This is a genomic window from Streptomyces sp. NBRC 110035 (assembly GCF_000829695.1).
Classification (GTDB): domain Bacteria; phylum Actinomycetota; class Actinomycetes; order Streptomycetales; family Streptomycetaceae; genus Streptomyces.
The window spans coordinates 57,672-169,829 of record NZ_BBNN01000017.1 but is presented as its reverse complement, the minus strand read 5'-3'; the positions used below and the strand labels follow the sequence as shown (position 1 = coordinate 169,829).

At 70.1% G+C, this 112,158-nt stretch carries 114 protein-coding genes, 4 tRNA genes and 6 pseudogenes (1 of these 124 cut by a window edge); 22 read left to right on the top strand and 102 right to left on the bottom strand.

Annotated features, from left to right (window positions below):
* Nucleotides 1-299: 299 nt before the first annotated feature.
* From TU30_RS05365 to tsaB, 7 genes are all read right to left on the bottom strand, one after another.
* Nucleotides 300-656, bottom strand: coding sequence for a YciI family protein (locus tag TU30_RS05365; RefSeq protein WP_042165184.1), 357 nt, complete (start codon nt 654-656; stop codon nt 300-302).
* A gap of 156 nt (nt 657-812) precedes the next feature.
* Nucleotides 813-2,012 (bottom strand): LCP family protein, encoded by a 1,200-nt coding sequence (locus TU30_RS05360; protein ID WP_176726197.1) that lies wholly within the window; start codon nt 2,010-2,012, stop codon nt 813-815.
* Nucleotides 2,013-2,186: 174 nt separating this feature from the next.
* Nucleotides 2,187-3,245 carry a LacI family DNA-binding transcriptional regulator gene (locus TU30_RS05355; protein ID WP_042165180.1) on the bottom strand — a complete coding sequence of 353 codons (1,059 nt, stop codon included), beginning with the start codon at nt 3,243-3,245 and terminating at the stop codon, nt 2,187-2,189.
* A 316-nt stretch (nt 3,246-3,561) separates the two neighbouring features.
* A complete protein-coding gene (locus TU30_RS05350) occupies nt 3,562-3,831 on the bottom strand; it encodes a hypothetical protein (RefSeq protein ID WP_042165179.1) in 270 nt (89 codons plus the stop codon).
* Entirely contained in the window at nt 3,828-4,955 is a 1,128-nt protein-coding gene (tsaD, locus tag TU30_RS05345) for a tRNA (adenosine(37)-N6)-threonylcarbamoyltransferase complex transferase subunit TsaD (RefSeq protein ID WP_042165176.1), read from the bottom strand. The genes TU30_RS05350 and tsaD overlap by 4 nt, the downstream gene beginning before the upstream one ends.
* Entirely contained in the window at nt 4,948-5,544 is a 597-nt protein-coding gene (gene rimI, locus TU30_RS05340) for a ribosomal protein S18-alanine N-acetyltransferase (protein ID WP_078878142.1), read from the bottom strand. Before rimI ends, tsaD begins: the two co-directional genes overlap by 8 nt.
* 38 nt (nt 5,545-5,582) lie before the next feature.
* Entirely contained in the window at nt 5,583-6,236 is a 654-nt protein-coding gene (gene tsaB, locus TU30_RS05335) for a tRNA (adenosine(37)-N6)-threonylcarbamoyltransferase complex dimerization subunit type 1 TsaB (RefSeq protein ID WP_042165170.1), read from the bottom strand.
* 254 nt (nt 6,237-6,490) lie between these two features.
* Here tsaB and TU30_RS05330 point away from each other — a divergent pair, with 254 nt between their 5' ends.
* Nucleotides 6,491-7,042, top strand: coding sequence for a hypothetical protein (locus TU30_RS05330; protein ID WP_042165600.1), 552 nt, complete (start codon nt 6,491-6,493; stop codon nt 7,040-7,042).
* A gap of 45 nt (nt 7,043-7,087) precedes the next feature.
* Here the strand turns inward: TU30_RS05330 and TU30_RS05325 are convergent, their stop codons facing one another.
* The 5 genes from TU30_RS05325 to TU30_RS05305 all read right to left on the bottom strand — a co-directional run bounded on the left by TU30_RS05325 (nt 7,088) and on the right by TU30_RS05305 (nt 12,233).
* On the bottom strand, nt 7,088-7,279 hold the full coding sequence (locus TU30_RS05325) for a hypothetical protein (protein WP_042165168.1): 192 nt from the start codon (nt 7,277-7,279) through the stop codon (nt 7,088-7,090).
* Nucleotides 7,280-7,557: 278 nt separating this feature from the next.
* Nucleotides 7,558-8,076, bottom strand: coding sequence for a tRNA (adenosine(37)-N6)-threonylcarbamoyltransferase complex ATPase subunit type 1 TsaE (gene tsaE, locus TU30_RS05320; protein WP_042165165.1), 519 nt, complete (start codon nt 8,074-8,076; stop codon nt 7,558-7,560).
* A complete protein-coding gene (locus TU30_RS05315; protein WP_042165163.1) occupies nt 8,042-9,295 on the bottom strand; it encodes an alpha/beta fold hydrolase in 1,254 nt (417 codons plus the stop codon). The genes tsaE and TU30_RS05315 overlap by 35 nt, the downstream gene beginning before the upstream one ends.
* Nucleotides 9,296-9,370: 75 nt before the next feature.
* Nucleotides 9,371-10,573 (bottom strand): alanine racemase, encoded by a 1,203-nt coding sequence (alr, locus tag TU30_RS05310; RefSeq protein WP_042165160.1) that lies wholly within the window; start codon nt 10,571-10,573, stop codon nt 9,371-9,373.
* Nucleotides 10,574-10,679: 106 nt separating this feature from the next.
* Nucleotides 10,680-12,233, bottom strand: a complete 1,554-nt coding sequence (locus TU30_RS05305; protein WP_042165157.1) for a bifunctional ADP-dependent NAD(P)H-hydrate dehydratase/NAD(P)H-hydrate epimerase — start codon at nt 12,231-12,233, stop codon at nt 10,680-10,682.
* A gap of 246 nt (nt 12,234-12,479) precedes the next feature.
* On the opposite strand from TU30_RS05305, the gene TU30_RS05300 reads away from it, so the two are divergent.
* Entirely contained in the window at nt 12,480-13,670 is a 1,191-nt protein-coding gene (locus TU30_RS05300) for a hypothetical protein (RefSeq protein ID WP_107068372.1), read from the top strand.
* Nucleotides 13,671-13,912: 242 nt separating this feature from the next.
* Here TU30_RS05300 and TU30_RS05290 read toward each other — a convergent pair whose 3' ends face one another.
* Both TU30_RS05290 and TU30_RS05285 read right to left on the bottom strand, forming a co-directional pair.
* Nucleotides 13,913-14,284: a holo-ACP synthase gene (locus tag TU30_RS05290; protein WP_042165154.1), complete on the bottom strand. Its 372-nt coding sequence runs from the start codon at nt 14,282-14,284 to the stop codon at nt 13,913-13,915.
* A 46-nt stretch (nt 14,285-14,330) separates the two neighbouring features.
* Nucleotides 14,331-14,710: pseudogene (locus tag TU30_RS05285) on the bottom strand (ATP-binding protein).
* 227 nt (nt 14,711-14,937) lie between these two features.
* Between TU30_RS05285 and TU30_RS05280 the strand changes: the two are divergent.
* Nucleotides 14,938-15,789 (top strand): annotated as a pseudogene (locus TU30_RS05280) (helix-turn-helix domain-containing protein).
* An 8-nt stretch (nt 15,790-15,797) separates the two neighbouring features.
* On the top strand, nt 15,798-16,022 hold the full coding sequence (locus TU30_RS05275) for a DUF397 domain-containing protein (RefSeq protein ID WP_042165596.1): 225 nt from the start codon (nt 15,798-15,800) through the stop codon (nt 16,020-16,022).
* Here the strand turns inward: TU30_RS05275 and TU30_RS38215 are convergent.
* The 4 genes from TU30_RS38215 to TU30_RS05255 form a co-directional block, all read right to left on the bottom strand.
* The gene (locus tag TU30_RS38215; RefSeq protein WP_370626556.1) at nt 16,008-16,286 is read right to left on the bottom strand and encodes a GNAT family N-acetyltransferase; all 279 of its coding nucleotides are present in this window, start codon (nt 16,284-16,286) and stop codon (nt 16,008-16,010) included. The two genes, TU30_RS05275 and TU30_RS38215, sit on opposite strands and share 15 nt — an antisense overlap.
* Before the next feature lie 474 nt (nt 16,287-16,760).
* Nucleotides 16,761-18,608 carry a glutamine--fructose-6-phosphate transaminase (isomerizing) gene (gene glmS / locus TU30_RS05265; RefSeq protein WP_042165151.1) on the bottom strand — a complete coding sequence of 616 codons (1,848 nt, stop codon included), beginning with the start codon at nt 18,606-18,608 and terminating at the stop codon, nt 16,761-16,763.
* Nucleotides 18,609-18,712: 104 nt separating this feature from the next.
* Entirely contained in the window at nt 18,713-19,501 is a 789-nt protein-coding gene (locus TU30_RS05260; protein WP_042165148.1) for a hypothetical protein, read from the bottom strand.
* Nucleotides 19,502-19,706: 205 nt separating this feature from the next.
* Nucleotides 19,707-21,203, bottom strand: a complete 1,497-nt coding sequence (locus TU30_RS05255) for a polysaccharide pyruvyl transferase family protein (protein ID WP_042165146.1) — start codon at nt 21,201-21,203, stop codon at nt 19,707-19,709.
* A gap of 202 nt (nt 21,204-21,405) precedes the next feature.
* Between TU30_RS05255 and coaA the strand changes: the two genes are divergently transcribed.
* Nucleotides 21,406-22,395 (top strand): type I pantothenate kinase, encoded by a 990-nt coding sequence (coaA, locus tag TU30_RS05250; RefSeq protein ID WP_042165144.1) that lies wholly within the window; start codon nt 21,406-21,408, stop codon nt 22,393-22,395.
* A 90-nt stretch (nt 22,396-22,485) separates the two neighbouring features.
* On the opposite strand, the gene glmM is transcribed toward coaA, so the two are convergent.
* The 3 genes from glmM to rplM form a co-directional block, all read right to left on the bottom strand.
* On the bottom strand, nt 22,486-23,844 hold the full coding sequence (glmM, locus tag TU30_RS05245; protein ID WP_042165141.1) for a phosphoglucosamine mutase: 1,359 nt from the start codon (nt 23,842-23,844) through the stop codon (nt 22,486-22,488).
* 274 nt (nt 23,845-24,118) lie between these two features.
* Nucleotides 24,119-24,637, bottom strand: a complete 519-nt coding sequence (gene rpsI / locus TU30_RS05240) for a 30S ribosomal protein S9 (RefSeq protein ID WP_042165139.1) — start codon at nt 24,635-24,637, stop codon at nt 24,119-24,121.
* A 42-nt stretch (nt 24,638-24,679) separates the two neighbouring features.
* Nucleotides 24,680-25,123: a 50S ribosomal protein L13 gene (rplM, locus tag TU30_RS05235; protein ID WP_042165138.1), complete on the bottom strand. Its 444-nt coding sequence runs from the start codon at nt 25,121-25,123 to the stop codon at nt 24,680-24,682.
* A 427-nt stretch (nt 25,124-25,550) separates the two neighbouring features.
* On the opposite strand from rplM, the gene TU30_RS05230 reads away from it, so the two are divergent.
* Nucleotides 25,551-26,441, top strand: a complete 891-nt coding sequence (locus TU30_RS05230) for a hypothetical protein (RefSeq protein ID WP_042165136.1) — start codon at nt 25,551-25,553, stop codon at nt 26,439-26,441.
* A gap of 93 nt (nt 26,442-26,534) precedes the next feature.
* On the opposite strand, the gene TU30_RS36915 is transcribed toward TU30_RS05230, so the two are convergent.
* From TU30_RS36915 to gdhA, 39 genes and pseudogenes are all read right to left on the bottom strand, one after another.
* On the bottom strand, nt 26,535-26,960 hold the full coding sequence (locus tag TU30_RS36915; RefSeq protein ID WP_267889327.1) for an NlpC/P60 family protein: 426 nt from the start codon (nt 26,958-26,960) through the stop codon (nt 26,535-26,537).
* A 130-nt stretch (nt 26,961-27,090) separates the two neighbouring features.
* A complete protein-coding gene (gene pgsB / locus TU30_RS05220) occupies nt 27,091-28,704 on the bottom strand; it encodes a poly-gamma-glutamate synthase PgsB (protein ID WP_234307782.1) in 1,614 nt (537 codons plus the stop codon).
* A 6-nt stretch (nt 28,705-28,710) separates the two neighbouring features.
* Nucleotides 28,711-30,989 (bottom strand): annotated as a pseudogene (locus tag TU30_RS05215) (HAMP domain-containing protein).
* A gap of 201 nt (nt 30,990-31,190) precedes the next feature.
* Nucleotides 31,191-32,414, bottom strand: a pseudogene (locus TU30_RS05210) (CapA family protein).
* A 259-nt stretch (nt 32,415-32,673) separates the two neighbouring features.
* A complete protein-coding gene (locus TU30_RS38210; RefSeq protein ID WP_042165134.1) occupies nt 32,674-33,075 on the bottom strand; it encodes a hypothetical protein in 402 nt (133 codons plus the stop codon).
* A 354-nt stretch (nt 33,076-33,429) separates the two neighbouring features.
* Entirely contained in the window at nt 33,430-34,293 is an 864-nt protein-coding gene (truA, locus tag TU30_RS05200) for a tRNA pseudouridine(38-40) synthase TruA (protein ID WP_042165132.1), read from the bottom strand.
* Between the two features lie 116 nt (nt 34,294-34,409).
* On the bottom strand, nt 34,410-34,937 hold the full coding sequence (gene rplQ / locus TU30_RS05195) for a 50S ribosomal protein L17 (RefSeq protein ID WP_042165130.1): 528 nt from the start codon (nt 34,935-34,937) through the stop codon (nt 34,410-34,412).
* Nucleotides 34,938-35,107: 170 nt separating this feature from the next.
* A complete protein-coding gene (locus TU30_RS05190; protein WP_042165128.1) occupies nt 35,108-36,130 on the bottom strand; it encodes a DNA-directed RNA polymerase subunit alpha in 1,023 nt (340 codons plus the stop codon).
* 282 nt (nt 36,131-36,412) lie between these two features.
* Nucleotides 36,413-36,817, bottom strand: coding sequence for a 30S ribosomal protein S11 (rpsK, locus tag TU30_RS05185; protein WP_042165126.1), 405 nt, complete (start codon nt 36,815-36,817; stop codon nt 36,413-36,415).
* A gap of 65 nt (nt 36,818-36,882) precedes the next feature.
* Nucleotides 36,883-37,263: a 30S ribosomal protein S13 gene (gene rpsM, locus TU30_RS05180; RefSeq protein WP_031041520.1), complete on the bottom strand. Its 381-nt coding sequence runs from the start codon at nt 37,261-37,263 to the stop codon at nt 36,883-36,885.
* 207 nt (nt 37,264-37,470) lie between these two features.
* Entirely contained in the window at nt 37,471-37,584 is a 114-nt protein-coding gene (gene rpmJ, locus TU30_RS05175) for a 50S ribosomal protein L36 (RefSeq protein ID WP_003974245.1), read from the bottom strand.
* Between the two features lie 70 nt (nt 37,585-37,654).
* Entirely contained in the window at nt 37,655-37,876 is a 222-nt protein-coding gene (gene infA / locus TU30_RS05170; RefSeq protein WP_003948620.1) for a translation initiation factor IF-1, read from the bottom strand.
* A gap of 327 nt (nt 37,877-38,203) precedes the next feature.
* On the bottom strand, nt 38,204-39,040 hold the full coding sequence (map, locus tag TU30_RS05165; RefSeq protein ID WP_042165123.1) for a type I methionyl aminopeptidase: 837 nt from the start codon (nt 39,038-39,040) through the stop codon (nt 38,204-38,206).
* A 147-nt stretch (nt 39,041-39,187) separates the two neighbouring features.
* Complete coding sequence (locus TU30_RS05160; protein WP_042165121.1) at nt 39,188-39,841, bottom strand: adenylate kinase; 654 nt, start codon at nt 39,839-39,841, stop codon at nt 39,188-39,190.
* Nucleotides 39,841-41,154 (bottom strand): preprotein translocase subunit SecY, encoded by a 1,314-nt coding sequence (secY, locus tag TU30_RS05155; protein WP_042165119.1) that lies wholly within the window; start codon nt 41,152-41,154, stop codon nt 39,841-39,843. The genes TU30_RS05160 and secY overlap by 1 nt, the downstream gene beginning before the upstream one ends.
* Before the next feature lie 232 nt (nt 41,155-41,386).
* Nucleotides 41,387-41,842, bottom strand: coding sequence for a 50S ribosomal protein L15 (gene rplO / locus TU30_RS05150; protein ID WP_003974249.1), 456 nt, complete (start codon nt 41,840-41,842; stop codon nt 41,387-41,389).
* Between the two features lie 2 nt (nt 41,843-41,844).
* Nucleotides 41,845-42,027: a 50S ribosomal protein L30 gene (rpmD, locus tag TU30_RS05145; protein ID WP_042165115.1), complete on the bottom strand. Its 183-nt coding sequence runs from the start codon at nt 42,025-42,027 to the stop codon at nt 41,845-41,847.
* Between the two features lie 2 nt (nt 42,028-42,029).
* On the bottom strand, nt 42,030-42,635 hold the full coding sequence (rpsE, locus tag TU30_RS05140) for a 30S ribosomal protein S5 (RefSeq protein WP_007494753.1): 606 nt from the start codon (nt 42,633-42,635) through the stop codon (nt 42,030-42,032).
* Between the two features lie 67 nt (nt 42,636-42,702).
* A complete protein-coding gene (gene rplR, locus TU30_RS05135; RefSeq protein ID WP_042165110.1) occupies nt 42,703-43,086 on the bottom strand; it encodes a 50S ribosomal protein L18 in 384 nt (127 codons plus the stop codon).
* 3 nt (nt 43,087-43,089) lie between these two features.
* Nucleotides 43,090-43,629, bottom strand: coding sequence for a 50S ribosomal protein L6 (gene rplF, locus TU30_RS05130; protein ID WP_042165107.1), 540 nt, complete (start codon nt 43,627-43,629; stop codon nt 43,090-43,092).
* Between the two features lie 24 nt (nt 43,630-43,653).
* Nucleotides 43,654-44,052 (bottom strand): 30S ribosomal protein S8, encoded by a 399-nt coding sequence (rpsH, locus tag TU30_RS05125; RefSeq protein ID WP_013001411.1) that lies wholly within the window; start codon nt 44,050-44,052, stop codon nt 43,654-43,656.
* 236 nt (nt 44,053-44,288) lie between these two features.
* Nucleotides 44,289-44,474, bottom strand: a complete 186-nt coding sequence (locus TU30_RS05120) for a type Z 30S ribosomal protein S14 (protein ID WP_003948630.1) — start codon at nt 44,472-44,474, stop codon at nt 44,289-44,291.
* Between the two features lie 5 nt (nt 44,475-44,479).
* Nucleotides 44,480-45,037, bottom strand: coding sequence for a 50S ribosomal protein L5 (rplE, locus tag TU30_RS05115; RefSeq protein WP_042165103.1), 558 nt, complete (start codon nt 45,035-45,037; stop codon nt 44,480-44,482).
* Nucleotides 45,037-45,360, bottom strand: coding sequence for a 50S ribosomal protein L24 (gene rplX, locus TU30_RS05110; protein WP_042165101.1), 324 nt, complete (start codon nt 45,358-45,360; stop codon nt 45,037-45,039). Before rplX ends, rplE begins: the two co-directional genes overlap by 1 nt.
* Before the next feature lie 2 nt (nt 45,361-45,362).
* Nucleotides 45,363-45,731, bottom strand: a complete 369-nt coding sequence (rplN, locus tag TU30_RS05105; protein WP_003992364.1) for a 50S ribosomal protein L14 — start codon at nt 45,729-45,731, stop codon at nt 45,363-45,365.
* A gap of 131 nt (nt 45,732-45,862) precedes the next feature.
* Complete coding sequence (gene rpsQ, locus TU30_RS05100; RefSeq protein WP_042165099.1) at nt 45,863-46,144, bottom strand: 30S ribosomal protein S17; 282 nt, start codon at nt 46,142-46,144, stop codon at nt 45,863-45,865.
* The gene (gene rpmC / locus TU30_RS05095) at nt 46,144-46,368 is read right to left on the bottom strand and encodes a 50S ribosomal protein L29 (protein WP_042165097.1); all 225 of its coding nucleotides are present in this window, start codon (nt 46,366-46,368) and stop codon (nt 46,144-46,146) included. The genes rpsQ and rpmC overlap by 1 nt, the downstream gene beginning before the upstream one ends.
* Nucleotides 46,368-46,787, bottom strand: coding sequence for a 50S ribosomal protein L16 (gene rplP, locus TU30_RS05090; RefSeq protein WP_004927269.1), 420 nt, complete (start codon nt 46,785-46,787; stop codon nt 46,368-46,370). The genes rpmC and rplP overlap by 1 nt, the downstream gene beginning before the upstream one ends.
* 5 nt (nt 46,788-46,792) lie before the next feature.
* Complete coding sequence (rpsC, locus tag TU30_RS05085; RefSeq protein ID WP_037747976.1) at nt 46,793-47,623, bottom strand: 30S ribosomal protein S3; 831 nt, start codon at nt 47,621-47,623, stop codon at nt 46,793-46,795.
* Nucleotides 47,623-47,970, bottom strand: coding sequence for a 50S ribosomal protein L22 (rplV, locus tag TU30_RS05080; RefSeq protein ID WP_003974262.1), 348 nt, complete (start codon nt 47,968-47,970; stop codon nt 47,623-47,625). The genes rpsC and rplV overlap by 1 nt, the downstream gene beginning before the upstream one ends.
* A gap of 42 nt (nt 47,971-48,012) precedes the next feature.
* The gene (gene rpsS, locus TU30_RS05075; protein WP_003948639.1) at nt 48,013-48,294 is read right to left on the bottom strand and encodes a 30S ribosomal protein S19; all 282 of its coding nucleotides are present in this window, start codon (nt 48,292-48,294) and stop codon (nt 48,013-48,015) included.
* Nucleotides 48,295-48,306: 12 nt separating this feature from the next.
* Nucleotides 48,307-49,143: a 50S ribosomal protein L2 gene (rplB, locus tag TU30_RS05070; RefSeq protein ID WP_042165091.1), complete on the bottom strand. Its 837-nt coding sequence runs from the start codon at nt 49,141-49,143 to the stop codon at nt 48,307-48,309.
* A gap of 40 nt (nt 49,144-49,183) precedes the next feature.
* On the bottom strand, nt 49,184-49,603 hold the full coding sequence (gene rplW / locus TU30_RS05065; RefSeq protein ID WP_042165089.1) for a 50S ribosomal protein L23: 420 nt from the start codon (nt 49,601-49,603) through the stop codon (nt 49,184-49,186).
* A complete protein-coding gene (gene rplD, locus TU30_RS05060; protein WP_042165086.1) occupies nt 49,603-50,262 on the bottom strand; it encodes a 50S ribosomal protein L4 in 660 nt (219 codons plus the stop codon). The genes rplW and rplD overlap by 1 nt, the downstream gene beginning before the upstream one ends.
* 8 nt (nt 50,263-50,270) lie before the next feature.
* A complete protein-coding gene (rplC, locus tag TU30_RS05055) occupies nt 50,271-50,915 on the bottom strand; it encodes a 50S ribosomal protein L3 (protein WP_042165083.1) in 645 nt (214 codons plus the stop codon).
* An 18-nt stretch (nt 50,916-50,933) separates the two neighbouring features.
* On the bottom strand, nt 50,934-51,242 hold the full coding sequence (gene rpsJ / locus TU30_RS05050) for a 30S ribosomal protein S10 (RefSeq protein ID WP_003948644.1): 309 nt from the start codon (nt 51,240-51,242) through the stop codon (nt 50,934-50,936).
* Nucleotides 51,243-52,225: 983 nt separating this feature from the next.
* A pseudogene (locus TU30_RS05045) lies at nt 52,226-52,871 on the bottom strand (hypothetical protein).
* A gap of 103 nt (nt 52,872-52,974) precedes the next feature.
* Nucleotides 52,975-53,307 (bottom strand): cupin domain-containing protein, encoded by a 333-nt coding sequence (locus tag TU30_RS05040; protein ID WP_042165079.1) that lies wholly within the window; start codon nt 53,305-53,307, stop codon nt 52,975-52,977.
* Between the two features lie 115 nt (nt 53,308-53,422).
* The gene (gdhA, locus tag TU30_RS05035) at nt 53,423-54,778 is read right to left on the bottom strand and encodes an NADP-specific glutamate dehydrogenase (protein ID WP_042165078.1); all 1,356 of its coding nucleotides are present in this window, start codon (nt 54,776-54,778) and stop codon (nt 53,423-53,425) included.
* 469 nt (nt 54,779-55,247) lie between these two features.
* Between gdhA and TU30_RS05030 the strand changes: the two genes are divergently transcribed.
* From TU30_RS05030 to TU30_RS38205, 5 genes and pseudogenes are all read left to right on the top strand, one after another.
* Nucleotides 55,248-55,829, top strand: coding sequence for an RNA polymerase sigma factor (locus TU30_RS05030; protein ID WP_042165077.1), 582 nt, complete (start codon nt 55,248-55,250; stop codon nt 55,827-55,829).
* Entirely contained in the window at nt 55,826-56,641 is an 816-nt protein-coding gene (locus tag TU30_RS05025) for a zf-HC2 domain-containing protein (RefSeq protein ID WP_042165074.1), read from the top strand. The genes TU30_RS05030 and TU30_RS05025 overlap by 4 nt, the downstream gene beginning before the upstream one ends.
* 20 nt (nt 56,642-56,661) lie before the next feature.
* Complete coding sequence (locus TU30_RS05020) at nt 56,662-57,468, top strand: ABC transporter ATP-binding protein (protein WP_199816823.1); 807 nt, start codon at nt 56,662-56,664, stop codon at nt 57,466-57,468.
* Nucleotides 57,465-58,857: pseudogene (locus TU30_RS05015) on the top strand (hypothetical protein). Before TU30_RS05020 ends, TU30_RS05015 begins: the two are co-directional and overlap by 4 nt.
* Nucleotides 58,854-59,201, top strand: a complete 348-nt coding sequence (locus TU30_RS38205) for a hypothetical protein (RefSeq protein WP_370626555.1) — start codon at nt 58,854-58,856, stop codon at nt 59,199-59,201. The pseudogene TU30_RS05015 and the gene TU30_RS38205 overlap by 4 nt, the downstream one beginning before the upstream one ends.
* 348 nt (nt 59,202-59,549) lie before the next feature.
* On the opposite strand, the gene TU30_RS33685 is transcribed toward TU30_RS38205, so the two are convergent.
* From TU30_RS33685 to TU30_RS04925, 18 genes are all read right to left on the bottom strand, one after another.
* Nucleotides 59,550-59,759 (bottom strand): DUF397 domain-containing protein, encoded by a 210-nt coding sequence (locus TU30_RS33685; protein ID WP_078878119.1) that lies wholly within the window; start codon nt 59,757-59,759, stop codon nt 59,550-59,552.
* Between the two features lie 84 nt (nt 59,760-59,843).
* Nucleotides 59,844-60,089, bottom strand: a complete 246-nt coding sequence (locus TU30_RS05005; RefSeq protein ID WP_042165070.1) for a hypothetical protein — start codon at nt 60,087-60,089, stop codon at nt 59,844-59,846.
* Nucleotides 60,089-61,036, bottom strand: coding sequence for a hypothetical protein (locus TU30_RS05000; RefSeq protein WP_042165067.1), 948 nt, complete (start codon nt 61,034-61,036; stop codon nt 60,089-60,091). Before TU30_RS05000 ends, TU30_RS05005 begins: the two co-directional genes overlap by 1 nt.
* A gap of 252 nt (nt 61,037-61,288) precedes the next feature.
* Nucleotides 61,289-62,482, bottom strand: coding sequence for an elongation factor Tu (gene tuf, locus TU30_RS04995; RefSeq protein ID WP_042165064.1), 1,194 nt, complete (start codon nt 62,480-62,482; stop codon nt 61,289-61,291).
* Between the two features lie 154 nt (nt 62,483-62,636).
* Nucleotides 62,637-64,763: an elongation factor G gene (fusA, locus tag TU30_RS04990; RefSeq protein WP_042165061.1), complete on the bottom strand. Its 2,127-nt coding sequence runs from the start codon at nt 64,761-64,763 to the stop codon at nt 62,637-62,639.
* Between the two features lie 39 nt (nt 64,764-64,802).
* A complete protein-coding gene (gene rpsG / locus TU30_RS04985) occupies nt 64,803-65,273 on the bottom strand; it encodes a 30S ribosomal protein S7 (protein ID WP_003974303.1) in 471 nt (156 codons plus the stop codon).
* Between the two features lie 2 nt (nt 65,274-65,275).
* Nucleotides 65,276-65,647: a 30S ribosomal protein S12 gene (gene rpsL, locus TU30_RS04980; RefSeq protein ID WP_003948652.1), complete on the bottom strand. Its 372-nt coding sequence runs from the start codon at nt 65,645-65,647 to the stop codon at nt 65,276-65,278.
* Between the two features lie 341 nt (nt 65,648-65,988).
* Complete coding sequence (locus tag TU30_RS04975) at nt 65,989-66,561, bottom strand: DUF1707 and DUF4190 domain-containing protein (RefSeq protein WP_234307781.1); 573 nt, start codon at nt 66,559-66,561, stop codon at nt 65,989-65,991.
* A 162-nt stretch (nt 66,562-66,723) separates the two neighbouring features.
* Nucleotides 66,724-70,638 carry a DNA-directed RNA polymerase subunit beta' gene (locus tag TU30_RS04970; protein WP_042165053.1) on the bottom strand — a complete coding sequence of 1,305 codons (3,915 nt, stop codon included), beginning with the start codon at nt 70,636-70,638 and terminating at the stop codon, nt 66,724-66,726.
* A gap of 111 nt (nt 70,639-70,749) precedes the next feature.
* A complete protein-coding gene (rpoB, locus tag TU30_RS04965; RefSeq protein ID WP_042165051.1) occupies nt 70,750-74,235 on the bottom strand; it encodes a DNA-directed RNA polymerase subunit beta in 3,486 nt (1,161 codons plus the stop codon).
* A 645-nt stretch (nt 74,236-74,880) separates the two neighbouring features.
* Nucleotides 74,881-75,261 carry a 50S ribosomal protein L7/L12 gene (gene rplL / locus TU30_RS04960; protein ID WP_042165049.1) on the bottom strand — a complete coding sequence of 127 codons (381 nt, stop codon included), beginning with the start codon at nt 75,259-75,261 and terminating at the stop codon, nt 74,881-74,883.
* A 115-nt stretch (nt 75,262-75,376) separates the two neighbouring features.
* The gene (rplJ, locus tag TU30_RS04955) at nt 75,377-75,907 is read right to left on the bottom strand and encodes a 50S ribosomal protein L10 (RefSeq protein WP_042165047.1); all 531 of its coding nucleotides are present in this window, start codon (nt 75,905-75,907) and stop codon (nt 75,377-75,379) included.
* Between the two features lie 380 nt (nt 75,908-76,287).
* Nucleotides 76,288-77,250, bottom strand: coding sequence for a hypothetical protein (locus TU30_RS04950; protein ID WP_042165046.1), 963 nt, complete (start codon nt 77,248-77,250; stop codon nt 76,288-76,290).
* 168 nt (nt 77,251-77,418) lie between these two features.
* A complete protein-coding gene (gene rplA, locus TU30_RS04945; protein WP_042165044.1) occupies nt 77,419-78,144 on the bottom strand; it encodes a 50S ribosomal protein L1 in 726 nt (241 codons plus the stop codon).
* Between the two features lie 84 nt (nt 78,145-78,228).
* Nucleotides 78,229-78,663 carry a 50S ribosomal protein L11 gene (gene rplK / locus TU30_RS04940; protein ID WP_024883170.1) on the bottom strand — a complete coding sequence of 145 codons (435 nt, stop codon included), beginning with the start codon at nt 78,661-78,663 and terminating at the stop codon, nt 78,229-78,231.
* 189 nt (nt 78,664-78,852) lie between these two features.
* The gene (gene nusG / locus TU30_RS04935) at nt 78,853-79,737 is read right to left on the bottom strand and encodes a transcription termination/antitermination protein NusG (RefSeq protein WP_042165041.1); all 885 of its coding nucleotides are present in this window, start codon (nt 79,735-79,737) and stop codon (nt 78,853-78,855) included.
* Between the two features lie 81 nt (nt 79,738-79,818).
* Nucleotides 79,819-80,103, bottom strand: coding sequence for a preprotein translocase subunit SecE (gene secE / locus TU30_RS04930; protein ID WP_042165038.1), 285 nt, complete (start codon nt 80,101-80,103; stop codon nt 79,819-79,821).
* Nucleotides 80,104-80,212: 109 nt separating this feature from the next.
* A tRNA-Trp gene (locus TU30_RS04925) sits at nt 80,213-80,285 on the bottom strand.
* Nucleotides 80,286-80,556: 271 nt separating this feature from the next.
* On the opposite strand from TU30_RS04925, the gene TU30_RS04920 reads away from it, so the two are divergent.
* The gene (locus tag TU30_RS04920) at nt 80,557-81,783 is read left to right on the top strand and encodes a pyridoxal phosphate-dependent aminotransferase (protein ID WP_042165035.1); all 1,227 of its coding nucleotides are present in this window, start codon (nt 80,557-80,559) and stop codon (nt 81,781-81,783) included.
* Between the two features lie 182 nt (nt 81,784-81,965).
* Nucleotides 81,966-83,006 (top strand): adenosine deaminase, encoded by a 1,041-nt coding sequence (locus TU30_RS04915; protein ID WP_042165031.1) that lies wholly within the window; start codon nt 81,966-81,968, stop codon nt 83,004-83,006.
* A gap of 169 nt (nt 83,007-83,175) precedes the next feature.
* Here the strand turns inward: TU30_RS04915 and TU30_RS04910 are convergent, their stop codons facing one another.
* The 8 genes from TU30_RS04910 to TU30_RS04875 form a co-directional block, all read right to left on the bottom strand.
* The gene (locus tag TU30_RS04910) at nt 83,176-84,231 is read right to left on the bottom strand and encodes a UDP-N-acetylmuramate dehydrogenase (RefSeq protein ID WP_042165028.1); all 1,056 of its coding nucleotides are present in this window, start codon (nt 84,229-84,231) and stop codon (nt 83,176-83,178) included.
* A 78-nt stretch (nt 84,232-84,309) separates the two neighbouring features.
* Nucleotides 84,310-84,690 carry a hypothetical protein gene (locus TU30_RS04905; RefSeq protein ID WP_042165025.1) on the bottom strand — a complete coding sequence of 127 codons (381 nt, stop codon included), beginning with the start codon at nt 84,688-84,690 and terminating at the stop codon, nt 84,310-84,312.
* 142 nt (nt 84,691-84,832) lie between these two features.
* The gene (locus TU30_RS04900; RefSeq protein WP_176726194.1) at nt 84,833-85,390 is read right to left on the bottom strand and encodes a TetR/AcrR family transcriptional regulator; all 558 of its coding nucleotides are present in this window, start codon (nt 85,388-85,390) and stop codon (nt 84,833-84,835) included.
* Nucleotides 85,391-85,524: 134 nt separating this feature from the next.
* Nucleotides 85,525-85,953, bottom strand: coding sequence for a MaoC family dehydratase (locus TU30_RS04895; protein WP_042165579.1), 429 nt, complete (start codon nt 85,951-85,953; stop codon nt 85,525-85,527).
* A gap of 8 nt (nt 85,954-85,961) precedes the next feature.
* Nucleotides 85,962-86,420, bottom strand: a complete 459-nt coding sequence (locus TU30_RS04890; RefSeq protein ID WP_042165022.1) for a MaoC family dehydratase N-terminal domain-containing protein — start codon at nt 86,418-86,420, stop codon at nt 85,962-85,964.
* 103 nt (nt 86,421-86,523) lie between these two features.
* A complete protein-coding gene (gene rpmG, locus TU30_RS04885) occupies nt 86,524-86,688 on the bottom strand; it encodes a 50S ribosomal protein L33 (RefSeq protein WP_003948671.1) in 165 nt (54 codons plus the stop codon).
* 94 nt (nt 86,689-86,782) lie between these two features.
* Nucleotides 86,783-86,855, bottom strand: a tRNA-Met gene (locus TU30_RS04880).
* A 46-nt stretch (nt 86,856-86,901) separates the two neighbouring features.
* A tRNA-Thr gene (locus TU30_RS04875) sits at nt 86,902-86,974 on the bottom strand.
* 317 nt (nt 86,975-87,291) lie between these two features.
* Between TU30_RS04875 and TU30_RS04870 the strand changes: the two genes are divergently transcribed.
* Entirely contained in the window at nt 87,292-88,572 is a 1,281-nt protein-coding gene (locus TU30_RS04870) for an amidohydrolase family protein (protein ID WP_042165017.1), read from the top strand.
* 104 nt (nt 88,573-88,676) lie between these two features.
* Complete coding sequence (locus TU30_RS04865) at nt 88,677-89,333, top strand: SDR family oxidoreductase (RefSeq protein ID WP_042165014.1); 657 nt, start codon at nt 88,677-88,679, stop codon at nt 89,331-89,333.
* Between the two features lie 46 nt (nt 89,334-89,379).
* Here the strand turns inward: TU30_RS04865 and TU30_RS36905 are convergent, their stop codons facing one another.
* On the bottom strand, nt 89,380-89,592 hold the full coding sequence (locus TU30_RS36905; protein ID WP_042165011.1) for a hypothetical protein: 213 nt from the start codon (nt 89,590-89,592) through the stop codon (nt 89,380-89,382).
* A gap of 104 nt (nt 89,593-89,696) precedes the next feature.
* Nucleotides 89,697-89,778, bottom strand: a tRNA-Tyr gene (locus TU30_RS04855).
* Between the two features lie 239 nt (nt 89,779-90,017).
* Between TU30_RS04855 and TU30_RS04850 the strand changes: the two genes are divergently transcribed.
* Nucleotides 90,018-90,506 carry a YajQ family cyclic di-GMP-binding protein gene (locus TU30_RS04850; protein ID WP_042165009.1) on the top strand — a complete coding sequence of 163 codons (489 nt, stop codon included), beginning with the start codon at nt 90,018-90,020 and terminating at the stop codon, nt 90,504-90,506.
* A 135-nt stretch (nt 90,507-90,641) separates the two neighbouring features.
* Here TU30_RS04850 and TU30_RS04845 read toward each other — a convergent pair whose 3' ends face one another.
* Nucleotides 90,642-90,908, bottom strand: coding sequence for a GlsB/YeaQ/YmgE family stress response membrane protein (locus TU30_RS04845; protein ID WP_042165006.1), 267 nt, complete (start codon nt 90,906-90,908; stop codon nt 90,642-90,644).
* A gap of 142 nt (nt 90,909-91,050) precedes the next feature.
* On the opposite strand from TU30_RS04845, the gene TU30_RS04840 reads away from it, so the two are divergent.
* Complete coding sequence (locus TU30_RS04840; protein WP_042165003.1) at nt 91,051-92,301, top strand: APC family permease; 1,251 nt, start codon at nt 91,051-91,053, stop codon at nt 92,299-92,301.
* A gap of 231 nt (nt 92,302-92,532) precedes the next feature.
* Here the strand turns inward: TU30_RS04840 and TU30_RS04835 are convergent, their stop codons facing one another.
* The 12 genes from TU30_RS04835 to TU30_RS04780 form a co-directional block, all read right to left on the bottom strand.
* The gene (locus tag TU30_RS04835; protein WP_042165001.1) at nt 92,533-92,925 is read right to left on the bottom strand and encodes a YccF domain-containing protein; all 393 of its coding nucleotides are present in this window, start codon (nt 92,923-92,925) and stop codon (nt 92,533-92,535) included.
* Nucleotides 92,922-93,785, bottom strand: coding sequence for a zinc metalloprotease HtpX (htpX, locus tag TU30_RS04830; RefSeq protein WP_042164999.1), 864 nt, complete (start codon nt 93,783-93,785; stop codon nt 92,922-92,924). Before htpX ends, TU30_RS04835 begins: the two co-directional genes overlap by 4 nt.
* Before the next feature lie 330 nt (nt 93,786-94,115).
* Complete coding sequence (locus tag TU30_RS04825) at nt 94,116-95,615, bottom strand: NADH-quinone oxidoreductase subunit N (protein ID WP_042164997.1); 1,500 nt, start codon at nt 95,613-95,615, stop codon at nt 94,116-94,118.
* Nucleotides 95,612-97,186 (bottom strand): NuoM family protein, encoded by a 1,575-nt coding sequence (locus tag TU30_RS04820; protein WP_042164996.1) that lies wholly within the window; start codon nt 97,184-97,186, stop codon nt 95,612-95,614. The genes TU30_RS04825 and TU30_RS04820 overlap by 4 nt, the downstream gene beginning before the upstream one ends.
* Nucleotides 97,187-97,192: 6 nt before the next feature.
* Nucleotides 97,193-99,187, bottom strand: a complete 1,995-nt coding sequence (locus TU30_RS04815; RefSeq protein WP_042164995.1) for an NADH-quinone oxidoreductase subunit L — start codon at nt 99,185-99,187, stop codon at nt 97,193-97,195.
* Nucleotides 99,184-99,618 (bottom strand): NADH-quinone oxidoreductase subunit NuoK, encoded by a 435-nt coding sequence (nuoK, locus tag TU30_RS04810; protein ID WP_042164992.1) that lies wholly within the window; start codon nt 99,616-99,618, stop codon nt 99,184-99,186. Before nuoK ends, TU30_RS04815 begins: the two co-directional genes overlap by 4 nt.
* A complete protein-coding gene (locus TU30_RS04805; RefSeq protein WP_078878116.1) occupies nt 99,618-100,322 on the bottom strand; it encodes an NADH-quinone oxidoreductase subunit J in 705 nt (234 codons plus the stop codon). The genes nuoK and TU30_RS04805 overlap by 1 nt, the downstream gene beginning before the upstream one ends.
* Complete coding sequence (locus TU30_RS04800) at nt 100,319-100,927, bottom strand: NADH-quinone oxidoreductase subunit I (protein ID WP_042164990.1); 609 nt, start codon at nt 100,925-100,927, stop codon at nt 100,319-100,321. The genes TU30_RS04805 and TU30_RS04800 overlap by 4 nt, the downstream gene beginning before the upstream one ends.
* A gap of 2 nt (nt 100,928-100,929) precedes the next feature.
* Nucleotides 100,930-101,898 (bottom strand): complex I subunit 1 family protein, encoded by a 969-nt coding sequence (locus TU30_RS04795; protein WP_042164988.1) that lies wholly within the window; start codon nt 101,896-101,898, stop codon nt 100,930-100,932.
* Complete coding sequence (locus tag TU30_RS04790; protein WP_042164986.1) at nt 101,895-103,547, bottom strand: NADH-quinone oxidoreductase subunit C; 1,653 nt, start codon at nt 103,545-103,547, stop codon at nt 101,895-101,897. The genes TU30_RS04795 and TU30_RS04790 overlap by 4 nt, the downstream gene beginning before the upstream one ends.
* Nucleotides 103,544-104,251, bottom strand: coding sequence for an NADH-quinone oxidoreductase subunit B (locus tag TU30_RS04785; RefSeq protein ID WP_042164984.1), 708 nt, complete (start codon nt 104,249-104,251; stop codon nt 103,544-103,546). Before TU30_RS04785 ends, TU30_RS04790 begins: the two co-directional genes overlap by 4 nt.
* Complete coding sequence (locus TU30_RS04780) at nt 104,242-104,634, bottom strand: NADH-quinone oxidoreductase subunit A (protein WP_042165574.1); 393 nt, start codon at nt 104,632-104,634, stop codon at nt 104,242-104,244. Before TU30_RS04780 ends, TU30_RS04785 begins: the two co-directional genes overlap by 10 nt.
* A 277-nt stretch (nt 104,635-104,911) precedes the next feature.
* On the opposite strand from TU30_RS04780, the gene TU30_RS04775 reads away from it, so the two are divergent.
* The 5 genes from TU30_RS04775 (at nt 104,912) to TU30_RS04755 (ending at nt 112,101) form a co-directional block, all read left to right on the top strand.
* The gene (locus TU30_RS04775) at nt 104,912-106,138 is read left to right on the top strand and encodes a sensor domain-containing protein (RefSeq protein WP_042164983.1); all 1,227 of its coding nucleotides are present in this window, start codon (nt 104,912-104,914) and stop codon (nt 106,136-106,138) included.
* Between the two features lie 180 nt (nt 106,139-106,318).
* Nucleotides 106,319-107,710: a sensor histidine kinase gene (locus TU30_RS04770; protein WP_042164982.1), complete on the top strand. Its 1,392-nt coding sequence runs from the start codon at nt 106,319-106,321 to the stop codon at nt 107,708-107,710.
* A gap of 347 nt (nt 107,711-108,057) precedes the next feature.
* Nucleotides 108,058-108,729: a response regulator transcription factor gene (locus TU30_RS04765; protein ID WP_042164980.1), complete on the top strand. Its 672-nt coding sequence runs from the start codon at nt 108,058-108,060 to the stop codon at nt 108,727-108,729.
* A 350-nt stretch (nt 108,730-109,079) separates the two neighbouring features.
* Nucleotides 109,080-111,011 carry a 2-oxoacid:acceptor oxidoreductase subunit alpha gene (locus TU30_RS04760; protein ID WP_042164977.1) on the top strand — a complete coding sequence of 644 codons (1,932 nt, stop codon included), beginning with the start codon at nt 109,080-109,082 and terminating at the stop codon, nt 111,009-111,011.
* A complete protein-coding gene (locus tag TU30_RS04755) occupies nt 111,004-112,101 on the top strand; it encodes a 2-oxoacid:ferredoxin oxidoreductase subunit beta (protein ID WP_042164974.1) in 1,098 nt (365 codons plus the stop codon). Before TU30_RS04760 ends, TU30_RS04755 begins: the two co-directional genes overlap by 8 nt.
* Before the next feature lie 46 nt (nt 112,102-112,147).
* On the opposite strand, the gene TU30_RS04750 is transcribed toward TU30_RS04755, so the two are convergent.
* Nucleotides 112,148-112,158 carry the end of a helix-turn-helix domain-containing protein gene (locus TU30_RS04750; RefSeq protein WP_042164972.1) on the bottom strand. Its footprint extends 370 nt past the window's final position, so the window shows 11 of its 381 coding nt (coding positions 371-381); the start codon falls outside the window, past its right edge — the gene reads right to left on this strand; its stop codon occupies nt 112,148-112,150.

Sequence of the window (112,158 nt, the reverse complement as noted above, 5' to 3'; positions counted from 1 at the left end):
TGTCACAACCCACCATCAGACACCCCTGCGGCGCCGGAGCCAAAGAGTCTCCCGCGGGGCCACTCCCCCAGCGAGGCTGCCTCCCTCGCCGGGCCACTCCCCCCACGGGGCTACTTCCCCCGCCGGACCGCTCCCCCCTGCCGGGCTACTTCCCCCGCCGGACCGCTCCCCCCTGCCGGGCTGCCTCCCCAGCCGGGCCACTCCCCCAGCGGGGCTGCTCCCCCCCCTGCCGGGCCGGCCCCCGCCGGGGCACTCCCTCAGCAAGGCTGTCTCCCCCGCCGGACCGCTCCCCCGCCGGGTCAGCCCTCCACGACCTCGCGCACCTCGCAGGTCACCGTCCAGTGCTCCTCGTGCACCTTCAGGAACCGCTTGGTCCACTCGACCGCCTCGGCCATGTCCTTGGCCTGCATCATCGCGTAGCCCCCGATGACCTCCTTGGCCTCGGTGAAGGGCCCGTCGGTCGTCGACAGCTGTCCGCCCTCGTAGTGCACGCGGGTGCCCTGGGCCGTCGGGGTCAGCCCCGCCGTGTCCAGCAGGACCCCGGCCTTCGTCATCTCCTCGAGCAGTTCGCCCATCCGCTGCATCAGTTCGGGGCTGGGGCCCTCCTGGGGGGCGTTGGCCTCGTCGATCCGGACCAGGGAGAGAAAGCGCGGCATGGTGACTCCTCGTGTCGTGGTGCCGTTGCGGCGTTCGCCGTACGGGCCGGGTGTGGCCGGGTGTGTCCCGGCCTCTCACCCCTGCGTCGAACGGGCGACGGCCGAATCGACACGCTCCCCCGGATTTCCCGGAACTTTCTTCCGGCGCGCCGCACCTCACCGCAGCGACGCCCACAGCTTCTCCGCCTCCGGCTGCTGTGCCACCACCCGGTTGGAGTCCCAGGGCGCCGGGAGCACCGGCATCGTCACGGTGGTGACGGCGGGCGACGACAGACCCTGCAGGCTCTGGGCGAAGCGGGTCAGCTCGGCCAGCGAGTCCAGGCCGGTGTCGGTCGTGAGACTGCTGGTGACCGCGTCGGCGATCTCGTACAGCTCGGTGGGGTCGGTCAGCAGGCTCTGCTTCCCGATCTGGTCCAGCAGCGCCTTCACCAGCGTGTGCTGGAGATCTATGCGGCCGAGGTCGCTGCCGTCCGCTGTGCCGTAGCGGGTGCGGGCCATGGCCAGGGCCTCGGTGCCGTCCAGGTGGTGGGTGCCCGCTTCGAGGTGCAGCCGGCTCAGGTCGTCGTCGATGTCCTCGTCCGTGGTGACGGTGACGCCGCCGAGCGCGTCGACCAGGCGGGCGAAGCCGGTGAAGTCGATCTCGACGTAGTGGTCCATGCGGACGTCCGTGAGCAGCTCGGCCGTCTTCACCGCACACACCGGCCCGCCCACCTCGTAGGCACTGTTGAACATCGCGTGGGACACCGGCTGCGTCGACCCGCCGTCCGGCAGCGGGCAGGCCGGGCGGTCGACCAGGGTGTCGCGCGGGATGCTGACCACGGTCGCGGCGGTCCGGCCGGCGTCGAGGTGGACGACCATGGCCGTGTCGGAACGGGCCCCGCCGCTGTCACCGCCGCCGAGCGCCTGGTTCTCCCCGCCGCTGCGCGAGTCCGAGCCCAGCACCAGGATGTTGAGGGAGCCCGTCGGCAGGGGTGGGGCGGACGCCGAAGCGCCCTGGTCCGAGGCCGTCGTCCCCCTGGGCGGGCGGTCGTCGCCCAGGGCGCCGTTGATGTCGACGCTCCTGACGTTGTCGCCCAGCTGCCAGTACGACCAGCCGGCCGCCCCGGCGCCCAGCACCAGCACGCCCGCCAGCGCGAGGCCGGCGAACCTCAGGGCCCGCGCCCGGCGACGGGCCGGCTGCCGATCCGCCGACGGGCCCGCCACCCGGCCTGTCACCGGGTCCGTCACCGGTTCCGTGGGCGGGTCCGCCCGTACGTCCGCGTCTTCGGAGGGGTCCGAGGGCGTGTCCGGAGGGACCTCGCCCCCGCCTTCGTCGCGCCCGTCACCGCGGCCCCCGTCGTGGCCCTCATATCCCATCACAGACAGGAACGTAAGTCCGAATTATGACAACGAGCACTCCCCGGACCGTTTTCTTGTGAAGTTCTCAGACTTCACAGCCCGCACTCACCCGGGACACGCGCCGAAACTTTCGGAACCGTCGGCGGCAGCCTTCGAGCAGTGTCCGGCCGGCCTCCTCGAGCCCGGCAACCGTCACTCCCCGGCCGGCGGCGCCCCCGTGCTGCTGCGCACCACCAGGCTCGTCGCCAGTTCCACCCGGGTCGCGGCGGCCGCGGGGTCCTCGCCCTTGCCGAGGTCGAGGACCAGCCGGGCCGCCGCCTCCGCCATCTCCGTCAGCGGCTGCCGCACGGTCGTCAGCGGCGGCCCCACCCAGCGGGCCACCGGCAGGTCGTCGAACCCCACCACGCTCAGGTCCTCGGGAATCCGCAGGCCCAGCTCACGCGCGGCCTCGTAGAGGCCGAGCGCCTGGAGGTCGTTGCCGGCGAAGACCGCGGTGGGCCGGTCGGGCCGGCGCAGCAGGGCGAGGCCCTGGCGGTACCCGGTCTCGTGGTGGAAGTCGCCGGCCATGACCAGCCCGGGGTCCACCGGAAGTCCGCCGGTCTCCAGCGCGGCCCGGTAGCCGTCCATGCGGGCGCGGCTGCACATCATCTGCGAGGGCCCGCTGATCGCCCCGATCCTGGTGTGACCGAGCTCGACCAGGTGCCGGGTGGCGGCGAGCCCGCCCTGCCAGTTGGTCGCGCCGACGGAGGGCACGTCGGTGCCGGGGTCGCCGGCCGGGTCCATCACCACGAACGGGATGGACCGGCTGGTCAGCAGCGCCCGCCCGGACTCGTCGAGGCCGGACAGGACGAGGACCACCCCGTGCGGGCGGCGCGCGGCGACCTGGTCGGCCCAGGTCCGCCCCGGGGTGAGCCGCCCCGCGCTCTCGGAGAGGACGACGCTCAGCCCCGCGTCCCTCGCCACGTTCTCCACGCCCCGGATGACCTCCATCGCCCAGGCGCTCTCGAGTTCGTGGAAGACCAGGTCGATCAAGGGCGAACGGGTGGCCTCGGCACGCCGTCGCCGGTAGCCGTGGGCACGCAGCAGTTCCTCGACCCGGCTCCGGGTGGCGGGGGCGACATCGGCGCGGCCGTTGAGGACCTTCGAAACAGTCGGTGCCGAGACACCGGCCTCGCGGGCGATCTCGGCGAGGGTCGCAGTCTGCGCGCTGCGCCCTCGCGTCCGGGTTTCGGCGGGCTGCGAGGAAGTCATGGCCGCGATCGTATCCCTACGGGCCCTCTTGACGAAGTGTTCCCCGAGTCACGGGATCCCGGAACATTCGACACACTTTACGAAATATTGGTAGGCCATGGTGGACCCGGACCTCGGCACGCGGGCGCCGGCCCGTGCCCGGCGCCGGATCGCTGCGGCGGGGCCCACCTGACCCTCACCGGCCCGCTCCGCGAAACCGGCCCGGGCCGAAGGCCGGTGTGCGGGACGGAGGTCACGGGCACGGCATGAGGGGGCGGGGGGGAGCCGGGCCGTCAGCCCCGGCCGGCAGCCGCCCGTCGGCCGGTGGCCGCGCCGGTCACCTCGCGCCCACCGACTCGAAGCGCCACCGGTGCACCGCGCGGGTGACCAGGCCCCCGGTCGGTTCGGGGAGTTCGGGGAGGTCGGCGTCGTACGGGGCGTTCCACCAGGTGATGACGAGGACCCGGTCCTGCGGGGCGCGGAAGGCCTCCCGGCGCAAGGGGGCCGGGTCGGCGGGCAGTTCGCGCAACTGCTCCTCGGTCCAGGCCAGCAGTTCCTCACCCCGGCCGGGCACGGCCCGTGCCTCCCACATCAGCGCGACGGTCACGAGTACAGGTTCTCCCCGCCGACCTCGTGCACGTGATCGTGCGTGTGCGTGTGCGCCTGCGCCTGCGCCTGCGTGTGGGTCTCGCCCGGTACGTGGGGTTCCGTCACGGGGAGGGAGGAGTCCGCGGACAGGTCCCAGTCGGACGCCGCCCGGCCCCGGGCGACCATCTCGGCGCCCAGGGCTGCCACCATCGCACCGTTGTCCGTGCACAGCCCCGGGCGCGGTACGCGCAGCCGGATGCCGGCCGCCTCGCAGCGTTCCTGGGCCAGCGCCCGCAGCCGGGTGTTGGCGGCCACTCCGCCGCCGATCATCAGATGGTCGACGCCCTCGTCCTTGCAGGCGCGTACGGCCTTGCGGGTGAGCACGTCCACGACCGCCTCCTGGAAGGAGGCCGCCACGTCACGCACCGGGACCTCCTCCCCCGCCGCCCGCCTGGCCTCGATCCAGCGGGCCACGGCCGTCTTCAGACCGGAGAAGGAGAAGTCGTACGCGGGGTCGCGCGGCCCGGTCAGCCCGCGCGGGAACGCGATCGCGGACGAGTCGCCCTCGCGCGCGTACCGGTCGATGACCGGGCCGCCGGGGAAGCCGAGGTCGAGCACGCGCGCGATCTTGTCGAAGGCCTCGCCGGCCGCGTCGTCGATGGTGGCGCCCATCGGGCGGACGTCGGAGGTGATGTCCGAGGAGAGCAGCAGCGAGGAGTGGCCGCCGGAGACCAGCAGCGCCATCGTCGGCTCGGGGAGCGGCCCGTGCTCCAGCTGGTCGACGCAGATGTGCGAGGCGAGGTGGTTGACGCCGTAGAGGGGCTTGCCGAGGGCGTAGGCGTACGCCTTGGCCGCCGAGACGCCGACCAGCAGCGCGCCGGCGAGCCCCGGACCGGCGGTGACGGCGATGCCGTCCAGGTCCCGGGCGCTCACCCCGGCCTCCTTCAGGGCGCGCCCGATCGTCGGCACCATCGCCTCCAGGTGGGCGCGGGAGGCGACCTCCGGGACGACACCGCCGAAGCGGGCGTGCTCGTCGACGCTGGAGGCGACGGCGTCCGCCAGCAGGGTGGTCCCCCGGACGACGCCGACACCGGTCTCGTCGCAGGAGGTCTCGATCCCCAGCACCAGGGGTTCGTCAGCCATGGGTCTCGGTTCCTTCTACGCCGTTCACGGGGTTCACGGGATTCACGGGGGCCGTGGAGGCGGCCGTGGGGGGCACCGGGTCCACGGGGGCCGCCGGGGTGACGGAGACGGACGGGTCGGTCAGCCGCATCACCAGGGCGTCCACGTTTCCCGGCTGGTAGTAGCCCTTCCTGACCCCGATGGTCTCGAAGCCGAAGCGCTCGTACAGTTTCTGGGCCCGGACGTTGTCGATCCGGCACTCCAGCAGCACCTCGGCGCACTCGAACGCGGTCGCCGCCCGCAGCAGTTCCGTCAGCAGCCGCGAGCCGAGGCCGGTGCCCCAGTGGTCCCGGCGCACGGCGATGGTCTGGACGTCGGCCACCCCGGTCACCCCGCCCGTGTCCTCGCCGCCGTCGGCCGTCGCGCCGGCGGAGGTGAGACCGGCGTATCCGACGAGCCGGCCGTCCTCCTCGGCGACCACGTAGCGGCGGGTCGCGGCGGGGCCGCGCGCATGGGCCAGCTCGGACCAGAACATCCCCCGTGACCAGGCGTCCTCGGGGAACAGCTCGCGCTCCAGCTGGAACACCCGCTCGATGTCCCACCAGCGCATCTCGCGCAGCGCGACCTTCTCGGGCCCTGTCACTCGTGTCACTTGGGGGTGACCACCTTGTAGTTCTTGGGGACCTGGGCATCGGGGCGGCGCAGGTACAGCGGCCGCGGCGCGGGCAGCTGCGCACCGGCCGCCAGCCGCTCGGCGGCCAGCCGGGCGAGGGCGGCGGCACTCACGTGCTCGGGCTCGTGCGCCTTGGGGAAGGTATCGGGGTACAGCAGCGCGCCGGCGCCGACCGCGGGCAGCCCCGCGACCCGGCCGGCGATGTCGGCGGGCCGGTCGACGGCGGGGTCGGTGAGGCGGGTGCGGGAGTCGGCGTACCGCGCCCAGTAGACCTCCTTGCGGCGGGCGTCGGTCGCCACGACGAAGGGGCCCTCCAGGTCCGCGGCGTACGCGAGGCCGTCCAGCGTGCACACACCGTGCACGGGAACACCGAGCGCGAGCCCGAAGGTGTCCGCGGTCATCAGGCCGACCCGCAGCCCGGTGTACGGCCCGGGGCCGATGCCGACGACGATCCCGGTGAGGGCGTCCGCCTTCACACCGGCCGCGGCGAGTACCCGGTCGATCGCCGGGAGCAGCAGTTCGCCGTGGCGGCGGGCGTCCACCTGACTCGACGAGGCGATGACGTCGTCGCCGTCGTGCAGCGCGACGGTGACGGCAGGGGTGGCGGTATCCAGAGCGAGCAGGAGCACACAAACAGCCTACGGCTCCCGGCGCCCCGTGTCGGACGGCCCGGTCGGACGGTCACGTACTGCTACCGTCACATCGACGTACGCACACTCCGGGACGGTCCTGGACGATCCGTGACTTTCCCGCAGGGCCCGCGGTCATCCCGAAAGGTCACCACCGGGTGGCACGGAACGGCCGGGCGACCGCGAGGCGGTACGGGGCGACGTCGAGCGGCGCAGAAACACAGAGGTACAGCGGCACAGAGGCGGTGACGGCGGTGGCAGGCAACAGCTCGGCGATCGTGGCGGGGCTGACCGCGGCGGCCCTCCTGACGGTGGGCGTCCTCGGCTACCAGGCATCCGCGAACGCGCCGGCCACTCGGCCCGCCGCCCGCGCGGGCACCGTACCGGCGGCCCTGCAGGCCGACCGGGGCGAGGACTCCTCCCCCACCGGCCCGCCCCGGGGGTCCGGCCGGGGCATCCGGGTCGTGTACGCGCTGGACGACGACCGGGTGTGGCTGGTCGAGAAGGACGGCACGGTCCGGCGCACCTTCACGGTCAGCCCCAGCACGGTGGACCCGGAACCGGGCACCTACCACGTCACCTCCCGCTCGGGGTCCGTCACCGGATCGGACGGCATCCCGGTCGAGCACGTCGTCCGCTTCGCCACCCGCAACGGCACCGGGATCGGTTTCAGTGCGGCGGTCGACGGCTCGGCCCCGCAGCTGGACCCGGAAGTCCCCACCGGCGGTATCCGCGAAACCCGCGCGGACGGCGAGGCGATGTGGAAGTTCGCCACCATCGGCCGCAAAATCGTCGTCGTGCGGTAGGCACGACGCCGACCGCGCCCCGCGGGCCGGCGACCCACGCCGCGATCAGGCGGCCTCGCGGTGGCCGTTCACCGGCCCGGCGAGCCGGGGCTGCGGGCGGGGGTGCGGCTCGGGAGCGCGGGGCGGGGTGGAGATCGCGGCGGCGGCCTCGCCGGCCGCCAGCAGATCGCGCATCGACACCCCGGTGAACGACTGCGGCCGTGCCTCGGTCCGGCGAGAGCTCTCGGTGGCCGGCATGGACGCCTCCTGGGGCCGGGGGCGGAAGTAGTTAGGTAGACCTAACCACGAGCTGGATACCATGTGACCACGCCCGGGGCACCGAACGCAACATTTTGCCGACACCTTGTCGGAACGCACGGCGAACAGACACCGCGGACACACGAAACCGGGCACCACGGGCGGCAGGTCGCCTGCCGCCCGCCCAGGCCCTCCGGACCGACGGTGCACTCAGGTCGTCCGGACCAACAGGCCGTCCGGCCGTCCGGACCGACAGGCCGTCCGGGCCGACAGTGCGCTCAGGCGGACAGTGCGCTCAGGTCCGTGCCCGCCCAGCGGTCGCCCAGACCGGTCAGCGTCACGTGCCGTACCTCGTCCGTGGTGTCGCCGACCGCGCGGTGGATGACGATCTGGAGCCGGTCGTCGGTCAGCTCCTCGATCCTGCCCTCGCCCCACTCCACGACGATCACCGAATCGGGCAGCGAGACGTCGAGATCGAGGTCCTCCATCTCGTCCAGCCCGCCCGACAGCCGGTACGCGTCGACGTGGACCAGCGGCGGGCCGTCCCCCAGGGACGGGTGCACGCGGGCGATCACGAACGTCGGGGAGGTGACGGCACCCCGCACCCCGAGCCCCTCGCCGAGCCCGCGGGTCAGCGTGGTCTTGCCCGCGCCCAGCTCGCCGGTGAGCATCACGAGGTCGCCGGCGCGCAGCAGCTTGGCGAGGGCGCGACCCAGGTCCCGCATCCGGTCGGCCGAGGTGATGGTGAGCTCGACGGACGGCTCAGCCCGGTTGTGCGCTGCCGCTGGTGTTTCCATAGCCACCCACGGTAGCTCCTGCGGGTACCGCGCCCACACGGACCAGCAGGTCCGCGAGACGGTCGGTGACCACTTCCGGATGCTCCAGGATGACCAGGTGCCCGGCGTCAGGTACCAGCACCAGCTCGGCGTCCGGCAGCAGACCGGCGATGACCTCGCTGTGCTCGCTGGGCGTGATCAGGTCGTGCACCCCCGCCAGCACCAGCACCGGGAGACCGGTGAAGTGGGCGAGGGCCTCGGTCTTGTCGTGCTCGTGGAACGCCGGGTAGTACTCGGCGACGACGTCGATCGGGGTGGACTCGATCATCCGCTCGGCGAACCGGGCGACGGCCGGGTCGACGTCCCGGGCCGCGAACGAGTACCGCTTGATGATCCCTGCGAACAGGTCCACGGTGGCCCGGCGCCCCTTCTCCACCAGTTCGGCCCGCTGTCCCAGCGCCTTCAGTATCCCCGGCAGCACCCGCCGCACCGCGTTGACCCCGGCAACGGGCAGCCCGAAATTGACCTCGCCCAGCCTCCCCGGCGACGTGCCGACGAGGGCGACGCCGACGACCCGCTCGCGTATCAGCTCGGGATACCGGTCGGCGAGGGCCATCACCGTCATGCCCCCCATGGAGTGCCCGACCAGCACGACCGGGCCCTCGGGGGCGGCGGCCTCGATGACGGCCTTGAGGTCCTGCCCCAGCTGGTCGATGGTGACCGGCTCGCCCCGCTCGACCTGGGCCGCGCCCCGCCCGGAACGGCCGTGGCTGCGCTGGTCCCAGTAGACGGTCCGCACGACGCCCCTGAGCGCGGCCCGCTGGAAGTGCCAGGAGTCCTGGCTGAGGCAGTAGCCGTGGCTGAAGACGACGGTGACGGGGGCCGACGACTTGCGGCCGAACAGCCGACGGCGGCGCGCGGGGGTGGCGTCCGGGTCGGGATCGGGGTCGTCGACCTCGTAGTACAGCTCGGTGCCGTCCTCGGCGTACGCCGTGCCGGGGGTGCCGCGCAGCGAACCGTACGGTCCCGTGGAGTCCAGGGCGAGCCGGGCCTTCCTGCGCATGCCCCGGCCGACGGTCATCCGCTCTATGGCGACCCCGGCGGCGGCACCCGTGGCGAGCACTCCTATCGCCATGCCGGCGACCCCGGTCGCCCGGCGCCAGCCACCGGGCACTTCGGCGACGGAGGCGGCAGCCGTCATGGCGGCGTCCCGGGCAGCCTCCGCACTGCTCTCGCTCACGTACTGGCTCCTCTGTCGTTCCGGTCGTTCCGGTAGTTCCTCATGCGCGTGCGGTCGGACGGGCGTACGGACGTACTACTTCGTCACGTCGCTCACGTCGCCCGTGCCGTCCGCGGCGTTCACGTGGACGCGCGGGACGCGGGTTCCGATCCGGGTGACGATCTCGTACCCGATGGTGCCCGCGGCCTGCGCCCAGTCCTCGACGGTGGGCTCGCCGCGGTCCCCGGGGCCGAAGAGCACCGCCTCGGTGCCCGGCGGGGGTTCCTCCCCGCCGAGGTCGACGACGAACTGGTCCATCGCGATCCGTCCCGCGGCCGTACGCCACTTGCCCTCGACCAGCACCGGACCGGTGGAGGAGGCGTGCCGGGGAATGCCGTCCGCGTAGCCGAGCGGGACCAGACCGAGGGTGGTGGCGCCCGGGGTGACGTAGTGGTGGCCGTACGAGACGCCGTGTCCGCCCGGGACGTTCTTCACCAGCGCGAGGGAGGCGGTCAGGGTCATCACCTGGCGCAGCCCGAAGTCGGCCGGGGTGCCGATCTCGGGGCTGGGTGAGACGCCGTACAGGGCGATGCCGGCCCGGACGAGGTCGAAGTGGCTGTCGGGGAGGGTGAGAAGGGCGGGCGAATTGGCGATGTGCCGGACCTCGGGGGCGACGCCCTGCTGCTCGGCGTGCGCCACCATCTCCCGGAAGCGGGTGAGCTGGGCGTCGATGGAGGGGTGGCCCGGCTCGTCGGCGCAGGCGAAGTGCGACCACAGGCCGGTGACGCGCAGCAGGCCGTCGGCCTCGGCGGCGAGCGCCGCGGCGACCAGCCCGGCCCAGTCACCGGGCGCGCAGCCGCCGCGCCCGAGGCCGGTGTCGGCCTTGAGGTGCACGCGCGCGGGCCGCCCGGCGAGGCGTGCGGCCGCGGTGACCTCCTCCAGCGCCCACATGCCGCCGACGGAGACGTCGAGGTCGGCCTCGATCGCCTCCCGCCAGGGCCCGCCGGGTGTCCACAGCCAGCACAGGACGCGTACGCCGGCGGAGACGCCGGCGCCGGGCGCGCGCAGCGCCAGCGCCTCCTGCGGGGTGGCCGTGCCGAGCCAGGACGCCCCGGCCTCGACGGCCGCCCGCGCGCAGGCGAGGGCGCCGTGCCCGTACGCGTCCGCCTTGACCACGGCCATGAGGGCGGCGCCGGGCGCGTGGGCGCGCAGGCTCCGCACGTTGGCGCGCAGCGCGGCCAGATCGATCTCGGCACGGGCCCGCAGGGTCGCGCTCCGCACAGCATCTGTCTCGTTCATCGCGCCCCAGTGTCTCAGAGCGGTACGGGCTCCCACCGGGAGTGGTACGGCCGGGGCGGGCAGCGGTACGCCGCCACCGGCGGCCGGGGGCGGGGCGGAGGCGGGGTCATCCGCGGGTGACGTCCCGCCACGCCGCCGGGATCGCCGCCGCCACGTCGTGCGCCCCCGCCGGTGCGCCGTCCGCCGCGTAGCGTCCGGCGAGTCCGTGCAGGTAGGCCGCCACGCTGCCGGCGTCCCGGGCCGGCAGACCCGCCGCCAGCAGTGAGCCCGCGAGGCCGGACAGGACGTCCCCGCTGCCGGCCGTGGCCAGCCAGGACGTGCCGGTCGGGTTCACCCGTACGGCGGTGCCCTCCCCCTTCCCGCCCTTACCGCCCTCGCCCCCGTCTCCCGGGTCGGCGACCAGGGTCGTGGAGCCCTTGAGCAGTACGGTCGCTCCGTACCGTCCGGCCAGTTCACGCGCCGCGGCCAGCCGGCCGCCCTCGACCTCCTCCCGCTCGACGCCGAGCAGCGCGGCGGCCTCTCCGGCGTGCGGGGTCAGCAGGGTCGGCGCGCTGCGGGCCCGTACGGCCGAGGCGTCGGCGAGCCGCAGGCCGTCCGCGTCGACCAGCACCGGGACGTCGGCCGCCAGCACCTCCGCCACCGGCCCGGCGTCGTCGCCGGCGCCCGGCCCGGCCACCCACGCCTGCACCCGTCCGGCGTGCTTCGGTCCCCGGTCGGACACCAGCGTCTCGGGGAAGCGGGCGATCACGTCCTGTGCGGCGGGACCGACGTACCGTACGGCCCCGGCGCCGCCCCGCAGCGCGCCGGCCACCGCGAGCACGGCGGCGCCGGGGTAGCGGGCGGACCCGGCGACGACGCCGACGACACCGCGCCGGTACTTGTCGCTCTCCGCACCGGGCACCGGCAGCAGGCGGGCCACGTCGGCGTGCTGGAGCGCCTCGAGCACCGGGCCGACGGCCCCTGCGGGCCCTGCTGATCCCGCAGTCCCCGCGGGCAGGTCGAGGCCGATGTCGACGAGCCGTACGGAGCCCGCGTACGCGCGCGCCGGGTCGACGAGCAGGCCCGGCTTGTGCGTCCCGAAGGTCACCGTGAGGTCGGCCCGGACCGCGGTGCCGCGCACCTCGCCGGTGTCCGCGTCGACGCCGCTCGGCAGGTCGACGGCGACGACCGCGGCACCCGACCGTTCGGCGGCCTCGGCGAGCGGCACCGCCGCCGGGCGCAGCCCGCCCCTGCCGCCGATCCCGACGATGCCGTCCATGACGAGATCGGCCCGCCGGACGGCGGCGACGGCATCGGTGTCCGCCCGGGTTCCGCTTCCGGCGCCGGCGTCGGTGGTCCCCACGGTCCGGCCGCCCGCCCGGCGCAGTGCCGCGAGCCCTGCGGCGTGGGTGTGCTCCGGCGCGAGCAGCACCGCCGTGACGCCTGCGCCGCGCCGGGCCAGCCGGGCACCGGCGTAGAGGGCGTCGCCGCCGTTGTCCCCGCTGCCGACCAGCAGGACGACCCTGCTGCCGTAGACCCGGCCGTGGCCCCGCCCCAGCAGGTCCGCGCAGGCCGCGGCGAGCCCGGCGGCGGCGCGCTGCATCAGCGCGCCCTCCGGCAGCCGCGCCATCAGGTCCCGCTCCGCCGCCCTGACCGTCTCCACGCTGTACGCAGTACGCATACGTCCGAGTGTCCCCCACGCCCCGTCCCGCACACCCGCTCCGATGCCGCTCGCGGGAAGCCCTCCCCGCTCCCCCTCCCGCGCCCCGGAAACCGGTCGAAAGTTGTCGGAGCCCGTCCCCCGGTCGCAGCCATTGACGACGTGCCGCCCCCTCGCCACACTCACCACCCCCCACCGCGTGAATCGATTCAGTCGAATCGGTTCGACGCGACGAGAAGAGCCAGAGGAAGAGGAAGCAGAGACCCCATGGGACGCAGAGCCGCACTCCTCGCCGCAGCCGGCGCCACCGCACTCCTCACCACCGCGGGCGCGCTGACGGCCCCCGCCACCGCCGCACCCGCACCCGCCCCCGCTCCCGTCGTCCAGGAGGCCCCCGTCCGGGCCGCGGCCTGCGGTGACGGCTCCTACCAGGCCGAGGCCGTGCAGAGCGGCAGCACCTGGACCTCCCGGCGCGGCAGCAGCGTCGTCTACACCGGTACCGACATGCGCGCGGCCGTCCAGTCGGCGGTCAGCAGCCTGTCCTCGGGCCGCACCTCCAAGGAACGGGTGGTGGTGCGCGGCTCGGGCTCGATCTCCGCCGGTTCGCGCATCTCGCTGCCGAGCTACACGGTTCTGGACGTGTGCGGCACGATCAACGTCACGGGCAGCGGCTCCGGCGACCAGGCCCCGGTCTACTCCCGCGGCACGCGGGACGTCGAGGTCCAGAACCTCAGCGTCACCGGGACCCCGCTGTACGGCATCTTCCTGCGCAACGTGCAGAACGTGGTCCTGGGCCAGATCGACATGCGCCTCTCGCGCGGCCTCGGCGTCCGCATCGACAACCGCGGCGACACCAGCCAGTGGACGAGGAACGTCCGCATCGACAACGTCTACGTGTCCGGCGCGTCCAGCCACGCCGTCGAGACGTACGGGGTCGACGGCCTGACCGTCGGCACGGTGACGGCCCGCAACGTCGGCGAGTCCGGTCTCCTCCTCAACCAGACCGTCAACGCCACGGTCGGCAGGGTGGACGCGGAGAACGTGGGCACCGGCACCGGTTACGCCGCGTTCCGCATGGCCAACCGCAACGGGCGGGTCGGCAGTTCGTACCCGACCAACATCCGCGTCGGCGAGGTCGTCGCGCGGGGCGGCGGACGCGGCGTGTTCTGCGTCTCGGAGAGCGGCGGCGCGACGATCGACCGGATCAGCCTGTCCCACACGGGCAACAACGCGATCCTGATCGAGAACTGCTACAACGTCAGCCTCGCCGCCCAGAGCGGCACGGTCACGGGCGGCGGCGAGATCAGGCTGGCGGCGCGCACGGAGTTCGCGAACAACCGGGACATCACCGTGCAGAACCTGACGGTGACCAACTCCTCGATCCGCGAGAGCCCCTGCGGCGAGAACACCACGTTCCGCAACAACAGGCTGGTCAACAGCAGCCAGTCCATCTGCTGACGGAACCGGCGACGACAAGGTGACCGGCCGGCGAAGGCGAAGGCGAAGCCCCGCACGCCCGGCCGGTCACCGGCGCCGCCGCCCGCGCCCCGCCCGCCGGGCCATCCGCACCCTTCTCACGACTGTGAACACCACGACGAGCAGGGCGGCGGCGGCGAGAAGCACCTCTCCCCACACCGGCAGCCGCCCTCCGACCTCCCCGACCCCGGGAAACCCCAGCAGACCCGGCCGGCCCATGTCCGTCACCCTTCGGCGACGACGACCGCCGAGGCCACCCCGGCGTCATGGCTGAGCGAGACGTGCCACGACCGCACCCCCAGTTCCTCGGCCCGCGCCGCCACGGTCCCCTTCACCCGCAACCGCGGCTGCCCGCTGTCCTCGCAGTACACCTCGGCATCGGTCCAGTACAGCCCGCCGGGCGCACCGAGCGCCTTGGCCAGCGCCTCCTTGGCGGCGAACCGCGCGGCCAGCGAGGCGACCCCCCGCCGCTCGCCGCCGGCCAGCAGCAGCTCGCTCTCCACGAACAGCCGCCGCGCGAGACCCGGCGTCCGCTCCAGCGACGCCGCGAACCGCTCGATCTCGGCCACGTCGATCCCGACCCCGATGATGCTCATGCCGAGCACTTTACGGCGACGCCGGACGGCGGGCCCGGTCACACGCTCATGCGGGAACGGCCGACAGCTCGCACCACACGTACTTGCCCCGATCGCCCTCCCTGGCGAGCGCCAGCCCACGCCCTTCCTCCAGCTCAACGCCTCCGACCCGGTCGAAAGGCCCAGGCGGTTCGGGCGGCTCGGGATCGGTGTCCCACGCCCCGATCCGCAGCACCCCCGCCGCCCACCTCACCCGCAGCGCAGCGGGCCCCTTCGTGTGCCGCACGGCATTGGCGACCAGCTCCGTCGCGAGCAGCTCGGCGACGTCCACGCACCGGGTCAGCCCGTGCATCGTGAGGACGATCCGCAGGTACGCCGGCTCACGGTGACGGCCCGCGGGTCGTTCGGAATGCAGCGGGAGTACTCCCAGGACTCGTTTTCGGGCATGCGTGACTCCTGTCGGAGAAGAGGGAGTGGGACAGATGCGCCACGCGTCCGGGCGGCGGCGCTGCCGCGGCCGCCCCGGCAGGACGGAGCAGCGCACTTCCGGGACCCGGCGACTCCGAAGTGTGCGCGTCGCGTCACCGACGGTATGTCATAAATTTATTACTCGGCAGGTCCGTCGCGTAATCCGCCCCGAACGAGTCGCCCGCCCAGAGCCGTTGGAGAAAGCCATGCCGCCCAGACGGCAACCCACGGCACGCCAGGCCCGCCTGGGCATCGAACTGCGCAAGCTGCGGGAGGCCGCGGGACTCGAGGCGACCGAGGCGGCAAGCCTGCTCGGCGTCAACTCCGTTCAGATGAGTCAGATCGAGTCCGGTATCGCCGGCGTGAGCGAGGAACGGTTGCGACGCCTCGCAGCCCACTACTCCTGCTCGGACGAGGAGTTGATCTCCTCACTGGTCAAGATGGCGACGGACCGAACACACGGCTGGTGGGAGGAGCACCGAGGCCACCTGCCCACGCCGTTCCTCGACCTCGCCGAACTCGAACACCACGCCACATTCCTGCGTGAGGTCCAGTTCCTCTACATTCCCGGCCCTCTTCAAACAGAGAACTACGCTCGCGCCGTCTTCAGTTAGAGGGTTCCGCAACTTCCTCATGAAGAGATTGAGTTGCGTGTCCGCCACCGGACGGAACGGAGGACCATCCTGGAAGGCGCCGCCCCCACCCCGTACGAGGCCGTCATCCACGAGGCCGCACTGCGCATCATGGTCGGTGAGCGCGCCGCTTCACGCGATCAGCTCTCCGCTCTCCTGTCGCTGACCGAAGCGAATCACATCACCGTACGGGTCACCCCGTTCGATCTGGAGAGATTCGCAGGGGCCGCAAGCGCCATGACATACGCAGGAGGGGCCGTGCCCAAGCCGGACACTGTCGTGCGTGACGCACCCCAAGGCGCCGCATTTATCGATTCCGAGGCCCAGCTGAATGCTTTTCGAACGTTCTTCCGTAAGGTGATGGACGTGTCGCTCGACCCCGTGCGGTCGGGTGATCTCATCCACAAGTTACGGAAGGAGTTGTGAGGCACTCCATGGGCACTGCCAACAACTGGCGGAAGTCGACCTACTCAGGCCCCGGAGACGGCGACTCCTGCGTGGAGATCTCAGTCCAGCCCACATGCATGGCCATCCGTGACTCGAAGGACCCGGGGCGGGCCACTCTCACCGTCCCCACCGGAGTCTTCACCGCCTTCGTCGGCGCGCTCAAGAGTGGCGGCGCCCCTCAAGGGCTGTCATTCAGGTCACGCCGGGCCTGAGTCCACACGGTAGACAATCTTCCCGCCGAACTCGTCGAACCCCAAGGACTTGCAGAAAGCACGGGCGTCCGGGTTGTCCCGGTCCGTCATCCACTCGACTCGGCTGCACCCCGGACGGGCCTCTGCCAGGGCACGGAGTTCGGCCATGAACCGGGCGCCGACGCCCTGCCGGCGGATGGTGTCGCTGACGTAGAGCTCCTTGAGGAAGAGGGAGTGGGAGGAGCCTGCCGCCGGCCAGAGGAACGAGTAGGCGGCGAGGCCCACGAGATTCCCGGCGCCGTCCTCGGCCAGGAGCGCGGACGCAAGAGGCGGTGAACGACAGCCATGGGTGCTGTTGCAGCCAGCCCAGCCAGGAGGGCCACTGCGACTGCTCCGACACCGCGTTGGTGACCAGGCCCACCAGCATCGTGGTGGCCGCACCACCGCCGGCGACAGCTCCGATCGCCGCTCCACGCCTCATCCTCATGCCCGCGGCTCCGTAGGGGCGGAACACAACCGCCGATGGCACGCAGTACGAGCTGCTGCCGGTCTCCGGCAACGATCAAGCGGTCGTAACGCAGGTGGCTGCATACGGAACACTCGGCCCCCGATGTCGAATGGTCACTGCCAGTAAGCGGACCAGTCGTCGTGGACCCGGGTCAAGGCCGAATCCGAGCCAGGGAGTGTCTCCAATCGGCCATGCGTGCCCTGGCTCTGCCCGCTGGAGGCGACCACCGCTTTACCCTGCGGGCTGCGGACTCACTCCACCGTGACCGACTTCGCCAGGTTGCGGGGCTGGTCCACCTCGTTGCCGCGGACCGTCGCCAGCTCGCAGGCGAAGACCTGCAACGGCACCGTCGTCACCAGCGGCTGCAGCAGTGTGGGGGTGGCCGGGACGTGGATGAGGTGGTCGGCGTACGGGGCGACCTCGTCGTCGCCCTCCTCGGCGATGACGATGGTGCGGGCGCCGCGGGCGCGGATCTCCTGGATGTTGGAGACGATCTTGTCGTGGAGGACGGAGCGGCCGCGTGGTGAGGGGACGACCACGACGACCGGCAGGTCGTCCTCGATCAGGGCGATCGGGCCGTGCTTCAGCTCGCCCGCGGCGAAGCCCTCCGCGTGCATGTAGGCGAGTTCCTTGAGCTTGAGCGCGCCCTCCAGGGCGACCGGATAGCCGACGTGCCGGCCCAGGAACAGCACGGTGTCCTTGTGGGCGAGGGTGCGGGCGAGCTCCCGGACGGGCTCCATGGTCTCCAGGACGCGTTCCACCGACCGGGTGATGGAGGACAGGTCCCTCACGACCGCGCGGATCTCGTCGCCGTACTTCGCGCCGCGGACCTGTGCGAGGTACAGGGCGACCAGGTAGCAGGCGACCAGCTGGGTCAGGAAGGCCTTGGTCGAGGCGACGGCCACCTCGGGGCCGGCGTGGGTGTAGAGGACGGCGTCGGACTCGCGGGGGATGGTCGAGCCGTTGGTGTTGCAGATGGCCAGGACGCGGGCGCCCTGTTCACGCGCGTGCCGCAGGGCCATCAGGGTGTCCATGGTCTCGCCGGACTGGGAGACGGCGATGACGAGGGTCTGCTGGTCGAGGATCGGGTCGCGGTAGCGGAACTCGCTCGCCAGCTCCACCTCGCAGGGGATCCTCGTCCAGTGCTCGATGGCGTACCGGGCGATCATCCCGGCGTGGAAGGCGGTGCCGCAGGCGACGATGACGACCTTGTCGGCCTCCCGCAGCGCCTCCGGCGGGAGGCGTACCTCGTCGAGGGACAGGGCGCCGGAGCCGTCGATGCGGCCGAGCAGGGTGTCGGCGACCGCCCGGGGCTGCTCGGCGATCTCCTTGAGCATGAAGGAGGCGTAGCCGCCCTTCTCGGCGGCCGACGCGTCCCAGTCGACGTGGTACGTACGGACGTCCGCGGGCGCGCCGTCGAAGCCGGTGACCGTGACCGCGTCGCGGCGCAGTTCGACCACCTGGTCCTGGCCCAGTTCGATCGCGGAGCGCGTGTGGTCGATGAACGCGGCGGCGTCCGAGGCGAGGAACGACTCGCCCTCGCCGACACCCACCACGAGCGGCGAGTTGCGGCGCGCGCCGACGACCACGTCCGGCGCGTCCGCGTGGACGGCGACCAGGGTGAAGGCGCCGAGCAGGCGCTTGCAGACGAGGCGCATCGCCTCGGCGAGGTCCGCGCAGGAGGAGAACTCCTCGGCGAGCAGGTGGGCGACGACCTCGGTGTCCGTCTCGGAGGTCAGGTCGTGGTCGCGCCCGGCCAGTTCGGACCGCAGTTCGGCGAAGTTCTCGATGATGCCGTTGTGGACGACGGCGACCCGGCCCGCGTTGTCGAGATGCGGGTGGGCGTTGGCGTCGGTGGGGCCGCCGTGCGTGGCCCAGCGGGTGTGGCCGATTCCGGTCGCCCCGGTGGGGAGCGGCCGGGCGGCCAGTTCCTTCTCCAGGTTGACGAGTTTCCCGGCCCGTTTCGCCGTGGCGAGCCCGCCGTCCGCGAGGACGGCCACGCCCGCCGAGTCGTAGCCCCGGTACTCCAGGCGTTTCAGTCCGGCCGTCACGACGTCCAGCGCCGACTGTGGCCCCACGTATCCCACGATTCCGCACATGCCCGGCAGCCTACGATCCGTCAGGCACCGGAAAGGGCCGCCGCGTGCCCGGAATCGGAAATTCCCACCGGTGCGCGACGCACCGGTGGGAACGGAGGGGCGTGTCAGCCGAGCTGGGCGAGCTGGGCGTCGGAGATCTGTGTCGGGAAGGGGGCCTCCTCGCCGGCGGCCAGCGCGGCAAGGTTGATCGCCGAGCAGGCGGCGACGGTGGAGCCGGTGCGCGCGACGACGATGTTCACGGGGGCCTCGGACCCTGCGGCGGACATGGTCAGGGCGACCGTGAGCGACTCGTCGGCGCCCTTCGGCCCTTCGGCCCTGACGGCCTTCACGTACTCGCCGCTCTCGCCGTCGGTGGTGTAGGCGAAGCCCTCGGCACACTTCTCCACGGCGGCTTCGACGTCCTTGACGACCTGCTCGGCGGCGCCGTTCTCGTAGGAGGCGAGGGTGATCAGGACCTTGTCCACGTCGAGGCCCGCGGTCAGGGACTCCTCCAGGTCGGCGCCCTCGGCAGGCTTCTCCGGCTCACCGGTCCAGGACCGCTTGACGGTGGCGGCGGGCGAGCCCACCGGGACACCGGCCTGGATGTGGGCGAGCGGCTGGCAGGCCTCGCCCTTCACCTCGACCGCGTCGGCGGCGATGTCGTCCCCTGCGGGCAGCTTGGTGACCATCTTGCCGTCCTCCACGTCCGCCTGCACCAGCGCGACCTTCTCCAGCTCGGCCGCGGTCAGCGCCTTGGCCGCGGGCGCGGCGGAGGCGGAGGAGCCGGCCTTGCCCTCGTCGCCCTTTCCGCTGTCGCTGCCGCTGTCGTCGGAGCCGCCGCAGGCGGTGACGAGCAGGGCGAGCGCGGTGGCGGAGGCGGCGAGAGCGGTGCGGCGGACGGCGGTGGTTCTCACGGGGGAAATCTTTCTTCGAAGGCGCGGCGGGATCCGCAACGCGTTGCGCGCAATATAGACACAGCTCCCTCATGAAATGATCTTCAGAAGATCATCCGTGGGGCAACGGTGACTACCGCGTGATCTTGCCTCGCGCACCCACCGCCCGGCCCGGCCCGTTCCGGCAGACCCGTTCCGCCCGGCCGGTTCCGCCCGTTCCGCCCGGTCAGCCCTTCTCGCCGGGCTTGGAGAGGCGGCGCACCCGGCGGCGGACGGCGGGGCCGATCCGGACCATGGCGCGCTTCTCGATGCCGCCGATACGCCGCTCCAGGGCGGCGAGGCGCTTGTGGGTGGCCGCCAGTTCCTTCTGCGCGGCGGCGAGCCGCAGGCTGTTCTCGTCCGCCCGTTCCTCGGCGGCGGCCAGCCGGGTGCGCAGTTCCTTGTTCTCCCGGACGCGCTTGTCGATCCGGGTGTTGGCGACGGCGATCCGCTCCCGCAGTCGGCTGACCCGGTAGCGCATGTGGCCGTCGTCCGAGCCGTCCCAGACCGGCATCGACGCGGGCAGGCCCAGGGCGGCGAGCCGGGCGTCGAACGCGGCGCCGCCGTCGCCGTGGGAGTAGGTGTTCCGCAGGTCGTTGCGGTCGAGGAAGGCGGTGATCCGCTCGAACCGTTCACCGTGGTACTTGGTCATCGCCGAGTAGTCGGCGTACTCGTACAGGTCACGCGGGTCGGTGTCCGCGGACAGCGAGTCGATCGGAACGTGCGGGATGTCGAAGTAACGGCACAGTTCGAGGGTCCGCGAGTCGTGGGTGAGCACGACGCTCGGCGTACCGGCCAGCAGGGCGGCGATGTTGCCGTGGATCCGGGTGCCGTAGGCGAAGTCGTGGCCGCGCAGCTCGTCGATCCAGGCCGCCGGGTCCAGCGGCATGCGCACCTTGTTCTCACGCAGCAGATCGTGGCTGAGCTGGAGCGGGAACGGGTCCTCGACGCCGGTCTCCGGCGTGAGGTCGCCCCAGAGCAGCAGTTCCGCGTCGACGAGGTTCTGCGCGTAGTAGAGCAGGTGGGGGTACCGCTCCCAGGCGGTACGGGCCAGACCGGCGATGTCCCCCACGGGGACGGCGTCCGGGGAGAGGTTGAGGGCGATACGCGAGGCCGCGGTCAGCTCGACGGCGCGAACGGCCGGAAAGGTGTCCCCGTACAGGAACATGGAGGGGCAGCCGATGATGTCGACGCGGTCGGCGGGGAATCCCATGTCGGTGAGGTAGCGGGCGGTGAGCTCGCCGCGGACGCCGATCGACGCGGACCGGTCCAGGACGGCGGAGACGAACCGTCTCACCGACGCCTCGATCGGCTTCAGCTCCCCGGCGTCGTAGTCGGCCCCGGTCTGGGCGCCCACGCCGAAGACGACCACGGGGATGGTGAGCTGCTCCACCAGGGTCGACAGCCGGTCCAGGGACGCCTGGAAGGAGCGGCGGAAGGCGTTCGCGAGCGGCACGACGAAGACGTCGTACTGTTCGTTGATCTCGGCCGCGCGCCGGGCGGACGGGTCGGTGCGGATGCCGTTCGAGACGACCTCGGTGTCCGGCGCGGACAGCATCTTGTGGGCCGAGTCACTGAAGAGCAGATTGCCCGTGTTGGTCCCGATCAGATCCTGGTGGATGAACTCCGTCGGCGTGGCCACGCGGAGCGGGCTCTTCCCGGAACGGATCAGGATGCGCTTCACACGGCACTCCCCGGCTGCGACTGGTGGACACGACGGCGGCCCGAGCCGCTACGAAATGCTAAACGCCATGCAACGAAAAGTCGGACACGGGGCGTGCACATTCCGACAACTTCCCTCATCCTCCCTCGGCTTCGCTCCCTTCCTGCCCATCACGTGACACAGCCCACGAACCATCCCGTTCGAACTCCGTTAACAATGGACTGTGATCTCTCCGGTCTCCTCGACTTCCCGGAGCGCCCACCGGCAGCGGCCGGAGGCGACTCCCTACCTCGACCTCACCCGTGCGGAGTGGAGCGCGCTGCGCCACAAGACGCCGCTGCCGCTGTCCGCCGACGAGGTGGAGCGGCTGCGCGGGCTCGGTGACGTCATCGACCTCGACGAGGTGCGGGACATCTACCTGCCACTGTCCCGGCTGCTCAACCTCTACGTCGGCGCCACCGACGGGCTCCGCGGCGCGCTGAACACCTTCCTCGGCGAGCAGGGCTCGCAGTCCGGCACACCCTTCGTGATAGGGGTCGCCGGTTCCGTCGCCGTCGGGAAGTCCACGGTCGCCCGGCTGCTCCAGGCCCTGCTGTCGCGCTGGCCCGAGCACCCGCGCGTCGAGCTCGTCACCACGGACGGCTTCCTGCTGCCCACCGCGGAGCTCCAGGCGCGCGGCCTGATGTCGAGGAAAGGGTTCCCCGAGTCGTACGACCGCCGCGCGCTCACCCGTTTCGTCGCCGACATCAAGGCCGGCAAGGACGAGGTGACGGCCCCGGTCTACTCCCACCTCATCTACGACATCGTCCCGGGCGAACGGCTCACCGTGCGCCGCCCGGACATCCTGATCGTCGAAGGGCTCAACGTCCTGCAGCCCGCGCTCCCCGGCAAGGACGGGCGCACCCGGGTCGGACTCGCCGACTACTTCGACTTCAGCGTGTACGTGGACGCCCGCGCCGAGGACATCGAGCGCTGGTACCTCAACCGCTTCCGCAAGCTGCGCGCGACCGCCTTCCAGGACCCCTCCTCGTACTTCCGCAAGTACACCCAGGTCTCGGAGGAGGAGGCCCTCGACTACGCCGGCACCATGTGGCGGACGATCAACCGGCCCAACCTGGTGGAGAACATCGCCCCCACCCGCGGCCGGGCCACCCTCGTCCTGCGCAAGGGCCCGGACCACACGGTCCAGCGCCTCAGCCTGCGCAAACTCTGACCTCGGGCGCGGAGCGCCGGTCGTGACCCGGGTGCGGGGCGATCAGCCGCCCCGCACCCCGCCCGCCCCGCACACGCCCGCCCGCACCGGTCAGCCCAGCGCCGACTTCACCACGTCCGCCAGGCGTTCCGCGACCGAGCGGGCCTGGTCGATGTCGGCGGCCTCCACCATCACGCGGACCAGCGGCTCGGTGCCCGAGGGGCGCAGCAGCACGCGGCCGGTCCCGCCCAGCTCGCGCTCGGCCTCCGTCACGGCCGCCGCGAGTTCCCCGGAGGTCTTCACCCGGCTCCGGTCCACGTCGGGCACGTTGATGAGCACCTGCGGCAGCCGCTCCATCACCGACGCCAGCTCGCGCAGCGAACGCCCCGTCTCGGCGACGCGCGCGGCCAGCAGCAGCCCGGTGAGCGTGCCGTCGCCGGTCGTGGCGTGGTCGAGGACGATGACGTGGCCGGACTGCTCGCCGCCGAGGGCGTAGCCCTGCTGCTTCATCTGCTCCAGGACGTACCGGTCGCCGACGGCGGTCTGCACGAAGTGGATGCCCTCGCGCTCCATGGCGAGCTTGAACCCGAGGTTGGACATCACGGTCGCGACGACGGTGTCGGAGCGCAGCGCGGAACGCTCCCGCATCGCCAGCGCGAGCACGGCGAGGATCTGGTCCCCGTCCACCTCTTCACCGGTGTGGTCGACCGCCAGACAGCGGTCGGCGTCGCCGTCGTGCGCGATACCGAGGGCGGCCCCGTGCTCGACGACCGCGGCCTTCAGCTGCTCCAGGTGGGTCGAGCCGCAGCCGTCGTTGATGTTGAGCCCGTCCGGCTGGGCACCGATGGTGACGATCTCGGCCCCGGCCCTCGTGAACGCCTCCGGCGAGACCCGGGAGGCGGCGCCGTGCGCCTCGTCGAGGACGACCCGCAGGCCGTCCAGCCGGTTCGGCAGCACGCCGACGAGGTGGGCGACGTACGTATCGAGCCCTTCCTCGTGGTCCCGCACGCGGCCCACGCCCGCGCCGGTCGGACGGTCCCAGGGGGCGCCGGTGCGGTGCTCCTCGTACACGGACTCGATCCGGTCCTCCAGCTCGTCGGCGAGCTTGTGGCCGCCGCGCGCGAAGAACTTGATGCCGTTGTCGGGCATGGCGTTGTGGCTCGCGGACAGCATCACGCCGAGATCGGCGCCGAGCGCCCCGGTCAGATGCGCCACGGCGGGCGTCGGCAGCACGCCGACCCGCAGCACGTCCACGCCGGCGCTGGCCAGCCCGGCGACCACCGCGGCCTCCAGGAACTCCCCGGAGGCCCGCGGATCACGTCCGACCACGGCGGTCGGCCGATGCCCCTCGAACGTGCCCGCCTCGGCCAGTACGTGCGCGGCGGCCACGGAGAGGCCCAGCGCCATCTCGGCCGTCAGGTCCACGTTGGCGACACCGCGCACACCGTCCGTGCCGAAGAGTCGTCCCACTTGTCCTCCTGAGAAGCGTCAGTATCGATGCGGGGCACCGGGCACCGTGCACGACTCCCCGGGCCCGCGGCCCATGGGTGCGTGTGCGGTGTTCGAAGGTCGCGATGCATGGGCGGCTCCCGCATCCCGAGGCAAGCACTCCCCGGCCATCCGATCGGATGAGCCGTCGAGCACCTTGTGCCGTTATACGCCCGCAACAGTGAGAAAACGAACGCCCCGACGGCACTGTGGCGTGCCGCCGGGGCGTTCGGAGTACGTGCAGGGGCAGCTGCAATCAGCGCTTGCTGTACTGCGGGGCCTTGCGGGCCTTCTTCAGACCGGCCTTCTTGCGCTCGACCGCACGGTCGTCGCGGCGGAGGAAGCCGGCCTTCTTGAGCGCGCCGCGGTTGTTGTCGACGTCCGCCTCGTTCAGCGCACGGGCGACACCGAGACGGAGCGCACCGGCCTGACCGGAGACACCGCCACCCGCGATGCGGGCGATGACGTCGTAGCGGCCCTCGAGCTCGAGCACCTTGAAGGGCTCGTTGACCTCCTGCTGGTGCACCTTGTTCGGGAAGTAGTCCTCGAGGGTGCGGCCGTTGATCTTCCACTTGCCGGTGCCCGGGACGATCCGGACACGGGCGATGGCGTTCTTGCGACGGCCCAGGCCGGCGGCCGGCTGCGGGTCGCCGAAGCGGGACGCCATGGACTCCGAGGTGTACTCGCCCTCGACGGGCACCTCGGACTCGGTGGTGTAGCTGTCGATGTCGATGTCGGTCTCTTCGAGCGGCTGCTCGGCAGTGGTCTCGGCCACGATGCTCCTCAGATTCTCTTCAGTCCTAGGGGGTGGCCGGAATTACTGCGCGACCTGGGTGATCTCGAACGGCACCGGCTGCTGCGCAGCGTGCGGGTGCTGGTCGCCCGAGTAGACCTTCAGCTTCGACAGCATCTGACGGCCCAGGGTGTTCTTGGGGAGCATGCCCTTGACGGCCTTCTCGACGGCCTTCTCGGGGTTCTTCGCCAGCAGCTCGTCGTAGCGGACGGAGCGCAGACCGCCCGGGTAGCCCGAGTGGCGGTACGCCATCTTCTGGGTCCGCTTGTTGCCGGAGAGGTGCACCTTGTCGGCGTTGATGATGACGACGAAGTCACCGGTGTCGACGTGAGGGGCGTAGATCGGCTTGTGCTTGCCGCGCAGGATGGAGGCCGCAGTGGTGGCCAGACGACCCAGGACGACGTCCTGAGCGTCGATGACGTGCCACTGGCGCGTCACATCGCCGGGCTTGGGGCTGTACGTACGCACGGTTCGTAGCCTTCGCTTCTTCAGTGAGTGGTCCTGACATGGCCACCGAAGACGATCACGACAGCCCTGACCGCACTGCGGTGACGCAAACCGCGTGCTGGTCGCTGGTCATCGGCCCGGCGGACCGGTGTAAGGGCCCCTCACGTGAGAATGAGCAAGCCAATACACATAACGAACATGCAGAATACCCACGCTCGGCCGGACGGGTCAAAACGAGTCCGCCGGATGTGGGCTACACCAACTCTACAGGGGTCCGCCATCTCCCGGCCCTCTCCCGTTCGCCGAGACCTCCCGCGCGCCACCCGCACCAATCATCCCGAGTTGTCCCCTTTGCCCGCCGGTGCGGTGGTGACGGCGGCAACGGCGGGGGCACCGGGCGGCGTTGGAGCGGACCGGCGCACCCCGCTCCCCGTCTAAGATGCGCCCCATGAGTTACGGGCAGGGGGGACCTCCTTCGCAGTGGGATCCCTGGAAACCACAGTCTCAGCAGCCCTGGACCAGCGGGGGCGCAAGCGGCAGCGGCCAGGGACCGGACTGGGCCGCGCTCGCCGACGCGTCCGAGACACGCCACAAGCGACGGCGGCTGCTGTTCATCGGCGGCGGCGCGATCGCGACCGTCGCGATAGGCACGGCCGTGGCGGTGGCCGTCGTCTCGGTGAACGGCGGCGACCAGGCCTCCGCCCCCTCGTCCTCCCAGCTGCCGGCGACCGCCGGCCTGCCCAGCGCCACCGGCACGGTCCCGTCGTTCGCCCCGACGAGCGCGCCGCCGCCGCTGGACCCGAAGGACTTCGTCTCCAGCGTGCAGAAGGACCGGGCGCCGCTGGCTCCCGACGTCCTCTTCCCGGGCACGCAGCTCACCATGGGCGACACCGTGTACAAGAAGGGCCCGACGGCCGACACCCGCGACTGCGCCTCGGCCGCGAAGGCCACGCTGCCCAAGGTCCTCACCGACAACGAGTGCAGTCGCCTGCTCCGGGTCACCTACACCAAGGACGACATCGCGGTGACGGTGGGCGTGGCCGTCTTCGACACCGAGGCCCAGGCGGTCAAGGCCAAGCAGCAGGCCGACGCCAGGAGCATCGTCAAGTCCCTCGCGGGCGGCGGCGTCAAGGGGTTCTGCGACGGCGCGGTCTGCCGCTCGACCACCAACTCCTACGGCCGTTACGCCTACTTCACCCTGTCCGGCTTCACCGACGCCAAGAACGTGACCGAGCAGGACAAGGCCGTCTTCTCCACCGGCGACGACCTCGCCGAGTTCACCTTCCGCCAGATCCGCCGCCGCGGCGAGGCCCAGGCCTCGGCCGCCGCGAACGGGTGACGACGACCGGACGAGCTCCTTCGCCCACCCCGGCCACCGCGGGCCGGGCCCGGGGACCGGCCCGGTTCTTCCGTGCCTCGTTCCCCCGGTGCCTCACAACCGCTTCGCGCTGCGCAGCGTCTTCGCGTAGTAGCCGTTGCCGTCCAGCCGGGAGACGCCGCCGACGTCGCCGATGGCCGGGCCGTTGATCTCCTCACGGCTGGAGACGAAGATCAGGTGGCCCTCGGTGTCGTAGCCGAGCACCATGCCCACGTGGTCCAGCCGGTCCTTGGCCCGCGCGTCGAGCTTGAAGAAGACGAGGTCGCCGGGCTGCAGCTGGTCGACGTTGGCGGGCCGGTCCTCCGCGGCCACTCCGGTGAGCGGGAGCACGTCGGCGCCCACCTTGGAACGGGCCATGCCGTTGGCGGTGCGCGGCAGCCCGTCGCCGGAGGAGCCGTCCGAGGACATCAGCGGGTAGCGGGCACGGTGGCCGAGCACCATGCGGATGAAGCCGGAGCAGTCCAGGGCCCTGGCCCGCATGGTCTCCGGCGCCCCGACGACACCGTCCCTGAACGGGTATGGGACACCGAGGAAGTCGTAGAAGTCGGACTGTTCCAGGCGCAGGTCACCGCCTTCCGCGCCGCTGGTGTTCAGTGGGCCGAAGCCGGCGTCACCGGCGTAGAGCGTGCCCTGCTCGTCCTTCTTGTCCGGAGCGCCGGCCACGTACTGGAAGGCGAACGCGAAGAGGTCGTCCTCCTCGCTGTCCTTGTTCTCCGCGTACCAGTCCTTGAACCACTGCTCCTTCTCCGCACCCTTCTCCCACGCCTCGGGCATGAGCCGGACCCAGTCCCGGGTCGACACCTTGGACTTGGTGGCTGCCGGCTCCTGGAAGGTGCGGGCCTTCCCGGTCAGCGTCGCGGTGCGCGACCCGTCGGTGAGGACCGCCGCGATCTGCCCGGTAGCGCTCCTCGTACGCCGTCGGGTAGGCGGCGAACGGGTCCAGGCGGGGCACTTGCTGCGCCGGAACGGCGGCCGGGCCCCGGGCCGCCGGTCCCGGGCCGGTCTGCTGCGCCGGGCCGGCCGGCTGGTCCGCGTCGGGCGTCTCGTCCGCGGGGAGTTCGGCCAGGTACTCCAGCAGTTCCTCGCCCTGGCCGTGGATGTTGCCGATGGCGACGAGCGAGGAGCCGTCGGACATGCGGCCGAGCAGTTCCGTCATGAACGCGTGGGCGTCCCGGCGTTCGCCGCCCAGGTCGACCGCGCGGTCCCGCCACTCGGCGGGAATGGCGTCGATGGCGCTCTTGGCGGGATGCCCGATGACGAAGACGTGGTCCGGCTGGAGGTCGGGGATGATCTCGCCCATATGCCCGTTGCGCTCCACCCGGTCCGGGCGGCAGTTGATCACCACGTTCAGCGGGCGGCGGATGGCGCCGAGGTCGAGCAGCTGGTTGATGTTCATCAGCGTCGACTCGGGGTCGTTGGCCGCGAAGACGTTGGCGAAGGACAGCCGCTTGTTCTCCTCGGTCACGTACTTCTCCACGGAGAGCACACCCGGGTCCGGCGGGGCGTCGTACATGCCCTGCAGGGCGACCTCGCGTTCCACGCCGAGCAGCTCGGCCACGACCAGGGCGATCGCGACGTTCTCCTTGAACGTGAACCAGCTGAAGCCCCGCAGCTCCTCGTCGGTGACGATCTCGGGGTCCGCGTAGATCAGCTTGCAGTTCCGGGCGTCGGCCTCCTCCTGGAGGATGTCGAAACGATCCTTCTCGGCGGTGACGCAGATGCCGTCCTGGGGCATCGAGCGGCACAGCGAACGGGCCACGTCGTCGAGCGTGGGACCCATCTCGGCGAGGTGGTCCTCACGGACGTTGCACAGCACACCGATCGTCGAGCGGATCAGCTTGCTCTGGTTGACCTCCTGCAGCGCCGGCATGACCGCCATGCACTCGATGACGAGCGCGTCCGGCCGGTACGCGGCGGCCCGGCGGACGATACCGATCTGTTCCACCACGTTGGCGATGCCGAACTTGCCGTAGACCGGCTCCTCGGTCGCGTCCGGGTGGATGAACCGGGCGGCCGTGCCGGTCGTCTTGGCGACGGTGGTCAGGTCACCTCCGCGCAGGGCGCCGGCGCACAGCCGGGTGATGGAGGACTTGCCGCGGATGCCGTTGACGAGCACCCGGGACGGTATGGAGTGCAGGGCGGCGTGGTGCCGGCGCTGCTCGACGACACCCGCGACGAAGAGAAGCAGGCAGCAGATCAGCAGCGCGAAGTAGAGGTAGAGCACGGCGGGTCACCTTCCTCCGGCGCCGAGCCGGGGCTCACCGGGTCGGGGGTCGGCGGGGCGGCGGGTCTGCTGCTGCCGGCGGGTCCGGAGCTGCTGGCGGATCAGTTCGAGGCTGCGGACGACCGCTCCCACCTCGTCGTGGTACGTGGGGTAGAGCACCGCCTTGAGGTCGCCGTCGGCCAGCTTCTCGGCGCTGGTGGCGAGGGCGCGCAGGGGCCGGGCGACCACCAGGTGCACCCAGCCCAGGCAGACCACGATCGCGGCGAGTCCGAGCAGGCCCGCGAGTACGCTGCGGTCCTCCTGCTCGTACGCGGTGATCTGGAAGCGGTCGGCGTTCTGCCAGCTGACCACGGTCCAGCCGATGTCGGCGGCGACACCGCCGCCGCTGAAGGGAGCCGCGGCCGCGACGGTGATGGTGTCGCCGTCGCGGACGAGGAGCCCGTTCTCGACGGGTCCGGCGCCGACCTGCACGCTGCCCGCCCGGACCAGGTCGGTCAGGGCCTCGCGGGGCAGTTCCTCGAAGGCGAGGAAGCCGTCACTGGCGGCGAGGGTCCGGCTCTTCGCGTCCGCCACACGGACCTCACCGAGGCCGGGACGCTTCAGCAGCGAGTTGAGGAACTCGACCCGCACCTCGCCGGCCAGTGTGACGCCCTCCTGTTCCGGCAAGGGCGCGCCGGCCTGGAGCACCGGCTTCCTGCCGCCCTCCCCGGAGATCCGGACCAACGGCAGATCCTTCTCGTCGCTCCAGTCGTGCGGGTCGCCGCCGGCGCGGGCGGCGACCTCACCACCCGCTTCGACGACGTACAGCGCCGCGTACCGGGTGTGCCGGCGCAGGGCGTCCTCGAGCACCTTCTCGGTGGCGGCCCGGTCGGCCACGTCGACGAGACGGGAGGTGGAGACCAGGTCCGCCTGGGCCTCGTTGAGCGCCCGGCGGACGCGGTCGGACACCAGGCCGGTGCGGTCGCGCTGGTCGTTGACCATGGGGGCGGGCACGCCGACCGAGTCGTCGGTGCGGTTCAGGAGCAGGCCGACCGGCACGCACCACAGGAGCAGCAGTACGGCGGTCACCGCGAGCTGCGCCCGGATGCCGAACCGGGCCCTGCCGCCGCGCTTGGTGCCCTTTCCGCCGTCGGGGCCGCCCGGGCCGCCCGGGCCGCCGAGCTGTCCCCGCAGCCGCTCCAGGGCGGAGCCGATGCGGGCGGCCTCGGCCGCATCGGAAGGTACCGACAAGACGGGTCAGGTCACCGCGGGCGAGCCGGCGGGACTCCAGGAACAGCCGCAGCAGGGGACGCTGCACCCGCGCCCACAGCACCGCCGCGGCCAGCAGGCCGAGCACCACCGGGGCACCGGCCGCGATGAGTCCGTACAGCTCGCGGCCCGTGGCACCGCTCTGCTCGGCGACCACGGGCAGCATGGCCACGACCGTGAGTCCGAGGCCCGCCGCGACGCTGTCCTTCTCCTCGGGGTCGGAGGAGGCCAGGGAGGCGTAGCCGCCGGTGACGACACGGCCGTTGTGCTCCCCTCCGGTCACGGACCCGCTGATGCCGGGGTAGCCGCGGGAACCGGGCTCCTTGGCGGTGACGGGATGGTCCTCGGTCCGCTCGGCCGCCCGGCCGGACAGGTCGCTCATCTGCTTCTGGAGGAACTCGAGTTCCTTGCGCTCCTGGTCCGAGTTGAGCGCCTCGGACCGCTCGAAGCCTGCCGTGGCGAGCACTTCGCCGCCCCGCGCGACCACGGCCATGGTGCGGAACGGGCCCAGTGTGATGGGCGGCACGGACAGGCTGTTGGAGGCGATGAGCAGCTGCTGGGGACGGCCCTTCCAGTCGAGGAGGGCCATCGTCATCAGCCGGACGTCACCGGTCTCCAGCCGCACCATGCGCGGAATGAGGGCGTGTCCCCCGGTGAGAACGTCCTTGTCCAGCCAGCCGAGTGGAAATGCGTTCGCCACGTGCGGCGAGCACGTCCCCGCTCTCCAGGTCCACCACGGTGGTGCCGGTCCACTTCTGGTACGTGGTGCCCAGGTCGGAGAGGACGTCCTCCGGCTCGGCCGGCTTCCCGGCGTTCAGCGCGGTGGCGGTGCGCCGCAGGTCCGTGACCAGCTCGTCGATCGAGGCGCGCAGGGCGATCGCCCCGTCCTCCGCGTAGTGCTGCTGGGAGGAGAGCACGGCCTTCGGTACGACCGGGTCGCTGCCGGGGCCGAGCACCTGGGCGGTCAGCCCGGCCAGGGCGAGGATCAGTGCGCACAGCACCGCGATCGGCGGACGGATGCCGCCGAGCAGCGGCATGTCCGCCCGTCTGCGGCTGCGCTTCTGTGCCGAGGGCGGCGCGACACGACTCGATGTCACCGGTGGTCTTCCTTGGTCTGTGCACGGGTGCCGGGCGTACGCCGGCGCACCACTACCGCGACCGTGCGACGTCATCACTCAATAGACTGATAAACGCCGACAAGGTTGTGTTCCCGGCGCGGGCTTCGGGTATGAGGCCGGTCACTTCTCCAGCGAGAGCTGCTCCATGCCGTCGCCGCCGGGGGCACCCCGGTTGTAGAGGAAACCGCGGGTCCGGTCGAGCGCCAGCCGGTAGCGGGCGAGCCGCTCCTCGGACAGGTCACCGGGCTCGTCGAGCATCTGCTGGGCGTCCACCAGCCGCAGATCCCGTACGGCGCCGTCGGGTGTCTCCTCGCCGGGCTCCACCTCCGGCGGAATGTCCACCAGCGTGGTGCGGTAGCGCGCGGTGACGTCCCAGCCCTCGGCCGTCTCCTGGAACTCGAACCAGCCGATGACCCCCTCCTCGGTCAGTCCCGTCGGGGAGGAGTGCCGGGCCAGCTGGTTGCCGAGACTGTAGGCGACCCAGGTGCCGTTCACCTTCTGGATCGGCTGGACGACGTGGGCGTGGTGCCCGATGACGAGGTCGACGCCGGTCTCCTCGGTGAGCCGCTGCGCCAGCTGCAGCTGAGGCACGCTGGGCTCGTTGTAGTGCTCCAGCCCCCAGTGGACGGAGAGGATCACCACCTCGGCACCCTCTTCCCGGGCACGGGCCTCGGCCTTCTTGATCTCCTCGGTGTTGAGCCGGTTCAACGCCCACTTCTGCTTCTCGGGCGTCGGGTTCAGGAACGGCTCCCAGGAGAAGGAGAGATGTCCGACCTGGACACCCTTGACCTCGCGAAGGGTGACCGACCGCGCCGATCCGGCGTGCCCGAGGCCCAGGTCGTCCATGACGTCCAGCGTGCGCCGTACGCCGTACGCCGTCCAGCCCGTGGTCGTACGTGTGGTTGGAGGCCGTGGAGCAGGTGTCGTACCCCACGTCCTTCAGCGACGTCAGGACCTGCGGCGGGACCAGGAACTCGGGATATCCCTCGAAGGGGCCCTCGGGCTCGCCCACGGGGTCTCCATGTGACAGATCGCCAGGTCCGCCTTGCTGATGACGGGCTTCACCCCGGCGAGCGTCGGCCCGAAGTCCAGCCCGGCCTCTCCCCCACCGGTCGCCTTCGCGTCCTTGGCGGCCTGCTCGACGATCTCGGGGTGGATGAGCACGTCGCCCGCAGCCGCGACGGTGAAGGAGCGTCCTCCCGGCTTCGCCTGCGGCTCCACGGAACCGTCGGCCGTACCGCACGACGCCAGGAGAGCGGTCAGCGCGACCAGGGCGGCCGCCACCCGGACCTTGGGGAGAGATTTACGCAGTGTCACTTGGTCATATTTACATGGTCCGTACATCCCCCACACCAATTACCATTACGAGACAGTCATGTTTCGCTCTAATTATCGCCCTGGTGCTACTTGTTCTTACAATGACGGGCTGCCAGGCGAAATCCGAGGATGAATCGGAGGAAACCATTCCAGCAGCGCGGGAACTGGTGGACCTTCGCAGCCGCGTCCTCACCTACACGGAGACCTTCGAGCGCGACGGTCCCTACACGCCCCCCGACGCCGACCAGCGCGACCGGCTCGCCCGCGGCATCGGACGGCTCCTCGATCACGACGCGCGCGAGGCCGGTGCACTCCTCGCCCCCTCGGCCTGCGCGTCACCCGGCTCACCGACACCTCCACCGGCCGGCGCTACGACGAGGTCGCGGCCTCGGGCAAGGGCGCGAGCGCGCACTGGGGGCGGCTGTACCTGAACGCCGACTCCGCCGTCCGCTGGAACGCGCAGGTGCCGCACCCCGTCGCCGACCGGGAGACCGAGGCGCTCGGCGTACGGCTCCTGGAGGACAACCCGGGCGGTGCGCTCGTCCTGGCCGGAGCCCACCGCCGGGCGGGCGACGGCCAGGACGACGACGGCAACGCCGTCGCCGATGTGGCCCACCGTGAGGACAGCGCCTTCCACACCGTCGTCGTGGAGTTGCAGAAGCGCGGAGTCCCCGGCATCCAGCTGCACGGCTTCGCCGAGTCCTCCGCGAAGCGCTACGACGCGATCCTCTCCAGCGGTGCCGCGCAGAGCGCGCCCGGCGAGGCGTCCGCCCTCGCCGACCGTCTCGAGACGGACGGGTTGCGGGTCTGCCGCGGCTGGTCGGCACGCTGCCCCTCGAGGGCACCACCAACGTGCAGGGCAAGGCCGCACAGCAGCACCACGCCACCTTCCTGCACCTGGAACTCACCCCGGACGGCCGCGGCGAGGGACCCGACTCCCAGGAGGTCGTGGACGCCCTGGCGGGACTGCTCACGACCTGGGCGGAGGAAGGAGCCGGAAACTGGGCAAGGAGCGGGGCGGAGAGCCGGGCCGGACCCGGGATCAGCAGCACCGGGCCGGTGGTGCCGGCAGCGCACGCTTGTTGCGGGCCTCCCGGGAGCGGGCGGCCAGGAGGTCGTCGGACGGATAGCCGACCTCCTCCAGGGTCAGCCCGTGCGGACGCACGACGTGCACCGCGGAGTCCCGTACGCCCGCCGCCAGTACCTTGCCCGGCCAGTCGGGCGCGCGGTGTCCGTCGCCGACGAACAGCAGCGCCCCGATCAGCGAGCGCACCATGTTGTGGCAGAAGGCGTCGGCCCGGACCGTCGCCGTGATCACCCCGTCCGCGTCGCGCGCCAGGCTCAGCTCCTGGAGCGTACGGATCGTCGTCGCACCCTCCCGCCGCTTGCAGTACGCGGCGAAGTCGTGCTCCCCCAGGAGTCCCCCCGCCGCCTCGTTCATGGCGTCGACGTCCAGGGGCCAGTCGTGCCAGAGCACGTGGCCCCGCAGCAACGGGTCCACCCCGCCGGGGTGGTCGGTGACGCGGTACGCGTAACGCCTCCAGATCGCGGAGAAGCGGGCGTTGAACCCCGCGGGGGCCTCGGCGAGGGACCAGATGCGCACATCGCGCGCCAGCCGTCCCGCGAGCCGCTTGAGCAGCTTCTCCCGGTGCTGCTCCCACAGTTCGGCCGGGAGGTCGACATGGGCCACCTGGCCGCGGGCGTGCACCCCGGCGTCGGTCCGTCCCGCCACGGTCAGCTCGTACGTCGTCTCCCCGGACCGCGTGACGGTCCGCAGGGCGTCCTCGATCTCCCCCTGCACGGTCCGCCGGCCCCCGGCCTGCTTGGCCCAGCCGGAGAACCCGGCCCCGTCGTAGGAGAGATCGAGACGGATACGGACGTGTCCGGGCTGCACTTCGTCACTCACGTACAGATCCTCTCAGGCGCACGGCATCGGGCAGGAGACAGGAGGGGCAGCAGGCATACGAAAAAGCGGGCCCGCCCTCACCAGGGCGGACCCGCTCAACGTGAAGCAGTACTGCCTCAGGCGTCCTTGGCGTCCTCGGCCGGGGCCTCGGCGGCCTCGTCCTTGGCCAGGTCGGCCTTGGCGTCCTCGGCCGGGGCCTCGGCGGCCTCGTCCTTCTTGAGGGTGTCCTCCTTGACCGCGCGCTTGGTCGCGGCCTCGGCCTCACCGGTGGCCTCCTGGGCGACCGTCAGGGCCTCGACCAGCTCGATGACGGCCATGGGCGCGTTGTCGCCACGGCGGTTACCGATCTTGGTGATGCGGGTGTAGCCACCCGGCCGGTTCTCGTACCGCGGGCCGATCTCGGTGAAGAGCGTGTGCACGATGCTCTTGTCCGTGATGACCTGGAGCACCTGGCGGCGGTTGTGAAGGTCGCCCTTCTTCGCCTTGGTGACCAGGCGCTCGGCGTACGGACGCAGCCTGCGCGCCTTCGCCTCGGTGGTGGTGATCCGGCCGTGCTCGAAGAGCGACTTCGCGAGGTTCGCGAGGAGCAGCTTCTCGTGCGCGGCGCTGCCGCCCATACGGGCACCCTTGGTGGGCTTCGGCATGCTGTCTCTCCTAGGTGTCTGCCCCGGCCGTATCAGGTACCGGGGTCAGTATCCGAGCAGGCGGTTGCCTGTCGGAGACCCCGCGCCCCACAGGGGCGCGGGGAGGTGCCGATGTGCGGCTCCGTCGCGTGGGCGCGACCAGCCGAAACGGAACCGTCGGTCCCGAGCCCTCAGTACTGCTCGGTCTCGACGAACCCGGCGTCCGCGTCGTCGTCGGCGCCGAAGGCGTCCGCGGCAGCGGTCGGGTCGAATCCGGGCGGGCTGTCCTTCAGAGCCAGGCTCATGCCGGCCAGCTTCGCCTTGACCTCGTCGATCGACTTCGCACCGAAGTTGCGGATGTCGAGGAGGTCGGCCTCGGAGCGGGCGACGAGCTCACCCACGGAGTGGATGCCCTCACGCTTGAGGCAGTTGTACGAGCGGACGGTGAGCTCGAGCTCCTCGATCGGCAGTGCCAGATCGGCGGCGAGAGCGGCGTCCGTCGGGGACGGGCCCATGTCGATGCCCTCGGCGTCGATGTTGAGCTCGCGGGCCAGACCGAACAGCTCGACCAGGGTCTTGCCGGCCGACGCCATGGCGTCACGCGGACGCATGGCCTGCTTGGTCTCGACGTCGACGATCAGCTTGTCGAAGTCGGTGCGCTGCTCGACACGGGTCGCCTCGACCTTGTACGTGACCTTCAGCACGGGGCTGTAGATGGAGTCGACCGGGATACGGCCGATCTCCTGGCCCACCTGCTTGTTCTGCACGGCGGAGACGTAGCCGCGGCCGCGCTCGACGGTCAGCTCCATCTCCAGCTTGCCCTTGCCGTTGAGCGTGGCGAGGACGAGGTCGGGGTTGTGCACCTCGACACCGGCCGGGGGCGCGATGTCGGCGGCGGTGACCTGACCCGGGCCCTGCTTGCGCAGGTACATCACCACGGGCTCGTCGTGCTCGGAGGAGACGACCAGCTGCTTGATGTTGAGGATCAGGTCGGTGACGTCCTCCTTGACGCCCGGCACGGTGGTGAACTCGTGCAGGACGCCGTCGATGCGGATGCTGGTGACAGCAGCACCGGGGATCGACGACAGGAGGGTACGGCGGAGGGAGTTGCCGAGGGTGTAGCCGAAGCCCGGCTCCAGCGGCTCGATCACGAACCGGGACCGGAACTCGTCGACGACCTCTTCGGTCAACGAGGGACGCTGAGCGATCAGCATGTGTGGATCCTTCTCTCGTGGACGCCCGCTATTTGACGTCCGACGGAAACCGCACCCGGTGAGGAGTGCGGGCACTGCAAGGATACGGGCGGTACGGCCCGTATACGGAACGTACCGCCCGAAAAATCACTGCCTGCGTGGCACCGGGTCAAGGCCCCGGACGCGACGCCGTCGGCGCTGGTTCAGACGCGGCGACGCTTCGGCGGACGGCAGCCGTGCTGCGACACCGCGGGGGACGACCCCCGCACCCCCAGCAGGAGGCCGACCGCCGACACCGGCGGATCAGACGCGGCGACGCTTCGGCGGACGGCAGCCGTTGTGCGGGGTCGGGGTGACGTCCTGGATGGAGCCGACCTCGAGACCGGTCGCCTGGAGCGAACGGATGGCGGTCTCACGACCGGAACCCGGGCCCTTGACGAACACGTCGACCTTGCGCATGCCGTGCTCCTGGGCGCGGCGGGCAGCCGACTCGGCGGCCATCTGCGCGGCGAACGGCGTGGACTTCCGGGAGCCCTTGAAGCCGACGTGGCCGGCGGAGGCCCAGGAGATCACGTTGCCGGACGGGTCCGTGATGGAGATGATCGTGTTGTTGAACGTGCTCTTGATGTGCGCGTGGCCGTGAGCGACGTTCTTCTTTTCCTTGCGGCGCACCTTCTTGGCAGCGCCCTGACGTCCCTTGGGGGGCATCTACTAACTCCTACGGGAGGTGGTCGGTCCTTCAGCGAAGACCGTGGACAGGTGTCCGCTGCGGACTACTTCTTGCCCGGCTTCTTCTTGCCGGCGATGGCGCGACGCGGGCCCTTGCGGGTACGCGCGTTGGTGCTGGTGCGCTGACCGCGGACGGGCAGACCGCGACGGTGACGCAGACCCTGGTAGGTACCGATCTCGACCTTGCGGCGGATGTCGGCCTGGATCTCACGACGGAGGTCACCCTCGGTCTTGATGTTGTTGTCGACGAACTCGCGGATCGCGACGAGCTGCTCCTCGGAGAGGTCGCGAACGCGGGTGTTCGGGTCGACGCCGACAGCGGCCAGCGTCTGCTGCGAAAGGGTTCGGCCGATGCCGAACACGTAGGTGAGGGCGATCTCCACGCGCTTTTCGCGCGGGATGTCAACACCGGAAACGCGTGCCATTCAATGGCTCCAGTTTGTTGTCGGAGGTCTTCCGCAGAACCGCCTCCCAGCCGCCGGCCTCGCCCGCTTCGGCGATTTGGTACGGACTGGGTCCCCAGCCTCCGAGCCGGGGGTGTCGAGCCGCGAGGCTCGGGTCCTGCGTATGAACGTGTGTTGCTCGCGTCGCGCGAAGTTCTGCGGAAAGTCGCAGAGGGTGGGTCGTGCGGTTCAGCCCTGGCGCTGCTTGTGGCGCGGGTTGTCGCAGATGACCATGACCCGGCCGTGACGGCGGATCACCCTGCACTTGTCGCAGATCTTCTTGACGCTCGGCTTGACCTTCATGGGATGTGAAGTTCTCCGGGCTCAGTGCCCCCGCACCCGCATCACGGGGGGAGGGGCAAGATCTACTTGCTCACTTGTACCGGTAGACGATCCGGCCACGCGTCAGGTCGTACGGAGAGAGCTCCACCACGACCCGGTCGTCAGGGAGGATACGGATGTAGTGCATACGCATCTTGCCGCTGATGTGCGCCAGGACCTGGTGGCCGTTCTGGAGCTCGACCTTGAACATGGCGTTCGGAAGAGACTCGACGACAGTGCCCTCGATCTCGATGGCACCTTGCTTCTTGGCCACGCTTCGCCCTTCGAATCGACTACCTTGATCGACTCAGCTGCGCACCCCGGCGCGGACCCGCGTCCATGGACGCGGATGCAGGCATGCGGGTGCACAAGAGCCGACGAGTCAGTCTACGTCAGGGCTCCCGGAAAGACGAATCGAGAAAGTCTGCCCCACCCACGAGATCCTTAACCCGCGGGCCTGTGCACGTGCCGTCCGTCGTGATCACGCTCCAGTCGGCCCGCTCGTCCCCACGCCCCTCGCGCGGGCTCGGTGCCCGGGGCCCGGGGCGCCTCACAGGCTCCGGGCGGCCGCGCCGGCCGGCGGGCGTGGCGGGGGCCCGCCTCAGGCGAGCGGGTCCGGAGCCGCCGTGATGCCGTACTCGGCGAGCTTCGCCTTCCCGCCGTCCGGAGCGGTCAGCACCAGCGGACCCGCCTCCGTCAGCGCGACCGAGTGCTCCCAGTGCGAGGACCAGGTGCCGTCCGTGGTGATCACGGTCCAGTCGTCCTCCAGCACCCGCGTCTTCGCGGTGCCCAGCGCGACCATCGGCTCGATGGCGAGGCAGAAGCCCGGGACCAGCTTGGGCCCCTTGCCCCGGCGGCGGTCGACGTAGTTCAGCAGGTGCGGGTCCATGTGCATCTCGGTGCCGATGCCGTGGCCGCCGTAGTCCTCGATGATCCCGTAGCGTCCGCCGCCCGGCTTCGGCTGCCGGCGGATGTAGGTCTCGATGGCACGGGAGACGTCGACCAGCCGGTTGCCGAGCTTCATGGCCGCGATGCCGGCCCACATCGACTCCTCGGTCACCCGGGACAGCTCGACCAGCTCCGGCGCGTGTCCCGACCCGACGAAGGCCGTGTAGGCCGCGTCGCCGTGCCAGCCGTCGATGACGGCGCCGCAGTCGATGGAGATAATGTCGCCGTCCGCCAGGACGACGTCATCGGAGGGGATGCCGTGGACGACGACCTCGTTGGCGGAGGTGCAGATCGTCGCGGGGAAGCCGCCGTAGCCCAGGAAGTTCGACTTCGCGTTGTGCTCCGCGAGCACCTTGCGGGCGACCTGGTCCAGGTCCTTCGTCGTGGCCCCGGGCACGGCGGCCTCGCGGGTGGCCGCGTGGATGGCAGCGACCACCAGCCCCGCCTCACGCATCGTGGCGATCTGCTCGGGGGTCTTGATCTGCACCATGAGGGCGACGGCCTTTCTGGACCGGAAGGAGTACGGACACCGTCAACGATACGGGGGACGGCGTCCGCACCCGCTCCCCCGTACTCACGCCCGCCGCGCACACGTCGGCCGCGGCCCCCGCAGGGGACCGCGGCCGGACGGGCACGGCTACTTGTCCTGCTTGAGCGCCTCCAGCGCACGCCCGGTGACCTCGTCGACCGGACCCGTCGCCTGGATCGTCACCACGAGGCCCTGGGCCTTGTAGTAGTCGATGATCGGCTCGGTCTTCGTGTGGTAGACCTCCAGCCGGGTGCGCACCGTCTCCTCGGAGTCGTCGTCGCGCTGGTACAGCTCGCCGCCGCAGACGTCGCAGACGCCCTCCTGCTTCGGCTTGCTGTACGTCACGTGGAAGACGTGACTGGAGTCCTTGCGGCAGATCCGCCGCCCGGCGATCCGCTTGACCACCTCGGCCTCGGGGGCCTCCAGGTCCAGCACCGCGTCGAGCGTGATGCCCTCGGTCTCCAGCAGCTCGTCCAGGGACTCGGCCTGGGAGACGTTCCTCGGAAAGCCGTCCAGCAGGAAGCCGCCTTCGGCGTCCGGCTGCTCCATGCGGTCCTTCGCCATGGCGATGGTGACCTCGTCCGGCACCAGGTTGCCCGCGTCCATGTAGGACTTCGCGAGCTTGCCCAGCTCGGTCTGCTTGCTGATGTTGGCGCGGAACAGGTCGCCGGTGGAGATGTGGGGGATGCTCAGCTTCTCGGCTAGGCGGGTGGCCTGCGTGCCTTTCCCAGCACCGGGCGGCCCGACGAGGACGATTCGCATCAGCGGAGGAACCCTTCGTAATTGCGCTGCTGGAGCTGGCTCTCGATCTGCCTCACCGTCTCGAGACCGACACCCACGATGATGAGGATGCTGGTCCCGCCGAACGGGAAGTTCTGGTTTGCCCCGAAACCGGCCAACGCCATCGTCGGCACGAGAGAGATCAGCCCCAAGTACAGCGAACCCGGCCAGGTGATCCGGTTGAGTACGTAGCTCAGGTACTCAGCGGTCGGTCGGCCAGCCCGGATGCCCGGGATGAAACCACCATACTTCTTCATGTTGTCGGCGACTTCTTCGGGGTTGAAGGTAATCGCCACATAGAAGAACGCGAAGAACACGATCAGGAAGAAGTACAGAATGATGTGCATCGTGGCGCCGGTGTCGGCGAGGTTGTTCGTCACCCACGTCGCCCAGCCCGAGGTGGAGCTGGAGAACTGGACGATCAGCGCGGGGATGTAGAGCAGCGACGAGGCGAAGATGACGGGGATGACACCCGCCTGGTTCACCTTGAGCGGGATGTAGGTCGACGTACCGCCGTAGGAACGACGGCCGATCATGCGCTTCGCGTACTGCACGGGAATCCGGCGCTGGGCCTGCTCGACGAAGACGACGAGGCCGACCATGACCAGACCGACGATCATGACCGTGCCGAACTCGATCCAGCCGTCCGCCAGGCTGCCCTGCTCCTTGATGGCCCACAGGGCGGAGGGGAAGGTGGCGGCGATCGAGATGAACATCAGCATCGACATGCCGTTGCCGATGCCGCGGTCGGTGATCAGCTCACCGAGCCACATGACGGCGGCCGTGCCGGCGGTCATGGTGATGACCATGGTGATGGTCACGAACATCGACTGGTCGGGGACGATCTCGCTCGCCACCGGGCAGCCCTGGAAGAGCGCGCCACTGCGGGCGGTGGCCACCAGGCCGGTGCCCTGCAGGATGGCCAGCGCCACCGTCAGGTAACGGGTGTACTGCGTGATCTTGGCGGTGCCGGCCTGGCCCTCCTTCTTCAGGGCCTCCAGGCGCGGAATCACCACGGTCAGCAGCTGCAGAATGATACTCGCCGTGATGTACGGCATGATTCCCAGCGCGAAGACCGTGATCTGCAGCAGCGCACCGCCGCTGAACATGTTGACCAGCCCGAACAGGCCCTGGTTCGCCTGGGCCGCATCGATACAGGTCTGCACGTTCCGGTAGTCGACACCGGGAACCGGCACGTTGGTACCGATCCGGTACACCACGATGATGCCGAGAGTGAACAGCAGCTTCTTGCGCAGGTCGGGCGTCTTGAACGCCCGGGCGAACGCGGTGAGCACGGTGCCTCCTGCGACCCCCGCGCAACCGCGTCAAGGGTGGTGGTCTTGAGGTTCGACGAATAGGTAACGGACAACCTTCACCCGGAGTGCCCGCATGGGGCGCCCGGGGAAAGTGGGCAGTGCAGGCCACCTTACCGGCGGACCACCGCCCTAGGAACGACCAACCGGGGATACCCCATATGTGGGGTATCCCCGGTCGGGATCGCTCAAGTCATCGGCACGCCTGAGTGGTTCAGACGAGCTCGGTGACGGTACCGCCGGCGGCGGTGATCTTCTCCTTGGCGGAACCGGAGACGGCGTCGACCGTCACCTGCAGTGCCACGGAGATCTCGCCCTGGCCGAGGACCTTGACGAGGCTGTTCTTGCGAACGGCCCCCTTGGCCACCAGACCCTCGACGGTGACCTCGCCACCCTCGGGGTAGAGCGCGGCCAGCTTGTCGAGGTTCACGACCTGGAACTCGGTCTTGAACGGGTTCTTGAAGCCCTTCAGCTTCGGAAGACGCATGTGGAGGGGCATCTGGCCACCCTCGAAGCGCTCCGGAACCTGGTAACGGGCCTTGGTGCCCTTCGTACCACGACCGGCCGTCTTACCCTTGGACGCCTCGCCACGACCCACACGGGTCTTGGCGGTCTTGGCGCCCGGGGCGGGACGGAGGTTGTGGATCTTGAGCGGGTTGTTCTCCGCCATGATCAGTCGACCTCCTCGACCGTCACGAGGTGGCGGACGGTGTGCACCATGCCGCGGAACTCGGGACGATCCTCCTTGACGACCACGTCGTTGAGCCTCTTCAGGCCCAGCGAACGCAGGGTGTCACGGTGGTTCTGCTTGCTGCCGATGTAGGACTTGACCTGCGTAATCCTGAGCTGCGCCATGATTACGCACCCGCCCCGGCACGTGCACGGAGAAGAGCCGCGGGGGCGACGTCCTCGAGCGGCAGGCCACGGCGGGCCGCGACCTCCTCGGGACGCTGCAGGCCCTTGAGGGCCGCCACGGTCGCGTGCACGATGTTGATCGCGTTGTCGGAGCCGAGCGACTTCGACAGGATGTCGTGGATACCGGCGCACTCGAGCACGGCGCGCACCGGACCACCGGCGATCACACCGGTACCGGGGGACGCGGGCTTGAGCAGCACGACGCCGGCAGCCTTCTCACCCTGGATCGGGTGCGGGATGGTGCCCTGGATGCGGGGGACCTTGAAGAAGTGCTTCTTGGCCTCCTCAACACCCTTGGCGATGGCGGCCGGCACCTCCTTGGCCTTGCCGTATCCGACACCCACGGTGCCGTCACCGTCGCCCACCACGACCAGCGCGGTGAAGCTGAAGCGACGACCACCCTTCACAACCTTGGCGACACGGTTGATCGCGACGACGCGCTCAACGTATGCGGTCTTCTCGGCGGCAGCTGCGCCGCCGTCACGGCCCTTCCGGTCCCGCCGCTCGCCGCCACCGGCACCGCCACCGCGGCGCTGGGGTCCAGCCATTGGAATTACCTCTCTCTGTTTCCGCTAGCTACGCGCCAACGATTGTGTCGCTGACGCGACGGGCGACTCAGAACTTGAGTCCGGCCTCGCGGGCGGCGTCCGCCAGGGCGGCGATGCGCCCCGCGTACCGGTTACCACCGCGGTCGAATACGACAGCCTCGACACCGGCGGCCTTGGCGCGCTCCGCGACCAGGGCACCGACCTGCTTGGCCTGCGAGGACTTGTCGGCCTCGCCACCGCGGATCGACGCGTCCAGCGTGGACGCCGACGCCAGGGTGTGACCCTTCAGGTCGTCGATCACCTGCGCCACGATGTGGCGGTTGGAGCGGGTCACGACCAGGCGAGGACGCTCGGCGGTACCAGAGACATTCTTGCGGATCCGGATGTGACGACGCTTGATAGCAGCACGCTTGTAGGCGTCGCCCTTGAGGATCTTCTGCCCGTATGCCATGGCTTACTTACCCGCCTTTCCGACCTTGCGCCGGATGACTTCGCCCTCGTACTTGACGCCCTTGGCCTTGTACGGGTCGGGCTTGCGGAGCTTGCGGATGTTCGCCGCAACCTCGCCGACCTTCTGCTTGTCAATGCCCTCGACCGAGAAACGGGTCGGGGACTCCACCTTGAAGGTGATGCCTTCGGGGGCCTCGACCAGAATCGAGTGGCTGTAACCGAGAGAGAACTCCAGGTTCGAACCCTTGGCGAGTACGCGGTAACCGACACCGCTGATCTCGAGCTTCTTCACGTAACCCTGGGTCACGCCGGTGATCATGTTCGCCACCAGCGTGCGGGACAGGCCGTGGAGGGCCTTGTTCTGACGCTCGTCGTTGGGGCGGGTGACGCTCAGCACGCCGTCCTCGCCCTTGGCGATCTCGATCGGCGCCACGACGGTGTGGGTCAGCGTGCCCTTCGGGCCCTTGACCGCGACCGTGCGGCCGTCGATGGTGACGTCCACGCCGGCGGGAACCGCGATGGGGAGCTTGCCGATGCGCGACATAGCTGTTTCCTCCGTTCCCTTCTGCTACCAGACGTAGGCGAGGACTTCCCCACCCACGCCCTTCTTGCCGGCCTGCTTGTCGGTGAGGAGCCCGTGCGACGTGGAGATGATCGCCACGCCGAGGCCGCCCAGCACCTTCGGCAGGGAGGTGGACTTCGCGTACACCCGGAGACCGGGCTTGGAGATCCGCTTGATGCCCGCAATGGAGCGCTCACGGTTGGGGCCGAACTTCAGCTCCAGGACGAGGTTCTTGCCGACCTCGGCGTCCTCGACCTTCCAGCCCGTGATGAAGCCCTCCTGCTGGAGGATCTCCGCGATGTGAGACTTGATCTTGGATGCCGGCATCGTCACGGAGTCGTGGTACGCCGAGTTCGCGTTCCGCAGACGAGTCAGCATGTCTGCGATCGGATCAGTCATGGTCATGAATTGGCCTTCGGCCTCTCTCGCCGTGGTTTCCTGGTGCGCCATCCCTCTCCCCGATCCGAGACGGGACGGGTGCGGCGCGGTGGACCTACGGCGTAGTAAGCAAACATTAGCGGGCGAGCCCGCGTGCGTCCGGGCACGGCAGGTGCCCAACCCCACAAGCCTAAGCCATGCGGAGCGGGCCTCCTGCCGTTCCCCTTGCTTACCGAGAGCCCTGGGAGTCCGGAACTACCGGACTACCAGGAACTCTTGGTCACGCCCGGCAGCTCGCCACGGTGAGCCATCTCACGAAGGCACACGCGGCACAGGCCGAACTTGCGGTACACGGAGTGCGGACGACCGCAGCGCTGGCAACGGGTGTAGCCGCGCACTCCGAACTTGGGCTTGCGAGCAGCCTTCGCGATGAGAGCCTTCTTCGCCATCTCGCTCACGCCTCCTTGAAGGGGAAGCCGAGGTGACGGAGAAGGGCACGGCCCTCTTCGTCGTTGGTCGCCGTGGTGACCACGGTGATGTCCATACCCCGGACACGGTCGATCTTGTCCTGGTCGATCTCGTGGAACATGACCTGCTCCGTGAGACCGAAGGTGTAGTTGCCACGGCCGTCGAACTGCTTGGGGGACAGACCACGGAAGTCGCGGATGCGCGGCAGCGCGAGCGACAGGGTGCGGTCCAGGAACTCCCACATGCGGTCGCCACGGAGGGTGACGTGGGCACCGATCGGCTGGCCCTCACGCAGCTTGAACTGCGCGATGGACTTGCGGGCCTTGGTGACGGCCGGCTTCTGACCGGTGATCGTGGTGAGGTCGCGCACGGCGCCGTCCATCAACTTGGAGTCGCGGGCGGCGTCGCCCACACCCATGTTGACCACGATCTTGACGAGGCCGGGAACCTGCATGACGTTCTCGTAGGAGAACTGCTCACGCAGCTTGCCCGCGATCTCCTCGCGGTACTTCGTCTTCAGACGCGGAGTGGTGGTGGTCGTCATCAGATGTCCTCACCCGTCCGCTTGGCAACGCGGATCTTGTTGCCTTCGTCGTCGAAGCGGTAGCCGACGCGGGTGACGACCTTCTGGCCGTCCTTCTCCACGACGAGCTGAACGTTGCTCACGTGGACCGGGGCCTCGGTGGTCACGATCCCGCCGGCCTGCGAACCGCGGGCGGTCGGGGCGGCCTTGGTGTGCTTCTTGACCCGGTTGACGCCCTCGACCAGGACGCGGTCCTCGCGCGGGTAAGCGGCAATGACCTTGCCCTGCTTGCCCTTGTCCTTGCCGGTGACGACCTGGACCAGGTCACCCTTCTTGATCTTCATGCTCACAGCACCTCCGGCGCGAGGGAGATGATCTTCATGAACTTCTTCTCGCGCAGCTCTCGGCCGACCGGGCCGAAGATACGGGTGCCACGAGGGTCGCCGTCGTTCTTCAGAATGACGGCGGCGTTCTCGTCGAAGCGGATGTACGAGCCGTCCGGACGGCGGCGCTCCTTGACGGTGCGAACGATGACCGCCTTGATGACGTCACCCTTCTTCACGTTGCCACCGGGGATCGCGTCCTTGACGGTGGCGACGATGACGTCACCGATGCCCGCGTAGCGGCGACCGGAGCCACCGAGCACACGGATGCAAAGGATTTCCTTCGCCCCCGTGTTGTCGGCGACGCGCAGTCGCGACTCCTGCTGGATCACGTCTATCTCCTGATTGTCTGCCGGTTCCCCGGGGGCCGGTCACCTGGACCGGGCCCCGGAGCCTGGCGGAACTGTCCTGCGAGGGGTGCCTCGCAGGAACGTACTTTTGGGAATTCCCTTGCGGGAATTACCTACTTGGCCTTCTCGAGGACCTCGACGATGCGCCAGTGCTTGGTCGCGGACATCGGCCGGGTCTCCATCAGGAGGACGCGGTCGCCGACGCCGGCCGAGTTCTGCTCGTCGTGGGCCTTGAGCTTGCTCGTGCTGCGGATGACCTTGCCGTACAGCGCGTGCTTCTTGCGGTCCTCGACGGCGACGACGACGGTCTTGTCCATCTTGTCGCTGACGACGATGCCCTCGCGGGTCTTGCGGAAGCCCCGCTGGTCGTTCTCAGTCACGTTGTTCTCGCTCATCAGGCGCTCTCCACCGTCTCGATGCCCAGCTCACGCTCGCGCATCAGGGTGTAGATCCGCGCGATGTCCTTGCGGACCGCCTTGAGACGGCCGTGGTTCTCGAGCTGTCCGGTCGCCGCCTGGAAGCGGAGGTTGAACAGCTCTTCCTTGGACTCGCGGAGCTTCGCGAGAAGCTCCTCGTTGTCCAGTTCGCGCAGCTCGGACGCCTTGGTACCGGCCGACATCACGCTTCACCTGCCTCGCGCTTGACGATCCGGCACTTCATCGGCAGCTTGTGGGCCGCGCGAGTCAGCGCCTCACGGGCGATCTTCTCGTTGGGGTAGGACAGCTCGAACATGACCCGGCCCGGGTGCACGTTCGCGATCCACCACTCCGGAGAACCCTTACCGGAACCCATGCGGGTCTCGGCAGGCTTCTTCGTCAGCGGGCGGTCCGGGTAGATGTTGATCCAGACCTTGCCGCCACGCTTGATGTGGCGGGTCATCGCGATACGGGCCGCCTCGATCTGGCGGTTGGTCACGTACGCCGGCGTGAGGGCCTGGATGCCGTACTCGCCGAACGCGACCGTCGTACCGCCCTTGGCCTGACCACGGCGCTTCGGGTGGTGCTGCTTGCGGTGCTTGACCCTACGGGGGATCAGCATGTCGGTCAGGCCTCCGTTCCGGTGCTCTCAGCCGGAGCGGCGGCGGGAGCCTCGGCCTTGGGGGCCTCGGCAGCCGGAGCCTGCTGCGGCTTGCGACCGCGCCCGCCACGCTCGCCACCACGGCCACCACGGCCGGCCGGGCGGTCGGCACCGCCACGGGCCGGACGGTTGCCGGCGCGGGCGGCGGCGTTCTCGGCGCGGACCTCGGCGATGTTCTTGACGTCGCCCTTGTAGATCCAGACCTTCACGCCGATGCGGCCGAAGGTCGTCTTGGCCTCGAAGAAGCCGTAGTCCACGTTCGCGCGGAGCGTGTGCAGGGGCACACGGCCCTCGCGGTAGAACTCCGAGCGGGACATCTCGGCGCCGCCGAGACGGCCACCGCACTGGATCTTGATGCCCTTGGCGCCCGCCTTCATCGCCGACTGCATGCTCTTGCGCATGGCACGGCGGAAGGAGACGCGGGAGGAGAGCTGCTCGGCGACGGCCTGGGCCACGAGCTGAGCGTCCGTCTCGGGGTTCTTGACCTCGAGGATGTTCAGCTGGACCTGCTTGCCCGTGAGCTTCTCGAGGTCGCCGCGGATGCGGTCGGCCTCGGCGCCACGGCGGCCGATGACGATGCCCGGACGCGCGGTGTGGATGTCCACCCGCACACGGTCACGGGTGCGCTCGATCTCCACCTTCGAGATGCCGGCGCGCTCCATGCCGGACGTCATCATCCGACGGATGGCGACGTCTTCCTTGACGTAGTCCTTGTACAGCTTGTCGGCGTACCAGCGCGACTTGAAGTCGGTGGTGATGCCGAGCCGGAACCCATGCGGGTTTACCTTCTGGCCCATTACCGGGTTCCTTCCTTGCTGCTGACGACCACGGTGATGTGGCTGGTCCGCTTGCGGATCCGGTAGGCGCGGCCCTGGGCGCGCGGCCGGAACCGCTTCAGGGTCGGACCCTCGTCGACGTACGCCTCGGAGATGAAGAGGCTGTCGGCGTCGGTGTGGTCGTAGTTGTGCGCGGCGTTGGCAATGGCGCTGTCCAGCACCTTGCCGACCGGCACGCTCGCGGCCTGCGGGGCGAAACGCAGGACCGCCTGAGCCTCCGTGGCGTCCATGCCACGGATGAGGTCCACCACGCGGCGGGCCTTCATGGGCGTGACGCGGATGTACCGCGCCTGGGCCCTGGCTTCCATGGTTGTCCTTCCAGTGTCTGTCATGGTCATTCCACCCCGCCTTTAGCGGCGCTTCGACTTCCGGTCGTCCTTGACGTGACCCCGGAAGGTGCGCGTCGGCGAGAACTCGCCGAGCTTGTGGCCGACCATCGACTCGGTGACGAACACCGGAATGTGGGTCTTGCCGTTGTGCACCGCGATCGTGTGGCCGAGCATGGCCGGGACGATCATCGAGCGACGGGACCAGGTCTTGATGACGTTCTTGGTGCCAGCTTCGTTCTGGACGTCCACCTTCTTGATCAGGTGGTCGTCGACGAAGGGCCCCTTCTTGAGACTCCGCGGCATCTAAACCCGCTCCTAGCGCTTCTTGTTCGTCTTGCGGCGGCGGACGATGTACTTGTTCGACGCCTTCTTGGGCGAACGAGTACGGCCTTCCTTCTGACCCCACGGGGACACCGGGTGGCGACCACCGGAGGTACGGCCCTCACCACCACCGTGCGGGTGGTCAACCGGGTTCATGACCACACCACGCACGGTCGGGCGGACGCCCAGCCAGCGCTTGCGCCCGGCCTTGCCCCAGTTGATGTTGCTCTGCTCGGCGTTGCCGACCTCGCCGACGGTGGCGCGGCAGCGGACGTCGACCAGGCGGATCTCACCGGAGGGCATGCGGAGGTGGGCCATGGTGCCCTCCTTCGCGAGCAGCTGCACCGAGGCGCCGGCGGAGCGGGCGAACTTGGCGCCGCCACCGGGACGCAGCTCGATGGCGTGCAGCGTGGTACCGACCGGGATGTTGCGCAGGGCGAGGTTGTTGCCCGGCTTGATGTCGGCCCCGGGACCGTTCTCCACGCGGTCGCCCTGCTGCAGGTTGCGCGGGGCGAGGATGTAGCGCTTCTCACCGTCCGCGTAGTGCAGCAGCGCGATGCGCGCGGTGCGGTTGGGGTCGTACTCGATGTGCGCGACCTTCGCCGGCACGCCGTCCTTGTCGTGACGACGGAAGTCGATCACGCGGTAGGCGCGCTTGTGTCCGCCACCCTGGTGGCGAACGGTCACACGACCTGAGTTGTTACGGCCGCCCTTGCTGTGCAGGGGACGGACCAGCGACTTCTCCGGCGTGGACCGCGTGACCTCGACGAAGTCGGCGACGCTGGAGCCACGACGGCCCGGCGTAGTCGGCTTGTACTTGCGGATTCCCATTTCTCAGTCCTCGTCCGATTCCGGACGATCCGGACCTCCGTCAGGAGGTCGGACCGCCGAAGATGTCGATACGGTCGCCCTCGGCAAGGGTCACGATCGCGCGCTTGGTGCCCGCGCGCTGGCCGAAGCCGGTGCGGGTGCGCTTGCGCTTGCCCTGGCGGTTGATCGTGTTGACCCCGGTGACCTTGACCGAGAAGACCGCCTGCACGGCCTCCTTGATCTCCGTCTTGTTGGAGCCCGGAGCGACGATGAACGTGTACTTGTTCTCGTCGATGAGCGCGTAGCTCTTCTCCGACACGACCGGCTTGACCAGGACGTCACGGGGGTCCGTGTACGCCTTGCTCGCCGGGGTGACGACGGTGTTCTTGCCCTCGGTGGCGTGGCGGCGCGCCTTGGCGACGCGTGCGGCCTTGGCCTTCTTCGCCGCCTTGGAGGCGATGGAGGGGTGACGGACTGCCATCAGACCTCGCTCCCTTCGTTGTCGTTGGCCTTGTTCGGGCCGGCGACGAAGGACTCGAAAGCGGCCTTGGTGAAGACCACGTCGTCCGAGACGAGAACGTCGTACGTGTTCAGCTGGCCCGGCTCCAGGATGTGGACCTGGGGCAGGTTGCGGGCGGAGAGCCACGCGGCCTCGTCGGCGCGGTCGACGACCAGGAGCAGGTTCTTGCGCTCCGAGATCTTGCCGAACAGCGTCCGAGCGGCCTTCGTGGAGGGGTTCTCGCCCTCGATCACGCCGGTGACGACGTGAATGCGGTCGTGGCGGGCCCGGTCGGTGAGGGCGTGGCGCAGGGCCGCGGCCTTCATCTTCTTCGGGGTCCGCTGCGAGTAGTCGCGCGGCTGCGGGCCGTGGACGACGCCACCGCCGGCGAACTGCGGCGCACGGGTCGAGCCCTGGCGGGCACGGCCGGTGCCCTTCTGGCGGTACGGCTTCTTGCCGCCACCACGGACCTCACCGCGACGCTTGGTCTTGTGCGTGCCCTGGCGGGCAGCGGCGTTCTGCGCGACGACGACCTGGTGGATCAGCGGGATGCTGATCTTCTCCACGCCGAAGATCTCCGCGGGGAGCTCGACGCTTCCGGTCTTCTCGCCGGCAGGCGAAAGGATGTCAACAGTGCTCATCGGTTACCTCAGGCCCCCTTGGCCGCGGTGCGGACCAGGACGAGGCCGCCGTTCGGACCGGGAACCGCGCCCTTGATGAGCAGCAGACCCTTCTCCGCGTCAACGGCGTGGACGGTCAGGTTCTGGGTGGTGACCCGCTCGTTGCCCATGCGGCCGGCCATGCGGAGGCCCTTGAACACGCGGCCCGGGGTGGCGCAGCCACCGATGGAGCCGGGAGAGCGGTGCTTGCGCTGGGTGCCGTGTCCGGCGCCGAGGCCCTTGAAGTTGTGACGCTTCATGACACCGGCGAAGCCCTTGCCCTTGCTCTTGCCGGTCACGTCGACCTTGATGCCGGCCTCGAAGACCTCGGCGGTGACTTCCTGACCGAGCGTGTACTCGGCGGCGTCGGCCGTGCGGATCTCGACGAGGTGGCGGCGGGGGGTGACGTCGGCCTTGGCGAAGTGACCCTTGAGGGGCTTGTTCACCTTGCGCGGGTCGATCTCGCCGAAGGCGATCTGGACGGACTCGTAGCCGTCGACATCGTTCGTGCGGACCTGGGTGACGACATTGGGGCCGGCCTTGACGACGGTGACGGGGACGACGCGGTTGTTCGCGTCCCACACCTGCGTCATGCCGAGCTTCTCGCCCAGGATGCCCTTGATCTGCTTCGTCATCTCTTCAGATCACCGGCCTCAGAGCTTGATCTCGATGTCGACACCGGCCGGGAGGTCGAGTCGCATCAGAGAGTCAACGGTCTTGGGGGTCGGGTCGAGGATGTCGATCAGACGCTTGTGCGTGCGCATCTCGAAGTGCTCGCGCGAGTCCTTGTACTTGTGCGGCGACTTGATGACGCAGTACACGTTCTTCTCAGTGGGCAGCGGCACCGGGCCCGCGACCGACGCACCAGTACGCGTCACCGTCTCGACGATCTTCTTCGCCGAGGAGTCGATGACCTCGTGGTCGTAGGCCTTGAGCCGGATGCGGATCTTCTGTCCCGCCATGGCTGCTTCGTAGTCCTGTCTCTAGTAACGCTCCGGAACCCGGTGGTGTCCTGCTCTGTCACTCACCCTCCCCTCCTCCGACCCACGCGGTCGGGCGTGTCGCGCTCCCACTGACATGAATGTCCCTTGTCGGAACTTCCCTGCGTGGGAGTGCGGGCCCTTCCGGAACCGCGGGCGGGGGCGAGAGGCCCACCGGGTGCCTGGCCGGCACCCCGCTGACGCTTCCCGGAAGATTCCCGTACGTCCGCTCCTACATCTCCCGATGTATCGCGTGGGGCGACGAGTACTGTGGGACTCGCTTCCGGTCCTCCCGGCGGGAGGCGCGCAGCATCGGCACTCGACCGAGCAACCCCGCTAGTCTGCCATACGGGGGGCGGGACTGGCCAATCGGGGCGGGAGAGAATACCCCGGGGGTGGCGGGGGTCAAACCCGGCGGCGCCCCCGTCGGCGTGCGCGCTTCCGCCCTACCCCGGCGTCACGGGTTCACCGAGGTGCCACACCCGCCCGGAGGCCCTGGTCCGAGGCGTTCACTCAGCGAGCGTCCAGACATGCGAGCTCCTCGGGGCTGCGTTTCCCATGTCAGCGTGTTCCTGGTGGTGTCCTCGGCGACGCCACCGAATCCCTCCGCTCGCAGCGCGGCATACAGTTCTGGCGTCGACCTTCCATGAGGACGAGCCACCGCGCCTGCGGCCGTGAACGCGAATCCCCCGCTGGTCCCGGTCCGGCAGCCGCATCGCCCTGACGATCCGAGGCGACGCCTCCTCCGGCGAACAGTCGAAGGCCGACCCGATCACCGCCGTTCCAAGTCGCCGCTCGCCACGCTCAAGCGCCGCGTCCGCCTCGGCGGGGTCGTCGATACCCGGCAGGCCCTCGCCGCTTTACCCGTCCCACTCACCCGCACATCACCAACAACCGCACGCACACGTGCACTCACAAGGCGCAACAGTTCGAGGGAAAGGTCGGGCCAGGCCGGGGCGCGTGGCTCAGTCGGTGAAGCGGAACGTCGACGTGATCGCGTCGAAGATGTCGAAGAAGGAGTCCGCGAGGTCGAGGACCTGGCTGCTGCCGGCCACCAGGGCGACCTTGCCCTCCTGGCCCGGGACCGGGATGAAGGTCTGGGTGAGCACCGCGCGGACGGTGCGGTGGAGTTCGTCACCGGGGACGGGGATGTCCTCGATGCCGTACGTCCGGGCCGCCGGGCCCACGCCCGGGATGTCGGCCGTCGCCACCTTGCGCCAGGAGTCGCCCGGCCTCCTGGCCTCCTTGACGGCGAGTCGGGCGGCGATGGCGGCCGGGTCGGTGGGCAGCGGGTCGCCCCCTCCGTACGGCCGCCGACCAGGGACACCGTCACCGAGCCGGTGATCGGGGTGTCCCCGCCGAAGTTCTCCGCCATGCAACCGCAGTACAGCGCACCCGACTTCCAGGCGTCCGCAGCGGCCTTCCGCAGGAACGTGGTGTACGTGTCCCGGTGCGGTTCCACTCCGGGTGCCGGCGCAGGCGTTCGGTCACCATCCGATGGATCGAGTCGTCCCGGGACTCGGGCCGGACGTCGAACTCCCACCACGATTCCGGCACCTTGATCCGGAAACCGCCGCGCTCGACGGTCAGCGCCTCCATGTAGCGGGCCATGACGCCGCACTCCCCCGTTCACGGTTCGACTGTCTGCACCGGCATCGTCCCATTGTCCGATGCGGCTCCGTGGCGGGGAGGGTGCGGCCCTCGGCCCCGTCCCTCAGCCCTGCTTGGCGACGGTGAGGAGGACGGCCGCGTCCTCCAGGGCCTCCAGGGAGTGCCGGGCCGGCGGGATGACGATCAGGTCTCCGGTCCGGCCCTCCCACGACGTCTCCCCGCTGGTGAGGCGGACCCGGCCGCGCAGCACCAGCAGGGTCGCCTCGCCGGGGTTCTCGTGCTCGGCGAGGGAGGTGCCGGAGGTCAGGGCGAGGAGGGTCTGGCGCAGGGTGTGTTCGTGGCCGCCGTGGACCGTGCTCGCGCTGCGGCCGGTGGAGGCGGCGGCCGCGCGTTCCAGGTGCTCGCGGGCGAGTGCGTCGAGGGAGAGCTTCTGCATGGGTCCGAGTCTCCCCGGCCGGGTCGTGCGGGCACCAGGGCCATGTGGGGTAGTCCCCCGGTCCGAGCGGGGGAAGGGCTTCTGCCCTCCCCCGCCAGGACCGGCACCGGCACCGTCAGATGACGCCCTGCGCCAGAACCGCGTCCGCGACCCGCTCGAAACCGGCGATGTTCGCGCCCGTGACGTAGTCGCCGGGGGCGCCGTAGCGCTCGGCGGTCTCGGCGCAGGTGCGGTGGATGTCGGTCATGATGCGGGCCAGCTCGTTCTCGACCTGGTCGGCCTTCCACGTCGTACGCGACGCGTTCTGCGTCATCTCCAGGGCGCTGACCGCGACCCCGCCCGCGTTCGCCGCCTTGCCGGGGCCGAAGGCGACTCCGGCCTGCTGGAGGAGCTGGACCGCCTCCGGTGTCGTGGGCATGTTCGCGCCCTCCGAGACGGCCTTCACGCCGTTGCGGACGAGCGTGGCGGCCGAGTCCTCGTTCAGCTCGTTCTGCGTGGCCGACGGCAGGGCGATGTCGGCCGGGACCTCCCAGACCCGCCCGCCGGGCACGAACCGCGCGGAGGAGCCGCGCCGCTCGGCGTACGTGCTCACCCGGCCGCGCTCGACCTCCTTGATCTGGCAGAGCAGCTCAAGGTCGATGCCCTTCTCGTCGACGACGTAGCCGCTGGAGTCGGAGCAGGTCACCGGGTTGGCGCCGAGGGCGATCAGCTTCTGGACGGTGTAGATCGCGACGTTCCCCGAGCCGGAGACGACCGCGGTCTGGCCCTCGAGGTCCTCGCCGCGCTCGCGCAGCATCGCCTCGGCGAACAGCACGTTGCCGTACCCGGTCGCCTCCGGCCGGATCAGCGAGCCGCCCCAGCCGGCGCGCTTGCCGGTCAGGACGCCGCCCTCCCAGCGGTTGGTGATCCGCCGGTACTGGCCGAACAGGTAGCCGATCTCGCGCGCGCCGACGCCGATGTCGCCCGCCGGGACGTCGGTGTACTCGCCGATGTGCCGGTACAGCTCCGTCATGAAGGACTGGCAGAAGCGCATGACCTCCGTGTCGCTGCGGCCCTGCGGGTCGAAGTCGCTGCCGCCCTTGCCGCCGCCGATGCCGAGCCCGGTCAGCGCGTTCTTGAAGACCTGCTCGAAGCCGAGGAACTTGATGATTCCCAGGTTCACGGAGGGGTGGAAGCGCAGGCCGCCCTTGTACGGGCCGAGGGCGCTGTTGTATTCGATCCGGAAACCGCGGTTGACGTGCACCCGGCCCCGGTCGTCCTGCCACGGCACCCGGAAGATGATCTGCCGCTCCGGCTCGATCAACCGCTCGACGAGCCCCGGGTCCCGGTACTCGGAACGCGCCGCGAGCGCCGGCCCGAGGCTGTCCAGCACCTCGCGTGCGGCCTGGTGGAACTCGGGTTCGGCCGGATTCCGGCGTACGAGTTCGGCGCGGAGGTGGTCGAGTGAGGTGTTGGCGGGTCGCGTCGTCACGGGAGCCCTTTCTGGCACGGCTGCCACGGGAAGCCCGGCAGCCGGTACGTCCGGTCTGATCCGGTTCGGTGAGAGGTGGCGCTCGGCGCCGTTGCCGCGCGCGGGACACTTCAGTGTGACGCTTACGTAAACACGGTGGCCAGCGGCCCACGGCCCTTGCGTCACTATGTGAGACCGGGACGCCACAAATGACCCTAACGCCCCGATGTGCGCCGTCGCTCCGTTCGGGCTCCCGCGGGAGTGGCGTCGGTTCGCAGGGGTGCCGCGGGCGTCTTCGACGCCGAGGGCCGGGGCAGTGCCGCAACGCGGCCACCGGCACGCACCGGGATCCCGCGCGCCGTTCTCGCGCGGACCGCCTTCCCGCGGGGTTCGTCCCCGGCCCCGGCCGCGGACGCCCCTCCCGCCCGGAAGCGTGACCCGCGTCATACCTTCTGGAGAACCCGTGTGACGGCCTCGGCGTCTGGCAGGTGTGAGATCACGCAGGAGAGCACTGCACGAGCGGGACGAGGAACAACTCCTCCGGCTGGTGGCCAGGGGCGACCGCGGGGCGTTCGAGGAGCTGTACCGGCGCACGTCGCCGTGGCTGGCGGTCCGGCTGCGCCGGCGATGCGCGGACGAGCAGATCGTCGCCGAGGTCCTGCAGGAGACGTATCTGGCGGTGTGGCGCGCGGCCGGCGCGTTCGCCGGCAGCGCGGCCGGAGGCACGGCCGTCGGGTGGCTGTGGACGATCGCGGCGCGCCGCCTCATCGACGCCTTCCGGCGCCGGGCGCACCACGCCGAACCGCCGGTCGCCGCCGCCGAACCGCCGGTCGCCGCCGCCGGGCCGGCGGCGGCGACCGCCGCGGAGGAGGAGGCGCTCGCCGCGAGCGTCGGCGGTGACGTCGGTGACGCGTTACGGCGCCTGGCACCGGAACTCCAGGACGTACTGCGGGCGATGGTCCTCGACGGACTGTCCGTCCGTGAGACCGCCGTCCTGCTCGATCTGCCCGAAGGCACGGTCAAGACCCGGGCCCGCCGGGCCCGGATCGCGATGCGGGAGGCACTGGCATGAGTGTGGAACACGCCTCGGCGCGGCTCATCCACCATTACGCGCGCGGCGACGCCGGTATCGCCGCCGACGAGGTGTGGGCCCTGGAGGCACACCTGGAAGCGTGCGGACACTGCCGCGAGCGGCTGGGGGCCGCCGTCGCGGCCGAGGTGCCCGCGATCACCTCCCTCCTCGGGACCGTACGGTCCGCCCTGGAGCCCAGGCTGGACACCGCCACCGCGATGCCACCGCGCCGGTGGCGCCGGGTGCGGTGGTCGTCCTGGATGACACCGGCCATGGCCCCGTGGCTGGCCATGACCGTCGGCCTCACCCTGATCGCGCTGTTGCTGGACGTCGCAGCCCCGGACTCCGGGAAGGTGTCGTTGCTGCTGTGGGCACCGGTGCTGCCGCTGGCCGGCGTCGCCGCGTCCTGGTCGCGCGCCCTGGACCCGGCGCACGAACTGACGGTCTCCACCCCGAGGGCAGGGCTGTATCTGCTGCTGCGCCGCACGGTGTCGGTACTCGTCGTGGTCCTGCCCGTGCTGCTGGGGGCGGGATGGCTGACGGGAGCGATGACAGCCGCGCAGTGGTTGCTGCCCTCCCTGGCCTTCACCTCCACCGCCCTCGCGCTGGGCAGTGTCATCGACGTGAACCGCGCCGCCGCCGCGCTGATGGCCGTCTGGGGCGTCGTCGTCGCACCCGCATGGGCCACCGGCCGCGTTCCCGTCCTCCTGCAGCCGGACCGGCTGCCCGCGTGGGGGCTGCTCCTGGTGCTCGGCCTCGGCGTCGTGATCGCCCGCAGAAGCGCGTACTCCGTTGCGCGGAACCCTCGTTGACCACAGGAAAGGAGCATCACATGGCGCCCGCAACGAGTGCGGCCGACATCGCCCCGAAGACCTACGCCTGGGAGATCCGGGCCACCGGCCTGAAGGTCCGGGCCGGACGGAGGACGATGGCCGTCGACGGACTCGATCTCTCGCTGGGCATCGGCACCCACGGCCTCCTCGGGCCCAACGGGGCGGGAAAGACGACCCTGATCCGGGCCCTGGCCACCGTGCTGCGCCCCGCCTCGGGCGAACTGGAACTGCTCGGCACCTCCGTGAGCGGGGTGGGCGCCCACCCCGCCCTGCGCCGCCGGATCGGCTATCTGCCGCAGGAGTTCGGCTACTACAAGCGTTTCACGGTGCGCGAGTTCGTCGAGTACATGGCCTGGCTGAAAGAGGTACCGAAGACGGACATCCCCGGGGCCGTCCAGCGGGCCGTGGAACGGGTGGGCCTGGCTGACCGCGCCGACCAGCGGATGAAGGCCCTGTCCGGAGGCATGGTGCGGCGGGCCGGAATCGCCCAGGCCATCGTCAACGACCCCACGGTGCTGCTGGACGAGCCGACGGCCGGCCTGGACCCGGCGCAGCGGATGCGCTTCCGCGAGCTGCTGCAGGAACTGGGCCGCGGCACCTGCGTGGTCGTCTCCACCCATCTCGTCGAAGACGTCGCGGCCGCCTGCTCCGACGTGGTGCTCTTCGCCCACGGCCGCCTCGTCTTCCAGGGCACCCCGGACGACCTGGCCGCGGCGGGCGGCCCCGAGCACCCCGGCGACAGCCCCCTGGAGCGCGGCTACTCGGCACTGCTGCGCACCTCCGAGCACGAAGGGCGGACCTGGTGAACAGGCGCGTGCTACGCATCGAGCTGAAGCGTTCCCTCGCCCCGTGGGCCGGCGCCGTCGTCCTGGGAGGCGCGCTGGCGCTCGTCCACCTGATCGACGGTTCCTGGTGGCGGGGCACCGGGCGGTGGACGTCGCAGTGGACGTCGATGGCGCTGCTGACCCGCATGCTGCTGGCCTATCTGTGGCCTCTCGCCGTGGGCCTCGGGGCGGTAGGGGCTGCGCGACTCCCGTTCGCGGATGACCGAACTGCTGACGACCGTGCCGCGGCCGGCCTGGCGCCGTGCGGCGCTGCCGGCGGGCGCGACAGCGATCGCGCTGGTGTCGGGCTTCGGCCTCCTCGTTCTGTGGGGCGCGGTCCGGGTGGCCCTCGGCCCCACCACCCACACCCACCTCGGGTGGCTGCCGATCTCCCTGGTGGCGGCGTTGGCCCTGGTCGCGGGAGCCCTGTTCGGCATGGGCGTCGCGCGGGCCCTGCCCTCCGTCCTCACCCCGCCGGCGCTGGTGGTGCTCCTCCTGCTGGCGACCGTTCTCCTGCAGCAGCACGCGGACGGAGAACGGCCGACGGGACTCGCGCCGAACCGGCTCTCCCTGCTGTCGCCGGCGGTCGCGGAGCCACGGGAGATGCTGCTCACCCTCTCCGGCTCCGTGCACCTCGGCCAGACCCTCTGGCTGCTCGGCCTGCTCGCCACCGGCTTCGCGCTCCTGGCGACCGCCACCGCGCGGGCCCGCCTGCTCGCCCTGGCGCCCGTCCTGGCGGGCGCGGCCCTGGCCCTGCTCGTCCTCCCGGCCCACCCCCGCGACACCTACGTCGTCGACCGGACCGCCGCGGCCCTGGTCTGCGACGGCCCGGTGTGCGTCACGGAGGCACACCGGTCGCGCCTGCCCGACCTCGCACCGCGCGGCGAGGAGGCGCTGCGCCTGCTGCACGACGCCCTGGGCGACCGGGCGCCGGACTCGGTGCGGGAGGAGACCGCGCTGCGTGCGCTCATCGAGCACCGCGAACTCTCCGACGACGTGGTACTCGTCGACTTCGACGACCCGCTGATCGCCCGCGCGAAGGGTGAGGAACTCACCCGCTTCCTGCTCGCCCAAAGACTGGCGCCGAACGGCAACGCGCGCAGCGACCGGGAGAGCGGCGATCTGCACGGAGTGCTCACGCAGAGCATCGCCGCGAGCTGGGCCCTCGGTGACCGCGCCCTCGAGCCGCTGGAGAAGCCGACCCACGAGGAGTACGTGCGAAAGGGCTGGGAGGAAGCCGAAGCCACCTGGCAGAAGCTGATGTCGGCGCCGGCGGCCGAGCAGCGCTCGCGCATCGCCGGGGCACGCGCCGCTTCCCTCTCCTGCAGGTACGACCAGTTCGAGGTACTGGGAGGGGAGACGTCCCGATGAGGTGGCTGCTGCTGTACGCGCGCTCACGTCGGGTACCCGCGTCGGCCACCGTGATCGCGCTCACCGCGTTGACGGCATGGATCTTCCTCGACGAGGACGGGAAGGAGCCGGTGGACCCGCGGGTCCCCGCCCTGCTCCTCTGCATGGAGATGGCGGCCGCCTCCGTCGGGCTCGGTGGGCCGGATGCCGCGCTGGAGCGGACGGCCGCAATCCGCTGGGCGCCCCGCCGGGCCGTGCACGTACTGCTGATCGGCACCGCCGTCGGTGTGGTGCTGTCGGCGGTCCACGCGGGGGGGCGGAGCTCGCCCCCGCCGGCTTCCTCGTCCGGGACAGCGCGGGCCTGACCGGCCTGGCCGCGCTCGGGGCGACGGTGTGCGGGGCACAGTACGCGTGGACCCTGCCGACCGGCTGGCTCGCGTTCACCCTCTTCGCCCCTCCCCAGACCGGCATCGCGGGACAGGTCGGCGGGTGGCTGCTCTCCCCCGCCGGTACGACGGCGGCCGCCTGGACCGCTTCGGTCCTTCTCGCGACGGGCCTCCTGCTGTATGCCACGGTGGGCCCGAGACGGTAACGGACGCCTTCCGGATCCGCCGGCCCGACGCGGTCTCCCGGTCCCCCTCCGGCACCGAGACATCCGCCGACGCAGCCCGCTCCCGGTGACGATCAGGCGCGGAGCGGGTGCCGTCGGGGTGTCAGCGCTCCGAGGCGTACGTCCCGAAGCCCGCCCGGACATCCGGCGTGAGCGCAGGCCGAGGACCTGTCACGTCCTTGGAGTCACGGACGTGGCCGGCACGAGGTGCTCTCTCGATCTCGGCACAGGAGCTGCCGTCGGGGCCGTCGCGGTAACTGCTCCTGAACCGGACCGGTTCGGAAGCGTCCCCGGCAGAAGCCGTGCGGATCATGCCGCTCCCAGCACCTGTTCGATGAAGGCCGGCGACGCCCGTGGGGTGAGAGCCTGCGCCCGGATCGCCCCATACCGTAGTTTTTCAGCCCTCCTGGCCGTCGAAGACACCGGCCGCCGAGGAGGCCGTGACGGCCCGCCTGAACCAGAGGTCCAGTGTGTCGAAGTCGGAGCAGCCCATGACACGCTCCCGCTCCTCGTCGGACAGTTCGACCCCCCGATGGTCGAGCAGAAGCAGAATGTTCGCCGCCCGGCCCGCCGCCCGGCCCTCCGCCCGGCCCTCCGCCCGGAGCCGCTGAGCAGTCTGCGACTGGAACGAGGAGAGGTCCATCAGTCCGCGGGCCCCGCCTCCCCGGCCGGCGCGAAGACCTCCGCCGCCGACGTGGCCGTGATCGCCCGGGTGAACCAGACATCCAGGGTGTTCAGGTCGCGGCAGCCGATGACGTGTTCCCGGTCCGTTTCCGACACCTCGACACCCCGGCCCTGAAGCAGCCGCAGGATGTCCTCCACCCGGCCCTCGATCCGGCCCTCGTCACGACCCTCGTCACGGCCCTCGTCACGGCCCTCCGCCCGGCCCTCCGCCCGGAGTTTCTGAGCAGTCTCGGACTGGAAGAAAGAGAGGTCGACAGCCATCAGGTGCCTCCAGAGATCCGCGGCCGGCGTCTTGCCGAGGCCTTGTTCGGTGAGTTCGATGAAGGTGCCCGCGGTGTCCTCGTCCTCGGCCGACAAGCCCTTCAGCGCCTTCGCCAGCGCGTTCAGTATGGCATCGGCGTCCGGATCCCGGCGGTGCAGAGCCGCCGACAGGACCGTGAGCGGAATGTCGCGGGCGGCCTCGTCGGGACTGGCGATCACCGGCAGGCTGTCCGGTCCCAGGACCAGAGGGCGCAGGGTGAGCGAGGGCCACTGGGGCGGGCCGATGTCGATCTGCCGGGCCGCCCAGGCCGCGGTGGACCGGTCCGCGCACACGACGAGGAGGACCGGGGGAATGCCGTACTTGGCGTACAGGTGGGAGAGGTAGTACGCCCAGCTCGCGGGCTTGCCGGGGTCCCGCTTGCCCTGGGACTCGACTGCCAGGACGAACTCGCCGTCCTCGGTGTCCATCCTCAGCAGCGTGTCCACCCGTCGCTCCACCGGACGGTTCTCCGTGAGGTCGGTGGGCAGCGGGGAGGCGGAAACAGGCGGGGGAAAGGAAACGCCGAGCCCTCTGACGGCACGGGCGAAGAGACCCGGGTCTTCCTGGAAGATCCGGTGCAGGGCCTCATGGGATGAGCTGACCATGATCCGAAGCTAGAGCCGCACCTCACTTCACGGGCCGCATATGCCAACCCCTCCCACGATCGAGTGACAAGCAGAACGCGAAGGTGGACACCACCGACCACCGACCACCAGCTCCCGGCACCCGGCACCCGGCACCCGGCACCCGGCACCCGGCACCCGGCAACGCGAAAGGGCCCGCACGACCGAAGTCGTGCGGGCCCTCCCAGATGCTCGCGGTGGAGCTACCAGGTCGGATCAGCAAGCAGCCGGAGCTTACTTGTTGATCTTGGTGACCTGGCCGGCGCCCACGGTCCGGCCACCCTCACGGATGGCGAACTTCAGGCCCTCTTCCATGGCGATGGGCTGGATGAGCTCCACCTTCATCTCGGTGTTGTCACCCGGCATGACCATCTCGGTGCCCTCGGGGAGGGTCACCACGCCGGTCACGTCCGTCGTACGGAAGTAGAACTGCGGACGGTAGTTGTTGAAGAAGGGGGTGTGACGGCCACCCTCGTCCTTCGACAGGATGTAGGCCTGGGCCTCGAACTCGGTGTGCGGGGTGACCGAACCGGGCTTGATGATGACCTGGCCGCGCTCGACGTCCTCGCGCTTGATGCCGCGGAGCAGCAGACCGACGTTCTCACCGGCCTGACCCTCGTCGAGCAGCTTGCGGAACATCTCGATGCCGGTGACCGTGGTGGTGGTCTTCTCCTGCTTGATGCCCACGATGTCAACGGTCTCGTTGACCTTGAGAATGCCGCGCTCGATACGACCGGTGACGACGGTGCCACGACCGGTGATCGTGAAGACGTCCTCGATCGGCATCAGGAACGGCTTGTCGACGTCACGCTCGGGCTGCGGGATGTTCTCGTCGACGGCCTTCATCAGGTCGAGGACGGTCTGGCCCCACTCCTTGTCGCCCTCGAGGGCCTTGAGCGCCGAGACCTTGACGACCGGCAGGTCGTCGCCCGGGAACTCGTACTCGGAGAGCAGCTCGCGGACCTCGAGCTCGACGAGCTCCAGGATCTCCTCGTCGTCCACCATGTCGGCCTTGTTCAGGGCGACGACGATGTACGGCACGCCGACCTGGCGGGCCAGGAGCACGTGCTCCTTGGTCTGCGGCATCGGGCCGTCGGTGGCCGCGACCACGAGGATGGCGCCGTCCATCTGCGCCGCACCCGTGATCATGTTCTTGATGTAGTCCGCGTGACCGGGGCAGTCGACGTGGGCGTAGTGCCGCGTCTCGGTCTGGTACTCGACGTGCGCGATGGAGATGGTGATACCGCGCTGGCGCTCCTCGGGAGCCTTGTCGATCTGGTCGAAGGCCGAGGCCTCGTTCAGGTCCGGGTACGCGTCATGCAGCACCTTGGTAATGGCGGCCGTGAGGGTCGTCTTACCGTGGTCGATGTGACCGATGGTGCCGATGTTGACGTGCGGCTTAGTCCGCTCGAACTTCGCCTTCGCCACTGGGGTCCTCCTGTGGAGTGGTTCTGTACGCCTTACTCATCGGCGCCAGGTGATCTTTGCTGGAAAGCCCGGGGCCGGGGGCATTCCGCCGAGTTCCGGCGGAATGCCCCAAGCAGGCTCCGGGGTCAAGCCTAAAGCGTGCGAACGGTGTCCGTTACTCGCCCTTGGCCTTCGCGATGATCTCCTCGGCGACGTTCCGCGGAACCTCGGCGTAGGAGTCGAACTGCATCGAGTAGCTTGCGCGACCCGACGTCTTGCTGCGGAGGTCCCCGACGTAGCCGAACATCTCCGAAAGGGGCACGAGGCCCTTCACGACGCGGGCACCGGCCCGCTCCTCCATGGCCTGGATCTGGCCACGGCGGGAGTTGATGTCGCCGATGACCTCACCCATGTAGTCCTCGGGCGTGGTGACCTCGACGGCCATCATCGGCTCGAGGAGCACGGGCGAAGCCTTGCGCGCGGCCTCCTTGAACGCCTGTGAACCGGCGATCTTGAAGGCGAGCTCGGAGGAGTCCACCTCGTGGTAGCCACCGTCGATGAGCGTGACGCGGACGCCCGTCATCTCGTAGCCGGCGAGGATGCCGAACTGCATGGCCTCCTGCGCGCCGGCGTCCACCGAAGGAATGTACTCCTTCGGGATGCGGCCACCGGTCACCTTGTTCACGAACTCGTACGAGGCGTCGCCGCCCTCGATGGGCTCGATCGCGATCTGCACCTTGGCGAACTGACCGGTACCACCGGTCTGCTTCTTGTGGGTGTAGTCCACGCGCTCGACGGTCTTGCGGATCGTCTCACGGTAGGCGACCTGCGGCTTGCCGACGTTGGCCTCGACCTTGAACTCACGGCGCATGCGGTCGACCAGCACCTCGAGGTGCAGCTCGCCCATACCACCGATGATGGTCTGGCCCGTCTCCTCGTCCGAGTGAACCTGGAAGGACGGGTCCTCCTCGGCCAGGCGCTGGATCGCGACGCCCAGCTTCTCCTGGTCACCCTTCGACTTGGGCTCGATGGCGACCTGGATGACCGGCGCCGGGAAGTCCATGGACTCCAGGATCACCGGGCTCTTGTCGTCGGACAGCGTCTCACCGGTGGTGGTCTGCTTCAGGCCCATGACGGCGACGATGTCACCGGCGCCCACCGACGCGATCTCCTCACGCTTGTTCGCGTGCATGCGGTAGATCTTGCCGATGCGCTCCTTCTTGCCCTTGACGGAGTTCAGCACGGCGGTGCCGGACTCCAGGCGGCCCGAGTACACCCGGACGAAGGTGAGCTTGCCGAGGTGCGGGTCGCTCATGATCTTGAAGGCGAGGGCCGCGAGCGGCTCGTCCTCGGACGGCTTGCGCTTGACCACGACCTCGGGGTCCTTGACGTCGTGGCCCTCGATGGCCTCGACGTCGAGCGGGGTCGGGAGGTAGCGCACGACCGCGTCGAGCAGGGGCTGGACGCCCTTGTTCTTGAACGCGGTGCCGCAGAACACCGGGGTGACCGTGGTGTCCTCGGACTTGCCGGAGGCGATGGTGATGCGACGGATCGCGGCGTACAGCTGCTCCTCGGTGGGCTCCTGGCCCTCCAGGTACAGCTCCATGATCTCTTCGTCGTTCTCCGCGACGGCCTCGACCAGCTTGCCGCGCCACTCCTCGGCGGCCTCGGTGTGCGTGGCCGGGATGTCGACGGTGTCGTACATCTCGCCCTTGGCCGCGTCCGCGGACCACACGAGCGCCTTCATGCGGACCAGGTCCACGACGCCCTTGAAGTCGGCCTCGGCACCGATCGGCAGCTGCATGACCAGCGGCTGCGCGCCCAGGCGGTCCTTGATCATGTCGACGCAGCGGTGGAACTCCGCGCCGGTACGGTCGAGCTTGTTGACGAAGCAGATACGCGGCACGCCGTAACGGTCGGCCTGACGCCACACCGTCTCGGACTGCGGCTCGACCCCGGCGACGCCGTCGAACACGGTCACGGCACCGTCGAGCACACGCAGGGAACGCTCCACCTCGACGGTGAAGTCGACGTGCCCCGGGGTGTCGATGATGTTGATCGTGTAGTCGTCGTCCTCGAGCGGCCAGTGACAGGTGGTCGCAGCAGACGTGATCGTGATGCCACGCTCCTGCTCCTGCTCCATCCAGTCCATCGTGGCAGCGCCGTCGTGGACCTCACCGATCTTGTACGAGACGCCGGTGTAGAACAGGATCCGCTCGGTGGTGGTCGTCTTGCCCGCGTCGATGTGGGCCATGATCCCGATGTTGCGGACCTTGGCCAGGTCAAGTGAAGTGGTAGCCATAAGGCTTCAGTCTTCTCTCGGTCTCGATGTGGGTAGCGACTACCAGCGGTAGTGCGCGAAGGCCTTGTTGGACTCGGCCATCTTGTGCGTGTCCTCGCGCTTCTTCACCGCGGCACCGAGGCCGTTGCTGGCGTCGAGGAGTTCGTTGAGCAGACGCTCGGTCATGGTCTTCTCGCGACGGGCGCGGGAGTAACCCACCAGCCAGCGCAGCGCCAGGGTGTTGGCACGGCCGGGCTTGACCTCGATCGGCACCTGGTAGGTGGCGCCACCGACACGGCGGGACTTGACCTCGAGGGTCGGCTTGATGTTCTCGAGAGCGCGCTTCAGCGTGATGACCGGGTCGTTGCCCGTCTTCTCGCGAAGGCCCTCCATGGCGCCGTAGACGATGCGCTCGGCGGTGGAGCGCTTGCCGTTCAGCAGCACCTTGTTGATGAGCGACGTGACAAGAGGAGAACCGTAGACCGGGTCGATGATGACCGGGCGCTTCGGGGCGGGGCCCTTACGAGGCATTCTTACTTCTCCTTCTTGGCGCCGTAGCGGCTGCGGGCCTGCTTGCGGTTCTTGACACCCTGGGTGTCGAGCGAACCGCGGATGATCTTGTAGCGAACACCCGGCAGGTCCTTCACACGGCCGCCGCGCACGAGCACGATGGAGTGCTCCTGCAGGTTGTGTCCCTCACCCGGAATGTAAGCGGTGACCTCGATCCCGCTGGTCAGACGCACACGCGCGACCTTACGCAGGGCCGAGTTCGGCTTCTTCGGGGTGGTCGTGAACACACGCGTGCAGACACCGCGACGCTGGGGCGAACCCTCGAGCGCGGGCGTCTTGTTCTTCTCGACCTTGTCCTGCCGGCCCTTCCGGACCAGCTGCTGGATCGTAGGCACTACTTCTCCGGTTTCTGTGTGCCGAATGGTGAAGCTAACCTGGAACGTCGCCGACCCACGCGGTCGGGTGTGTCGAATCCCGCGGACTCCCACCGCCAGGCAGAAAGAGACGCATGATCACGGTGGCCGTTCACAGCCTCCGATGCGGGTGATGGCACGCACGCAGGCCAGGGCACACCCCAGGCACAAGGTCTGAGCGTACCTATAGCATCGGCTGCGGTCAAAACAAATGGGCCTTCACCCCACCGCCGCGCGAAGCAAGTGAAGCCGGGGCGTGGTCAATGATCTTCGAATGGGCGCTCTCCGGCCCTCCCGGACACCGCCCACCGACCGACCGGACGTCAGCCGGACGCGCCGACCAGGACCATCAGCATGATCACCAGAGCCCAGCCGGCCGTGGACAGCCAGCCGAGCACCAGCCCGGTCATCGCGTACGCGTCACCGTTCTCCCCCGTCCGCCGGATCTCCCCGCGGGCCACGTGCCCGAGGATCACGGCCGGAATACCGGTCAGGCCACCCGTCGCCAGGCACAGCACCCCGCACACCATGGCCCCGACGGCCTTCTCGTTGGTCTTCGGCGGCCGGGCCAGGAACGTCGCCGGCGGCATGACGGGAACGGCGTGCTGCACCGCGGCGGTCTGCGGTACGGGGCCCTGCGGCAGGTCGGCCACCAGCAGCGTCAGGTCCGCCACCGTACGCGCCTGGTAGGCCCGCGCCACCCGGCGCTCGAGCTCCTGCTGGTCCAGCCGGCCCTCGGCGTACCCGGCCCGCAGCACGTCCACGGTGCGCTCCCGGTCGGCGTGCGAGGCCAGCATCGGGGGTCCGCCCTGCGGCGGTCCGACCGGTCCGCCCCACGGCTGCGGAACGCCTCGCCCCTGCCAGGGCTGCCACGACGGATACGGCGACTGCGACACCAGGTACCTCCCCCAACTGCACGTGTCATCCATGATGCGCCCCCGCGATGCCATCCTGCACCACCGCGCGTCACGAAACCGGTACAGGTCACGGGAACGCCGCAGGGCGGCCACCCCGTACGAAACGGAAGTGACCGCCCTGCGGTACGTCGAGCGACCCGCTTACTGGTTGTACGGACCGTAGTCGTAGTCCTCCAGCGGAACGGCCTGGCCGGAGCCCGTGCCGAACGGCGAGTAGTCGATGTCGTCGTAGCCGACGGCCGAGTACATCGCGGCCTTGGCCTCCTCGGTCGGCTCGACCCGGATGTTGCGGTAGCGGGACAGGCCCGTACCGGCCGGGATGAGCTTACCGATGATGACGTTCTCCTTGAGGCCGATCAGGGAGTCGGACTTGGCGTTGATCGCCGCGTCCGTGAGAACCCTGGTCGTCTCCTGGAAGGACGCCGCCGACAGCCACGACTCGGTCGCCAGCGAGGCCTTGGTGATACCCATCAGCTGCGGACGGCCGGAGGCGGGGTGGCCGCCCTCCTGCACCACACGACGGTTCTCGGTCTCGAACTTCGACCGCTCGACCAGCTCGCCGGGCAGCAGCTCGGCGTCACCGGACTCGATGATCGTCACACGGCGGAGCATCTGCCGGATGATGATCTCGATGTGCTTGTCGTGGATCGACACACCCTGCGAGTTGTAGACCTTCTGGACCTCGCCGACCAGGTGGACCTGGACGGCCCGCTGACCCAGGATGCGCAGCACGTCGTGCGGGTTGGTGGCACCCACGGTGAGCTTCTGGCCCACCTCGACGTGATCGCCCTCGCCGACCAGCAGACGGGAGCGCTTCGAGATCGGGAACGCCGTCTCGTCGCTGCCGTCGTCCGGGGTGACGACGATCTTCTTCGTCTTCTCGGTCTCCTCGATCCGGATGCGGCCGGCGGCCTCGGAGATCGGGGCGACGCCCTTCGGGGTACGGGCCTCGAAGAGCTCGACGACACGCGGCAGACCCTGCGTGATGTCGTCACCGGCCACACCACCGGTGTGGAAGGTACGCATCGTCAGCTGGGTACCGGGCTCACCGATGGACTGGGCGGCGATGATGCCGACCGCCTCACCGATGTCGACCAGCTTGCCGGTGGCCAGCGAACGGCCGTAGCACATGGCGCAGGTGCCGACGGCGGACTCGCAGGTCAGGATCGAACGGGTCTTGACCTCCTCGACGCCGTGGTGCACCAGCTGGTCGATGAGCACGTCACCGAGGTCCACGTTGGCCGGCGCGATCACCTTGCCGTCGATGACGACGTCCTCGGCGAGCATGCGGGCGTAGACGCTGGTCTCGACGTCGTCCGTCTTGCGCAGGGTGCCGTCGGCATCGCGCTGGGCGATCCGCAGCTTCAGACCGCGCTCGGTGCCGCAGTCCTCCTCGCGGATGATGACGTCCTGCGAGACGTCGACCAGACGACGGGTGAGGTAACCCGAGTCGGCGGTACGCAGAGCGGTGTCCGCCAGACCCTTACGGGCACCGTGCGTGGAGATGAAGTACTCCAGCACGGACAGACCCTCACGGAATGACGCCTTGATGGGCCGCGGGATCGTCTCGTTCTTCGCGTTCGACACCAGACCACGCATACCGGCGATCTGACGCATCTGCATCATGTTGCCTCGTGCACCCGAGTTCACCATCATGAAGATCGGGTTGGTCTTCGGGAAGTTGTCGTTCATCGCCTCGGCGACCTCGTTGGTCGCCTTGGTCCAGATCGCGATGAGCTCCTGCGTACGCTCGTCCTTGGTGATCAGACCGCGCTCGTACTGCTTCTGGACCTTCTCGTCCTGCGCCTCGTACCCGCGGACGATCTCCTTCTTCGCCTCGGGAACGACGACGTCGGAGATGGCCACGGTGACGCCGGAACGGGTCGCCCAGTGGAAGCCGGCCGCCTTCAGGTTGTCGAGCGTCGCCGCCACGATGACCTTCGGGTAGCGCTCGGCGAGGTCGTTGACGATCTCGGAGAGCTGCTTCTTGCCGACCTCGTAGTCGACGAACGGGTAGTCCTCGGGCAGCAACTCGTTGAAGAGCGCGCGGCCCAGCGTGGTGTTCAGCCGGAAGCTGTCACCCTGCTGCCACGCCCTCTCCCCGGCGCCCTCGTCGCCCTCCTCCCGCGCCGGCGGCATCCAGCCACGCGGCGGGATGGTGCCGACCGGGAAGCGGACGTCGATCCGCGACTGGAGCGACAGCTCGCCCGCGTCGAAGGCCATGATCGCCTCGGCGACCGAGGCGAAGGAACGCTCCTCGCCCTTGAGGTCGCGCATCTCGCCGTCGGTGGTGAGGAAGAACAGACCGAGGACCATGTCCTGGGTCGGCATCGTCACCGGACGGCCGTCGGCGGGCTTGAGGATGTTGTTCGAGGACAGCATCAGGATGCGGGCCTCGGCCTGCGCCTCCGCGGACAGCGGCAGGTGCACGGCCATCTGGTCACCGTCGAAGTCCGCGTTGAACGCGGTGCAGACGAGCGGGTGGATCTGGATGGCCTTGCCCTCGACCAGCTGCGGCTCGAAGGCCTGGATGCCGAGGCGGTGCAGCGTGGGCGCACGGTTCAGCAGAACCGGGTGCTCCGCGATGACCTCTTCCAGGACGTCGTACACGACCGTGCGGCCGCGCTCGACCATGCGCTTGGCGCTCTTGATGTTCTGCGCGTGGTTCAGGTCGACCAGGCGCTTCATCACGAACGGCTTGAACAGCTCCAGCGCCATCGCCTTCGGCAGACCGCACTGGTGCAGCTTCAGCTGCGGACCGACGACGATCACGGAACGCGCCGAGTAGTCCACGCGCTTGCCGAGCAGGTTCTGACGGAAGCGGCCCTGCTTGCCCTTGAGCATGTCGGACAGCGACTTCAGCGGACGGTTGCCGGGGCCCGTGACCGGGCGGCCACGACGGCCGTTGTCGAAGAGCGCGTCGACGGCCTCCTGGAGCATGCGCTTCTCGTTGTTCACGATGATCTCGGGCGCGCCGAGGTCGAGAAGCCGCTTCAGGCGGTTGTTGCGGTTGATGACACGGCGGTACAGGTCGTTCAGGTCGGAGGTCGCGAAGCGGCCACCGTCCAGCTGCACCATCGGACGCAGGTCCGGCGGGATGACCGGCACGCAGTCCAGCACCATGCCCTTGGGGCTGTTGCTGGTCTGCAGGAACGCGGAGACGACCTTGAGGCGCTTGAGCGCACGGGTCTTCTTCTGGCCCTTGCCGGTGCGGATGATCTCGCGGAGACGCTCGGCCTCCTCCTCGAGGTCGAAGGACTCCAGGCGCTTCTGCAGCGCCGCGGCACCCATCGAACCGTCGAAGTACGTGCCGAAGCGGTCACGCAGCTCGCGGTAGAGCAGCTCGTCGCCCTCCAGGTCCTGGACCTTGAGGTTCTTGAACCGGGTCCACACCTCGTCGAGGCGGTCGATCTCGCGCTGCGCACGGTCGCGCAGCTGCTTCATCTCACGCTCGGCACCCTCGCGCACCTTGCGGCGCACGTCGGCCTTGGCACCCTCGGCCTCGAGCTCGGCCAGGTCGGTCTCGAGCTTCTTGGCCCGGGCCTCCAGGTCGGCGTCGCGACGGTTCTCCACCTGCTGACGCTCGACGGAGACGTGCGCCTCCAGCGAGGGCAGGTCGCGGGTGCGGCGCTCCTCGTCGACGAACGTGATCATGTACGCCGCGAAGTAGATGACCTTCTCCAGGTCCTTCGGGGCGAGGTCGAGCAGGTAGCCGAGGCGCGACGGAACGCCCTTGAAGTACCAGATGTGCGTGACGGGGGCGGCGAGCTCGATGTGGCCCATCCGCTCACGGCGCACCTTGGCACGCGTGACCTCGACGCCACAGCGCTCACAGATGATGCCCTTGAAACGGACACGCTTGTACTTGCCGCAGTAGCACTCCCAGTCCCGGGTCGGGCCGAAGATCTTCTCGCAGAAGAGTCCGTCCTTCTCGGGCTTGAGGGTGCGGTAGTTGATGGTCTCGGGCTTCTTGACCTCGCCGTGGCTCCACTGACGGATGTCGTCCGCGGTGGCCAGGCCGATCCGGAGCTCATCGAAGAAGTTGACGTCGAGCACTATGCGTCAATCCCTCTCAGGGTTGTAAGTCATGGGGTCTGATACGGGGGTCCTGGGGCCGGCCGGAGGCTCAGGGATCTTCATCGCCGAACCTCCTGGCCACAACTCCCGTCAGACCTCTTCGACGCTGCTCGGCTCGCGCCGGGACAGGTCGATGCCAAGCTCCTCCGCAGCGCGGAAGACGTCCTCGTCGGTGTCGCGCATCTCGATGGACATGCCGTCCGAGGACAGCACCTCCACGTTGAGGCACAGGGACTGCATCTCCTTGATGAGCACCTTGAAGGACTCGGGGATGCCGGGCTCGGGGATGTTCTCGCCCTTGACGATGGCCTCGTAGACCTTCACGCGGCCGGTGACGTCGTCGGACTTGATGGTCAGCAGCTCCTGGAGGGCGTAGGCGGCGCCGTACGCCTCCAGCGCCCACACCTCCATCTCACCGAAGCGCTGGCCACCGAACTGGGCCTTACCACCCAGCGGCTGCTGGGTGATCATCGAGTACGGACCGGTCGAACGGGCGTGCAGCTTGTCGTCGACCAGGTGGTGCAGCTTGAGGATGTACATGAAGCCGACCGAGATCGGCTCCGGGAACGGCTCACCGGAGCGGCCGTCGAACAGCCTCGCCTTGCCGGAGGGGAGCACCATGCGCTCGCCGTCCCGGTTCGGGATGGTGTGCTGCAGCAGGCCGGCCAGCTCGTCCTCACGCGCACCGTCGAAGACGGGGGTGGCGACGTTGGTACCGGGCTCGACCTTGTCGGCGCCGATCACCTGCAGGCGCTGCGCCCACTCGTCGGCGAGGCCGGAGACGTCCCAGCCGCGGCTGGCGAGCCAGCCGAGGTGGATCTCCAGAACCTGTCCCGGGTTCATCCGGGACGGCACACCGAGGGGGTTGAGGATGATGTCGACCGGGGTGCCGTCCTCCAGGAACGGCATGTCCTCGATCGGCAGGATCTTCGAGATGACGCCCTTGTTGCCGTGCCGGCCGGCGAGCTTGTCACCATCGGTGATCTTGCGCTTCTGCGCGACGTAGACGCGCACCAGCTGGTTCACACCGGGGGGAAGCTCGTCGCCCTCCTCGCGGTCGAAGACGCGCACGCCGATGATCTTGCCGATCTCGCCGTGCGGCACCTTCAGGGAGGTGTCACGGACCTCGCGGGCCTTCTCGCCGAAGATCGCGCGCAGCAGGCGCTCCTCCGGCGTCAGCTCGGTCTCGCCCTTGGGCGTGACCTTGCCGACGAGGATGTCGCCGGCGACGACCTCGGCACCGATGCGGATGATGCCGCGTTCGTCGAGGTCGGCGAGGACCTCCTCGGAGACGTTCGGGATGTCCCGGGTGATCTCCTCGGGGCCGAGCTTGGTGTCACGGGCGTCGACCTCGTGCTCCTCGATGTGGATCGAGGAGAGGACGTCGTCCTGGACGAGGCGCTGCGACAGGATGATCGCGTCCTCGTAGTTGTGGCCCTCCCACGGCATGAACGCGACCAGCAGGTTCTTGCCGAGCGCCATCTCGCCGTTCTCGGTGGCCGGACCGTCGGCGAGGACCTGGCCCTCGACGACGCGGTCGCCCTCGTTGACGATGACCTTCTGGTTGACCGAGGTGCCCTGGTTGGAGCGGGCGAACTTGGCCAGGCGGTACGTGATGTACGTGCCGTCGTCGTTGGTCGTGGTGATGTAGTCCGCGGAGACCTCCTGGACCACACCCGCCTTCTCGGCCTTGACCACGTCACCGGCGTCGGCGGCGGAGCGGTACTCCATGCCGGTGCCGACGAGCGGGGACTCGGAGCGGATCAGCGGCACGGCCTGACGCATCATGTTCGCGCCCATGAGGGCACGGTTGGCGTCGTCGTGCTCGAGGAAGGGGATCATGGCGGTCGCGACCGACACCATCTGGCGCGGCGAGACGTCCATGTAGTCGACCTCGTCGGGGCTGACGTAGTCGACCTCGCCGCCCTTGCGGCGGACCAGCACGCGGGCCTCGGCGAACCGCAGGTCGTCGTTGAGCGGCGCGTTGGCCTGCGCGATGACGAAGCGGTCCTCCTCGTCGGCGGTCAGGTAGTCGACGTCGTCGGTGACCTGGCCGTCGACCACCTTGCGGTACGGGGTCTCGACGAAGCCGAACGCGTTGACCCGGCCGTAGGAGGCGAGCGAGCCGATCAGACCGATGTTCGGGCCTTCGGGAGTCTCGATCGGGCACATGCGGCCGTAGTGCGAGGGGTGCACGTCACGGACCTCGAAGCCGGCCCGCTCACGGGAGAGACCACCCGGGCCGAGCGCGGACAGACGACGCTTGTGCGTCAGCCCGGACAGCGGGTTGTTCTGGTCCATGAACTGGGACAGCTGGCTGGTGCCGAAGAACTCCTTGATGGAGGCGACGACCGGCCGGATGTTGATCAGGGTCTGCGGCGTGATCGCCTCGACGTCCTGCGTCGTCATGCGCTCACGCACGACGCGCTCCATCCGGGCCAGACCCGTACGGACCTGGTTCTGGATGAGCTCGCCGACGCTGCGCAGGCGGCGGTTGCCGAAGTGGTCGATGTCGTCCGTCTCGACGACGATGTTCTGGCCGCTGTCACCGACGGTCTCGATCTCGCCGGCGTGCAGCTTCACCAGGTACTTGATCGTCGAGATGACGTCCTCGACGGTCAGCACGCCCGCGTCGAGCGGCGCGTCGGCACCCAGCTTCTTGTTGACCTTGTAACGGCCGACCTTGGCCAGGTCGTAGCGCTTCGGGTTGAAGTAGAGGTTCTCGAGCAGCGTCTGCGCGGCCTCACGGGTGGGGGGCTCGCCCGGACGCAGCTTGCGGTAGATGTCGAGCAGCGCGTCGTCCTGACCCTGGGTGTGGTCCTTCTCCAGGGTGGCGCGCATGGACTCGTACTCGCCGAACTCCTCGAGGATCTGCTCGGTGGTCCAGCCGAGCGCCTTGAGCAGGACGGTGACGGACTGCTTGCGCTTGCGGTCGACGCGGACGCCGACCATGTCGCGCTTGTCGATCTCCATCTCCAGCCAGGCACCCCGGGAGGGGATGATCTTGGCGGAGAAGATGTCCTTGTCGGACGTCTTGTCGATGCTGGAGTCGAAGTAGACACCCGGCGAACGGACCAGCTGCGACACCACGACACGCTCGGTGCCGTTGATGACGAAGGTGCCCTTGTTCGTCATGAGCGGGAAGTCGCCCATGAAGACCGTCTGGGACTTGATCTCGCCGGTCTCGTTGTTGGTGAACTCGGCGGTGACGAAGAGCGGCGCCGCGTACGTGAAGTCGCGGTCCTTGCACTCGTCGATGCTGTTCTTCGGAGGCTCGAAACGGTGGTCGCGGAAGGTCAGCGACATCGACCCGGAGAAGTCCTCGATCGGGGAGATCTCCTCAAAGATCTCCTCCAGGCCGGACTTGGTGGGGACGTCCTGACCGTTCTCCAGAGCGGCCTCGACGCGAGCCTTCCAGGCGTCGTTGCCGAGCAGCCAGTCGAAGCTCTCGGTTTGCAGCGCGAGGAGGTTCGGAACCTCGAGGGGCTCCCTGATCTTTGCAAAGGAGATGCGCAGCGGGGCGGTGCTGGCAGCGTTGTTCGTATTCGAGGTCGAGGCATTGCGCGAGGCGGCCAAGAGGGGGTCCTTCCGAGGGCTCGGACTCACTACGCGCGTACCGGCCCCTCACGGGACACGACGGCAGACACTTCACTTCCCGGCGAAAAGGGCCAGGTCGGAGAGGTCTGATCGTCCATGCTCAAGTGAGGGCATGCCCCTGGTGACGGGCAGGGGACAGCTAACAGGCAGCGCAAAGGGTCAGTGTAGCCACTTGGCACACTGATGTCCAGTGCGGTTTCTCGAGACCCTCGAAGGCCCTCGTTGCTCTCAACTCCTGCGACCGACTGTTGTGACTGTGCGACACGGGCATGCCCTCAACGCACCGTGATCCTGCCCTCTTCGCCGCTGATCCATGCCTCGGATTCGGATCCTTGTGGCGACGCGTCCTGAGAATTGCGCGCCACGTGCGGTTCGTCAAGGCCCCCCTTGCCCGAACCGCCTTCCACAGGCGACCCTTCGCGGCCCGCGCGGGGCCACAACGAAGATCACCCTACCCCCCCGCCGTCCCGGGTTCGAGGAAGCCGCCGCCGGGCCCGGAGACACCGAGGAGCGACCACCCGGATGGATGATCGCTCCTCGGCGCTTACGCGTTACACGCCCTGCTGGACACGGTGCGGATCCGGCGCTGCCGGGCCGCGGGGGTCCTGTCGGACCCGGAAGGTACTACTTGACCTCGACGGAGGCACCGGCGCCCTCGAGGGCCTCCTTGGCCTTGTCCGCGGCTTCCTTGTTGACCTTCTCGACGACGGGCTTCGGCGCACCGTCGACCAGGTCCTTGGCCTCCTTCAGGCCGAGGGAGGTCAGCTCGCGCACGACCTTGATGACCTGGATCTTCTTGTCGCCGGCGCCGGTGAGGACGACGTCGAACTCGTCCTTCTCGGCCTCGGCCTCGACCGCGGCGGCCGGACCGGCCGGGGCCACGGCGACCGCGGCGGCGGCGGTGACGTCGAACTTCTCCTCGAAGGCCTTCACGAACTCGGAGAGCTCGATGAGGGTCATGCCCTCGAACTGGGCCAGCAGCTCGTCCTGGGTGAGCTTCGCCATGATGGCGGTCCTTCCACTAAATCGGCAGGTGCCGGGTGTACTGGGTGAGGCGGGCGTACATCGGGCCCGCTATGACCCTTGCCTCATGTCGGCGAGGGCCGGAAAGCGAGCCGAATTACTCGGCACCGCCCTGCTCGTCCTGCTTGGCGCGAAGCGCGTCCACGGTGCGGACGAGCTTCGACGGAAGCGCCTGGAAGAGCTGAGCAGTCTGGGACTGCTTGCCCTTGAAGGCACCCGCCAGCTTGGAGAGCAGAACCTCGCGGGACTCGAGGTCCGCGAGCTTCTTGATCTCATCGGCGGACATCGCCTTGCCGTCAAGGACACCGCCCTTGATGACGAGATTCGGGTTGTCCTTGGCGAAGTCACGAAGACCCTTCGCCGACTCCACCGGGTCACCGGTGACGAAGGCGACTGCCGTCGGACCGTTGAACAGGTCGTCCAGCGTCGTGATCCCGGCCTCGTTGGCCGCAATCTTGGTCAGCGTGTTCTTCACCACGGCGTACTGGGCGTTCTCACCGAGCGAACGGCGCAGCTGCTTGAGCTGTGCCACGGTGAGACCGCGGTACTCGGTCAGCACGGCGGCGCTCGAGTTGCGGAACTGGTCCGTCAGCTCGGCAACCGCGGCAGCCTTGTCGGGCCTCGCCATAGAGCCTCGGCCTCCTTCCGGGTGATTCGGACCGCGCGGACCCGAAGGAGGACTGGGGAAAACGAAACGCCCCGGGCGCAGGCGCACGGGGCTGGGCTCAACCGGTTGTCTCGCATCCTCGCGGCCGCGAATTCCGGGAACTCTTCCACTGTCACCTGCGCGGGTCGTCCGCAGTTCAGCGGATCCTTCGGCCACCGCACCCTCTTGCGAGCGCACGGTAACGACCAGCGGTCTTTGGCTTCTTCTGGAGAGTACGGGAACGGATCGCCGCGAGGCAAATCCGTTCCCGGTGGGACGTCCAGGCCCGTCCGTCGGGACGGACGGGCCATCGGGACGGACGGGCTGTCGGGACGGACGGGCCGTCGGGACGGTCACGGCACTCAGACGTCGGCCCCGGCGTCCGCGAGCCCTTCCCCGAGGCCCTGCAGCATCTCGAAGAGATCGACCGTGTCCTCGGCCGGCGGCGCCTCGACCTCGGCCCGGGCCCCGTAGTCGGAGTAGTGCGTCGTGATCTCGACCGTGCCCTCGTCCGACTCCACGCCGAGGACCATCCTGACCGGGTAGTCGTCCTCGTTGACCCAGACCTCGGTGTCGTAGCCCTTCACATCCGACTTCTCGGCGCTGGCGACGAGCTCCTTTCGCTCCTCCTCCGAGAGGAAGTCGAAGGACCCGTCGCTCTTGATGATCTCCTCGAAGGTCAGGGTGCCCTTGTAGTGCTGTGCCTGGACGCCGTCGACCTTCTGCGGGCCGACGTGCTTCAGGTTCGGCGACTCGAGCAGCAGGGCCAGCTGCTGGGCCGGGTCCTGGTTCATGCTCTCCAGGCTGCCGGTCACCTGCTTCTGCAGTTCCTCGCTTCCGGCCTCCTCGGCGATGGCCCGGAAGTCCAGCTTCATCCAGCGCTTGCCGTCCATCCCGGCGGCCTGCTCCGCGCCCATGTCCGCGTACATGACGTTGTCCAGCATGATCATGCGGGCCTCGGCGGGCGCGTCGGGATCGGTCTCCCCGAGGTCGGATCCCTTGATGGTCAGATCCATGACCGCCGGGTCCCAGCCCTGGACTCCGGTCATCTCCATGGTGCCGTCGCCCGCGATGCCCATCATGTCCCCCATGCCCTGCGCTCCGGCGGGCACCGACATGGTCATCCGGACCTTGGCCGACTTCGCCTCGGCCGTCTTCTCGAAGGCGGTCCGAAGGACCTCGGTCGCCTCGCCCCGGGACATGACCTTGGGCTCCGCCGCCTTCCCCTCCGCTCCCCCGTCGCCGGCCTGACAGCCCGAGGCGCCCGCGACCACCGTCACGGCCGCCATGCAGACGCCCGCCCGCTTCCATGCGGACATACCCATGAGTCCCACCCCTGTTGTGCCGTGCCTGGTCTGTGAAGTCCGTTGAACCGTAACCCAGCCGACTGACACGAACGTACGAAAAAAGTCCGTCCCCGCGCCTCGGAAGGCGTGGGGACGGACTCACGGTGTGCTCGGTGAGCGCGGGCCGGTCGGACCGGCCCGAGGGGCTCAGACCGCCGCCGGGTCCTCTTCGACGAGGAGGTTGCGGGTGCGGTTCGGGTCGAGCGGGACGCCGGGGCCGATCGTGGTGCTGATCGCGGCCTTCTTGATGTACCGGCCCTTCGCGGCGGACGGCTTCAGACGGAGGATCTCCTCCAGCGCGGCGCCGTAGTTCTCCACCAGCTTGGCGTCGTCGAAGGACGTCTTGCCGATGATGAAGTGCAGGTTCGAGTGCTTGTCGACGCGGAACTCGATCTTGCCACCCTTGATGTCGTTGACAGCCTTGGTGACGTCCGGGGTGACGGTGCCGGTCTTGGGGTTCGGCATGAGACCACGGGGACCGAGCACGCGGCCGAGGCGGCCGACCTTGCCCATGAGGTCCGGGGTGGCGACGACGGCGTCGAAGTCCAGACGGCCCTTCGACACCTCGTCGATCAGTTCGTCGGCGCCGACGATGTCGGCGCCCGCGGCACGCGCGGCCTCGGCACGGTCGCCGGTCGCGAAGACCAGGACCCGGGCGGTCTTGCCGGTGCCGTGCGGGAGGTTCACGGTGCCACGGACCATCTGGTCGGCCTTGCGCGGGTCGACGCCCAGGCGGAAGGCGACCTCGACGGTGCCGTCGAACTTCGAGGTGGAGGTCTCCTTGGCGAGACGGACGGCCTCGAGCGGGGCGTACAGCTTCTCCCGGTCGATCTTGGCGTCCGCAGCGCGGAGAGACTTGCTGCGCTTGCTCACGTGTAGCTCCTGTGGGTTCTTAGGAGTCGTGGTCCGGGCCGAGCGGGCCCTTCCACACTTCTGCTTGGCTTACGGGGGTGGAGGTCAGCCCTCGACCGTGATGCCCATGGAACGGGCGGTGCCGGCGATGATCTTCGACGCGGCGTCCAGGTCGTTGGCGTTGAGGTCGGGCATCTTCGTCGTGGCGATCTCACGGACCTGGTCGGCGGTGATCTTCGCGACCTTGGTCTTGTGCGGCTCGCCGGAGCCCTTCTCCACACCCGCGGCCTTGAGGATCATCTTCGCGGCCGGCGGGGTCTTGGTGATGAAGGTGAAGGAACGGTCCTCGTAGACCGTGATCTCCACCGGGATGACCCAGCCACGCTGCGACTCGGTCGCGGCGTTGTAGGCCTTGCAGAACTCCATGATGTTGACGCCGTGCTGACCCAGCGCGGGGCCGACCGGCGGAGCCGGGTTGGCGGCACCGGCCTGGATCTGGAGCTTGATGAGCCCCGTGACCTTCTTCTTCTTGGGAGGCATGGCTCTCCGGGTCCTTTCGGTTCGGGTCCTGCCCGCGCACCGGGAATCAACCCGGACACAGGCATACCGCACAACGATAGCGGGTATGGATGTGCGGCCAAAAACCGGGCAGGTCAGGCGGACGCCTGAGCGTTCGCCTGACCTGCCCGGAAGCTGCTGTCCAGAATGTTCGTACGGCCCGGAACCGGGTCAGTTCTTCTGGATCTGGTCGAAGGAGAGCTCGACCGGCGTCTCGCGACCGAAGATCTCCACCAGGCCCTTGACCTTCTTGGAGTCGGGGTTGATCTCGTTGATGGTCGCCTGGAGGGTGGCGAACGGGCCGTCGGTGACGGTGACCGAGTCGCCGACCTCGAAGTCCAGCACCTGGACCTCGACCTTGCGCTGCGGAGCCGGCTTGCCCTCGGCCTCGGCGGCCTCGCGGGCGGCCTTCTCCTCGGCCTCCGGGGCGAGCATCTTGACGATCTCGTCCAGGGTCAGCGGGTACGGGTCGTAGGCGTTGCCCACGAAGCCGGTGACACCGGGGGTGTTGCGGACGACGCCCCAGGACTCGTTCGTCAGGTCCATGCGGACCAGGACGTAACCCGGGAGCTTGTTCTGCTTGATCGTCTTGCGGTCGCCGTTCTTGATCTGGACGACCTCTTCCTGCGGCACCTCGGCCTGGAAGATGAAGTCCTCGACGTTCAGCGAGACGGCACGCTGCTCCAGGTTGGTCTTCACCCGGTTCTCGTACCCCGCGTACGTGTGGATGACGTACCACTCGCCGGGCAGCGTCCGCAGTTCCTCGCGGAGCTTCTCGACCGGGTCGCGGTCGTCCTGGACCTCTTCGACCTCTTCGACCTCGTGCTCTTCGGCCTCGTGCCCGGCTGCGTCGGTCCCGGCGGAGTCCGCGGCGTCGGCCTCATCGGCGTCGGAGGCCGGATCGGCCGCCGTTCCGGACTCGTCCGCGGCGGCGTCGGCAGCCTCGACCTCGGCGGAGCCCTTGGAGGCCTCGCTGTCCGCGCCCCCGACGGTGTCGAGCTCGTCCTCGACGGACTCGACCGGCTCGATGGCGTCGTTCACGTTCGGGTCAGACACGGTGGCTGCTTCTTCCTGGATACATAGGGGTGGAACACGCGAAAAGGAGCGCCGGGTACCTCGGCGCTCTTCGCAGGCGGCTCAGCCGAAGACGTACTTGGCGACGTGGCCGAGCCCGTAGTCGATCAGAGTGATCAGGCCGATCATGACGACCACAAAGATGATCACTGCGGTTGTGTACGACGTCAGCTGGTTCCGGGTCGGCCAGACAACCTTGCGAAGCTCCGCCACGATCTGGCGGTAGAAGAGCGCGAGACGCTTCAGGGGGCCCTTCTTGGCCCGCTTTCCGCCCTTGCGGTTCTTGTTGGAGTCCGGCGCCTCGTCCTCGGCATCAGGCATGTCGATGGAGCCCACGGCGTCCGTCACTCGTCCTCACCTGATTCCGGGTCATGGCCGTGCCGCGCCCGGTATGAGCCGCACGGCGGTGCATTGCTGTACGTACATGCGTACACATCCTGGCTAAGGTTGTGTGTAGCAGGGCCGGAGGGACTTGAACCCCCAACCGCTGGTTTTGGAGACCAGTGCTCTACCAATTGAGCTACGACCCTTTGTGTGTACCCCAACGTACCGCATCCGCCCGGATGCTTGGTGTGCACCCGGTGAGTGCGGCCGCAGAAGGCCAACGAGGTGTGAGTGTACGTGTTTCGGGGCCTGGCGTCGAACAGAAAGCGCCCGTGACCGGTCTTCCGGCCGAAGATCGTCCTGGCAGGAGCGGTCCCGCGGGGCGGATCCGGACTGGTGTCCAGAGGCCGGCCGCGACCTGTTCAGTCCGTGAAACCCCCGTGCCGGGCAGGTTTCCGGTCTGGAACGATGGACCCCATGAGCTCTGCAACCCCTCCCACCGAGCGCCGGGTCTCCGCCCGGGTCGGTGCGATCTCCGAGTCCGCCACCCTCGCCGTGGACGCCAAGGCCAAGGCCCTCAAGGCCGCCGGGCGTCCGGTGATCGGCTTCGGCGCCGGTGAACCCGACTTCCCGACTCCGGACTACATCGTCGACGCCGCGGCCGAGGCGTGCCGGAACCCGAAGTACCACCGCTACACGCCGGCCGGCGGGCTGCCCGAGCTGAAGGCCGCGATCGCCGCGAAGACGCTGCGCGACTCCGGCTACGAGGTGGACCCCGCACAGGTCCTCGTCACCAACGGCGGAAAGCAGGCCATCTACGAGGCCTTCGCCGCGATCCTCGATCCGGGCGACGAGGTGATCGTCCCGGCCCCGTACTGGACGACGTACCCGGAGTCGATCCGGCTGGCCGGCGGCGTCCCGGTCGAGGTCGTCGCGGACGAGACGACCGGCTACCGCGTCAGCGTGGAGCAGCTGGAGGCCGCGCGGACGGAGAAGACCAAGGTCGTCCTGTTCGTCTCCCCCTCGAACCCGACCGGCGCGGTCTACAGCACCGAGGACGCCGAGGCGATCGGCCGCTGGGCGGTCGAGCACGGTCTGTGGGTGCTGACCGACGAGATCTACGAGCACCTGGTCTACGGCGACGCCGCCTTCACCTCGCTGCCCGCCGTCCTGCCGGAGCTGCGGGACAGGTGCATCGTGGTCAACGGTGTCGCGAAGACGTACGCGATGACCGGCTGGCGGGTCGGGTGGATCATCGGCCCGAAGGACGTCGTGAAGGCCGCCACCAACCTGCAGTCGCACGCCACGTCGAACGTGTCGAACGTCGCCCAGGTGGCGGCACTGGCCGCGGTCTCCGGCTCCCTGGACGCGGTCGCCACGATGCGTGAGGCCTTCGACCGCCGGCGCAGGACCATCGTGCGGATGCTCAACGAGATCGACGGCGTGGTCTGCCCCGAGCCCGAGGGCGCGTTCTACGCATACCCGTCGGTGAAGGCCCTGATCGGCAAGGAGATCCGGGGCCGGCGGCCGCGGAACACCGTGGAGCTGGCCGCGCTCATCCTCGAGGAGGTCGAGGTCGCGGTCGTACCCGGCGAGGCCTTCGGCACTCCGGGCTACCTGCGGTTGTCCTACGCGCTGGGCGACGAGGACCTGGTGGAGGGCGTGAGCCGGATCCAGAAGCTGCTGGCGGAGGCACAGGACTGAGTCCTGCTTACTCGCGCGAGTGAGCAGGACCGACCGAAAACCACTCGACCGAGTGATTTGCGGGCTGTTTCCCTTTGTGAGGGAAACAGCCCGCTTCTGTTTCCCTCACACTGACATGCGAGCAAGACCACGTTCGGGGAAAGCGCTACCGGGGCCGCCGGGAGGTGCGGCAGGATCCTGGAATGGAACGTGTACGTGACCTCTCCCTGCTGCCGAAGGCCCATCTGCACCTGCACTTCACCGGGTCGATGCGCCCCGCCACCGTGCTGGAACTGGCCGACAAGTACGGCGTACGCCTCCCCGAGGCGCTGACCGACGCGCTGACCAGCGGGGAGCCGCCGAGTCTGCGGGCCACGGACGAGCGGGGCTGGTTCCGGTTCCAGCGGCTGTACGACGCGGCGCGCTCGTGCCTGAGGGAGCCGGAGGACATCCAGCGGCTGGTACGGGAGGCCGCGGAGGAGGACCTGAAGGACGGCTCGGGCTGGCTGGAGATCCAGGTCGATCCGACGTCGTACGCGCCGCGGCTGGGCGGGCTGATCCCGGCGCTGGAGGTCATCCTGGACGCGGTGGACTCGGCGCGGCGGGACACCGGGCTCGGGATCCGGGTGCTGGTCGCCGCGAACCGGATGAAGCACCACCTGGACGCGCGCACGCTGGCCCGGCTGGCGGTGCGGTACACGGACCGGGGCGTCATCGGGTTCGGACTGTCCAACGACGAGCGGCGTGGCATGGCCCGGGAGTTCGACCGGGCGTTCGCCATCGCGCGCGAGGGCGGGCTGCTGTCCGCGCCGCACGGCGGTGAGCTGAACGGGCCCACGTCCGTGCGGGACTGCCTGGACGACCTGGAGGCCGACCGGATCGGGCACGGGGTGCGGGCGGCGGAGGATCCGCGGCTGGTGCAGCGGCTCGCGGACCGGCAGGTGACGTGCGAGGTGTGCCCGGCGTCGAACGTGGCACTGGGTGTCTACGAGAAGCCGGGCGACGTGCCGTTGCGGAAGCTGTTCGAGGCGGGGGTGCCGCTGGCGCTGGGGGCGGACGATCCGCTGCTGTTCGGCTCCCGGCTGGCGGCCCAGTACGAGATCGCGCGTGAGCACCACGGGTTCACGGACGCCGAGCTGGCGGAACTGGCACGGCAGTCGGTGCGCGGGTCGGCGGCGCCGGAGGCGGTCAAGGCGGAGCTGCTGGCGGGGGTCGACGCGTGGCTCACCGCGCCGGCGGGGTGACGGGAGGGAGGGCCGCCGTCGGGGGGGGGCGGAGTGGAGCGGTGGGCAGCCGGGTGGGGCCGGGGGAAGCGGTGGGCAGCCGGGTGGGGCCGGGGGAAGCGGTGGGCAGCCGCCCGGTGAGGCCGGGGGAAGCGGTGGGCCGCCGCCCGGTGAGGCGGGCCGGAGCCGGTCAGAGGCCGACCCCGATCGTCACCGGCTCGTTGACCAGCGTGATGCCGAAGGCTTCGCGCACGCCGGCGACCACCTCGCGGGCGAGTGCCAGCAGGTCCTCGGTGGTCGCCTCGCCGCGGTTGGTGAGGGCGAGGGTGTGCTTGGTGGAGATGCGGGCGGGGCCGGTGCCGTAGCCCTTGGTGAAGCCCGCCTTGTCGATCAGCCAGGCGGCGGAGGTCTTGGTGCGTCCCTCACCGGTGGGGTAGGCGGGGGGCTCGGTGTCGGTGCCGAGGTGCTGGCGTGCCCGGGTCCGGAAGGTCACGAACTCCTCGTCCGTGAGGATCGGGTTGGTGAAGAAGGAGCCGGCCGACCAGGTGTCGTGGTCCTCGGGATCCAGGACCATGCCCTTCCCGGCACGGAGCTTCAGGACCGTCTCGCGGGCCGTGGGCAGGGGAACGCGCTCGCCCGGTGCGACGCCGAGGACGCGGGCCGTCTCGGCGTACCGGACGGGGCCGGAGAGGCCGTCGGCGTCCTCCAGCGCGAAGCGGACGCGCAGGACGACGTACCGTTCGGGGTCCGCCTTGAAGCGGCTGTGGCGGTAGGAGAAGGCGCATTCCTCGTTGGTGAGGGTGACCGTCTCGTGTGCCCGACGGTCGTAGGCGACGACCTCGGTGATGGTGGAGGAGACCTCCTGACCGTACGCACCGACGTTCTGGATGGGGGTGGCACCCGCCGAGCCGGGGATGCCGGCCAGGCACTCGACGCCGGCCAGGCCGGCTTCCACGGTGCGGGCGACGGCGTCGGTCCACACCTCTCCGGCCGCGAGTTCCAGTCGCGTGCCGTCCAGAGTGAGGCCCTTGGTGGCGACGACCAGTGCTGTGCCGTCGAAGCCCTTGTCGCCGATGACCAGGTTGGAGCCGCCGCCGATGACCAGCAGGGGCGTACCCGCGGAGTCGGCCTCGCGGACGACGGCGATCACTTCGTCGTCGGTGGTCGCGATGACCAGCCGGGTCGCGGGTCCGCCCAGGCGGAACGTGGTCAGCGGGGCGAGGGGAGCGTCGTGGAGTTCCTGCACGGGCTCAAGACTAAGGCCCCCGCCGGACGGGCCGGCGGGGGCGGCGTGCGCGTTCGGGGCGCACGCGCGGGGCGTTCCTCAGGCGAGGCGGCGCTGTATTTCGGTCCAGTCGACGGGGAGGTCCTCGCTCTTCGCGGTCCAGCCGGCGAACTTGGCGTCGCGCATCTGCGGGGCGAGCCCGCGGGCGGTCGGCGCGTGCGGGCCGGTCCGGGCGAAGGCACCGAGGGCCTTCGGGGACTCCCAGGCGGACACGGTCCAGAACGTCTGCCGCAGCGGCTGTGCCTTCAGGGAGGCCCCGTACGCGCCGGGAGCCCTGCTCACCTGTCGCCACACGCCGGGGGTCCCGAGAAAGAACCGCAGGGCTCCCCGGAGGGTGCGGGTCTCGAAGCGGGAGGCGAAGACGTGTACTTCGGTGTGGGGCGGCGGGGTGTTCGGGACGGTCCAGGGAAGCGTGGGCATGACCGGGTCCTTCCGTGGTCGGTGAAGAGGTTCTGTCGGGTTCCGGGGCTTGGGATCCCGCGGCCCCGATGATTTTGTTAGTTACTGATTACTAACTTTTACGCGCACAGAAGAGGGCCGGGTCCGCCTCCCGACTCGCCGGCTAACCGCCGAACCGCGCCGACGGATCCAGTCCTTCCCAGATCCGGTGGCCGGACGGGAATCCCATGGCGGACAAGCAGTTGATGAGCATGCCGTGCGCCATGAAGGCCGTCGTCTCCTTGACGTCGACCCCCAGGGCGAGGTGGACGGTGTCCCACAGCCGCAGCCAGCCGGCACGCACGGTCGCACCGAACTCCTGATCGCCCTCCTGCTCGGCGGCCGCCACCGCGAGGTACATCTGCATCTGCATCATGAGCAGCTCGGGCCGCTCCGTGACGGCCCGCGCGTAGGCGTTCGCCATGGCGTGCAGGGCCTCTTCGCCCTCCAGCCCTTCGGACGCCTCCGCGAACATGCGGATGGTGTCTTCCACGCAGCGCTCCGCCGCCGCCAGGAAGATGGCCTTCTTGCCCGGGAAGAGCCGGAAGAGGTACGGCTGCGAGACGCCGACCCGCTTGGCGATCGCCTCGGTCGACGTGCCGTGGTAGCCGCCGCGGGCGAACTCGGCACTCGCCGCACGGATGATGCTCTCGCGCCGCTCCGCTGCACTCATCCGGACCATGCCGGTAAGTTAGTACTCAATCACTAACTACGTCAAGGGGTGGACTGCCCAGAGGACCCGGCATGAGGCGAGGGGCACTCCCCCTGGGGAGCGCCCCTCGCCTCGTACGTCATGCCACGGATCCGGTCGCCCGGTCAGGCGAGTCGGACGACCGCCCGCGACATCCCCAGCACTTTCTGCCCGGCGCTGGTGGCCGTGAGGTCGACACGGACGGTGTGGTCGTCGAGCTTGGCCCCGACCTTGCCGCTGACCTCGATGGTGGCGCCCCGGTCGTCGTCGGGAACGACGACCGGCCTGGTGAAGCGGACGCCGTACTCGACGACCGCCCCCGGGTCGCCCACCCAGTCGGTGACCACGCGGATCGCCTCGGCCATGGTGAACATGCCGTGCGCGATGACGTCCGGCAGGCCGACTTCCTTGGCGAACTTCTCGTTCCAGTGAATGGGGTTGAAGTCGCCGGAGGCGCCCGCGTACCGGACGAGGGTGGCCCGGGTCACGGGGAACGTCTGCGCGGGCAGTTCGGTACCGACCTCGACGTCCGCGTAGGAGATCTTCGCCGTCATGATGCCGCTCACGCCCCCTCGTTCTCGCCCGCGCGGGCGACCAGCTTGATCCAGGACGTCACGACGTGCTCGCCGGCCTCGTCGTGCACCTCGCCGCGGACGTCCAGGATGTCGTTGCCCGCCATCGACTTGATCGCCTCGATGGTCGAGGTGACCGTGAGCCGGTCACCGGCGCGCACCGGACGGCGGTAGGCGAACTTCTGGTCGCCGTGCACCACCCGGCTGTAGTCCAGGCCCAGCCGGGGGTCGGCGATGACGTCCCCGGCGGCCTTGAAGGTGACCGCGAACACGAAGGTCGGCGGGGCGATCACATCGGGATGGCCGAGCGCCTTGGCGGCCTCCGCGTCCGTGTACGCCGGGTTGGTGTCCCCCACCGCTTCGGCGAACTCGCGGATCTTCTCCCGGCCCACCTCATAGGGATCGGTGGGCGGGTAGCTCCGCCCCACGAAGGACTGGTCGAGCGCCATGCGCGCGGCACCTCCTGTGTCTCGTGCGGCCGTGGTCGGCCGGTGGGAAGAACGACGCGAGGCCGCCCCCGGCTACGGGGACGGCCTCGCGTACGAGCCTGATTTATCGCGTTTCGCGGTGCGCGGTGTGCGCGTTGCAACGCGGGCAGTGCTTCTTCATCTCCAGACGATCCGGGTTGTTACGCCGGTTCTTCTTGGTGATGTAGTTCCGCTCCTTGCACTCCACGCAGGCCAGCGTGATCTTCGGGCGGACGTCGGTGGCAGCCACGTGAGTGCTCCTTGACGAACGGGATAGTAGAAACTGAATGAACGCAGAAAGAGTAGCCGATCGAAGGACCGACCCCACAATCGGCTACTGTGTGTAGCGGTGACCGGACTTGAACCGGTGACACAGCGATTATGAGCCGCTTGCTCTACCGACTGAGCTACACCGCTGTGATGCGATCGAGTCCCGCCTCGCGACGGGAACCTCACACACCAGAGCCCCAAAACGGAATCGAACCGTTGACCTTCTCCTTACCATGGAGACGCTCTGCCGACTGAGCTATTGGGGCGAGCGAGGAAGACATTACACGCTTCGCCGCCGTTCACCCAAATCCGTTTCGCGGCCCCTGTCCCGCCCTGCCGACCGCTCCCTCCCGAGAGTCCCGGCCGTCCGCACCCGCCCCTCCGCGACGCTCCCACCGCACCGCGTCCGCACCCCGTCCGGACCTCACCGGAACACCCGGGACCCCACCGGTACGACTATTGCTGACTCCTGTGCTCCTGCCGCCGGGAGGCGAGCCGCCACCCTAGGCTCGACTCACTCTGCGTGATCTTCTCTCTGTGTGATCCTGCGACAGCCGTGCGCAGTCCGAGCCTCAGGAGCGCGATGCCCGACAGCCGGCCGCAGCCGCCGCCCCCCTCGTCGCCTTCGCCGCCCCCGGGCCCGGCCGACCCGGCGCCGCTCCTGCTGTGCGGCGCGCGGCTCACCGACGGCCGGACCGTGGACGTACGGCTGGGCGGCGGACGCATCGAGGCGGTCGGCACGGCCGGCAGCCTGACCGCGGACGGCACCCCCGCGGGCGGCACCCGGGTCGACCTGACCGGCCATCTGCTCCTCCCGGCCCCCGCCGAACCGCACGCCCACGCCGACACCGCTCTCTCCGCCGAATCCGACGGCCCCGTCTCGTACGACTCCCACGACGTCCGGCGCCGGGCGACGGAGGCCGCGCTGCTCCAGCTCGGGCACGGGGCGACGGCGGTGCGGGCACACGTGCGGGTGGACGACGTGACCGGGCTCGACGCGCTCACCGCCGTACTTCAGGCGGGGCGTTCGCTGCGTGGGCTGACCGAGCTGACCACGGTGGCGATGCCGCGCCTACTGACCGGGGTGGCCGGGGCCGACGGGATCGCGATGCTGCGGGACGCGGTGAAGATGGGCGCCTCGGTGGTGGGCGGCTGCCCGGACGTCGACCCCGACCCCACCGGGTACGTGGAAGCGGTCCTGGAGGTCGCCGCCGAGCACGGCTGCCCCGTCGACCTGCACACGGACACCGCCCACCCCGCCCGCGTGGCCCGGCTCGCCGCGATGGCGGGCGGGCTGCGGCCGGGAGTGACGCTCAGCCCGTGCGGCGGCCTCGGCCGACTGCCCACCGAAGCGGCCTCGCGGGCCGCGGACCAGCTGGCGGCGGCCGACGTGGCCGTGGTGTGCCTGCCCCAGGGCGGCTGCGGGGGCGTCGACCGCCGGGGCACGGGCACAGCTCCGGTACGGCTGCTGCGCACGGCGGGCGTGCGGGTCTCGGCCGGGAGCGGCGCCCTGCGGGACGTGTCGAACCCGGTCGGCCGCGGCGACCCGCTGGAAGCGGCATACCTGCTGGCCTCCCGCCACGGGCTGTCGCCCGAGGACGCCTACGAGGCGGTGAGCACGTCGGCCCGGGCCGCCCTCGGGCTGCCCGAGGTACGAGTGGAGGCGGGCTTCCCCGCCGAACTGCTCGCGGTCCGCGGCGACCGGCTGCCGGCGGCGCTGTCCCTGGCGTACAGCCGGATCGTGGTGCACCGGGGGCGCGTGGTCGCGCGGACGAGCGCGGTACGGGAGTACTGCGCCTCCTCGGCGACGACCACGGAGGCGGCATCGGGCCTGCCCCGACAGGGCCGGGGAGGAACTCCGTGATCTCCCGGCCGGCCCCCGTTCCTCCTGTGGTCCCTCCTCCTGCCGTTCTCCTTCCGGGCCGTGCCGTGCGGCGGATGCCATCGTCGCGGCGTACGGTCGAAGGCATGCGCATTGTCATCGCTGGTGGTCATGGTCAGATCGCGCTGCGGCTGGAGCGGTTGCTCGCCGCGCGCGGGTACGAAGTGGCGGGCATCATCCGCAAACCCGAACAGGCCGACGAGCTGCGGCACCTGGGCGCCGAGCCGGTCGTACTCGACCTGGAGTCGGCATCCGTGGAAGAGGTCGCGGAGCAACTCCGGGGCGCGGACGCCGCCGTGTTCGCCGCGGGCGCCGGGCCGGGGAGCGGCTCGGCGCGCAAGGAGACGGTGGACAAGGCCGCGGCGGTCCTCTTCGCCGACGCGGCGGTCCGCGCGGGGGTGCGGCGGTTCGTGGTCGTCTCCTCGATGGGCGCGGACCCGGCCCACGAGGGCGACGAGATCTTCGACGTGTACCAACGCGCCAAGGGCGAGGCCGACGCCTACGTCCGCGGCCTGGACGCCCTCGACTGGACGATCCTGCGCCCCGGCTCGCTCACCGACGACGCCGGCACCGGCCTGGTCCGCCTGGAAGCCCACACCGGCAGCGGCCCGATCCCCCGCGACGACGTGGCCGCCGTCCTGGCCGAGCTGGTGGAGGACTCCTCGACGGCCGGCCTGACTTTGGAACTGATCAGCGGCCCCTCGCCGGTCCCGGTGGCGGTGAGATCGGTGGCGGGCGAGTGAGCCGGGGAAGGGATCCGGGAGGACCCGGAAAGCTGCGCGAGGACGGCTAGAACAGCGGCATCTGCCCCGGGAACTCCGGGACGACGTACCCGTCCAGCGACGGCTGTTCGACGCCGGCCCGGGCGTACCGGCGGGACCCGGGGCACGAGGTCAGCGCCCCGTGCTCCCGAGCGCCGGGCGGATCATGCCGCGCGTACCGCCCGGCCACGACGGCGATCTCACGACGACACTCGGGGCAACGCCTACGACGCGACGACATCCCACCAGTGTCTCCCGAGCGGCCTGCCCCACGCGTACCCCACCGCGAACACGGAAGACCCCCTCCGGACCGCGTCTCGCGGTCCGGAGGGGGTCTTCCCCTTGTGGCGGCGCCAGGATTCGAACCTGGGAAGGCTGAGCCGGCAGATTTACAGTCTGCTCCCTTTGGCCGCTCGGGCACACCGCCAAGGTCGTTGCCCTCGAACCGCCTTGTGGCGGCGCTCCGTGGCAACGACGTAAACGATACCTGATGAGGAGGGGTGCTTCGCCACCCGATTGATCGCCACCCGGGGACCCCGGGGTGGCTAGGCTTGTGCGGATGCGGCCCGGGACCGATACCGGGCTCGACGGCCGCCCGTACGCCGGTAGCCGGTACGCATCCGGCTCTCAGCCCGATACGCACCCCGATACAAGGAGCCACAGGACATGGCCGACTCCAGTTTCGACATCGTCTCGAAGGTCGAGCGGCAGGAGGTCGACAACGCCCTCAACCAGACCGCCAAGGAGATCTCGCAGCGCTACGACTTCAAGGGCGTGGGGGCCTCGATCTCGTGGTCCGGGGAGAAGATCCTTCTGGAGGCGAACTCCGAGGACCGGGTGAAGGCCGTCCTCGACGTCTTCCAGTCCAAGCTGATCAAGCGGGGCATCTCGCTGAAGTCCCTGGACGCCGGTGAGCCGCAGCTCTCCGGCAAGGAGTACAAGATCTTCGCATCGATCCAGGAGGGCATCTCCCAGGAGAACGCGAAGAAGGTGGCGAAGCTCATCCGGGACGAGGGCCCCAAGGGCGTGAAGGCCCAGGTGCAGGGTGAGGAACTCCGGGTCTCCTCCAAGAGCCGTGACGATCTTCAGACCGTCATCTCCCTGCTCAAGGGCCAGGACTTCGACTTCGCCCTGCAGTTCGTGAACTACCGCTGAGCCGGGTCGGAGGACGAAGCCGCGTGCGCCTTGGGCGTCGCGTGCACATCTGTCTGCGTGCGGGAGGGTGGGTGCCGCCGGGCGCCCACCCTTCTCGGCTGCCGACGGCGCCCGGAGCGGCCCCGGCGCCGGGGCTCAGTCGCGCGAGTGGCCGAAGAGGAGGCGGTAGGCGATCAGGAGGACCAGGGAGCCGCCTATCGCGGCGGCCCAGGTGGCGCCGTCGTAGAAGTCCTTGGTGATCGGGTGGTCGAGCCAACGGGCCGATACCCAGCCGCCGATGAACGCTCCGGCGACGCCGATCAGGGTCGTGCCGATGAGGCCGCCCGGGTCGCGGCCCGGCAGCAGGAACTTCGCGATCGCTCCGGCCAACAGTCCCAGAATAATCCAGCTGATGATCGTCATTCTCTGATCCCTGCCCTCTCGTGCCGCGCCCTCACCTGTCGCGGCCTGTGATTCCGGTCCGGCCCCGGTGTTCATCCCGTCCTGGGGTGAAGGACGACGTGGGTACGCGTGACGGTTGCCGCGATCAGTAGGGTGCGGCCTCATGACATCCCCTTCCGGTTCCGGACTGCGCCGCACGCTCGGTGTGGGAGACGCCGTCGTCATCGGTCTCGGCTCCATGGTGGGGGCCGGGATCTTCGCCGCTCTGGCGCCCGCCGCGCACGCGGCCGGCTCCGGGCTCCTCCTCGGACTCGCGGTCGCCGCCGTGGTCGCCTACTGCAACGCCACGTCGTCGGCGCGCCTCGCCGCGCTGTATCCCGCCTCGGGCGGCACCTATGTCTACGGGCGGGCGCGGCTCGGCGAGTTCTGGGGGTACCTCGCAGGCTGGGCGTTCGTGGTCGGCAAGACCGCCTCCTGCGCGGCGATGGCCCTCACCGTCGGCGCGTACCTCTGGCCGGGGCAGGCCCACGCCGTGGCGGTCGCCGCGGTCGTGGCGCTGACCGCGGTGAACTACGGCGGTGTGCAGAAGTCCGCGTGGCTGACGCGGGTGATCGTGGCCGTGGTCCTCGCTGTCCTCGCTTCCGTGGTGGTCGTGTGCCTGACCTCGGGGCAGGTCGATGCCGGGCGCCTCTCCTTCGCGGCACCGGACGGCGCGGGCGGTGTGCTTCAGGCCGCCGGTCTGCTGTTCTTCGCCTTCGCCGGGTATGCGCGGATCGCGACCCTCGGCGAGGAGGTGCGGGATCCTGCGCGCACCATCCCGCGCGCGATCCCGCTGGCTCTGGGCATCGCGCTGGTCGTGTACGCGGCTGTCGCGGTCGCCGTCCTTTCAGTGCTGGGGGCACAGGAACTGGGTGACTCGGGCGCGCCGCTCGCCGACGCGGTGCGGGCGGCCGGGGTTCCGGAACTGACGCCGCTGGTAAGGGTGGGGGCGGCCGCGGCCGCGCTGGGATCGCTGCTCGCCCTGATCCTGGGTGTTTCACGGACGACGCTCGCCATGGCCCGGGACCGGCATCTGCCGGGCTCCCTGGCCGCCGTCCACCCCCGGTTCCAGGTGCCGCACCGGGCGGAGCTGGCCGTGGGAGCGGTGGTCGCCGTCCTGGCCGCCACGGTGGACGTACGGGGCGCGATCGGGTTCTCCTCCTTCGGGGTGCTGGCGTACTACGCGGTGGCCAACGCGTCGGCCTGGACGCTTCGGCCGGGGCCGGCGGCACGGGTGCTGCCGGCGGTCGGGCTCGCCGGGTGTCTGGTCCTGGCGTTCTCCCTGCCGGTGATGTCCGTGGCCGTCGGCGCGGGGGTGCTGGTGGTGGGTGCTGCCGCTTACGGGGTACGGCGGTGGAGGGAAGCCGGGCAGTAGCTCTCCCGGGTCCGGGCGGGTGGGGCCCGCAGGGCGCAGGGCAGCCCGCAGGCGAGGCGGAGACGGGGCCTTCGGGGTGGGGCCCGGCCTTCCGGAAGGCGGACGCCACCTGGAGTAACGAGCCGATCGCGTTCGGTCATGCATCCATGGTGCACGCCGACTCCGACGGTCGGGGCGGCCTGTGGACAACCCCCCGCCGACGTGCTTGCGAACGTGGAGAACCGAGCCGGGCTAGCGGGCTGCGAACGGCTGGTCGGTGCGTACGATCTCGCGGCCCATCGGGAGCAACGAGACCGGGATCAGCTTGAAGTTGGCGATGCCGAGCGGGATTCCGATGATCGTCACGCACAGGGCGAGGCCGGTGACGATGTGGCCGATGGCCAGCCACCAGCCCGCGAGGACCAGCCACAGCACGTTGCCGACGCAGGAGGCGGCGCCCGCGTCCCTGCGCTCGACCGCCGTGTACCCGAACGGCCACAGGGCGTAGACACCGATCCGGAAGGCGGCGATCCCGAAGGGAACACCGATGATCGTGACGCACAACAGGACACCGGCGAGCAGGTAGCCGAGGAACAGCCAGAAGCCGCTCAGAACGAGCCATATGACGTTCAGGATGGTCTTCACTGCGTTCGACCTGCCATCTTCTCGAGTCGGGCGATGCGTTCCGCCATGGGCGGGTGGGTCGAGAACATCTTCGCGAACCCCTGGCCCGGCCGGAACGGGTTCGCGATCATCATGTGGCTGGCGGTCTCGATGCGGGGTTCGGGGGGCAGGGGAAGCTGCTTGGTGCCCGTTTCCAGCTTGCGCAGGGCGCTTGCCAGGGCGAGAGGGTCGCCGGTCAGCTGGGCGCCGGAGGCATCGGCCTCGTACTCCCGGGAGCGGCTGACGGCCAGCTTGATGAGGGAGGCGGCGAGCGGGCCCAGGATCATGATCAGCAGCATGCCGAGGATGCCGGGGCCGTCGTCGTCGTTGGAACGGCCGACCGGGATCAGCCAGGCGAAATTGACCAGGAACATGATCACCGAGGCGAGGGCGCCGGCGACCGAGGAGATCAGGATGTCCCGGTTGTAGACATGGCTGAGCTCGTGGCCGATGACGCCGCGCAGTTCGCGCTCGTCGAGCAGGCGCAGGATTCCTTCGGTGCAGCACACCGCGGCGTTGCGCGGGTTGCGGCCGGTGGCGAAGGCGTTGGGTGCCTCGGTCGGGGAGATGTACAGGCGGGGCATGGGCTGGCGGGCCTGTGTGGAGAGCTCGCGGACCATGCGGTACAGGCCGGGGGCCTCGAACTCGCTCACGGGGCGGGCCCGCATCGCGCGCAGGGCGAGCTTGTCGCTGTTCCAGTACGCGTACGCGTTGGTGCCCAGCGCGATCACGACAGCGACGACGAGGCCCGTGCTGCCGAAGAAGCTGCCGATGACGATGATGAGCGCGGACAGTCCCCCGAGGAGGACCGCGGTCTTGAGCCCGTTGTGCCGGCGGTGCACGGTACGCCCTCCAAATCGTGCGGCAGGGAGACCCTCGTCGGCCGATCTTCCTTCTGACCTGCGACGTCCCCGGGTGTCTTGGCCTCACGTCCAGTGGACCCTCCCGTATTCGTCAACGCCAGGCGAGCGGCACAGGTTCCCTGGGACGCGTGGTGGCACGTGTGAACCGCCCGGGTGACGGCTGCTCCCGGCGCCGTGCCGCCGCGCCCGTCCGGTGGCCTGAAAGTGCGACCGGTGGATCGGGACAGGGGTGACGGAGGAGGCCCGGTGAGCCCGGAAGATCGTGGGGCGTCGGGTGCCGGCGGGGCGGTGCGGCCCCGGGGCGTCGGGTCAGAAGAGCCCGGTGCCGGTGAAGCGCAGGATCAGTTGTGGTGCGCCGGACAGGACGATGCCGAGGACGCCGGTCAGAGTGATCGCGGCGGTCAGCGGGACCGGGACACGGCGCACGGCCGGTTCGGCCTCGGGTGCGTGGAACAGCAGGGCCGTCCAGCGGAGGTAGTAGACCAGCGCGATGACGACGTTGACGGCCATGACGACGGCGAGCCAGCCGAGTCCGGCGTCGACCGCCGCGGAGAAGACGGTGACCTTGGCGAAGAGGCCGATGATGCCGGGCGGGAGTCCGGCGAGACACAGCAGGAAGAAAGCCAGGAGCAGGGCGGTGAGCGGACTGGAGACGTACAGGCCGCGGTAGTCGGAGACCCGGTTGAGGGGGTTCGTCCGGCCTGCCAGGGCGGCGACGGCGAAGGCGCCGAGGTTCACCGCACCGTACATGAGGGCGTAGGCGAGGGTGGAGCCGATCGACTTCTCGGCGTCGCCGGAGTACGCGGCGGCGGCGATCGGCACCAGGAGGTAGCCGGCCTGGCCGACTGAGGACCAGGCCAGGAGCCGTACCGCGCTGTACGCGCGCGTGGCCTGCTGTGCGAGGGCCCCGACGTTGCCGACGGTCATGGTGAGGGCGGCGAGCGCGGCGAGGGCCGGGCCCCATACCTCGGCGTACGACGGGAGGGCGACGACGGTGACGAGGATCAGGCCGGTGAAGCCGACCGCCTTGCCGATGACCGACAGGTAGGCGGCGACCGGCAGGGGGGCGCCGACGTAGGTGTCGGGCACCCAGAGGTGGAAGGGGACGGCGGCCGTCTTGAAGGCGAAGCCGACGAGGATGAGGACGACGCCGGCCCGGGCGAGGGTGTGGAGCTGTCCGTCGACGGTCTGGACGCGTTCGGCCACCAGGGTGAGGTGGAGGGTACCGGTGGCCGCGTAGACGAAGCTGATGCCGAGGAGGCTGACCGCGGTGGCGGTGACCGAGGACAGGAAGAACTTCAGCGCCGCTTCGGACGACTTCCGGTCGCCGCGCCGGAGGCCGACCAGGGCGAAGGCGGGCAGGGAGGCGACTTCCAGGGCGACGACGAGGGTCACGAAATCGCGGGAGGCGGGCAGGAGGGCGGCGCCTGCGGCGGAGGACAGGAACAGGAACCAGTACTCGCCCTCGGGGAGCCGTTTGTCGGCGTCCTTGAGGGCGGTGACCGACAGAAGGGCGGTCAGGAGCGCGCCGCCGAGCACCAGGAACTGGATGACGAGGGTGAACCGGTCGACGGTGTAGCTGCACACTCCGGGGTCGCCGACCAGGCAGAACGTGCTGCGGTCGGCGTCGAGGAGGGGAAGCAGCATGAGGGTGGCGGCGGCAAGTCCGGTCACCGCGAGCCCGCCGAGGAGCGGTTTCCCGGACTCGCCGAGGAACAGGTCGGCGACGAGGACGGCGAGTCCGACGACGGCCACGACGACGGGCGGTGCGATGGCCAGCCAGTCGACGGACTGGACGAGGGAGCTCATCGGGTGCCTCCTGCGAGGAGCTGCTGCACGGCCGGGTCGGTCAGTCCGATCAGGGCCCCGGGCCACAGTCCGGCGACGACGGTGAGGACGACGAGCGGGCCCCAGGCCGCGAACTCGTAGCCGCGCACGTCGGTGAGCGCGGGGGCCTGTTCCTGCGGGGCGCCCATGCAGACCCTGCGGACCACGACGAGCAGGTATGCCGCGGTCAGCAGGGTGCCGAAGGCGCCGACCGACATGAAGACGAGGAAGGCGGGGCGGCTGAGCCCTTCGGCGGGGTCGAACGCGCCGAAGAGGGCCAGCATCTCGCCCCAGAACCCGGCGAGGCCGGGCAGGCCCAGGGAGGCGACGGCGGCGAAGGCGAGCAGACCGCCGAGGCGCGGTGCCCTGCCGTAGAGGGCGGCGCCGGTCCGCTGGGCCAGGGTGTCGAGGTCGACGGTGCCGGTGCGGTCCTTGAGGGCGCCGACGAGGAAGAAGAGGAGACCGGTGATGAGGCCGTGGGCGATGTTGGCGAAGAGGGCGCCGTTGACGCCGGTCGGGGTCATGGTGGCGATGCCGAGGAGGACGAAGCCCATGTGACCGACGGAGGAGTAGGCGATGAGGCGCTTGAGGTCGCCCTTGGCGCCCTGCCTCGCGAGGGCGAGGCAGGCGAGGGATCCGTAGATGACGCCGACGACGGCGAAGGCGCCGAGGTAGGGCGCGAAGGTGCGGAAGCCGTCCGGTGCGGTGGGGAGCAGGATCCGCACGAACCCGTACGTGCCCATCTTCAGCAGGACTCCGGCCAGCAGGACGGAGCCGACGGTCGGGGCGGCGGTGTGGGCGTCGGGCAGCCAGCTGTGCAGCGGCCACATCGGGGTCTTGACCGCGAGCCCGATCCCGATCGCCAGTACGGCGACGACCTGTACGGATACGCTCAGTGACCGGCCGTTGTCAGTGGCGAGTGCCACCATGTCGAACGTGCCCGCCTTGATTCCGATCAGGAGCAGGCCGAGCAGCATGACCACGGAGCCGAGCAGCGTGTAGAGGATGAACTTCCAGGCGGCCTCGGCCCGGCCCTCGCCGCCCCAGCGGGCGATGAGGAAGTACATCGGGATCAGGACCATCTCGAAGGCGAGGAAGAACAGGATCAGGTCGAGGACGGCGAAGGCCGCGAGGGTGCCGGACTCGAGGACGAGCAGCAGGGCGACGAAGGCCTTCGGGGACGGGCCCGCGGGCGGTTTGACGTACGTGTAGACCGCGCTGAGGAAGGTCAGCAGGGCGGTCAGGACCAGAAGGGGGAGGGAGATGCCGTCGGTGCCGAGGTGGATCCGCACGTCGAGTGCGGGGATCCAGCTGATGTCGGTGGTGGCCTGCATCTTCGACGGCTGGTCGTGGTCGAAGCCGAGCGCGAGGACGGTAGCCGCGATGAGGACGGCGCCGGTGACGGTCACACCGTGCCGGAGCACGGCCTGGTCGGGTGACGTCCCCTTGAGTCCGGGCGGGGCCGGAAGAAGAGCGGCGGCGGCACCGAGAAGCGGGCCGACGACGAGGAACGCCAGAAGGAACTGCATCACGGGCTCGCTGATATCGATCACGTCTGGTCACGCTCCCGTGGCGGCGAGGACGACGGCGACCGCGAGAACGACGGTGCCGGCGAGCAGCGCGCTCACATAGGTCTGCAGATTGCCGGTCTGGGCACGTCGTACGGCGGTACCGAGCCACCGGGGCAGCGTTCCCGCGCCGCGTACGTAGGTGTCGACGACCTCGCGGTCGAGGAACCGGACGAGACCGGCCGCCGCCTGGACGGGCCGGACGAAGAGGGTCGTGTACACGGCGTCGAGGTGGAAGCCGGCGGCCGCGTGGCGGTGCAGCGGGCCGAGCAGCAGACGGCCGGGGTCGGCCGGGTCGGACGCGTACGCGATGTCTCCGTAGGCGGGTTCGTGGGTGGCGATGGCCTCGGCCTCGACCTGTCCGGCGCCGGCCTCCGGGTGGGCGGCCACGGCACCGGGTGGGGGGTGGGCGGCGTGGGCGGTGGTGTGCCGCCAGGCGGTGTAGGTGATGATGCCGCCGACCAGGGCCACACCGGTGCCGAGCATCGAGGTGGTGAGAGTCGGGGCGAGGTCGTGGCCGTCGAACCAGTCGGGCAGCACGCGGAAGGCGAGGGCGCCCAGGGTGAGGGAGGGAATCGCGAGCACCCACAGCACGGCGGTCATGGTGAGGGGCTGCCTGCCGTGGTCGGGGGCCTCGGTGCCGTGTCCGCGGAAGACCAGCAGCCACAGGCGTGCCGCGTAGGCGGCGGTGAGCAGGGCAGCGGCCAGGCCGGAGAGGAGGACGATCCAGCCCGCGGCGGCGGGGGCCTGCCCGGTGTGGCCGGTGACGACGTGTTCGGCGGCTCCGAGAACGGCTTCCTTGGAGAAGAAGCCGCTGAACGGCGGGATCGCGGCGAGCGCGAGGAGCGCCACGGTCATCGTCCAGTAGGCGTCGGGTACGCGGTCGCGCAGGTGGCTCATGCGGGACATGGCGGCCAGCGAGTTGGTGCCGGCCGCGTGGATGAGCACGCCGGCGGCGAGGAACAGGAGCGCCTTGAAGGCGCCGTGGGACAGGAGGTGGAAGACGGCGGCTCCGCGCTCGCCGACGGCGAGGGCTCCGGTCATGTAGCCGAGCTGGCCGATCGTCGAGTAGGCGAGGACGCGTTTGATGTCGTCCTGGGCGAGAGCGGCGAGCGCCGAGCCGGCCATGGTGACGGCGGCCATGACTGCGAGGACGGTCATCGCGGCCTGCGAGACCTGGAAGAGCGGGAGGAGGCGGGCGACGAAGTAGACACCGGCGGCGACCATCGTCGCGGCGTGGATCAGCGCGGAGACGGGGGTCGGGCCCGCCATCGCGTCGGGGAGCCAGGTGTGCAGCGGGAACTGCGCCGACTTGCCCGCCACGCCTGCCAGGAGGAGCAGGGCGATCAGGGTGGGGTGCTCGATGCCGCCGTTCGCGACGGTGTCGAGGACATGCGTGATCCGGAAGGAGTCCGCCTCGCCGGCGAGGGCGAACAGGCCGATGAGGAAGGGGGCGTCGCCGAGCTTGGTGACCAGGAAGGCTTTGAGGGAGGCGGCGCGGGCCTGGGGGGTCTCCCAGTAGTGGCCGACGAGGAAGTAGGAGCAGATGCCCATGACTTCCCAGCCGACCAGCAGCACCATCAGGTCGCCGGAGTAGACGACGAGGAACATCGCGGAGGTGAACAGGGAGACGAGGGCCGCGTAGGAGGGGTAGCGCGGGTCGTCGCGGAGGTAGCCCGTCGAGTAGATCTGCACACAGGTGGCGACGGCGCCGACCACCACGGCGGTGAGGGCGGCGAAGCCGTCGATGTGCAGGGCGAGTTCGACGGGGACGGAGCCGGTGGGGGTGAGCTCGGTTGCGGCGTCGAGGGCCCGGTCGCCGCCCTGGCGCGCGGCGACCACGGCGGCCAGTGCGAGGGCGGTGAGCGTGGGCAGGACGGCGAGCGGACGGACGAAACCGGGGGCCGCGCGGCCCAGGAGCAGTCCGGCGATCGCGCCGAGGAACGGAAGGAGGGGGACGAGGACGGCGAGGGTGGTCGTGGTCACGCGGTGGCCTCGGCCTTCGTGACGGCCGCCCGGGTCGTGGGGGCGTCGCTGTCGGAGTCGGGGCCGACCGGCCCACCGGGGCTGCCCGTGCCGTCGGGGGCGTCGGGGCTGTGGCCCTCGGCGGTGTCGCGGAGCTTGTCGATGTCCGCGGTGCCGCGGTTGCGGTGGACGGCGAGGACGATCGCCAGGCCGATGCCGATCTCGGCGGCGGCGATGGCGATGGTGAACAGGGCAAGGGCCTGACCGGAGTGCAGGGTCTCCTCGGCGGTCTTGCTGAGCCAGACGTCGAAGGCGACCAGGTTCAGATTGACGGCGTTGAGCATCAGCTCGACCGACATCAGCACCAGGATCGCGTTGCGGCGGGCGAGGACTCCGTACAGGCCGGTGCAGAAGAGGAGCGCGGACAGCACGACGGGATAGGCGAGGTGCATCAGCGGTTCCCTTCCGCATCACGGCGGGGCCGGGGCCGGGGGCGGGGGCGGGAGGCCGGCCCGTCGGTGACTCCGGCGGCCGTCTCCCGCGCCTGGGTTTCCCGTGCCGCGGCGGCCGTCTCCGCTCTGCGGGAGAGGACGATCGCGCCGACGAGGGCGGCGAGGAGGAGGACGGAGAGGGCCTCGAAGGGCAGGACCCAGTGCTGGAAGAGACTGGCGCCGGTCACGTCGGTGGAGCCGGCGGGCGCGCCGTCCAGGTCGATCCAGGTCGTACGGAAGGCGTCGACGACGACCCAGACCAGGGCGACGGCCGCGGCGACGGCCACGCCGAGGGCGACCCGGCGGTTGCCGGAGTCGGCGTCCGGGGAGCGGCCCACGGGCGCTCTGGTGAGCATCAGACCGAACAGGAGGAGGACGACGACCGAACCCACGTAGATGAGGACCTGCACCCAGGCGATGAACTCGGCGGTGAGCAGGAGGTATTCGACGGCGAGTCCGCCGAGGGCCACCACCAGCCACAGGGCGGCGTGCACCAGCTGCCTGGTGGTGACGGTGACGACGGCTGCGCCGAAGGTGACCAGGCCGACGAGGAGGAAGGCGATCTCCACTCCGCTCGGGGAGAGGAAGCCCTGTGTCCCGGTGGCGGCGTCGACGGTGGCGGCCGTGGCGTGCGCGACCGTGCCGGCGGCTGCGGCGAGCGTCACGACTCCTCCCCCTTCGGCTCGGGCTGCGGATCGGCCTGCGCGGCCGGCGGCGGGCCGGGCCGGGGGGCGGCCCGGGTGGCGGCCAGTTTGTCGGCTGTCTTGCGGGCGGCGGCGATTTCCTTCGGTTCCTCGGCGGCGGGGTCGAGGGCCGGCGGGGCCGGGACCGTCCACATCCACTCGCGGAGCTTGTCGCGTTCGTGGGTGAGTTCGCGGATGTCGGTCTCGGCGTACTCGAACTCGGGGGACCAGAACAGGGCGTCGAAAGGACAGACCTCGATGCAGATACCGCAGTACATGCACAGGGAGAAGTCGATGGCGAACCGGTCGAGGACGTTGCGGCTGCGCTCACGGCCGCCGGGCGTCGCCGCCGGGACGGTCTCCTTGTGGGAGTCGATGTAGATGCACCAGTCGGGGCACTCGCGGGCACACAGCATGCAGACCGTGCAGTTCTCCTCGAACAGGCCGATCACCCCGCGGGTGCGGGGCGGGAGGTCGGGCTGGGTGTCCGGATACTGGGCGGTGACGGACTTCTTCGTCATCGTCCGCAGGGTGACGGCCAGGCCCTTGGCCAGACCGGAGCCGGGGAAGCCGGGAAGAGGAGCCATGGCTAGGAGATCACCACCTTGACGACGCCGGTGAGGGCGATCTGGGCGAGGGCGAGGGGGACGAGGAGGGTCCAGGACAGCTTCTGCAACTGGTCCTCACGCAGACGGGGATAACTGACGCGGAGCCAGATCACGACGAAGGCGAGGACCGCGGTCTTCAGCAGGGTCCAGACCCAGCCGAGACCGTCGGCGCCCCACGGGCCGTGCCAGCCGCCCAGGAAGAGAACGGTGGTCAGGCCGCACAGGACGACGATCCCGGCGTACTCGGCGAGGAGGAAGAGGGCGAACCGCAGGCCGGTGTACTCGGTGTACGCACCGAAGATGATCTCCGAGTCGGCGACGGGCATGTCGAAGGGCGGCCGCTGGAGTTCGGCCAGTCCGGCGACGAAGAAGACGATCGCGCCGACGATCTGCCAGGGCAGCCACCACCACTCGAAGGCGTCGAGGATGCCGACGAGCGAAACGGTGCCGGCCGCCATCGCCACCGAGGCGGCGGTGAGCAGCATCGGCAGTTCATAGGCGAGGAGCTGAGCTGCGGTGCGCAGGCCGCCGAGGAGGGAGAACTTGTTGGCGGAGGCCCACCCGGCCATGAGCGAGCCGAGGACGCCGACGCCCATCACCGCCAGCACGAAGAACACACCCGCGTCCAGCACCTGCCCGACGGCGCCCTCGCCCGGCCCGGCCGGGATCGCGAGCAGCACGAGGAGGTACGGCAGGAGGGCGACGGCAGGGGCGAGTTGGAAGACACGGCGGTCGGCACCGGCCGGGACCACGTCCTCCTTCTGCGCGAACTTCACGCCGTCGGCGACGAGCTGGGCCCAGCCGTGGAAGCCGCCCGCGTACATCGGGCCCAGGCGGCCCTGCATGTGCGCCATCACTTTGTGCTCGGTCTGACCGACGATGAGCGGGAAGGTGAGAAAGACGACGAAGACGATCAGGAGTCGCAGAGCGACGTCGAGTACGTCGTTCACCGCGGACCTCCTGAGGGGGTGTCGGGGGCCGAAGGGCCGGAGGGACTGGAGGGACTGGAGGTGCCGGAGGGGCCGGAGGGGCCGGAGGGGTCCGGCGCCGGGTCGGAGGGGCCGGAGGGGCCGGAGGGGTCCGGCGCCGGGTCGGAGGGGTCCGGCGCCGGGCCGGAGGGGCCGGAGGGGCCGGAGGGGTCCGGCGCCGGGTCGGAGTTCAGGTCGGAGTAGGGGTAGGCATTGCGGGCGGACTCGCGCTCAGTCTGCGCTTCGGACGCGGGTTCCACCTGTGTTTCGGGTTCGGATTCGGGTTCGGGTTCGCTGTAGGCCGGGCGGGCGTGGTGCCAGGGGGCGTCCGGGCTGCGCGGTGGGGCGGACGGCCCGGTGCCCGATACTGCTGTCCGGTCCGGCGCCTCCTCCGTCTCTTCCGATGCCCCGGTGATGTCTGGCGTCCCTGCCCCGTCCGGCGCGCTGCGTGACCGACCGGGGTCTCGTGCATCGGCGGGCCCCGTTTCGGCGGGCTTCGGCGTTGTCGCCTGGGGGCGTTGGCTCGCGGAGCCTTCGGAGGCGCTTCGCGTGCGGCGTCCCGTTGCCGGTGCTTCGGTTGCCGGTGCTTCGGGCGCGTCGGTGCCGGGACCGGCATCAGGGCCGACCGTGCCCTCTGCGGCTTCCGCGGCCTTCCCGGACGCGGCTGCCGTCGACGGCCCGCGCTGGGAAACCGAACCCTCACTCGCGCTCCGGGCACGGCGCGTCCGGGGTGCGGCCGGCGGGGGCGTCCCGGGCTGCGCCGCGGTGTCGGCAGCAGGTGACCCGACCGGTGACGCGGCAGTCGGTGACTCGGTGGCGTGCGCGGCCTGCTGGCTCGCGGAGCCCTCGGCCGCCGTGCGGTTCCGGCGCGGCGGCCGTGCGGGACGGCCCTCGCCCTCGGCCCCCGCGGGGGCGGCCTGGCTCGCGGAGCCCTCCGCCGCCGTGCGGTTCCGGCGTACCGGGCGGTCGCCGGGTGCCCGTCCTGCGGCGGGTCCGCCTCCGGCTCCGGTGGCCGCCCCGCCCCCGCCCCCGCCCCGGGCCGGACGGGAGGGGGCCGAGGGAAGCCTGCCCTTCAGGGGACCCCATTCGTTGGGGTCGGGGACCCCTGGGGGAAGCATCTGACGGCGCTTGGGCCCGCCGTGCTCGGACTCGCCGGGTTCCTTGGCGCCGGGCCAGGCCTTGGCGACGCGGGCGGCGAGGACGAAGTCCTTGCGCAGAGGGTGGCCCTCGAAGGTGTCCGGCAGGAGCAGGTGGTCGAGTGCGGGGTGACCGGCGAAGTCGACGCCGAACATCTCGTACGTCTCGCGCTCGTGCCAGGCGGCCCCCGCGTAGACCCCCACGGCGGAAGGCAGCACCGGTGCCTCGTGCGGGACGGTCGTACGCAGCAGCAGGCGCCGTACCGGAGAGAGGGCCACGACGTGGGCGGTGACGCGGAAGCCCGTGCCGGACTCGTCGACCGCGCTCAGCCAGTCGAAATACGTGCAGCCGAGCCGGTCGCGCGCGGTTTCCAGGGCCGGGAGCCAGGAGGCGGGCGGGACGTCGACGGTGAGGACGTCGTACGACTCCTCGGCCGTGGCCTCCGTACCGAACAGTTCTTCGGCGTCGGTGGGGAGCCAGCCGGCCGCGGTCATCGGTCCTCCCCCTGGCCGGACCGCACCGCACCGGGCTCCCCCGGCGCCGGCGGCTTCACCAGCCCGCTCTGCAGGGCAGCCGCGGAGGCACCCCGCCCACCGGGCCCGTACCGCTCCCCCAGCGACTCCCGCGCGATCTTCTCCTGGAGTTTCAGGATTCCCTGGAGCAGCGCCTCGGGCCGCGGCGGGCAGCCGGGGACGTAGACGTCGACCGGGATGATCTGGTCGACACCCTTGGTGACGGAGTAGGAGTCCCAGTACGGGCCGCCGCAGTTGCTGCACGCGCCGAACGAGATGACGTACTTCGGCTCGGGCATCTGCTCGTACAGGCGCTTCACCACGGGCGCCATCTTGTCCGTGACCGTGCCGGAGACCACCATCAGGTCGGCCTGACGCGGTCCCGGTGCGAAGGGAATGACGCCGAGGCGGATGAAGTCGTGGCGGGCCATCGACGCGGCGATGAACTCGATCGCACAGCAGGCGAGGCCGAAGTTGAAGACCCAGAGCGAGTAGCGGCGGCCCCAGTTGAGGATCACCTTCATCGGCTCGGGCGCGAGCCGGGCGAGCGCGCCGAGCCTTCCGCTGCCCTCGGCGGGGAGCACGGCGGGCTCGGGAAGCAGCACCGGTCCGGAAGCCTGGTCCGAGCCCGAGTGCGCGCCCGGCGGGGTGGTGGCGCCCGGTGGGTTCGCGGGGGTCACGTCCATGTCAGGACGCCCTTCTTGTATGCGTACAACAGCCCGACGGCGAGGAAGCCGAGGAAGATGAACATCTCCACGAGCGTGGTCGCGCCGTAGCCGTCGGCGGCGAAGACGGTCGCCCAGGGGAAGAGGAAGATCGAGTCGACAGCGAAGATCACGTAGAGGAAGGCGTAGACGTAGTAGCGGATCTGCGTGTGGGCCCAGCCCTCGCCGACGGGGTCGACTCCGCACTCGTACGTCATGAGTTTCTCGGGCGTGGGGACCACCGGCCGCAGCAGGCGTCCCGCGCCGAAGGCGAAGGCGACGAACAGCACGCCGAGGACGGCGAGCAGTCCGACGACCGAGTACGCCTGGAAGTGGTCGGCCGCTGCGACCTGGTGCGAAGCGATCACGGCAGCCGGATCGCCTCCGGCCGTGCCGAAGCCGACCGGATCGAAGCCGGTCGTGCCGATGGAGGTCGGGTCGAAGCCGGTCGGATCGACGCCGGTCGGTTGCCGCACGTCCGCCCCTCGCTGTTCGACGATCTGTACGCACCGGAGTCTAGGCCCTGATAAGTGCCCCGTAAGCAGCCCGTCACCCCCTGGTACGCGGGGTGGGGATTTCCCCCGTGGATATCAGGGGCCCACCTCATGGCGCGGACCCCCGTGGCCGGGCACGCTATGACACATGACCGATCCCTCCCCTTCTCCCGACGACTGCCCGCCACCGGCGCGTTTCGCCTACGACCGGCACACCTGGAAGGAGATCGCCCACCTCCTGGCGAACCTCCCGGTGTCGTTGGTGGGCTTCATATACGTCGTGACCGTGCTCTTCCTGGGCCTCGGGCTGACCGTCACCGTGGTCGGGTTCCCGCTGCTCGCGGCCGGTCTGATGGGGACGCGGCTGCTGGGCAGGGGCGAGCGGGCGCGGGCCAGGGCGCTGCTCGGGGTGCGGGTGGAGGAGCCGAGCCGGCTGCCGCTGCACGGTGCCGGAGGGGTCCTGCCACGGCTGTGGATGGCGTTGAAGGATCCGGTGGGCTGGCGTACGGCGCTGTACGAGGTGATACGTCTGCCGTGGGGCGTCGTCACCTTCACCGTCACTCTGGCCTCGCTGTTCGTGCTGTGGCCGGTGCTGCCGTTCATCGCGCGCGGGCTGGCCAACGCGGACCGGGCGATGGTGCGCGGCCTGCTGTCGCCGTCCGACGAACTGGAGCGGCGTATAGCCGAGTTGGAGTCCGACCGGGGTGTCGTGGTCGACACGGCCGCGGCGGATCTGCGGCGGATCGAGCGCGACCTGCACGACGGGGCACAGGCCCGGCTGGTGAACCTGGCCATGGGGCTGGGTCTGGCCAAGGAGAAGCTGCTGGAGGATCCCGACGCGGCGGCGTCCATGGTCGAGGAGGCGCACGGCGAGGTGAAACTGGCGTTGCAGGAGCTGCGGGACCTGGCCCGCGGCATCCACCCCGCGGTCCTGACCGACCGCGGTCTCGACGCGGCCCTGTCGTCGGTCGCCTCGCGCTGCACGGTGCCGGTGAGGGTGGCGGTCGATCTCACCGAACGGCCGGCCGCGGCCATCGAGGGCATCGCCTACTTCACCGTCTCGGAGCTGCTGCAGAACGTCAGCAAGCACAGCGCCGCGCGTACGGCCTCGGTCGAGGTGTGGCGTTCGGCCGGCCGCCTGCTCATCCAGGTGGAGGACGACGGCCGCGGCGGCGCGAGCCTGGACGGCGGCACGGGGATGCGGGGTCTCGCGGACCGGCTGGGAGCGGTCGACGGCCTGTTCGTCGTGGAGTCGCCGGAAGGGGGCCCGACGACGGTGACGGCGGAGCTGCCGTGGTGGGACCGCTCCGGCGCCCTCGCCGAGGACACGCGTACGCGTACACCCACGCGGGACTCCGTACGGCCGGCCACGTAACCGCACGCCCCGCATGACCGCGCGCGACCCGGTCCGTGCCCGCACGGCCGTCCGCCCCGGTCGGAGGTAGGGAAAACCCCCCGTCCAAGACTGCGACGTGCTCCATGGTCCGCCGACCTGCTGCGGAGGAGTCTGGAGATACGACAGCGCAGCCGCCGGACGAGGAGAAGGACGACGCCGATGGCCACCGAGTACGGACAGAGCTACGGGCTCTGCAGCACGCCCACCGGGCACCCCGGGAGGGCCGGTGAGCGGCGGCACCGGGTGCCGGCAGTGCTGCGTGCACCGGTCGAGGGGCGAACCTGGCGCGAGCTGGTGTACGTCCTGCTGAGTCTGCCGGTCGGCCTGCTGCTCTTCACCTACGCGGTCACGATGGTGTCGCTGGGCGCCGGTCTGCTGGTGACGTTCCTCGGCGTACCGGTGCTGGCCGCCGGGCTCGCCGGATGCCGCGGGTTCGGGGCGCTGGAGCGGATGCGGGCGCGGGGCCTGCTGGACCTGGACGTGGCCGAGCCGGAGCCGCTGCGGGTGAAGCGCCGGGGGGTGATGGCCTGGACGGGGGCGGTGCTGAAGAGCGGCGCCTCGTGGCGGTCGCTGTTGTACGCGGTGCTCCACCTGCCGTGGGCGGTGTTCGCCTTCACCGTCACGGTGACCCTCTGGTCGATCGGCTGGTCGCTGCTGACGTACCCCCTGTGGTTCTGGGTCTTCCCGATGTACACCGGTCAGGACGGGATACAGCTGTACGGCGACGGGCAGCACCAGATCTATCTGGACAACCCGTTCGAGATCACGGTGACCGCGCTGATCGGACTGCTGTTCACCATCGCCACGCCGTGGATCGTGCGGGCGCTGACCATGGTGGACCGGTTGCTGGTGCACGGGCTGCTCGGGCCGTCCCGGCTGGCGACGCGAGTGGTGGAGCTGGAGTCGGGCCGGGGCACCGTGGTGGACACGGCGGCGGCGGACCTGCGGCGCATCGAGCGCGACCTGCACGACGGGGCACAGGCCCGGTTGGTGTCGCTGGCCATGGACCTGGGGCTGGCGAAGGAGAAGCTGCGGGAGGACCCGCAGGCCGCGGCGCACATGGTGGACGAGGCGCACGGCGAGGTGAAGACGGCGCTGCAGGAGCTGCGGGACCTGGCGCGCGGCATTCACCCGGCCGTGCTGACCGACCGGGGCCTTGACGCGGCTCTGTCGTCGGTGGCCTCCCGGTGCACGGTCCCGGTGGGGGTCGACGTGGATCTGACGGAGCGCCCGGCGCCGGCGATCGAGGGCATCGCCTACTTCACCGTCTCGGAGCTGCTGCAGAACATCAGCAAGCACGCGCGGGCGACCCGGGCGACCGTGGAGGTGTGGCGGACGGAGAACCGGCTGATGGTGCAGGTCGAGGACAACGGCGTGGGCGGTGCCGAGGTGTCCGGGGGGTCCGGACTGGCCGGACTTGCGGAGCGGCTGGACGCGGTGGACGGAATCCTGGTGGTCGACTCCCCGGCCGGCGGCCCGACCCGGGTGACGGCGGAGCTGCCCTGGCGATCGGATCAGACGCGGCGGGCAGGTGAGCGCACCGGCGGGTGAGCAGGCCGGCGGCCACCGGATCAGCAGATCCGCGGTCCAGTGGACCAGTTGGGCCGACGCGTGAGCGCGTGAGCGGCGGCTGAAGACGCGGAAGCGGCCGACAGGTGTGCGGGGACGGGCGGCGCGGTGTGGGCCCGTCCCCGCACACACTCCTGCACCAGGAAACCGCCCTTGGGCCGTACTCGGACATGTCCCCGCCACCGATGCGGGCTCCTGCCCGCGAAGACTTCTCTCGCGTTGGCTGCGTCACCCCTCCGCATCGGTCACCGGATGCTGGGATGCTGGCCCCGTCAGCCGGGCCCACCGTACGGGCGGGCCCGGATGAGGGGCGTGGGGGCCGAGGATTCATGGAGAACAGAGTGCGTGTGGTCATCGCCGAGGATTCAGTGCTGCTGCGGGAGGGCCTGACCCGGCTGCTGACCGACCGGGGGCACGATGTCGTGGCCGGGGTCGGCGACGGCGACGCGCTGATCAAGACGATCAGCGAGCTGAACGACCAGGGGGAGCTGCCGGACGTCGTGGTGGCCGACGTACGGATGCCTCCGACGCACACCGACGAGGGCGTGCGGGCCGCCGTCCAGCTGCGCAGGACGCATCCGGGCGTCGGGGTGCTGGTGCTGTCGCAGTACGTGGAGGAGCGCTATGCCACGGAGCTGCTCGCCCGTTCCAGCCGGGGCATCGGCTACCTGCTCAAGGACCGGGTGGCCGAGGTACGGGAGTTCGTGGACGCGGTGGTACGCGTGGCCGAGGGCGGTACGGCCCTGGACCCCGAGGTCGTCGCGCAGTTGCTCGGCCGCAGCCGCAAGCAGGACGTTCTCGCGGGACTCACCCCGCGGGAGCGGGAGGTCCTGGGGCTGATGGCGGAGGGGCGGACGAACTCGGCGATCGCCCGGCACCTGGTGGTGAGCGACGGAGCCGTGGAGAAGCACGTCAGCAACATCTTCCTGAAGCTGGGGCTGTCCCCGAGCGACGGCGGTCACCGCCGGGTGCTCGCGGTCCTGACCTACCTCAAGCCCTGAACCGGACCCTCTCGATCCACTTACGGGTGACGTCGGCGGGCGAGGGCTGACGTCGGCGGCAGGCGGCTGAGCCGCGGGCGTGCGGGCGGCCTCCTGGAGGGCAGGGGCCGGCGGGTCGACGACCAGGGGGAACCCGGGCAGGAGGCGCGGGGCGTCGGCGCTCCGCACGTCGCACCGACGCTTCGCGAGGAGGCCGCGCAGTGGCCGCGTGGTGGCTGCGGGACATCTCGAAGTCGTGTCCAAGATGCGAATCACCCGAGGAAGGCGACCCTTACGGACGTAGGGTTGATCCAGGGACGGCCCGCGGGAGGGCCGGTCCCGGACAGCCGCCCTCGAGGAGGTCCAGTTCAGTGACCAGTCAGGTCAGCAGCCCAGCGGAGCAGGCCGACGGAACAGTCCCAGGAGAGCAGCGCAAAGCGGCGGGTACGAAGGACGTCCGCCGTCTGGATCGGGTGATCATCAGGTTCGCGGGGGACTCGGGTGACGGTATGCAGCTCACCGGTGACCGTTTCACCTCGGAAACGGCTTCCTTCGGAAACGACCTGTCGACCCTGCCGAACTTCCCCGCCGAGATCCGTGCCCCGGCCGGCACCCTGCCGGGTGTCTCGTCCTTCCAGCTCCACTTCGCCGACCACGACATCCTCACTCCCGGTGACGCGCCGAACGTGCTGGTGGCGATGAACCCGGCCGCGCTGAAGGCGAACATCGGGGACCTGCCGCGCGGCGCGGAGATCATCGTCAACACGGACGAATTCACCAAGCGTGCGATGCAGAAGGTCGGTTACGCGAGCAACCCGCTGGAGGACGGCTCGCTCGACGGCTACAGCCTCCATCCGGTGCCGCTGACGACGCTGACGGTCGAAGCGCTGAAGCAGTTCGACCTCACCCGCAAGGAGGCCGAGCGCAGCAAGAACATGTTCGCGCTCGGCCTGCTGAGCTGGATGTACCACCGGCCCACCGAGGGCACGGAGAGGTTCCTGAAATCGAAGTTCGCCAAGAAGCCGGACATCGCGGCGGCCAACATCGCCGCCTACCGGGCGGGCTGGAACTTCGGGGAGACGACGGAGGACTTCGCCGTCTCCTACCAGGTGTCCCCGGCCGCCACGGCGTTTCCGCCGGGCGTCTACCGGAACATCTCCGGCAACCTGGCCCTGGCGTACGGTCTGATCGCGGCGTCCCGGCAGGCGGATCTGCCGCTGTTCCTGGGGTCGTACCCGATCACGCCGGCCTCGGACATCCTGCACGAGCTGAGCCGGCACAAGAACTTCGGCGTGCGGACCTTCCAGGCCGAGGACGAGATCGCCGGCATCGGTGCCGCGCTGGGGGCGGCTTTCGGCGGTTCGCTGGCGGTGACGACGACCAGTGGCCCCGGAGTGGCGCTCAAGTCCGAGACGATCGGTCTCGCGGTGTCGCTGGAGCTGCCGCTGCTGATCGTGGACATCCAGCGTGGCGGCCCGTCCACGGGTCTGCCCACCAAGACCGAGCAGGCGGACCTGCTCCAGGCGATGTACGGGCGCAACGGCGAGGCACCGGTCCCGGTGGTCGCGCCGCGTACGCCGGCCGACTGCTTCGACGCGGCGCTCGAAGCGGCCCGGATCGCGCTGACCTACCGGACGCCGGTGTTCCTGCTCTCCGACGGCTATCTGGCCAACGGCAGCGAGCCGTGGCGCATCCCGGACACGGAGGAGCTGCCGGACCTGCGAGTGCAGTTCGCGCAGGGCCCCAACCACACGATGGACGACGGCACCGAGGTGTTCTGGCCGTACCAGCGGGACCCGCACACCTTGGCCCGGCCGTGGGCGGTCCCGGGCACACCGGGTCTGGAGCACCGGATCGGCGGCATCGAGAAGCAGGACGGCACGGGCAACATCTCGTACGACCCGGCCAACCACGACTTCATGGTGCGTACCCGGCAGGCGAAGATCGACGGCGTCGACGTCCCCGATCTGGAGGTCGACGACGCGGACGGTGACGCCAGGGTCCTGGTGCTCGGCTGGGGGTCCACCTACGGGCCGATCACCGCGGCCGTACGGCGCATCAGGGGCACGGGGGGCGCGGTCGCGCAGGCCCATCTGCGCCACGTCAACCCCTTCCCGCGGAATCTGGGGGAGGTCCTGCGGCGTTACGAGAAGGTGGTCGTACCCGAGATGAACCTCGGCCAGCTCGCGACCCTGATCCGGGCGAAGTACCTGGTCGACGCCCACTCCTACAACCAGGTCAACGGCATGCCGTTCAAGGCGGAGCAGCTTGCCGGGGCGCTGAAGGAGGCCATCGATGGCTGAGGCGATGACAGGCGGCCCGTCCCCCCTCGGTGACTCTCCGTTCGGCGAGGCGCTCGCCCTGGTGCCCAAGGCCGAGGGCAGGCAGTCGATGAAGGACTTCAAGTCCGACCAGGAGGTGCGCTGGTGCCCCGGCTGCGGCGACTACGCCGTCCTGGCCGCCGTGCAGGGCTTCATGCCCCAGCTCGGTCTGGCGAAGGAGAACATCGTCTTCGTCTCCGGCATCGGCTGTTCGTCCCGGTTCCCGTACTACATGAACACCTACGGGATGCATTCCATCCACGGCCGCGCTCCCGCGATCGCGACGGGTCTGGCGGCGTCCCGGCGCGACCTGAGCGTGTGGGTCGTCACCGGTGACGGGGACGCGTTGTCCATCGGCGGCAACCATCTGATCCACGCGCTGCGCCGTAACGTCAATCTGAAGATCCTGCTGTTCAACAACCGGATCTACGGTCTGACCAAGGGTCAGTATTCGCCGACGTCCGAGATCGGCAAGATCACCAAGTCGACGCCGGTGGGTTCGCTGGACGCGCCCTTCAACCCGGTGTCGCTGGCGATCGGCGCGGAGGCGTCCTTCGTGGCCCGTACGGTCGACTCGGACCGCAAGCATCTGACCGAGGTGCTGCGGCAGGCCGCGGCCCATCCGGGCACCGCCCTGGTCGAGATCTACCAGAACTGCAACATCTTCAACGACGGTGCCTTCGAGGTCCTCAAGGACCGGCAGCAGGCCGAGGAGGCGGTGATCCGGCTGGAGCACGGCAGCCCGATCCGCTTCGGTGCGGACAGCGCGAAGGGCGTCGCCCGGGACCGGGTCACCGGCGACCTGAAGGTGGTGGCGGTGACGCCGGAGAACGAGGCGGAGATCGTGGTCCACGACGCGCGCTCGGCGTCCCCGACCACCGCGTTCGCGCTGTCCCGGCTCGCCGATCCGGACACCCTGCACCACACCCCGATCGGTGTCTTCCGCTCCGTGGACCGTCCGGTCTACGACACGCTGATGGCCGAGCAGCTGGACGCCTCCGTCGAGCAGCACGGCAAGGGCGACCTCGGCGCGCTGCTGGCGGGCAACGACACGTGGACGGTCGTCGGCTGAGCGGCTGCCCGCCGAAAGCCGGAGCCCCGCACGAGGCCCGGACGCTTCAGAGCGTCC

Coding starts and splice junctions, on each gene's coding strand:
- alr (WP_042165160.1), bottom strand. CDS start 10,573: ATGAACGAGACAGATGCTGTGCGGAGCGCGACCCTGCGGGCCCGTGCC.
- TU30_RS04895 (WP_042165579.1), bottom strand. CDS start 85,953: ATGACGGCGAAGATCTCCTACGCGGACGTCGAGGTCGGTACCGAACTG.
- TU30_RS05040 (WP_042165079.1), bottom strand. CDS start 53,307: ATGCAGAAGCTCTCCCTCGACGCACTCGCCCGCGAGCACCTGGAACGC.
- TU30_RS04950 (WP_042165046.1), bottom strand. CDS start 77,250: ATGGGTATGTCCGCATGGAAGCGGGCGGGCGTCTGCATGGCGGCCGTG.
- tsaE (WP_042165165.1), bottom strand. CDS start 8,076: ATGGAAACACCAGCGGCAGCGCACAACCGGGCTGAGCCGTCCGTCGAG.
- TU30_RS04865 (WP_042165014.1), top strand. CDS start 88,677: ATGCGCATTGTCATCGCTGGTGGTCATGGTCAGATCGCGCTGCGGCTG.
- TU30_RS38205 (WP_370626555.1), top strand. CDS start 58,854: ATGAGGTGGCTGCTGCTGTACGCGCGCTCACGTCGGGTACCCGCGTCG.
- rplK (WP_024883170.1), bottom strand. CDS start 78,663: ATGCCTCCCAAGAAGAAGAAGGTCACGGGGCTCATCAAGCTCCAGATC.
- TU30_RS04785 (WP_042164984.1), bottom strand. CDS start 104,251: ATGGACGTGACCCCCGCGAACCCACCGGGCGCCACCACCCCGCCGGGC.
- rpsG (WP_003974303.1), bottom strand. CDS start 65,273: ATGCCTCGTAAGGGCCCCGCCCCGAAGCGCCCGGTCATCATCGACCCG.
- map (WP_042165123.1), bottom strand. CDS start 39,040: ATGGTGCAGATCAAGACCCCCGAGCAGATCGCCACGATGCGTGAGGCG.
- TU30_RS05355 (WP_042165180.1), bottom strand. CDS start 3,245: ATGACTTCCTCGCAGCCCGCCGAAACCCGGACGCGAGGGCGCAGCGCG.
- rplL (WP_042165049.1), bottom strand. CDS start 75,261: ATGGCGAAGCTCACCCAGGACGAGCTGCTGGCCCAGTTCGAGGGCATG.
- rpsJ (WP_003948644.1), bottom strand. CDS start 51,242: ATGGCGGGACAGAAGATCCGCATCCGGCTCAAGGCCTACGACCACGAG.
- TU30_RS36905 (WP_042165011.1), bottom strand. CDS start 89,592: ATGTCGTCGCGTCGTAGGCGTTGCCCCGAGTGTCGTCGTGAGATCGCC.
- rpsC (WP_037747976.1), bottom strand. CDS start 47,623: ATGGGCCAGAAGGTAAACCCGCATGGGTTCCGGCTCGGCATCACCACC.
- TU30_RS04890 (WP_042165022.1), bottom strand. CDS start 86,420: ATGGCGCTCGACCAGTCCTTCGTGGGGCGGAGCTACCCGCCCACCGAT.
- TU30_RS04915 (WP_042165031.1), top strand. CDS start 81,966: ATGGAACGTGTACGTGACCTCTCCCTGCTGCCGAAGGCCCATCTGCAC.
- TU30_RS04850 (WP_042165009.1), top strand. CDS start 90,018: ATGGCCGACTCCAGTTTCGACATCGTCTCGAAGGTCGAGCGGCAGGAG.
- TU30_RS05290 (WP_042165154.1), bottom strand. CDS start 14,284: ATGAGCATCATCGGGGTCGGGATCGACGTGGCCGAGATCGAGCGGTTC.
- TU30_RS05005 (WP_042165070.1), bottom strand. CDS start 60,089: ATGGACCTCTCCTCGTTCCAGTCGCAGACTGCTCAGCGGCTCCGGGCG.
- rpmC (WP_042165097.1), bottom strand. CDS start 46,368: ATGTCGGCCGGTACCAAGGCGTCCGAGCTGCGCGAACTGGACAACGAG.
- TU30_RS05230 (WP_042165136.1), top strand. CDS start 25,551: ATGAGTTACGGGCAGGGGGGACCTCCTTCGCAGTGGGATCCCTGGAAA.
- rpmJ (WP_003974245.1), bottom strand. CDS start 37,584: ATGAAGGTCAAGCCGAGCGTCAAGAAGATCTGCGACAAGTGCAGGGTG.
- TU30_RS36915 (WP_267889327.1), bottom strand. CDS start 26,960: ATGCGGGCCAGGGCCCTGGACTGCTCCGGCTTCATCCGCATGGTGCTC.
- rpmD (WP_042165115.1), bottom strand. CDS start 42,027: ATGGCGCAGCTCAGGATTACGCAGGTCAAGTCCTACATCGGCAGCAAG.
- TU30_RS05025 (WP_042165074.1), top strand. CDS start 55,826: ATGAGTGTGGAACACGCCTCGGCGCGGCTCATCCACCATTACGCGCGC.
- TU30_RS05325 (WP_042165168.1), bottom strand. CDS start 7,279: ATGCCGGCCACCGAGAGCTCTCGCCGGACCGAGGCACGGCCGCAGTCG.
- TU30_RS04845 (WP_042165006.1), bottom strand. CDS start 90,908: ATGACGATCATCAGCTGGATTATTCTGGGACTGTTGGCCGGAGCGATC.
- TU30_RS04825 (WP_042164997.1), bottom strand. CDS start 95,615: ATGAGCTCCCTCGTCCAGTCCGTCGACTGGCTGGCCATCGCACCGCCC.
- TU30_RS05020 (WP_199816823.1), top strand. CDS start 56,662: ATGGCGCCCGCAACGAGTGCGGCCGACATCGCCCCGAAGACCTACGCC.
- TU30_RS33685 (WP_078878119.1), bottom strand. CDS start 59,759: ATGATCCGCACGGCTTCTGCCGGGGACGCTTCCGAACCGGTCCGGTTC.
- rplP (WP_004927269.1), bottom strand. CDS start 46,787: ATGCTGATCCCCCGTAGGGTCAAGCACCGCAAGCAGCACCACCCGAAG.
- rpsM (WP_031041520.1), bottom strand. CDS start 37,263: ATGGCACGCGTTTCCGGTGTTGACATCCCGCGCGAAAAGCGCGTGGAG.
- rplW (WP_042165089.1), bottom strand. CDS start 49,603: ATGGCAGTCCGTCACCCCTCCATCGCCTCCAAGGCGGCGAAGAAGGCC.
- rplE (WP_042165103.1), bottom strand. CDS start 45,037: ATGACGACCACCACCACTCCGCGTCTGAAGACGAAGTACCGCGAGGAG.
- rpsE (WP_007494753.1), bottom strand. CDS start 42,635: ATGGCTGGACCCCAGCGCCGCGGTGGCGGTGCCGGTGGCGGCGAGCGG.
- rpsQ (WP_042165099.1), bottom strand. CDS start 46,144: ATGAGCGAGAACAACGTGACTGAGAACGACCAGCGGGGCTTCCGCAAG.
- TU30_RS05275 (WP_042165596.1), top strand. CDS start 15,798: ATGGGCACTGCCAACAACTGGCGGAAGTCGACCTACTCAGGCCCCGGA.
- rpsK (WP_042165126.1), bottom strand. CDS start 36,817: ATGCCCCCCAAGGGACGTCAGGGCGCTGCCAAGAAGGTGCGCCGCAAG.
- rpsH (WP_013001411.1), bottom strand. CDS start 44,052: ATGACCATGACTGATCCGATCGCAGACATGCTGACTCGTCTGCGGAAC.
- TU30_RS04765 (WP_042164980.1), top strand. CDS start 108,058: ATGGAGAACAGAGTGCGTGTGGTCATCGCCGAGGATTCAGTGCTGCTG.
- rplC (WP_042165083.1), bottom strand. CDS start 50,915: ATGACGAAGCAGATCAAGGGCATCCTGGGCGAGAAGCTCGGCATGACG.
- rplX (WP_042165101.1), bottom strand. CDS start 45,360: ATGAAGATCAAGAAGGGTGACCTGGTCCAGGTCGTCACCGGCAAGGAC.
- nuoK (WP_042164992.1), bottom strand. CDS start 99,618: ATGCACCTCGCCTATCCCGTCGTGCTGTCCGCGCTCCTCTTCTGCACC.
- TU30_RS05000 (WP_042165067.1), bottom strand. CDS start 61,036: ATGGTCAGCTCATCCCATGAGGCCCTGCACCGGATCTTCCAGGAAGAC.
- rimI (WP_078878142.1), bottom strand. CDS start 5,544: ATGCGCTGGTGGGACATCGAGCGGGTGTTCCAGCTGGAGCGCGAGCTG.
- TU30_RS04870 (WP_042165017.1), top strand. CDS start 87,292: ATGCCCGACAGCCGGCCGCAGCCGCCGCCCCCCTCGTCGCCTTCGCCG.
- tsaD (WP_042165176.1), bottom strand. CDS start 4,955: ATGGCTGACGAACCCCTGGTGCTGGGGATCGAGACCTCCTGCGACGAG.
- TU30_RS04840 (WP_042165003.1), top strand. CDS start 91,051: ATGACATCCCCTTCCGGTTCCGGACTGCGCCGCACGCTCGGTGTGGGA.
- TU30_RS05360 (WP_176726197.1), bottom strand. CDS start 2,012: ATGGGATATGAGGGCCACGACGGGGGCCGCGGTGACGGGCGCGACGAA.
- glmS (WP_042165151.1), bottom strand. CDS start 18,608: ATGTGCGGAATCGTGGGATACGTGGGGCCACAGTCGGCGCTGGACGTC.
- TU30_RS04920 (WP_042165035.1), top strand. CDS start 80,557: ATGAGCTCTGCAACCCCTCCCACCGAGCGCCGGGTCTCCGCCCGGGTC.
- TU30_RS05120 (WP_003948630.1), bottom strand. CDS start 44,474: ATGGCGAAGAAGGCTCTCATCGCGAAGGCTGCTCGCAAGCCCAAGTTC.
- TU30_RS04900 (WP_176726194.1), bottom strand. CDS start 85,390: ATGGTCCGGATGAGTGCAGCGGAGCGGCGCGAGAGCATCATCCGTGCG.
- TU30_RS04800 (WP_042164990.1), bottom strand. CDS start 100,927: ATGGCTCCTCTTCCCGGCTTCCCCGGCTCCGGTCTGGCCAAGGGCCTG.
- fusA (WP_042165061.1), bottom strand. CDS start 64,763: ATGGCTACCACTTCACTTGACCTGGCCAAGGTCCGCAACATCGGGATC.
- TU30_RS05160 (WP_042165121.1), bottom strand. CDS start 39,841: ATGCGAATCGTCCTCGTCGGGCCGCCCGGTGCTGGGAAAGGCACGCAG.
- rplV (WP_003974262.1), bottom strand. CDS start 47,970: ATGGAAGCCAGGGCCCAGGCGCGGTACATCCGCGTCACGCCCATGAAG.
- TU30_RS05305 (WP_042165157.1), bottom strand. CDS start 12,233: ATGCGTACTGCGTACAGCGTGGAGACGGTCAGGGCGGCGGAGCGGGAC.
- TU30_RS04905 (WP_042165025.1), bottom strand. CDS start 84,690: ATGCCCACGCTTCCCTGGACCGTCCCGAACACCCCGCCGCCCCACACC.
- rplR (WP_042165110.1), bottom strand. CDS start 43,086: ATGGCATACGGGCAGAAGATCCTCAAGGGCGACGCCTACAAGCGTGCT.
- TU30_RS04775 (WP_042164983.1), top strand. CDS start 104,912: ATGACCGATCCCTCCCCTTCTCCCGACGACTGCCCGCCACCGGCGCGT.
- rplJ (WP_042165047.1), bottom strand. CDS start 75,907: ATGGCGAGGCCCGACAAGGCTGCCGCGGTTGCCGAGCTGACGGACCAG.
- TU30_RS04755 (WP_042164974.1), top strand. CDS start 111,004: ATGGCTGAGGCGATGACAGGCGGCCCGTCCCCCCTCGGTGACTCTCCG.
- TU30_RS04770 (WP_042164982.1), top strand. CDS start 106,319: ATGGCCACCGAGTACGGACAGAGCTACGGGCTCTGCAGCACGCCCACC.
- rplF (WP_042165107.1), bottom strand. CDS start 43,629: ATGTCGCGCATCGGCAAGCTCCCCATCGCGGTTCCCGCCGGCGTGGAC.
- TU30_RS04790 (WP_042164986.1), bottom strand. CDS start 103,547: ATGACCGCGGCCGGCTGGCTCCCCACCGACGCCGAAGAACTGTTCGGT.
- rplO (WP_003974249.1), bottom strand. CDS start 41,842: ATGGCGGAGAACAACCCGCTCAAGATCCACAACCTCCGTCCCGCCCCG.
- TU30_RS05300 (WP_107068372.1), top strand. CDS start 12,480: ATGGGACGCAGAGCCGCACTCCTCGCCGCAGCCGGCGCCACCGCACTC.
- rplD (WP_042165086.1), bottom strand. CDS start 50,262: ATGAGCACTGTTGACATCCTTTCGCCTGCCGGCGAGAAGACCGGAAGC.
- rpsS (WP_003948639.1), bottom strand. CDS start 48,294: ATGCCGCGGAGTCTCAAGAAGGGGCCCTTCGTCGACGACCACCTGATC.
- rplQ (WP_042165130.1), bottom strand. CDS start 34,937: ATGCCGAAGCCCACCAAGGGTGCCCGTATGGGCGGCAGCGCCGCGCAC.
- rplB (WP_042165091.1), bottom strand. CDS start 49,143: ATGGGAATCCGCAAGTACAAGCCGACTACGCCGGGCCGTCGTGGCTCC.
- TU30_RS05190 (WP_042165128.1), bottom strand. CDS start 36,130: ATGCTGATCGCTCAGCGTCCCTCGTTGACCGAAGAGGTCGTCGACGAG.
- TU30_RS05365 (WP_042165184.1), bottom strand. CDS start 656: ATGCCGCGCTTTCTCTCCCTGGTCCGGATCGACGAGGCCAACGCCCCC.